Origin of the sequence: Massilia sp. BHUDP2, assembly GCF_046236355.1 — a bacterium.
In the GTDB taxonomy this organism is placed as follows: domain Bacteria; phylum Pseudomonadota; class Gammaproteobacteria; order Burkholderiales; family Burkholderiaceae_D; genus Telluria; species Telluria varians.
This window is the reverse complement of record NZ_JBJUVW010000004.1, coordinates 227,349-341,484: the sequence shown is the minus strand read 5'-3', so window position 1 is coordinate 341,484 and position 114,136 is coordinate 227,349. Positions and strand designations below refer to the sequence as shown.

Here is a 114,136-nt window from a genome sequence, read left to right as displayed (position 1 = left end):
GGACGCCGGCGCCTATGCCGAGGCCTACGAGCAGTACATCACGCGCTCGGTCGGCCAGATGGACCAGGTCACGATGCAGCTGAAGTTCAGCTGGGAGAAGGGACGCGACCCTGGCCTGCTCGACGAACTGCGGCGCGACGGCATGTTCACCGACGCCGCCTTCGGCGTGGTCGCGATCGTCGACCGCGACGGCATGGTGCAGGCCTCGACCCGGCCCGCGCTGCTCGGCAGCGACCTGTCCGCCGGGCCTTATTTCGTCCACCACCGCAACCACATCTCGACCGCCTTGCGCGTCGGCGCCGCGCCGCCACGCTTCGTCAAGGAAGGCGAGGGCGGCGAACTGGTGCTGTTCACCCGCCGCCTGGACACCCGCGACGACGAATTCGACGGCATCGTCCTGATGGCGGTCGATGCGCGCTACTTCACCTCCTTCGTCAGCCCGGCCACGCTGGGCGCGGGCGGCGTGGCGGCGCTGGCCGGCAGCGAAGGGCGCCTGCGCGCCGAGCAGCACAGCGACGGCAGCGCCTTCCGCGACGGCGGCGCCAGGCTGCTGCCGGCGCGCGCGGAGCTGTGGGCGGGCGACCATGGCGTGCGCCTGGTGCAGGGGCAGGATGGTTTCGCCGACGGCCAGGCGCGCGTGCTCGGCTGGCGCCACTCGAGTGCCTATCCGCTGGTGGCCCTGGTCGGCCTGTCGCACACCAATGCCCTGGCCGCCGCGCAGGCGGCCTGGATCGACAGCCGCGACCGCGCCATCGCCATCGGCGCCTGCCTGCTGCTGCTGGGTGCAGCCGGTTCGGTGCTGGCCCGGCGCGCCGTGCTGCGCGAACGCGAGCAGGAAGAAGTGCAGCGCGCCTACCGCACCGCGACCGAAAGCGGCAACGACGGCTTCTACATGGCCGCCGCCGTGCGCGACCGCGAAGGCGACATCACGGACTTTCGCATCGTCGACTGCAACGAGCGCGGCGCCTTCTTCTACGGGCTGACGCGCGCCACCCTGGTGGGCAGCAGCCTGTCGCAGGTCGACAGCGCCCTGTTCGGGGAAGCGCTGCTCGACACCTACCGCAAGGCGATGGACAGCGGCTTTTACGAGGACGACCGCAAGATGCCCCTGGACAACCGCCTGAACATCAGCTGGGGACGCCGGCGCCTGGTGCGGGTCGAGAACGGGCTGGCGGTGACGCTGCAGGACATCAGCGAGCGCAAGGCCCACGAGACCCAGCTGGAGCGCCTGGCAAACGAGGACGTGCTGACCGGCCTGGCCACGCGCCACGCTTTCCTGGCCGCGATGCCGGCGATCCTGGCGCAGGCGCGCGGCAGCGAGGCCGGCCTGGCCTTGCTGTTCATCGACCTCGACGAGTTCAAGCAGGTCAACGATACCCACGGCCACGCCACCGGCGACCTGCTGCTCAAGAGCGCGGCGGGGCGCCTGCTGTCGCTGCTGCGCCCGACGGACCGGGTGGCGCGCTTCGGCGGCGACGAGTTCCTGGTGCTGCTGCATCCCTGCGAGGGCGAGCGCCAGGCCGCCTCGGTGGCGGCGCGCATCGTCGAGGCCTTCGGCGTGCCTTTCCTGATCGGCGACGAGCTGCACGCGGTGGGCGCCTCGATCGGCATCAGCATGTTCCCGCGCGACGGCCAGGACGCCGAGACCCTGGTGCGCCACAGCGACATCGCCATGTACGCAGGGAAGAACGAGGGCAAGGGCCAGTACCGCTTCTTCGACCCGGCGCTGTCGAACGGCCTGAACGCGCGCGCCCGCCTGAAGCAGCGCATGCTCGAAGCGATCGAGCACGACCAGTTCCTGCTGCACTACCAGCCGCGCGTGGACGCCCGCAGCGGCGAGCTGCTGAGCATGGAGGCGCTGGTGCGCTGGCGCCATCCGGAACTGGGCGTGGTGGCGCCGGGCGAATTCATCCCGCTGGCGGAAAGCACCGGCCTGATCCGCAACATCGGCGAGATCGTGATCGACAAGGCCTGCGCCCAGCTGGCCGCCTGGCGCGAGGCGGGCGCCGACCTGGTGCCGGTCTCGATCAACGTCTCGCCCAAGCAGTTCCTGCGCGGCGGCGTGCAGCGCCACCTGAGCGGCGCGATGGCGCGCCATCGCGTGCCGGCCAGCCTGATCGAGATCGAGATCACCGAGTCGGCCATGATGGGCGACCACGACGAGATCCTGGCCGAACTGGCCGCGCTGCGCGCCCTCGGCGTCAAGCTGCACGTGGACGATTTCGGCACCGGCTACTCCTCGCTGTCGCAGCTGCAGCGCCTGAAGATGGACGTGCTGAAGGTGGACCGCGCCTTCACCACGGAACTGGGCAACTCGAAGGAGGGCAGGGTGTTCTTCCAGGCGATCGTGTCGATGGCCCACGCGCTCGGCATGTCCGTGGTGGCCGAAGGCGTCGAGACCGAGGAGCAGCTCGAGATCCTGCGCGGCCTGGATTGCAACGAGGTCCAGGGCTATTACATCGCGCGCCCGGTGCCGGCCGGCGAGATGTTGCAGATGATGGGGCGGCGCTTCCTGTTGGCGCCCGGTTCGCTTGCGCCGGAGGTTGTTTCCTTCTAGAATGCCCACACCCTGTGGGGAGTAGCCTCCTCCTGCGCAATGCGGGAGGGCCCGTGTCAACATACTCGCTTCACTCAGTTTCTGATGCTGAAGCGTGGCGCGGGCGACCTAGCGGTTGGCGAGACCATCGGCCCATCCGCGCCATTGTCGGGCGTGCGGGTGCGCCTTTGTGTTTTTGTCCGACCGGAACCCCAGCATGACTTTCACCGCCCTCGTATTCCTCGCCCTCGCCATGTCGACCGACGCCTTTGCCGCGGCGATCGCCAAGGGCGCCGCCCTGCGCAATCCTGGCCTGCCGCAGGCGCTGCGGATCGGCCTGCTGTTCGGCTGCATCGAGACGATCACCCCGCTGATCGGCTGGGCCCTGGGTTCGCTGGCCGCCGACGCCATCCGCCAGTGGGACCACTGGATCGCCTTCTTCCTGCTGCTGGGCCTGGGCGGGCGCATGCTGTGGCTGTCCTTCGGCGACGAGGAAGAAGAGGAGGAGCGCGCCGGCTCGCAGAACTTCCTGGTGCTGGTGCTGACCGCGGTGGCCACCAGCATCGATGCGATGGCGGTCGGGGTCGGACTGGCTTTCGTGGACGTCTCGATCGTGCATGCGGCGGTGGCGATCGGCATTGCCACCACCGTGATGGTCACCATCGGCGTGCTGCTCGGGCGGCGCCTGGGCGCGGCGGTGGGGCGCAATGCGGAGCGCATCGGCGGCGTGGTGCTGGTGCTGGTCGGCACGACCATCCTGATCGAACACCTGTCGCAGTAAGGCTCCAAGCTAGGTCGCCCAGCGCCTGTCGCCCTTCGCATACCGGATCCGGCGATACGTGCCCGGCACCGGATCGTAGCGCAGGGCCTGGGTGGCCCCGATTTCCGACGTCAGGTAGCCGTGCACGGTCAGGCGCTTGAGCATGGCGACCATGCTCGCCCCCGTCGGATCGAGGCTCCAGCGGGTCAGGAAAGCCAGCTTCTGCGCCTCGCTCAGCGCGCCGAAGCCCTTGCCATGTTCCTGGGTGCAGGCTGCTTCCAGCGCATCGAGCCCGCGCACGAAGGCGTGGGCCTCGTCCAGCGGCCAGCAGGTATTGACCGTGGCGAGCATGTACAGGCCGATCGCCGCCGCGCGCGCGCCGCCCAGGCCGGGCGTTGCCGGCACGATGGTCTCGCCCAGGTCGTCGAGCAGCAGCACGTCGCGCGCACCGAGCGCGCTGCGCTGGGTGTCGCGCCGCAGGGCAGGCAGGCTGCAGCCGCCGGCAAGGCCGACGCCGCCCAGCGCCATCGACAGCAGCACGCGGCGGCGCCGGCTATCCGGCGGCGCGCTCACAGGTTTCCTTTCTTGAGTTGGTCCACGGCGAAATGCGCGGCCCTGGCAGTGAGCGCCATATAAGTGAGCGAAGGATTCGCGGTTCCGCTCGAGGTCATGCAGGCGCCATCGGTGACGAAGACGTTCGGGGCACCCCATACCTGGTTGTGGCCGTTCAGCACCGAGGTGCGCGCATCGCGGCCCATGCGGGCCGTGCCCATTTCGTGGTTGCGCAGGCCCATGTTGTCGTGCGCCTCGTGGGTGGTGATGTTGGTGAAGCCCGCACGTTCGAACATCTCGCTGCCCGCGGCCAGCATGTCGCGTGTCATCGCATGTTCGTTGTCGCCGAAAGCGGCGTCGACCTCGAGCAAGGGCATGCCCCAGGCATCGCGCAGGCTCGGGCTCAGGCTGAGCTTGTTGCTGTGGTAGGGCAGGCATTCGCCGATCCCGCGCATGCTGATCTGCCATGGACCGGGATCGCGCAAGGCTTCCTTGAGTTCCGGCCCCAGGCCCGGGGGCGTAGCACGCGGCGTGCGCGTGCTGCTGCCCTGGTAGGCGAAGCCGCGCAGGAAGGCGCTGCTGCGGTCGGACCCGAGATTGCGAAAGCGCGGCAGGTAGACGCCGCCGGGACGGCGCCCCTGGTAGTACTGGTCCTGGAACATCGGAATCTCGGCGCCGATCGTGGCATTGCAGTTATGGTCCATCAGGTTGTGTCCCAGCTCGCCGCTGTCATTGCCCATGCCCCGGGGGAAGCGGCTGGAGGTGGAGTTCAGCAGGATCAGTGTCGTGTTCAGGGTCGACGCATTGACGAACACGAGCTTCGCAAAATACTCGGTGCTCGCCCTGGTGTTCGCGTCGATGACGCGCACGCCCCGGGCCTTGCCACTGGCGGGATCGTGGATGATGGATTCCACCACCGCGTGCGGGCGGATGGTCAGCAGGCCGGTCCGGGCCGCCGCCGGCAGGGTCGCGCTATTGCTGCTGAAGTAGCCGCCGAACGGACAACCGCGCACGCACAGGTTGCGGTTCTGGCAGCTGCCGCGGCCGAGGTGCGGCACCGACAGGTTGGCCATGCGCGCGACGATCAGGTGGCGGTCTCCATAATGCCTGGCGAGCTGGCGCTTGAAGTGCTCCTCGACCGGTGTCATCTGCAGTGGCGGCAGGAATTCGCCGTCCGGCACCTGGGACAGGCCATCGCGCGTGCCGCTGACGCCCACGAACCGCTCCACGTGGCTGTACCAGGGCGCGAGGTCGCGATAGCGGATTGGCCAATCGACGGCGATGCCTTCCCTGGCATTGGCTTCGAAATCCTGCTCGCTCCAGCGCTGGGTCCAGCGCCCCCAGGTCAGCGAGCGCCCGCCCAGCTGGTAGCCGCGGATCCAGTCGTAAGGGCGGGTTTGCACATACGGGTGTTCCTTGTCCTTGACGAAGAAGTGCTCGGTCGCTTCCTGGAAAGAAGCATGGCGGCTGGCGATCGGATTGTCTTCCCGCATCTTGCGGCTCAGCTGATTCCGGTTGGGCAGCTCCCACGGCGCGCTCAGCGCGGTCGGATAGTCCGCGATGTGTTCCACCGTCCGGCCGCGCTCGAGGACCAGGGTGCGCAAGCCCAGTTCGCACAACTCCTTGGCCGCGAAACCGCCGCTGATGCCCGAGCCGATCACGATGGCATCGTAGGTATGGGCATCGGCTGCCTTGATGTTGAGTGCCGGTGCGGCGGGAGAGGCTGGGATCGTGTTCATCAAACGCATGATATACTCGCATCGTCATGCTTGTCCCCATCGTATGAGACGACTCCTCGTCATTTTCCTGATCCTGCTGTTCCCGCTGAACGTCCTGGCCTTGTCGATCTCCGTGTCGACGGCGCAGCCCGATGGCGCGCACACGCATGCGAGCATGACCGGCAGCGATGCCTTCCAGGGCAACGCCAACGCCGACATCGATCCCGACGAGCCGCCCTCGGTGGCCGACCTGCATGACCTGGTGCACCAGGACACCCGCCTGAACCTGGCCGGCCTGCGCGCCGCCGCGGTGCCGCAGCACGCCGCGCCGCCTGACCGCCTCTCCCTGCCGCCTCCCGACAAGCCACCCCGCCGCGCCTGACGCGGGAGCGTGGCTCCCCTCCTGTCGTCCGTCCGGTTTGCCCTGGACGGCGCCCGCGCGCGCCTGCCTGCCTCCGGACTTCTTCCGCCGACCATCGTCGGTGGACCCCGCTTCTTCACATTTATTAAGGCAAGCAAGATGGAATGGCTAATGGACCCCTCGATCTGGGTGGGTTTGCTGACCCTGGTGTTCCTGGAAATCGTCCTGGGCATCGACAACCTGATTTTTATCGCGATCCTGGCGGACAAGCTGCCGCCGCACCAGCGCGACAAGGCCCGCCTGCTGGGCCTGTCCCTGGCCATGGCCATGCGCCTCGGCCTGCTGACGATCGTCTCCTGGCTGGTCACCCTGACCACGCCGCTGTTCTCGCTCGGTTCCTTCAGTTTCTCCGGGCGTGACCTGATTCTTCTTATCGGTGGCCTGTTCCTGCTGTTCAAGGCCACGGTCGAGCTGCACGAGCGCATCGAGGGCGTGGTCCACGTCCAGTCCGGCAACAAGGTGTATGCCGGCTTCGCCGCCGTGGTGGCCCAGATCGTCGTGCTCGACGCGGTGTTCTCGCTGGACGCGGTGATCACGGCGGTGGGCATGGTCGACGAACTGTGGGTCATGATGGCGGCCGTCGTCATCTCGATCGGCGTCATGATCCTGGCCTCGAAGCCGCTGACCCGCTTCGTCAACGCCCACCCGACCGTGGTGGTGCTGTGCCTGAGCTTCCTGTTGATGATCGGCCTGAGCCTGATCGCCGAGGGACTGGGCTTCCACATCCCGAAGGGCTACCTGTACGCGGCGATCGGCTTCTCGGTGCTGATCGAGACCTTCAACCAGTTCGCGCGCCGCAACTTCCTGAAGAACGAGGCACGCCTGCCGTTCCGCGAGCGCACCGCCGACTCGGTCCTGCGCCTGCTCGGCAAGCCTCGCCATGCCCAGGAAGAGGCGCCGGAAGAAGCGCGCGAGCCGGACGACAGTTTCGCCGTCGAGGAGCGCAACATGGTCAGCGGCGTGCTGACCCTGGCCGACCGCTCGATCCGCTCGATCATGACGCCGCGCGCCGAGATGTCCTGGGTGAACCTGGAACAGGACGCGGCCACCATCCTGCAGCAGCTGCAGGAAACCCCGCACAACCAGCTGCCGGTCTGCCGCGGCGACGTCGACCGGGTGGTGGGCGTGGCCCGGACCAAGGACCTGATCGGGGCGCTGCTGCTCTACGAGCGCATCGACGAGGCCGACCCGGCGCTGCTGCGCAAGCCGATCTACCTGCCCGACACCGCCGGCGTGCTGCGCGCCATGGACACGCTCAAGCGCGCCCGCGGCCAGCTGGTGCTGGTGGCCGACGAGTACGGCGTGGTCCAGGGCCTGTTGACGCCGATCGACCTGCTGGAAGCGATCGCCGGCGAGTTCCCGGACGAGGACGAGCAGCCGGCGATCCGCGCGCAGGGACCGGGCCGCTGGGAGGCCGACGGCAGCGCCGACCTGCACCTGCTCGAGCAGGTGCTGGAATCCGATCGCCTGGTCGACCCGGACGCCGACTACAGCTCGCTGGCCGGCTACCTGCTGGCGCGTTTCGAAACCCTGCCGGCCGCCGGCCAGGCGATCGAGACCGACGGGCTGCGCTTCGAGATCCTGGCGGTGGAAGACCGGCGCATCCTGCGCGTCGCGATCACGCGCCTGGACCTGCAGGCGCAGGACGCCGCGGGCTGACTCTTTATCTCATTTGTCATTGAAGGAAAACCCATGAAACGCATTGTGCTGTTCCTCGCCACCAACCTGGCCGTCGTGCTGGTCCTGAGCCTGAGCGCCAGCCTGCTCGGCGTCAACCGCTTCCTCACCGCCAACGGCCTGAATCTCCCCATGCTGCTGGCCTTCGCCGCGCTGATGGGCTTCGGCGGCGCCTTCATTTCGCTGTGGCTGTCCAAGCCGATCGCCAAATGGTCGACCAAGGCGCGCGTCATCGCCCAGCCGGCCAATGCCACCGAGGCCTGGCTGCTCAATACCGTGGGGGAGCAGGCGCGCAAGGCCGGCATCAAGATGCCGGAAGTGGCCGTGTACGAGGGCGAGCCGAACGCCTTCGCCACCGGCGCCACCCGCAACGGCTCGCTGGTCGCGGTGTCCACGGGCCTGCTGGCCTCGATGTCGCAGGAGGAGGTGGAAGCGGTGTTGGCGCACGAGGTGGCGCACATCGCCAACGGCGACATGGTCACGCTGACCCTGGTCCAGGGCGTGGTCAACACCTTCGTCGTGTTCCTGGCGCGGGTGGTCGGCTACGCCGTCGACCAGATGCTGCGCCGGAACGACAGCGAACAGTCGGGGCCGGGCATCGGCTACATGGTCACGGTGGTGGTGTGCGAGATCCTGTTCGGCATCCTGGCCAGCATCATCGTGATGTACTTCTCGCGCCAGCGCGAATTCCGCGCCGACCGCGGGGCTGCACAGATCCTGGGCCGCCCGCAGCCGATGATCGCGGCGCTGCGCCGCCTGGGCGGCCTGGCCGAAGGGGAGCTGCCGAAGAACATGGCGGCCTTCGGCATTTCCGGCAAGGGCGCGCTGTCGCTGTTCTCCAGCCATCCGCCGATCGAGGCGCGCATCGCGGCATTGCAGGCGCAATGACCGGCCCCGCCGCGGGAAGCGCGCTGTCGGCGGTGCTGCAGCGCCTGGCCGAGGAGGAGGGCGAGCGGATCTCGATCGGCGACCTGCTCGCGGCCCTGGGCGACCGCGCGCTTGGCGCCCTGCTGTTCGTGTTTGCCTTTCCCAACGCGCTGCCGGCGCTGCCCGGCACCTCGGCCATCCTCGGCCTGCCGCTGGTGTTCCTGGCGGCGCAGCTGGCCTTCGGGCGCCGGCCCTGGCTGCCGCGCTTCATCGCGGCGCGTTCGATCCCGCGCCCGGCCTTCCGCGCGCTGGTAGGGCGCATGCACCCCTGGCTGCAGCGCGCCGAGCGCCTGCTGCGCCCACGGGCCAGTGCGCTGGCGCTGCCGCCGATGGAATACCTGGTGGGCGCGGTGTGCCTGGTGCTGGCCGTGGTCGTGCTGCTGCCGATCCCGATGGGGAACATGCTGCCGGCTTTTTCGATCAGCCTGCTGGCGCTCGGCATCCTCGAACGCGACGGCTACTGGATCCTGGCCGGACTGGCCGCGGCCCTGGCATCCGCGGCGCTGGTGTCGGGCGTGGTGATCGTGTTCGTCAAGATGGCGCTGTACGCGGTGGCGGCCTGGCTGCCTTAGGTGCCAGGGCTGCTGTCAGCGTACGGGACGGGGGTGCCGGCGGCGGTCGCGCTGGCGGAAGTGTTCGGGAGAGCACAGCACGCGCAGGGCCACCCGGCGCGGCACCCCGACCTGTTCCATGAACAGCAGGGCGGGGTGGACGCCGTAGCGCGCGCATAATTTCAGGCCCTCCTCGACCTGGCCAGCCGTCACCAGGTCACTGCGTGCATCGTTCCTGCTTTGCTCTGCCATGCGTTCCTCCATGCGAGCGAAGGATGCTAGCAGAGCTGTAAATGCACTTAAAGTAAATTCTTAAGACTTTGCACTAAGTTGATGTTTTAGTGGCTAAACAGCAAAAATTGCTCGTTTGGTATTGCAGACCGGACTTCGAGCTGCTCAGCCAACCATGCGGTTGAAGAGCTCGCGCGCGGCAAGGCCGCCGCCACCGATGAGCAGGCTGAAATACAGGATGGTGACCACGTTGCTGACGTGACCCAGCAGTACGCTGACGCCGTCGCGCTGCAGCAGGCCGATCGCCAGGAACAGCAGGGCGACCGCGGGGAAGGTGTTGCTGAACGGGATCAGGCCGAAGGGCATCATCAGCAGCACGGCGCCGAGGATCAGGCCAGCGTTGTTGAGATGCTGGATCGAGCCATTCGCCACCAGCCACTGGATACGATTCGGCTTGCACACGCGTTCGATCCGGTACAGCCAGGGCAGCGCCTTGCGCAGCGCCGGGCGCAGCTTGCTGGTGGAGATCAATCGGTGCTTCAGCTTTGCCGGGACCCAGAGTTCGCGGCCGAACAGGCGGCTGACGCCGATCAGGAGGATTGCGGCGCCGAACACGGTGCTCACCCCCGGAATCGACACCGGAATCAGGAAGACCAGGGTAAGCAGGGCGGTCAGAATCAGCAGGCCTTCGTTGCCGACGCGGCGGATCAGTTCGCTCAAGGTGATGCCGCCGGGCGGCAGGGAGCGGACCATGCCGCGCAGTTTCTTGAAGACCGGTTCAGCTTGCATGGGTTCTTTCATCGTGCTTCTCATGGTTCCTGGCGGGAAGGCAAGAGTATAGTGCAGGAGCGCATGCTTCCGCCGCCTGAATGGCAAGTACGCGCAGCCCACAGGCCGCTGTCCGTTCCCGTTCAGCCGCGCCGCGCAGCCTCGATCGCCGCCACGTCGATCTTGCGCATCGTCATCATTGCCTCGAACACGCGCTTCGCCACGGCCGGGTCGGGGTCGGCAATGCCTTCGCTGAGCACGCGTGGCGTGATCTGCCAGGACAGGCCCCACTTGTCCTTGCACCAGCCGCAGGCGCTTTCCTGGCCGCCGTTGCCGACGATGGCGTTCCACAGGCGGTCGGTTTCTTCCTGGTCATCGGTCGCGATCTGGAAGGAAAAGGCTTCGGTATGGGGGAAGACCGGGCCGCCGTTCAGGCCGATGCAGGGGATGCCGGCCACGGTGAAGGCGACGGTCAGGACGTCACCTTGCTTGCCGGCCGGATAGTCACTCGGTGCGCGGAACACCTCGCCGAGCGCGCTGTCGGGAATGGTCGCCGCGTAGAACTGCGCCGCTTCCAGCGCGGTTCCGTTGAACCAGAGGCAAATCGTGTTCTTGCTGACCATGGCATGTCTCCCATCGTAGGCACATCGTTCGGAATATCGCGCGCCAGCATAACGCAATCGCGCGCGCCTTCCTCGCTTGCCACGGTCTCCCTTACGGAAGATCAGTCCAGGTCGGAAGCGTCGTGACGCTCGGGAACCTGCTCCTCCGGATTGCCACGAACCCGGTTGACCTTACGGCCGCGGACGACGGCCGGGCGCGCCGCGATCTCGTCGGCCCAGCGGCGCACGTGCCGGTACTCGTGCACGGAGAGGAATTCGCCGGCATCGTACAGCTCGCCGCGCACCATGCCGCCGTACCACGGCCAGATCGCCATGTCGGCGATCGTGTACTCGTTGCCGGCCACAAACTGCTTGTTGGCCAGCTCGCGCTCGAGCACGTCGAGCTGGCGCTTGGTCTCCATCGCATAGCGGTCGATCGGATATTGCAGTTTTTCCGGCGCGTAGGCATAGAAGTGGCCGAAGCCGCCGCCCACGAAGGGCGCCGAACCCATCTGCCAGAACAGCCAGTTCATGGTCTCGGCGCGCGCCGGACCATCTTTTGGCAGGAAGGCGCCGAACTTCTCGGCCAGGTAGACCAGGATCGAGCCGGATTCGAACACGCGCACCGGTTCATCGGCGCTGCGGTCGACCAGCGCCGGGATCTTGGAATTCGGGTTGATCTCGACGAAGCCGCTCGAGAACTGGGCGCCCTCGTTGATCTTGATGAGCCAGGCGTCGTACTCGGCGCCGCTGTGGCCGAGGGCCAGCAGCTCTTCCAGCATGATGGTCACCTTCACGCCGTTGGGCGTGGCCAGCGAGTACAGCTGCAGCGGGTGCTTGCCGACCGGCAGTGCGGCCTCGTGGGTCGGGCCGGCGACCGGGCGGTTGATGTTGGCAAAGGTGCCGCCGGAGGAGGCGGGCGGGGTCCAGACTGTGGGTGGGACGTACTGATCGGTCATCGGGCGCTCCTTGGGAATCTGGTCAAAGTAGCCATTCTAGCCGCGGCATGCCGGACCTGCCCAAACCATGAGAAACCATGAGGAAACCATGAGGGTCAGGTCTGACATTCGGACACGAGCTCGGGCGTTACTCCGATTTTGTATTGCTCAGTCCGTGTCTGAATGTCAGACCTGACCCCCGACTTGACCTGACCCCCGACTTTAAAAAAAGAAAACCCCGCTGGGGCGGGGTTTCGGTTGGGGCTGGCAGGGCTTAGATGTAAGCCGCCAGCGCGCCTTTCATCTTCTTCAGCGCAGCCGATTCGATCTGGCGGATACGCTCGGCCGACACGCCGAACTCTTCGGCCAGCGTGTGCAGCGTGGCGCCCGAACCGTCGTCGTTGGCCAGCCAGCGCGCTTCGACGATGCGGCGCGAACGCGGGTCCAGCTTCGACAGTGCGGTCTCCAGTCCTTCGGACTGCAGGCGGTCGCGCTGCTCGGATTCCAGCACGCGGGTCGGCTCCTGCTGCTCCGACGACAGGTAGGCGATCGGGGCGAACTTGTCGTCTTCGTCGTCGGTCGGCGATTCGAGGGCGATGTCGCGGCCCGACAGGCGGGTTTCCATCTCGATCACTTCTTCACGCTTGACGTCGAGCATCTTCGCCAGCTCGTCGACCTGGCTCGGGGTCATGGTGTCCAGTCCCTGCTTGTTGCTGCGCAGGTTGAAGAACAGCTTGCGCTGGGCCTTGGTCGTCGCGACCTTCACCAGACGCCAGTTCTTCAGGATGTATTCGTGCATCTCGGCCTTGATCCAGTGCATCGCGTACGAGACCAGACGCACGCCCTGGTTCGGGTCGAAGCGCTTGACCGCTTTCATAAGGCCGATATTGCCTTCCTGGATCAGGTCGGCGTGCGGCAGGCCGTAGCCGAGGTAGCCACGCGCGATCGACACGACCAGGCGCAGGTGCGACAGCACCAGCTTCTGTGCAGCGTCCAGGTCATTCTTTTCCCGGAGCGACTTCGCCAGCGATACCTCTTCCTCGTGAGTCAGCATCGGCAGGCGGTTGACGGCAGAAATGTAGGCATCGATGTTGCCCAGATTGCCAGAGAAACCCAGTCCCAGAGCACGACTGCCGGCCGGAACCAATGCGGATTGTGCGGACATTTTCAATTTCCTCGTAGTAGACTTACTGCATCCCAATGTGCCACCGACCCATGCCGCGTGACACCAGCGTTACTGCTTGTTACTTGGATGCTTTCCTTGATTTCGCTGTATTCGAGACATATATTAGCACTCTCCATGTGTGAGTGCTAGGCAGGCCATCGATTTATCGAAATCGATTAAGTTTGGCTAAAGTATTGCTCTTGGGAATCAAAATCGCGCCGCTTTAACTGTAGTGCAGGCGACCCCAATTCAGTTAATTTAGCTCAAAAGTGAGCAAAAACCCGCTGGAAAACGTGTTAGAGACAGGTTAAAGGCCTGAGAAGCGGCCTTCTGTTGGATGGCGCACATTCGTCAAAGCCGGCCTGTAGGAATAGCGCTCGTGTGAACGTAGGGTGGGGCGGGTCAGCAGTTTGAAGAGGGGACAGGATTGGGCGCGCGGCCGACCCAAGCGGCCCGCGCGCCCAGTGGAGTCTGCCTTATTGCACGCGCGCCAGGTGGCGCTGCACCGACAGCATCGCGCCGATCAGACCGAGGCCCGCGCTGATCGCGAGGACGCCGGCGGTTTCCAGTGCGCCGAGCGGCGCCAGCTGGAATTCCGACGCATACAACCTTGCAAAGTCCGCAATCGCGCCGTTCAGCGGCTGCAGGGCCAGCACCACGGCGCCGAGCGCCACCGCGCCCGCGCACAGGCCGAGCAGGCCGCCGGTGTAGTAGAAGGGGCGGTGGATGAAATTGTCCGTGGCGCCCAGCAGCTTCGACACGTTGATTTCCTCCTTCTGCGTCAGCACCTGCAGGCGGATGGTGTTGAACACGACCGCGATCACCACGATGCCGAGCGTGACCGCCAGCAGCAGCAGGGCCAGGCGCAGGATGGCCAGCATGGCGGCCAGGCGCTTCACCCAGGCCGAATCGACCTGCACCACGTCCACGCCGGGCAGGGCGCGCAGCTGTTCGGTGATCGCGTCGACCTGGCTTGCTGCGCTGCTGCCGTCCAGGCGCAGCTTGAAGCTGTCCGGCAGCGGGTTTTCGCCCAGCGTGTCGATCACGTCGCCCAGGCCGCTCCCGGCCTTCATCGCGGCCAGCGCTTGCTCGCGCGGGATGAAGTCGACGTCGGCCTTGCCGCCGCCGGCCGCGATCGCGCGAATGCGCGGCTGCAGGGCGGTCGCTTCCTCGCGTGTCGCCTCGAGTTTCATGAAGACGCTGATCTCCGGGTCGACCGAGAGCTGTTCGGACAGCGGACGCACGTTGTCGAGCAGGGTGATGCCGGCGATCGGCAGCATCAGGGCGAAGGCGACGACGAGCACGTTGAACAGGAAGCTGCCCGGCGCTTTGCGCACCGTGGACAGGGCCGCCCCCAAGGCGAAGCGGTGCTGGCGGATCCAGGGGCTCATGCGGCGTCTCCCACCAGTTGGCCATGCTCGAGACGGATCACGCGCGCCGCCGCACTGTCGAGCACCTGGTCGTCGTGGGTCGAGATCACGCAGGTCACGCCGACGGCGTTGAAGGCGCGCAGCGCGTCGAGCACCTTGTCGGCCGCCACGCGGTCGAGGTTGGCGGTCGGCTCGTCCGCCAGGATGATCTGCGGGCGGTTGACGATGGCGCGCGCCACCGCCACGCGCTGCTGCTCGCCGCCGGAGAGTTCCAGCGGCATCGCCCTGGCGCGCTCGAGCAGGCCCACCTTGTCGAGGGCGGCCCGGGCGCGCTGCTCGGCCTGTGCCTTCGGCGCGCCGGTGACGAGCAGGGGCAGCATGACGTTGCCGAGGATGTTGCGGTCGTTGAGCAGGCGCTGGTGCTGGAAGATCAGGCCCAGGTTACGGCGCAGGAAAGGAATGCCGGCCCGCTTGAGGCGGCCGATGTCCTGGCCGTTGACGGTGACCACGCCGCTGCTGGGCCGCTCGACGGCGGCCACCATCTTCATCAGGGTCGACTTGCCCGCGCCGGACGGGCCGGCCAGGTAGACCAGCTCGCCCTTGCCGATATTGAGGGAGACGTCGCGCAGCGCGTAAGCGTCAGGGGAATATTGTTTGGAGACGGACTGGAATTCGATCATCGATGGTCCGTTCCTTCAACCCAGCAGCGCTTCGACGAATTCTTCGGCGTTGAACGGCTGCAGGTCGTCCAGCTTTTCGCCCACGCCGATGAAGTACACCGGCACCGGGCGGGTACGCGCGATCGCGGCCAGCACGCCGCCCTTGGCGGTGCCGTCCAGCTTGGTGATCACCAGGCCGGTCAGCTGCAGGGCGTCGTCGAAGGCCTTGACCTGGGCCAGCGCGTTCTGGCCGGTATTGCCGTCGATGACCAAGAGGGTCTCGTGCGGGGCGCCGTCCATGCCCTTGCCGATGACGCGCTTGATCTTCTTGAGTTCTTCCATCAGGTGCAGCTGGGTCGGCAGGCGGCCGGCGGTGTCGACCATGACCACGTCGGTGCCGCGCGCCTTGCCCGACTGGACCGCGTCGAAAGCGACGGCGGCCGGGTCGCCCGAGGCCTGCGAGATCACGGTGACGTTGTTGCGCTGGCCCCAGACCATCAGCTGCTCGCGCGCGGCGGCGCGGAAGGTGTCGCCCGCAGCCAGCAGCACCGACTGGTCGAAGCGCTGCATGTGCTTGGCCAGCTTGCCGATGGTGGTGGTCTTGCCGGCGCCGTTCACGCCCGAGATCATCATCACCAGCGGTTCGTGGCGGCCCAGTTCGAGGGGCTTCTGCAGCGGCGCCAGCAGCTCGATCATGAGTTCCTTGAGCGCGGCCTTGACCTGGGCGGCGTCGAGCAGCTTGTCTTCCTTGACCTTGCGGCGCAGGGCGCCCAGCAGGTGCTCGGTGGCGTCCATGCCGGCATCGGACATCAGCAGCGCCGCTTCGAGCTCCTCGTACAGGTCTTCGTCGATGCGCGCACCGACGAACAGCAGCGACAGGTTGCTCGAGGTCTTGGACAGGCCGGCCTTCAGGCGCGCCATCCAGGATGTTTTCTGTTCCGCGGCGCTGGTCGGGCGTTCCGCGGTTTCCGGGAACAGTTCGCCGAGATCGGCTGCGACGGGCGCGGCGGTCGGCGCGGCCGGCACGATAACGGGCGCGGCGACTGGTGCCGGCGGCGGGCTGACCGGTGCGTCCAGCGCACCCGGCACGAACATCGGCGCCGCTGCGGGCGCGGCCTGGTCCGGCGCCGAGACCTCGGTTTCAGGCTTCTTTCTCTTGAAGAAACTAAACATAAATGGGGGCGATTCCTGCGCACGATGCCGGCTGGCGCCGGCGATGAAAAAAGTAGCGAATATTTTACCAGAGCAGCAAGACGCCACCCGGAATGGCAGGTATCGACGCTAGAAGATGCGTGGAAGGAACTCTTTGTTGTGTTATTGCTGAAACCGACTGGTTACTCAACAGTGCGCGTCTGGAAAACGACAGCGACTTGCGTTAAATTGAACAGAGAGAGAAAACCACAAAATACAACGGGGCACACCGTGAAAATTACCAATTTTCTGAAGCGCCTCATCTATGGCGACAACGCCACGGATGGCAGCGCCGCGAACATGCGCAACATTATCGTGTGGGCGTTCATCGCCCTCGTCGCATTGTTCCTGACCAACCCGGAACAGGTCAGTTTCTTCGACCAGCCGATTCCGCTGCCGGCCGAGCTGGGCTTGGGGCAGTAGGGCGGTGGTCGGCAAGCCGACCACCGTACGACATCAACGGCCGGCCTTGGCCGCTTCCGCCGTCTTGCGAATCGTCTCGAGCGTCGCGTTCGGCGTAATCAGATTGCCGTCGTAGCGCAGCTCGATCACCGCCGGCAGCTTGCGTTCGTTCGCATGCGCCAGCGCGCGCTGCAGGGCGGGCGCGAATTCCTCGGTCTTCTCGACCACCTCGCCGTGGCCGCCGTAGGCGCGCGCCAGCGCGGCGAAATCCGGATTGTGCAGGCTGGTACCCGACACGCGGCCCGGGTAGTCGCGCTCCTGGTGCATGCGGATGGTGCCGAACATGCTGTTGTTGAACACCAGGATGATCACGCCGGCGCCGTACTGCACCGCGGTGGCCAGTTCCTGGCCCGTCATCATGAATTCCCCGTCGCCGGCGAAGGTGACCACCGTGCGCTGCGGATCGATGATCTTGGCCGCCACGCCGGCCGGCACCGCATAGCCCATCGCGCCATTGGTCGGCGCCAATTGGGTGCGGCGGCCAGCGTAGCGGTAGAAGCGGTGCGCCCAGGTCGCGTAGTTGCCGGCGCCGTTGGTGATGATGGTGTCGCGCGGGCTTTGGCGCATGAGTTCCTGCACCACCTGCCACAGGTCGAGCGGCGCAGCGCCGTCGCGGAAGATCGGCGGCTGCGCCTGCCAGGCGGCCAGGTCGGCTTTCGCCGCTTCGACGCTGCCGGCCCAGCTTGAAGAATCCACCGGCTCCATCGCGGCCAGCATCGCGCATACCTGCGGGGCGCCGCTGGCGATCATCAGGTCGGCCTGGTAGACGCTGCCCAGTTCTTCCGGATCCGCGTGGATGTGGACCAGGCGCTGGCGCGGCACTGGCGAGGCCAGCAGTGAATAGCCGCTGGTGGTCATCTCGCCCAGGCGCGGGCCGATGGCGATCACCAGGTCGGCTTCCTTCACGCGCGCCGCCAGTTTCGGGTTGATGCCGATGCCGACGTCGCCCACGTAGTTCGGGTGGCCGTTGTCCATCAGGTCCTGGAAGCGGAAGGTGCAGCCGACCGGCAGCCGGTTGGCTTCGGCGAAGCGGGCCAGGTCGGCGCAGGCCTGGTCGGACCAGGAGCCGCCGCCGAGCAGCACGATCGGGCGCTGGCTTTCGGCCAGCATGGAACGCAGCTGGGCGACCTGTTCGGTCGATGGTGCTGCCTGCACCGGCTGGTAGCGGCGCGCATCAGGCACTTCCGCTTTGGTGACCAGCATGTCTTCCGGCAGCGCCAGCACCACCGGGCCGGGGCGGCCGCTGGTGGCGACCTGGAAGGCGCGCGCGATGTACTCGGGGATGCGGTCGGCGCGGTCGATCTGGGTGACCCACTTGGCCATCTGGCCGAACATGCGACGGTAGTCGATTTCCTGGAAGGCTTCGCGGTCGATGAAGTCGCTGCCGACCTGGCCGATGAACAGGATCATCGGGGTCGAGTCCTGGTAGGCGGTGTGCACGCCGATCGAGGCGTTGGTGGCGCCGGGTCCGCGGGTGACGAAGCAGATGCCTGGTTTACCGGTCATCTTGCCGTAGGCCTCCGCCATGAACGCCGCGCCGCCTTCCTGCCGGTTGATCACGAAGCGGATATCCGAATCGTGCAGTGCGTCCAGCACGTCGAGGTAGCTTTCGCCGGGCACGCCGAAGGCGGTGTCCACGCCGTGGGTATGGAGCGCATCGACCAGGATCTGGCCGCCGGTGCGGGAAGGGTGGGTCATGGTTGGGTCTCGTCCTTGATGGTTTTGCTATCCAAACATTCTATGTGGATGAGGTGGGGAAGGATTTTGAAATGGCGACACGAAATTTCAGAAAACGTGGTTAGCTGGCGATAGGTTGCGCGAGCCCAATCGGTTACAATGCCCTCCGTGAAGCAGGCCAGGCAGCCGCTGGCCGTCATCTTCGGGTGATGGCGGGAGGAAGGTCCGGACTCCACAGAGCAGGGTGACGGTTAACGGCCGTCCGCTGAAAGCCGCAAGGTATAAGGCGAGGAATAGGGCCACAGAGACGAGCGTATTAAGTTACGGTGAAACGCGGTAACCTCCACCTGGAGCAATTCCAAATAGGCACGCGTTGATGTTGCTCGCGGAGCGTGCGGGTAGGAAGCTTGAGCGCTGGAGTAATCCAGCGCCTAGAGGAATGGCTGTCATAGGGGCGTCCCGCAAGGGAGACCACTACACAGAATCCGGCCTATCGGCCTGCTTTACATGAATTCAGCGCCCTGGTGAGGCGCCTCCTCGGAGACACCGATGCAGAAATACATCCTGGCTCTCGACCAGGGCACCACCAGCTCGCGCGCCATCGTCTTCGATCGCGCCGGCTTGGCCGTAGCGAGCAGCCAGCACGAATATCCCCAGCATTTCCCCGAACCCGGTTGGGTCGAGCACGACGCCCTCGACATCTGGCACAGCCAGCTCGCCTGCGCGCGCGAGGCCCTGCGCCAGGCCGGCATCGACGGACGGCAGCTCGCCGCCGTCGGCATCGCCAACCAGCGCGAGACCACGGTGCTGTGGGACCGTGCCACCGGCGAACCGGTCGCGCGCGCCATCGTCTGGCAGGACCGCCGCACCGCCGCCATGTGCGACCGCCTGCGCGAAGAGGGCAGGGCGGAGGACATCCGGCAGCGCACCGGCCTCGAAGTCGACGCCTATTTTTCCGCCACCAAGCTGCAATGGCTGCTCGAGCACGTGCCGGGCGCCAGGACCCGCGCCGAGCGCGGCGAACTGGCCTTCGGCACGGTCGACAGCTGGCTGGTGTACCGCCTGTGCGGGCGTCACGTCACCGACGCCGGCAATGCCGCGCGGACCATGCTCTTCAATATCCACACGTTGCGCTGGGACGAGGAGCTGCTGGCCCTGTTCGGCATCCCGGCCGGCGTGCTGCCGGACCTCGTCGCCAATTCGGAGGTCGTCGGCCTGGCGGCCGAAGAATGCTTCGGCGCCGCGGTGCCGATCGCCGGCATCGCCGGCGACCAGCAGGCCGCCACCTTCGGCCAGGCCTGCCACCGCCAGGGACTGGTCAAGAATACCTACGGCACCGGCTGCTTCATGCTGATGCATGCCGGCGCCACGCCGCCGGTTTCGCACAATCGCCTGCTGTCCACCGTCGGCTGGACCATGGGCGGCGCCACCGACTATCTATTGGAAGGCAGCGTCTTCATGGGCGGCGCCACCGTGCAGTGGCTGCGTGACGGCCTCGGCATTATCAGGCAATCCGGTGAGGTCGAGGCGCTGGCCCTGAGCGTGCCGGACAGCGGCGGCGTGATGCTGGTGCCGGCCTTCACCGGCTTGGGCGCGCCGCACTGGGACCAGTACGCGCGCGGCACCATCGTCGGCATGACGCGCGGGACGACTAGCGGCCACATCGCTCGCGCCGCGGTCGAGGCGATCGCCTACCAGAGCGCGGAACTGCTGGCGGCGATGCAGAAGGATGCATCGTGTGCCGTCCTTGAAATGCGCGCCGACGGCGGCGCCGCCCGCAACGACCTCCTGATGCAATTCCAGGCCGACCTGCTCGGCATCCCCGTCGTGCGGCCGCGCGTGACGGAGACCACGGCGCTGGGCGCCGCCTACCTGGCCGGGCTGGCGGTCGGCTACTGGGAGGGTGTCGACGAAATCGCCCGCCAGTGGCAGGTCGAGCGGCGTTTCGAGCCGGCGATGGAGGCCGGCCGGCGCGCCGAGCTGATGGCGCGCTGGGGCCGGGCGGTGGAGCATGCGAAGGGCTGGGCGAACGACTAAAGTACTCGCCCCGAAATAAATGTGTTTTTGGCTTCCATAACCGGCGCGCTGCTGCGTTGGCTCCTGCTTGCAGTGCTCGCACTGCAGCGCACTCGCCGCCTTGCATCGCATCCGGTTATGTTTGCCATTGTCACATTTATTTCTTGTCGAGTACTTAGCCGGCGTGGTTCAGAACAGCTTGAAGCCGCCCAGGTCGGTGTTGAAGCCAAGCCAGGTCAGCGCAGCCGCGGCCAGCATCCCGAGCACCAGGTAGAGCTTCCAGGATCTGCCTTGGGCGACGTAGGGGTCCCGCAGGCTGCGCTCCGCCCCTTCCGGCAGCCTGGCCATGCGGGTCAGCGCCGTGCCGAAGGGGATGTTGATGCGGGCGCGGGCGTTCACGGCCCAACCGTTCGCGTCCAGGATGGGACCCAGGTTGCGGTTCCTCAGCTTGAAAAAGGCCATCGCCACGGAAGGACCCGAGATCGCCAGGAACAGGCCCACCATCGCGAGCGGCATCTGCCAGCCCTTGAGGCCCAGGAAGCCCGTGACCACCGAGGCCAGGGCGGTGCCGATGGCGCCGATCGCGAGCCCGAGGGCCGCGAAGATACCGGCGAAGCGCGCCGCGTCGAACGGCGTGGGGGCAGGTCCGGGCCTGGCGCCGGATTCGACCTTGCTGCCGGCCTCGGTGACCAGCTTGGACGTCATGTCGTCCACGCCCTTGGCCCGGGTGGCGGCAAATTTCTCCATCTGCTCGCTGATCAGGCGGGTGGCCTTGCGGTAGGGCGCCCAGAAAGCCTGGCGGATGCTGATCGGGTGATCCACGATCTTGGTGATGGTGGCATCCCAGTCCTTGCCCTCGCGGTCATAGAAGATGCCGTTGCGACCGACCATGAGCTGGTCCGAATCGCCGGCCGTGAACGCGGCGGCGATCGTCATCTTCTGGCCGGCGCGCACACAGTCGCAATACGCCAGGTAGACCCCGGACAGGCTGGCCAGCACGCCGTGGCGCGCCGGGTCCAGCACCTTGATGCAGAGCTCGCAGCTGCGGCCGTCCAGGAACAGGATGCCGGCCTGGAACATGGCCTTGTCGTCGCTACTATAGAAGTTGCGGAAGGAGACGAAGTTATTGGCCAGCTGTTCCAGGTCGCGCACATACCGCACCAGGCGTTCCACCTCGGCGATGAGGTCCGCTTCCGGGGCCAGGGCCAGGTCGCGCGACAGGAGCTGGTCGATGGCGGCGCGGATGCCAGGTGCGAGGAAGGCTTGCAGCCGCGAGGTCTCCAGGCCGGCCAGCGGCGTTTCCGGACGGGCCGCCTGCCAGGCCTGGTAGGCGGCAAAGCGGTCCTTCAGTTTCTCCCACTCGCCGGCGCCCAGGCTTTCCCGGTCTCCCAGCAGGGGCTGGACCACCTGGTCGCGCAGGGCCGCCACTGCCGCCGTCCAGGCCGGATTGATGCCGGATTCCAGCGGCAGCGCGCCGCCGGCCTGGACGTAGGCGATCGGCAGGGCCGCCAGGACGGCGTCGTCCGCCGTCAGGCTCCGGGCGCCGACGGCGCGGATCTCTTCCGGTGCGCCGTTCATCAATTCCGCGGCCCGTGGGTCGAACTCGGCCAGGCGGCAGCGGGTGAAATAATCGTCGGCCTTGACCCGGATCGCGGCCAGGGCGGCGAAGGCGGATCCAGTGTCGGCGCCGAGGGGCAGCAGGGTGGCGTCTTCGTGGGGGCGGGACTGCCAGGCGAGCCAGGCTTCGGCTTCGGTAAAGAAGCGGTCGGCGAGCGCCTGGTCGATGCCTGCCGCGCCGCTGCGATCCGGCACGCTGCCCAGGGTGTCCACGATGGCGGCGAAGACCGGCTCCAGCGCCTCGTCGCAGGCGGCGGCGGTGATGACGCCGTCGCCGTTGAAGGCCATGCCGGAGAAGATGCGGTCGCTGTCGCTGACATCCTCGACGCTGATGGTGTCGCTGCCGCCCTTGCCCAGGCTGTCCAGCACGTGGCGCGCCGAGGTCAGGAGCCGCGCGCCGGCTTCGCTGTCGATGTCGAGGGCGGCCAGCGGCAGCGGGCCGCCCCGCGCCAGGACGTCGGGGGAGGCCAGCCGCGCCGCCGCCCAGTCGATGGCGGCGATCAGTTCCGGAGCCCGGATGTGTCCGTCGTTGTCCGTATCCATCAGCGCCAGGGTGCGGCGGTCGAATTCCAGGCCCTGGACGGGACAGGAAAGGGCGACCCACAGCTTCTGGTCGAGCTGCTTGAGGTTGACGAAGTCGGCGCCCGTGTCGAGGCGGACCTGGGTGAAACCGCCGGCGGAAAAGAAGCGCCATGGATGACGCGCCCGGTCCTCGGCGACAGGAGCGGCGAGATCCAGGAGGTGGCGATCCAGCGGGGCGTTCATGACAGGGCCTCGCAGGCGCGGCATGTTCCCATGCGGGTGTGGACGGGGGAAGCGATAAGGGGTAGGACAACTGCCATGTCGAGCTTGGCCGAGGAGGCCTGGGTCATTGTACGGAGCCCGGCAGTCTAGCCTAAAATTTATCGCTAAGAAGTTGGTCGGAGATTTATACCAAAGAGCAGCCCGCCTTCGCGGCGCATTTCGCACCGCTTTCCGCGCATCTGGCGCCGCCGGCCGGCATGTCGTCGCAAACCTGCCGGAGCACTACCCGCCCTGATAAGGTGGCGTGCATCGACCACTACGCGAAAGCCCGTCATGCTGCAGCAAATCCTCATCAAGACCCCAGTGTATGTCTGGGCCATCCTCGCCCTCCTGGTCTATCGCGGCGTGCTGGCCGCGCGCGAGCGCGACATGACACTCACCCGGATGGCGATCGTTCCGGTGGTGATGCTGGTGCTGGCGCTGCACGCCGTCGCCAGCCAGTTCGGCATGGCGAGCGTGGCCATGCCGGCATGGCTGCTCGGCGCGGCTGTCCTGACGCTGCAGCGCCTGGCTTTTGGACGTAGCTGCGTCCTCGCGGTAGCCGGCGCAGGGAAGGTGCGACTGCGCGGCAGCTGGACGCCGCTCGCCCTGATGCTGACGGTATTCTCGATCAAGTATGTGCTGGCGGTCGTGCTGGTGATTCTGCCCGAGATGGCAGGACAGGCGATCTTCGTGGCCACTGTGTGCGGCCTCCTCGGCCTGTGCAATGGCTACTTCCTGGGCCAGCTGGCGCGCGATATCGCCTCGGCCCGCCGCATCCCGCATGAGCAGCAGTCCAATGGTGTGCCGTCCACGATTGCCGATGCCGTATGATCCCCGCACCGGCGGCGCCCAGCTCGCCGATTCGCAGGAGAGAACATGCTGAAACTGGGAGACACCGATCCCCGGCTGATCGACAAGCTCGGCACGCTCGCCGCACGCGTGGTGGAAGACGCACTGGCCTCGGGCCTGACCTGGGACCAGGCCGTCGTCGCCCTCGGCGTCGCGGCCAAGGCGATGTCCGCCAAGGCGGCCAGCCAGGGCGGCGCCGCGTCGGCCGACTACGCCCTGCATGCCGAGAAGCGCCTGAAGGAAGGCATGGACCGCAGCGCCGCGGTCCTCAAGGCCTACCTGAGCTGAAGCGTGACATTCCGAGAGTTTGCAAGCCCGCGGCAGATGGCATGATCTGCGGATGCAAACGAAGGATGGACGAGGATGAAACACACCAAGCCTGACTACTGGTTCGCGGCCAAGCCGCCGGGACATGGATGGGGATGGGGGCCGCCGCTGACCTGGCAGGGTTGGGCGGTCCTGGTGGGCTTCATCATGCTGCTGATCGCGGGATCGGTCCTGGTCCTGCCCTACGGCACCGGCATCTTCCTCGCCTACGTCTCCGTCCTCGGCGCGCTGCTGATCTTCATCTGCGCGAAGAAAGGGGAGCCGCCGGGGGTCTAGAACCCGATCCGGCCCTTGCCCGGCGTCGGCCGGATGCGGATGTCGTCCACGCTCACGCGTTCGCGTCCGGCCGCCACCGCATGGCCCAGGCCATCGAGCAGGGTCTTGCGCAGGTCGCGCGGCGACACGTTCACCAGCTTGTCCAGCACCACGTCGCCCAGTCTTGGGTCGAAGGCCGCCAGGTTCAGTTCATCCAGCAGCCCGGCATACATGCGCTGGGCGATGCCGGCCGCCTGTTCCGGCGTCGGTGTCGGCACCTCGTACACGGCCATGCGATTGAGCAGCGGATGCGGGATGCCTTCGACCGAATTGGCGGTCAGCACCCAGAAGATCTGCGAAGCGTCGATCTCGACGTCGATGAATTCGTCGCGGAAGGTGCTGGCCGTCTCCGGTTCCAGCAGCTGATACAGGGCGGCGAGCGGATCGGATTGCGAGGAGCCGCTCGCCTTTTCCACTTCGTCCAGCACGATCACCGGATTGGCGTACTGCCCGCGCACCAGGCGCTCGGCCACCTTGCCGCACTTGGCGCCGCGCCAGCTGGCCGAACTGCCGGTGATGACGAAACCGGCCGACAGCGCATTCATGCTGATCAGCTCGCACTCGGTCTGCATCACCCTGGCCAGGCGCCGCGCGAAGTGGGTCTTGCCCACGCCGGGACCGCCCAGCAGCAGGATCGGCATGACGTTGACGCCGCGGTCGCCCGCATGCGCCAAAGCCAGGTAACGCGCCAGGTCGTCCAGGACTTCGTCGAAATTGGGGCATTCCTCGAACAGGGGATCGAGGGCATCGATCGATGAGGGCTTGGTGACGAAGCGGTCGGCCCCGGTCTCCAGCATGCGCTCGTAGAACGCTTCGAGTTCCGGGGAGCGGCCGCGGCTGCGGTCGAGCGCTTCCTGAACTTCGATCAGGTCGTAGACCGCGCAGGTACGGGCGAGTGTAATGCTCACGGCTTTCTCCTAGGTCGCCCGCCCCCATCCGGCTCCCATCCTGCCGAGCGGGCCGTTAGCCGGATGGGTCTTCGCCATGCCCCGATCCTAACGCTTCCAGCCGAGCACCGCCAATCCCCTAACACTAATTCTGTGCGGCAATTTTAGTTTCCATGAAAAAAGACATCGTCATGACATGACGTTGATCAAACGGAAAGCTTGTCATTACAACTGAGGTCCAACCTTCATGTTGTTTCCTAAGTGACTGATTTACGAGACATTTTAGCTTGGCGATGCCTCAATAGATGCCGCTAAGTCCTTGGTTTCATTAGACAAATTCGGATTTGCCAAGCGTGAATTCGCTTGACCACCAACATTGATTCCAATAAAGTGGGAAACAGTGTGAAAAAGTGTCGATTTGTGGGGGAGTTTTGGAACCCCAGGCGGCCAAAAAATTCTAAATTGATAATTCTCCAAGCTAGGTAAATACGTGTTCCAGGGCGCGTCAGCGATCAATCTCGATGCTAAAGGAAGGATGTCGATCCCGGCAAAGCATCGTGACGCCCTTGCGGTCCAGTGCGAGGGCCGGATGACGCTGACGAAGCACCCGCACGGCTGCCTGCTGTTCTTCCCGCGCCCGGTGTGGGAGCAGCATCGCGAGCAGATCGCGGCCTGGCCGATGTCGGCCCGTGCGTGGCAGCGCATTTTCCTTGGTAACGCGTGCGATGTCGAGTTGGACAGCGCAGGCCGGGTACTGATTTCGCCCGAGTTGCGCGCCGCCGTGGGTTTGGAGAAAGAAGTCATGATGTTGGGCATGGGCACCCATTTCGAAATCTGGGATGCCGCCAAGCTTGCCGAAAGCGAAGCCGAAGCTGTTGCCGGCGGCATGCCCGATGTCCTTTCCAATTTCTCCTTCTGAGGCGCCGATGACGGAAACAAACACGGTGCCTGGAGCTTTTCAGCATCGCACGGTGCTGCTGGATGAAGCAGTCGACGCGCTCGACCTGACCGGCGAGCGCATCAACGGTACATATATAGATGGCACGTTCGGCCGTGGGGGCCACAGCCGCCTGATCCTGTCCCGGCTGGGCCCGCAGGGCCGCCTGGTCGCCTTCGACAAGGATCCGCAGGCGATTGCCACCGCGGAGCAAGTGCAGGACCCCCGTTTCACGATCGTGCATGACAGTTTTGCCACGATGATCGACGCGCTTGACGCGCGCGGCATCAGCCAGGTGGACGGCATCTTGCTGGACCTTGGTATTTCGTCGCCCCAGGTGGACGACGCCTCCCGCGGATTCAGTTTCCGCCAGGATGGACCGCTCGACATGCGCATGGACACCACGCGCGGGATGTCGGCGGCCGAATGGCTGGCCACCGCGACGCAACAACAACTGGAAAAGGTTATTCGGGATTATGGAGAAGAACGGTTTGCTTTCCAGATTGCAAAGGCGATTGTTGCTCGCCGCGCAATCCAGCCAATTTCGACCACACGAGAGCTTGCCGCAATCGTGGCAGACGCGGTCAAGACTCGCGAAAAGGGCAAAGATCCGGCAACCCGGACCTTTCAGGCTGTCCGGATTTTCATCAATAAAGAGCTTGAAGACCTCGAAGCAGGTCTGAGCGCCGCCTACGCGATGCTGGCGCCGGGGGCGCGCATGTCCGTGATCAGCTTCCACTCGCTGGAAGACCGCATGGTCAAGCAATTCCTCGCGTCCAAGGCCAAGGTGGAGCAGCCGGACCGCCGGCTGCCGATCCGCGCTGTCGACCTGCCGCAGCCCCTGATGAAACTGATCACCAAGACCAAGCCATCCGACCTCGAGGTCGAGGCCAACCCGCGCGCCCGCTCGGCGGTGCTGCGCGTGGCCGAACGCCTGGGCAATCGTCAGGAAAGCGCTGCATGAGCCTCAAGCTGAACATCGTCCTGACGGTGGCCGTGGTCGGCTGCGCGCTGTCGGTGGTGAACGCGCGCTACCAGTCGCGCCACCTCCTGATCGAACTCGAACGCCTGAACCAGCATTCGCGCCAGCTCGAGATCGACTGGGCCCAGCTCCAGCTCGACCAGTCCACGCTCGGCAAGAACGAGCGCATCGAGCAGATCGCGCGCAACAGCCTGAACATGTCGCCGCTCACGCCGGCCCGTACCCAGTACCTGACGGAAGGGGCGAAATGAGCCGCACCGAACGTCGCAGCACCTCGCGGGTCGCCGCGTCCAAGGGCGTGGCCTTCTCGAAGAGCCCGGTCCTGGCCGTCAACGTGCCCAACTGGCGCTCGCGCCTGGTGCTGTTCGTGCTGTTCGCGGCCTTCGCCGCACTGGCCGTGCGCGCGCTCTGGCTGCAGGGCGTGTCCACCCAGTTCCTGCAGAAGCAGGGCAAGAGCCGCTACGAGCGCCTGGTCGAACTGCCGGCCGCGCGCGGCAAGATCATGGACCGCAACGGCCAGGTGCTGGCCTCCTCGCTGCCGGTAAAGGCGGTGGCCGCCTTCCCGAAAGAAGTGCTGAACGCGCCCGACGACAAGCTGGCCGAACTGGCGCGCCTGCTCGAGATGCCGCTCTCCGAGGTGCGCACCAAGCTCGATCCGAAGCGCAGCTATGTGTACCTGAAGCGCCAGGTCGAGATGGACAAGGTCGAGCAGATCGAGAAGCTCAAGATCGACGGCATCGACACCCGCAAGGAATACAAGCGCTACTACCCGCAGGGCGAAGTGATGACCCACATGGTGGGCTTCACCAACGTCGAGGACCGCGGCCAGGAAGGCATGGAACTGTTCCACCAGAAGGCGCTGATGGGCGTGCCGGGCAGCCGCCGCGTCATCCGCGACCGCCTCGGCCACATCGCCGAAGACCTGGGCATGTTCCGCGAGCCGCACCACGGCAAGGACCTGACCCTGTCGGTCGACAGCAAGCTGCAGTACATCGCCTTCACCAGCGTGAAGAACGCGGTCGAGAAGTTCAACGCCCAGGCCGGCGGCGCCGTGGTGCTGGACGTGCACACCGGCGAAGTGCTGGCCATGGCCAACTACCCGACCTACAACCCGAACGACCGCGCCGGCCTGACCGGCGCCCAGCTGCGCAACCGCGTCATCACCGACACCTTCGAGCCGGGATCGACCCTCAAGCCGGTCACGGTGGCGCTCGGCCTGGAAAAGAAGAAGATCACCCCGGACACCGTGTTCGACACCTCCGGCGGGCGCATCGTCGTGGGCGGCCGCCCGATCCGCGACATGCACCCGAAGGACGCCTTGACGACCAGCGGCATCATCCAGAAGTCCTCGAACGTCGGCACCGTCAAGATCGCCCAGATGCTCGAACCGAAGGACATGTGGGAGCTGTACACCAAGCTGGGCTACGGCCAGGCGCCGCGCTTCGGCTTCCCGGGCGCCGTCGCCGGCCGCGTGCGTCCATGGAAATCCTGGAAGCCGATCGAATACGCCAACATGTCCTTCGGCCACGGCCTGTCGGTGTCGCTGCTGCAGCTGGCGCGCTCCTACATGGTGTTCGCGCGCGACGGCGACATCATCCCGCTCTCGTTCCTGAAAGTCACCGAAGAGCCGGTCGGCCAGCAGGTGATCACGCCCGAGACCGCGGCCAAGATACGCACCATGCTGGAATCCGTCGTGGAGCCGGGCGGCACCGCAACGCGCGCCCGGGTGGCCGGCTACCGCGTGGGCGGCAAGACCGGCACCGCCGAGAAGATCGTCAACGGCCGCTACTCCAAGACCGACAACATCGGCTACTTTGTCGGCATCGCGCCGATGTCCAAGCCGCGTTTCGTCATCGCGGTCATGATCGACAACCCGCGCGGGGCCCTCAGAACCGGGGGCAGCGTCGCGGCGCCGACCGCCGCGGACCTGGCCTCGAATGCCTTGCGGGCCGCGAACGTGCCGCCCGACTCATCGATCACCGACATCATCATTCCGGACGAACCGGTAGAGGAGGATTTGTGATGGCGATGAGCCTGAACGACATCTGCCAGTGGATTCGCGCCGCCGCTCCAGGCGGCCGACTCGTTTCCGACTCCCGCCGCGTGGCGCAGGGAGACGTGTTCTTCGCCTATCCGGGCGAGGCCTCGGACGGACGCAGCTACATCGCCGCGGCGCTCGCCGCCGGTGCCGCCGCCGTCGTGTATGAAGAAGACGGCTACAGCTGGGACGCGGCGCACGACATCGCGCATCTCGGCGTGGCCAAGCTGAAGAAGAACCTGGGTCCGATCGCCCACGGCGTGTTGCAGCATCCGGACGCCGGCATGTTCACCGTCGGCGTGACCGGCACCAACGGCAAGACTTCCTGCGCGGTGTGGACCGGGCAGGCGCTGGCGCGCCTGGGCGAGACCGCCGCCGTGATCGGCACCCTGGGTGTCGGCATTGTGAAGAAAGGGGCGGAACCGCAGTTCGACGCCACCGGCTACACCACGCCGGACGCCGTGCTGCTGGCCCAGACCCTGGGCGAGCTGCGTGCCCAGGACGTCGGCGCGCTGGCGATCGAGGTCTCGTCCATCGGCCTGGTGCAGGAGCGCGCCGCCGGCATGCACTTCGACGTCGCCATCTTCACCAACCTGACCCGCGACCACCTCGACTTCCACGGCACGATGGAAGACTACGAGGCCGCCAAGCTGAAGCTGTTCGAATGGGAAGGCCTGAAGCATGCCGTGGTCAACCTGGACGACCCGGCCGGCCTGCGCCTGGTGGCGCACCTGCGCACGAACTTCCCGGCGCTGCCGGTGACCGGCTACACGCTCGCGAGCGAGGCCGAGCAGCCGGCCATCGACGGCGTCGCCATCCTGCGCGCCTCGAACATGCGCAGCCGCCACGCGGGCACCGACTTCACGGTCGACAGCCCGGCCGGCACCGCGGTCGTGAAGACCCGTCTGGTCGGCCATTTCAACGTCAGCAATGCGCTGGCGGTGCTGGGCGCGCTGCTGGCCAAGGGCGTGTCCTTGAAGAGCGCGGTGGACGCCGTCGAGGCGCTGGCGCCGGCCCCGGGCCGCATGCAGCAGATCGGCGGCCAGGATGCGCCGATGGTCGTGATCGACTACGCGCACACCCCGGACGCTCTGGAAAAGACGCTGCAAGCCCTGCGCCAGGTGGCCGACGAGCGCGGCGGCCAGCTGTGGTGCGTGTTCGGCTGCGGCGGCGACCGCGACCCGGGCAAACGCCCGCAGATGGGCGCCGTGGCGCAGGCCGCCGACCACATCCTGGTCACCAGCGACAACCCGCGCAGCGAAGAGCCGGTCAGCATCATCGCCCAGGTCGTTGCCGGGATCGAGAAGGAATACCAGGCCGTGGAAGACCGCGCCACCGCGATCCTGCTGGCCGTGAAGAACGCCGGCAAGCAGGACGTCATCCTGCTGGCAGGGAAGGGCCACGAGCCCTACCAGGAAATCAAGGGCAAGAAGCTCCCGTTCTCCGATGCCGACCACGCTTCGCTGGCATTGACCGCGCGGCTCACCATGATGAGGACCCACTGATGCGCGGTACGCTTGCACAACTGGTCGCCGCGATTCCGGGCGCACGGCTCGCGGGCGGCGACGCCGCCTTCGAGGGCGTGTCGACCGACAGCCGCACGGCGCCCGCCGGCGCGCTGTTCGTCGCCCTCAAGGGCGAGACCTTCGATGCGCACAGCTTCCTCGGCCAGGTCGCCGGACGTGGCGTGGCGGCAGTGGTCGTGCACGCGCTGCCTGAGGGCTGGACCCTGCCCGCGATCGTGGTGCCGGATACCCTGGTGGCGCTGGGCCGCATCGCCAATGCCTGGCGCACGCAGCATGACATCCCGGTGATCGGCGTGACCGGCTCGAACGGGAAGACCACGGTCAAGGAAATGATCGCTTCCATCCTGGCCGCCGCCTTCGGCGAGGAGGCCCGCCTGGCGACCCAGGGCAACCTGAACAACGAGATCGGCGTGCCGCTGACCCTGTTCCGCTTGGGGAAAGCGCATCGCGCCGCCGTGATCGAGATGGGCATGAATCATCCGGGCGAGATCGCCCGATTGGCCGCCATCGCCGCGCCGACGGTCGCCATGGTGAACAACGCCCAGCGCGAGCACCAGGAATTCATGCACACCGTGGAAGCGGTGGCGCGCGAGAACGGCTCGGTGCTGCAGGCGCTGCCGAGCGACGGCGTCGCGGTGTTCCCGGGCGACGACACCTATACCGCGCTGTGGCGCGGCCTGGCGCCGTGCCCGGTGCTGACTTTCGGCTTGAGCGACGCATGCGACGTGCGCGCGACCTACACCTCGACCGGTTTCGGCAACGCGCTGCAAGTCGACGCACGCGGCCGGCAGTTCGCGCTGAACCTGGCCGCGGCGGGCGACCACAACGTGCGCAACGCGCTGGCCGCGATCGCCAGCACGCTGGCGGCGGGCATCCCGGTCGAGGCCATCGTGCGCGGCCTGGAAAGCTTCGCCCCGGTCGGCGGCCGCCTGCAGTGCAAGCAGGCCGCCATTGGTGCGACCGTCATCGACGACACCTACAACGCGAATCCCGACTCGATGCGCGCCGCGATCGACGTGCTGGCGGCGTATGACGCCCCGCGCATCCTGGTGGTCGGCGACATGGGCGAAGTCGGCACGCAAGGTAAGGAGTTTCACGAAGAAGTCGGTGCTTACGCTCAGGCGCGTGGCATCGAACACGTGCTCGCCACTGGCGAACTGGCCCGTCACATGACGGCGTCGGGAGCACGGCATTACGAGCAGTTCGACGAATTATTGGCAGCACTGGATTCAACACTGGGCGGCAATAGGAAAGCGACTGTGCTGGTGAAGGGCTCGCGCTTCATGAAGATGGAGCGCGTGGTCCAGCACCTGACCGGATCAACTATGAGTAAGGACGCCCACTGACATGCTTCTCTGGCTAGCCCAATATTTTCAGGACTACATCGGTCCGCTGCGCGTGTTCAACTACATCACGTTCCGCGCGGTCTTCGCGACCATCACCGCGATCGCCATCGGCCTGGTCTGCGGCCCGGCCGTCATCCGCAAGCTGACCGCCATGAAGGTCGGCCAGGCGGTGCGCACCTATGGCCCGCAGACCCACCTGGCCAAGCACGGCACCCCGACCATGGGCGGCGTGCTGGTGCTGATCTCGATCGGGGTCTCGACCCTGCTGTGGTGCGACCTGTCGAACCGCCTGATCTGGCCGGTGCTGGTGGTGACCATGGGCTTCGGCGCCGTCGGCTGGGTCGACGACTACCGCAAGGTGGTCTACAAGGACCCGGAAGGCATGCGCTCGGGCGAAAAATACTTCTGGATGTCGCTGATCGGCATCGCATCGGCCCTGTACCTGGCGTTCTCGGTCTCGGCCGCGAATCCGTGGGAAGTGCTGCAGCTGTTCTACGCCTGGGTGCAGTCGGGCTTCTCGATGACCCTGCCCCCTAAAGCAGACCTGATCGTGCCCTTCTTCAAGTCGATCAGCTACCCGCTGGGCGTGTGGGGCTTCATCGCGCTGACCTATTGCGTGATCGTCGGTTCCTCGAACGCGGTCAACTTCACCGACGGCCTGGATGGCCTGGCGATCATGCCGACCGTGATGGTCGGCGCCGCCCTCGGCCTGTTCGCCTACCTGACCGGCAGCGTGACCTATGCGAAGTACCTGTTCATCCCCTACATCCCGGGCGCCGGCGAACTGCTGATCTTCTGCGGCGCGATGGCGGGCGCGGGCCTGGCCTTCCTCTGGTATAACGCGCACCCTGCGCAGATGTTCATGGGCGACGTCGGCGCGCTGGCACTGGGCGGCGCGCTCGGCACCATTGCCGTCATCGTGCGCCAGGAAATCGTCCTGTTCATCATGGGCGGCGTGTTCGTGGCCGAAACCCTGTCGGTGATCATCCAGGTCACCTGGTTCAAGTACACCAAGAAGCGCTACGGCGCCGGCCGCCGTGTGTTCCTGATGGCGCCGCTGCACCACCATTTCGAACAAAAGGGCTGGAAGGAGACCAAGGTCGTGGTCCGCTTCTGGATCGTGACGATGATGCTGGTCCTTGTCGGCCTGTCCACCTTAAAACTGCGCTGAAGCTACGCTAAAGAATGAACTACGAAGGCAAATCCGCACTGGTGCTGGGCCTGGGTGAATCCGGGCTGGCGATGGCGCAATGGCTGGCACGTTGCGGGGCGCGCGTGCGCGTGGCCGACACGCGCACCGAGCCGCAGCGCCTGTTTGCCCTGCGCCAGGCGGTGCCGAGCGCGGAGTTCGTCGGTGGCGACTTCGGCGAGTCCCTGCTCGACGGCATGGACTTCGTCGCCGTCAGCCCGGGCCTGGCGCCGGAGCGCGAACTCGCCCAGGTGGCGCCACAGGCGCGCGCGCGCAACATCCCGGTATGGGGCGAGATCGAGCTGTTCGCGCAGGCGCTCGCGCACCTGCGCGCGCAACGCGGCTACACGCCGAAAGTCATCGCCATCACCGGCACCAACGGCAAGACCACGGTGACGAGCCTGACCGGCCTGCTGTGCCGGCGCGCCGGCCTGTCGACCCGCGTGGCCGGCAACATCAGCCCGGCTGCGCTCGACGTGCTGCGCGAATGCCTGGACGGCGAAGACCTGCCGCAGGCCTGGGTGCTCGAGCTGTCGAGCTTCCAGCTGCACACCACCTTCAGCCTGCAGGCCGATGCGGCCACGGTGCTGAACCTGACCCAGGACCACCTCGACTGGCACGGCAGCATGGACGCCTATGCCGCGGACAAGGCGCGCATTTTTGGTTCCGACACGGTGCGCGTGCTGAACCGGAACGACGCGATCGTCATGCGCATGACGGCCGTCGACACGCCAACCTATACCTTCGGTACCGACGAGCCGTCGGATCCGAACAGCTTCGGACTGGTCAACGAACGCGGCGTGCTGTGGCTCGCCAACGCCGTGGCGCTCGACGACGAGCCGCCCAAGAAATTGAAGAAGGGCGAGGTCGCCCCGCCGGTCGAGGTGAGCGTGAGCCGCCTGATGCCGGCCGATGCGCTGAGAATCCGCGGCCTGCACAATGCCTCGAACGCGCTGGCCGCGCTGGCCCTGTGCCGCGCCTGCGGCCTGCCGCTGGCCCCGCTGCTGCACGGCCTGCGCGAGTACGCGGGCGAGCCGCACCGCGTGGAACTGGTCGCGAACATCGACGGCGTCGATTTCTATGACGACAGCAAGGGCACCAATGTCGGCGCGACGGTCGCCGCGCTCGAAGGCCTCGGTAAGGCCTTTGCCGGCGAAGACCAGCAGATCCTCCTGATCGCCGGCGGCGACGGCAAGGGCCAGGACTTCGCGCCGCTGGCATTGCCCGCGTCGCGCTACGTGCGCGCGGTGCTCCTGATTGGCCGCGATGCGCCGGCGGTCCGCGCCGCGATCGAGCCGACCGGCGTGCCGGTGTTCGATTTGCCTGGCCTGCCGGAAGCGGTGCGCCGCGCCGCCGGCCTGGCGCGCCCAGGGGACGCCGTGCTGCTGTCGCCGGCCTGCGCCAGCCTCGACATGTTCACCAACTACGCGCACCGCGCGCAGGTGTTCGTCGACGCCGTGCGCGAGCTGGCGCTGGAGAAGGGGCAGGAGATCTGATGGCCTTCCAGCTTCCGTTCAAGTTCTCCGGCTCCAGCAGCGATGCAAGCATCGCGGCGCGCAGCCGTCCGTCGAAGATGATGGATTACGACCAGTTGCTGGTCTGGGTCACCGTGCTGCTCATGATGTTCGGCCTGGTGATGGTGTACTCGGCCTCGATCGCGCTGCCGGATTCGCCCAAGTTCGCCTACCTGAACGACAAGAACGAATACTTCCTGTACCGCCAGATGATGTACATCATCGTCTCGATGGTGGCCGCGGCCGTCGTGTTCCAGGTGCCGGTCGCGGTGTGGCAGAAGTACGCGCCGATGATGTTCATCGGCACGCTGTTCCTGCTGGTGATCGTGCTGATCCCGGGCATCGGCGTGTCCGTCAACGGTGCGCGCCGCTGGCTGCCGCTGAAGGTCATGCAGCTGCAGCCGTCCGAGATCATGAAGATCGCGGTGGTGCTGTACGCGGCCGATTTCACGGTGCGCAAGCAGGAATACATGCACAAGCTGACCAAGGGCTTCCTGCCGATGATGGTCGCGATCGGACTGGTGGGCGGCCTGCTGCTGCTGGAACCGGACCTCGGCGCCTTCGGCGTGATCGTCTGCATCGCCATGGGCATCCTGTTCCTGGGCGGGATCAATATCGTCTGGTTCGGGGGCATCGGCGCGCTGCTGGTGCTGATCTTCAGCGCGATCATCGCGCTGTCGCCGTTCCGCCGCGCGCGCATGTTCGCCTACCTCGACCCGTGGGCCGACGGCCATGCGCTGGACAAGGCCTACCAGTTGACGCATTCCCTGATCGCTTTCGGACGCGGCGAATTCTTCGGCGTGGGCCTGGGAAGCAGCGTCGAGAAGCTGTTCTACCTGCCGGAGGCGCATACCGACTTCATCATGGCCGTGATCGGCGAGGAACTCGGCCTGGTCGGCGTGCTCGTCGTGATCGCGATGTTCTACTGGCTGGTCAAGCGCGCCTTCGACATCGGCCGCCAGGCCATCGCCCTCGACCAGATCTTCGCCGGCCTGGTCGCCAAGGGCGTCGGGATCTGGATCGGCGCGCAGACCTTCATCAACATGGGCGTCAACCTCGGCCTGCTGCCGACCAAGGGCCTGACCCTGCCGCTGATGAGCTTTGGCGGTTCGGGCGTGATGTTCAACTGCATTGGCCTGGCCATCCTGCTGCGGATCGACTACGAGAACCGCGTGCGCATGCGGGGAGGGCGGACATGAGTACGCCAATGAGGAAGCGCCTGATGATCATGGCCGCCGGCACCGGCGGCCACATCTTCCCCGGCATCGCGATCGCGCAGACCATGCGCGCGCGCGGCTGGGAGGTCTCGTGGCTGGGCACCGCCCACGGCATGGAAACCGAGCTGGTGCCGAAGGCCGGCATCCCGATGGACAGCATCGACTTCGCCGGCATGCGCGGCAAGGGCCTGGGCCACACCATCAAGGGCGCCTTCAAGATGCTGGGCGCCTTCGCCGCCTGCCGCCGCTATCTCGGCCAGCGCAAACCCGATGTCGTGCTGGGCATGGGCGGCTACGTCACGGTGCCGGGCGGGATGATGGCGAAGACGCGCAACATCCCGCTGGCCCTGGTGAATGCCGATGCGGCGCTCCTGCTGTCGAACAAGACCCTCGCCCCGATCGCCAGCCGGGTGCTGTTCGGCTTCCCGGCCGATTTCGGCGCTGCGGCCGGCAAGGCGGTCGTCACCGGCAATCCGGTGCGCCAGCAGATCCTCGACCTGCCTCTACCCGCCGCGCGTTTCGCCGGCCGCAGCGGTCCGTTGCGCGTGCTGGTGGTCGGCGGCAGCCTGGGCGCGAAGGTGCTGAACGACAGCGTGCCGGCCGCGCTGGAGAGAATCGATCCGGCAACGCGCCCGATCGTGACCCACCAGTCGGGCAAGAAGAACATCGACGCGCTGCGCGCGGCCTATGCGGCTGCCGGCGTGCAGGCCAATGTGGTCGACTTCATCGACGACATGGCCGCAAGTTATGCGAACGCCGACCTGGTGATCTGCCGTGCCGGCGCCATCACGGTCTCGGAACTGACCGCGGCCGGCGTGGCCAGCGTGCTGGTGCCGTTTGTCGCGAGCACCACCAGCCACCAGCGCGACAACGCGATCTGGATGCACGAACAGAAGGCGGCGGTGCATTTGCCGCAGGGCGAACTGAATCCGCAGCGGCTGGCAAGCCTGCTGCAAACGACAACGCGCGCTGACTGCCTGGCAATGGCGCAGGCGGCGCACAAAGTGGGCAAGCGCGATGCGAACGAGGCAATCGCGCGCGAACTGGAGCAACTGGCCGGGATGAGCAAATAAATGAAGCACAAGATCAAGAACATCCATTTCGTCGGCATCGGCGGCAGCGGCATGAGCGGCATCGCCGAAGTGCTGCTCAACCTCGGCTACAACGTGTCGGGTTCCGACCTGTCGAGCAATGCCGCCAGCCAGCGCCTGAGTGAACTGGGCGCCCGCGTGTACACCGGCCACTCGGCCGAACACGTGGTCGGCGCCAACGTGGTCGTGACCTCGACCGCGGTCAACGAAGCCAATCCGGAAGTGGTCGCTGCCCGCGCCGCCAAGGTGCCGGTGGTACCGCGCGCGATCATGCTCGGCGAACTGATGCGCCTGAAGCGCGGCATCGCGATTGCCGGCACCCACGGCAAGACCACCACCACCAGCCTGGTGGCCTCGGTGCTGGCCCAGGGCGGCCTGGATCCGACTTTCGTCATCGGCGGGCGCCTGACCGCGGCCGGCGCCAACGCCAAACTGGGCTCGGGTGACTACATCGTGGCCGAGGCCGACGAGTCGGATGCCTCCTTCCTGAACCTGACGCCGATGATCGAGGTGATCACCAACATCGACGCCGACCACATGGACACCTACGAGCACGACTTCGAGAAGCTGAAGGCCGCGTTCGTAAACTTCACCCACCGCCTGCCGTTCTACGGCCGGGTGATGATGTGCATCGACGACCCGCACGTGCGCGCCATCCTGCCGCAGGTGACCAAGCCGGTGACGACCTACGGTTTCTCGCCGGACGCCGAAGTGCGCGCCATCGACGCCCACGCCGAAGGCGTGCAGATGCACTTTACGGTGCGCCAGCAGGGCTACCCGGATACCAAATTCGTGCTGAACCAGCCGGGCATGCACAATGTGCTCAATGCCTGCTCGGCAGTCGCGATCGCGCGCGAGATCGGCATCGACGACGTCTCGACCAACCTGGGCCTGCAGAATTTCAGCGGCGTCGGCCGCCGCTTCACCCGCTACGGCGAAGTGGCCATCCCCGGCGGCGGCAGCTTCACCCTGGTGGACGATTTCGGCCACCACCCGGTCGAGACCGAGGTGACCCTGGCCGCCGCGCGCGCCGCCTATCCCGGCCGGCGCCTGGTGCTGGCCTTCCAGCCGCACCGCTACAGCCGTACGCGCGACCTGTTCGAGGACTTCGTGAAGGTGCTGGCGACCCCGGACGTGCTGCTGCTGGCCGACGTCTACGCCGCCGGCGAAGCGCCGATCGTGGCCGCCGACGGCCGCGCCCTGGCGCGCGCGCTGCGTACCGGCGGCAAGCTGGAACCGATTTTCGTGGAGGCGATCGCCGACATGCCCGCCGCCATCATGAACGTGGCGCGCGACGGCGACGTCGTCCTCACCATGGGCGCCGGCTCGATCAGCGGCGTCCCGCAACAACTGACCAATGCAAAGGCCTGAATCGTGAACGTAACTACTCCCACCTTTGATCCGGCATCCTTCGGCAAGGTCGGCGTGCTGTTCGGCGGCCGCTCCGCCGAACGCGACGTGTCGATCATGTCCGGCACCGGCGTCCTGAACGCCCTGAAATCGCGCGGCGTCGATGCCCACCCCTTCGACCCGGGCACCCAGAGCCTGGCCGAACTGGCCGAGCAGAAGTTCGACCGTGTCTTCATCGCGCTGCACGGCCGCTACGGCGAGGACGGCAGCCTGCAGGGCGCGCTTGAGCAGCTCGGCATTCCCTATACCGGAAGCGGCGTGATGGCGTCCGCGGTCGGCATGGACAAGATCACCACCAAGAAGATCTGGAAGATGGACGAGATCCCGACGCCGGACTACATGGCGATCGATCCGTCCACCGACCTCGACGAAGTCCTGGTCGCGCTCGGCCTGCCGATGATCGTCAAGCCGCCGCTCGAAGGGTCGACCATCGGCATCACCAAGGTAAACAAGGCCGACGAGCTGAAGGCCGCCGTGGACCTGGCCATCGGCTTCGACCCGGTGGTGCTGGCCGAGGAATTCGTCACCGGGCGCGAGTTCACCGTCGCCGTGCTGGGCACCGGCAAGCTAGCTCGCGCCCTGCCGATCGTCGAGATTGTGGCCCCGGAAGGCAACTACGACTACCAGAACAAGTACTTCACCGACGACACCCAGTACCACTGCCCGGCGCCGCTGGATGCGGCCCTGACGGAAGAGATCCAGCGCCACGCCGTGAACGCCTACCGCGCGCTCGGCTGCGAGGGCTGGGGCCGGATCGACGTGCTGGTGCGCAAGGAAGACATGCGTCCCTTCCTGCTGGAAGTGAACACCTCGCCGGGCATGACCTCGCACTCGCTGGTGCCGATGGCCGCGCGCGCGGTGGGCATCGGCTACGAGGACCTGTGCCTGGAGATCCTGGCCTCCGCCCGCCTGAAAATGGCGAAGAAGGTAGAGGGATAAGAACGCATGTGGCATGACGTCCGCGCCCTCAACGCAACCGCCAGCAGCCTGGTGGCGCTGGTGGTGCTCGCCTGTATCGGGTCCGGCGTGTGGTGGCTGTCGCAGCTCCCCATGTTCTCGCTGCGCGCGGTGACGGTGGAAAGCATGTACCAGCTGCCGCTGCGCCACGTGAACGAACTCACGGTGCGCAACGGCGTGATCGGCAAGATCCGCGGCAACTTCTTCACCACGGACCTGGAAGGGGTGCGGGCGACGTTCGAGACCGTGCCCTGGGTGCGGCGCGCCACCGTGCGCCGCGAATGGCCGGACCAGCTGATCGTCGAGGTGGAAGAGCACGAGGCGCTCGGCACCTGGGGCGAGGATGGCCGCCTGCTGTCGGTCAAGGGCGACGTGTTTACCGCCAACCTGGCCGAGGCCGACGACGACCACGAGCTGCCGGCCTTCAGCGGCCCGCGCGGCAGCGAGAAGGAAGTGCTGGCCCGCTTCACCGAACTGCGTTCGCTGTTTGCGCCGGTACAGCTGGCGCCGATGGCGCTGTCGCTGTCCGACCGGTATGCCTGGACCGTGAAGCTGGACAACGGCATGAGCGTGGCCCTGGGGCGCGAGCAGGACAAGGACACGCTGAAGAAGCGCGTGCAGCGGCTGGTGGGCGTCTACCCGCAGCTGGTCGCGCGGCTGCAGGAAGGGCGCATCGACACCATCGACATGCGCTACCCGAACGGTCTGGCGCTGTCCTCGGCGGCGCTGGCGGTGCCGGATGACGTCACCAAGCCGGTGAAGCCGGCAAAGAAAAAACCGAATCAACCCAACAAAACAACCAAGCAAACATAAGCAGGCAACAGCAATGACTAAAGACGCGAAGAACCTGATCGTCGGCCTCGACATCGGCACCTCGAAGGTGGTGGCGGTCGTGGCCGAAGTGATGTCCGACGGACGCCACGAGGTGATCGGCCTCGGTCAGCACGAGTCGAAAGGATTGAAGAAGGGCGTGGTCGTGAACATCGAGGCCACCGTCGAGTCGATCCAGCGCGCACTCGAGGAAGCGGAGCTGATGGCCGACTGCAAGATCCGCAACGTCTATGCTGGCATCGCCGGCAGCCATATCCGTTCGTTCAATTCGAGCGGCATGGTTGCAATCAAGGACAAGGAAGTCACCGCCACCGACGTGGCGCGCGTGATCGAGACCGCCAAGGCGGTCAACATCCCGACCGACCAGCAGTTGCTGCACACGGTGCCGCAGGAATTCATCGTCGACAACCAGGAAGACGTGCGCGAGCCGATCGGCATGAGCGGCATCCGCCTGGAAGTGCGCGTGCACATCGTCACCGGTGCGGTATCCGCGGTCCAGAATATTGTAAAGTGCGTGCGCCGTTGCGGGCTCGAGGTTTCGGACCTGATCCTGCAGCCGATTGCCTCGGCCGACTCCGTGCTGACGGTCGACGAAAAGGAACTGGGCGTGGTCCTGATCGACATCGGCGGCGGCACCACCGACATCGCCGTGTACGCGGATGGCGCGATCCGCCACACCGCCGTGCTGCCGATCGCCGGCGACCAGATCACCAGCGACATCGCGATGGCGCTGCGCACGCCGACCGGCGAGGCCGAGGACATCAAGATCCGCTACGGCGTGGCCAAGCAGGTGCTGGCCGACCCGGGCGAGACGCTCGAGGTGCCGGGGCTGGGCGACCGCGGGCCGCGCGCCCTGTCGCGCCAGGCGCTGGCGGCCGTGATCGAGCCGCGCGTCGAAGAGCTGTTCGCGATGGTGCACACGGTGGTGCGCGAGTCGGGCTACGAGGGCGTGCTCTCGTCGGGCATCGTGCTCACCGGCGGCAGCTCGATCATGCCGGGCATGATCGAGATGGCCGAAGACATTTTCCTCAAACCGGCGCGCCTCGGCACGCCGGATTACCGCGGCCAGCTGGCCGACGTCGTGCGCAGCCCACGCTACGCCACGGTGCTCGGCCTGCTGCTGGAAGCGAAGAAGCAGTACCTGCGCGGACACATCGTCACGCGTCAGGATGGTTCGGTGAAGGCAGTGTGGCAGCGCATGAAGGAATGGATAGCGGGGAACTTCTAAAAGCGAGAGCAGGGATTAACAGTCGGGCAAGGCGTGAATTTTTTCAGTACGTCAGCAACAAAGCGTTCACGGGTAAAGGTTTTTTAAATACAATCGCTACTTCCGGTTTCAAGGCTCTGCCAGGGGCCTGGCACCAGTCTTGAAACGGAAGCGGCAACTTGAAAATTGGGAGTTCGATATGGAGTTCGATATGGTCGATAACGCAGCACTGGGAACCGTTATCAAAGTTGTCGGCGTCGGCGGCGCCGGCGGCAACGCGGTTCAGCACATGATCAACAAGGGTGTGTCCGGTGTCGAGTTCATCGCCGCAAACACGGATGCGCAGGCACTTGCCGTTTCGAGCGCAAACAACATCATCCAGATCGGCGAGTCCGGCCTGGGCGCGGGCATGCGTCCGGAAGTGGGCCGCCAGCTCGCCGAGCAGTCGCGTTCGCGCATCGAAGATGCGCTGCGCGGCGCGCACATGGTCTTCATCGCCGCCGGCATGGGCGGCGGCACCGGCACCGGCGCCGCGCCGATCGTCGCCGAAGTGGCCAAGACCATGGGCGCACTGACCGTTGCCGTGGTCTCCAAGCCGTTCTCCTACGAAGGCGACAAGTGCATGCAGGTCGCCGAAGCGGGCCTGGAAGAGCTGACCAAGCACGTCGACTCCCTGATCGTCATCCTCAATGAAAAGCTGGAAGACATCTACGAAGACGAATCGATGCTCGACTGGATGAAGCACGCCGACGACGTCCTGAACAACGCCGTCGCCGGTATCGCCGAGATCATCAACGTGCCGGGCCACATCAACGTCGACTTCAACGACGTGAAGACCATCATGAGCGAGCAGGGCAAGGCCATGATGGGCACCGCGACCGCGTCGGGCGTGGACCGTGCGCGCATCGCCGCCGAGCAGGCCGTGGCGTCGCCGCTGCTGGACGGCATCGACCTGTCGGGCGCCAAGGGCGTGCTGGTCAACGTGACCGCAAGCCGTGGCCTGAAGGGCAAGGAGATCAAGGAAGTCATGGCCGCCGTACGCGCCTTCGCGGCGCCGGACGCCTCGATCGCACAGGGTATCGCCTACGACGACGCGATGGGCGACGAGCTGCGCGTGACCGTGGTCGCGACCGGCCTGGGCAAGAACAAGAAGATGCAACTGGTGCAGCCGCAGCAGATGCTCAAGACCGGCACCTACAACGCCCCGGTGATGGCTGGCGCCTCGACCGTGGCCGGCGGCCTGACCATGGGCCACGCAGGCGGCGACGCCATGGGCGGCATGAAGCAGCCGGCCGTGTGGCGCCGCGAGCAGGCATCGGAGCAGGTGCAGGCGATGCAGCGCAACGGCGTCGAGACCTACGACATCCCGGCCTTCCTGCGCAAGCAGGCTGACTGATTCAGTCTGAGTCGGACTCCAGAGGCCAGCGCAAGCTGGCCTTTTTCTTTTGGCGTGCGCACTACTTCGTCTCTATTCGCCGGCAACCGTTGAACCGTCATTCCGGCGAAGGCCGGAATCCAATTCCGTTCCGCAGCCAATAACGCATGCGGTAGCTCGGTGCACGCAAAATTGGATCCCGGCCTGCGCCGGGATGACGGACTTCGGGCTGGTGGTCAAAAGAAAGGAATCGCAGCGCATCTTCTGCACGCTCCCGCCACATCGGCGATAATTGCCAGATTCTCAAAACTGAAGGAGCACACCCATGACCATCCAGATCGGCGACCGCCTGCCGGAAGGCACCCTGTCGGAATTCATCGAAACCGAAACCGCCGGCTGCTCGCTGGGCCCGAACACCTTCCAGGTTGCTGAACTGGCGAAGGGCAAGAAGATCGTCATCTTCGGCCTGCCGGGCGCCTACACCCCGACCTGCTCGGCCCAGCACGTGCCGGGTTTCGTGAAGAATGCCGAGGCACTGAAGGCCAAGGGCGTGGACGAGATCTGGTGCATCTCGGTGAACGACGCCTTCGTGATGGGCGCCTGGGGCCGCGACCAGAAGGCCACCGGCATCGTGCGCATGATGGCCGACGGTAACGCCGACTACTCCAAGGCCCTGGGCCTGGATGCCGACTTCTCGAAGCACGGCATGGGCACCCGCTGCAAGCGCTACTCGATGCTGGTCGAAGACGGCGTCGTCAAGCAGCTGAACGTGGAAACCGCCGGCTTCGAAGTCTCGAGCGCCGAAAAGATGCTGGAACAACTGGGCTAAACTGCCCGCTACCCTGTGCAAACGGCGCTGCGGCGCCGTTTTTCAATCATGATCATCAACGCCGAATCTCCTGACCAGCCCGAAGTGCGGGCCATGCTGGACCAGCTCGACGCCTACTGCGCGGCGCTGTACCCGCTTGAGTCCAACCACCTGATGGACATTGCCTCGCTGCTGGCCGGCGACGTGCTGTTCCTGGTCGCGCGCGACGTGACGGGAGCGGCGGTCGGCTGCGCGGCGCTCGCCAATCGCGGCGCCTATGGCGAAGTCAAACGCATGTATGTCGAGGAAGCAGGCCGCGGCCGCGGCATCGGCAGCAAGCTGCTGGAGCAATTGGTGATGTTCGCGCGCATGTCGGGACTGCAGGTCCTGAGGCTGGAAACCGGCATCCACCAGCCGGAAGCGCTCGCCCTGTACGAGCGGATGGGCTTCGTGCGCCGCGACGCCTTCGGCGACTACCGGCCCGACCCCTTGAGCCTGTTCATGGAAAAGCACTTGTGAAGCGGCCCGCCGGCAACCTGTACAGCATCTACGCGATGGTGCTGGCCGTGTTCATGTTCGCGCTGATGGACACGGTGATGAAGCTACTCTCGCAGCGTTACCCGGCGATCCAGGTGGCCGCGCTGCGCTCGCTCACCTCGTTGCCGCTGATCGTCGTCTACGTCGGCATCAAGGTCGGCTACGGCGACATCTTCCGCATTCGCTGGCCGCTGCATATCCTGCGCGCGGTGCTCGGCATCGCCATGCTCAGCTTCTTCGCCTTCGGCATCCGCAAGCTGTCGCTGGCCGAGGCCTACACGATCTTCTTCATCGCGCCGGCGATCATCACAGCGCTCTCCGTATGGTTCCTGAAGGAGCGCGTCGACGTACCTCGCTGGATCGCCATCGGGGTTGGACTGTGCGGCGTGCTGGTGGTGCTGCGCCCGAGCGGCGCCGGCTTCCTCACCATCGGCGGCCTGGCCGTGCTGGGGGCGGCCGCGATGTATGCGGTCTCGGCGATCACGGTCGGCATCCTGGCCAGGACCGACCGCAGCGAGCACATGGTGTTCTGGCTGATGGTCATGATGTCGATCGGCGCCGGCTTGCTGGCGGCGCCGGGCTGGGTCGCGATGCGGATGAGCGATATCCCGCTGTTGCTGGGCCTGGCCTTGAGCGGCTTCATCGGCCAGCTGGCCATCACCGAAGCCTTCGCCAAGGGGGATGCCTCGAGCGTGGCGCCCTTCGAGTACACGGCCCTGGCCTGGGCGGTCGGCATCGACTGGATGCTGTGGCAAACCCTGCCGGACGGCTGGACGGTGGTGGGCGCGGCGATCATCATCGGCAGCGGTATGTATCTGATTCGCCACGAAAAAGTGCACGTGGAGTCGGATCATCCGTAAGGACGGCATGGCCTCAGCGGGCCAATAAGCGCTGGGCTATAATCGCCGGATGCTGAAACAACGAACCATCAAACAGGTCGTCCGCACCACCGGTGTCGGCGTCCATTCGGGCACCAAGGTCGAACTGACCCTGCGTCCGGCGCCGCCGGGCGCCGGCATCACCTTCCGCCGCGTCGATTACGACCCCATCGTCGCCATTCCGAGCGCGGCCGACGTGGTCGGCGAGACCCGCATGGCCACGGTCTTGATCAAGGATAACGCGCGCGTCTCCACCGTCGAGCACCTAATGTCGGCCTGCGCCGGCCTCGGCATCGACAACCTGACCGTGGACGTGACGGCCGAAGAGATCCCGATCATGGACGGCTCGGCGGCTTCCTTCGTGTTCCTGCTGCAGCAGGCCGGCCTGGAAGAGCAGGACGCGCCGAAGCGGTTCATCCGCGTGCTGAAGGACGTCGAGATCCGCCAGGGCGAGGGCAAGAACGAGAAGTGGGCGCGCCTGTCTCCCTACGACGGCTTCAAGCTCGACTTCTTCATCGAATTCAACCACCCGGCCGTGGACGGCACCATGCAGCGCGCCTCGGTGGATTTCGGCGACGTCTCCTACGTGCACGACGTGGCGCGGGCGCGCACCTTCGGCTTCATGCAGGACGTGGAAACCCTGCGCGGCATGGGCCTAGCGCGCGGCGGTTCGCTGGAGAACGCGATCGTGATGGACGAGTACCGCATCCTGAATGCGGACGGGCTGCGCTACGAGGACGAGTTCGTGCGCCACAAGATCCTCGACGCGATCGGCGACTTGTACATCGTCGGCCACCCGCTGCTGGCCAGCTACACGGCCCACAAGTCGGGCCATGCGCTCAACAACGAACTGCTGCGCAAGCTGTTGGCGACGCCGGATGCCTACGAGTGGGTGGAGTTCGATTCTCTGAGCGAGGCGCCGCCGTCCTACCTGCGGCAAATGACGCGGGAGTGGGCGCAAATGTAATGTTTGTGGTGCACACCGGCTGCCGGCACGCGTGCACTATTTCCGTTTCTCGGCCAGCCTGCGCAGGGCCGCCACCAGATCCTTGTTCTGGCTGCTGTCCTCCAGCGACTCGGCCAGTTCCTCGAAGGCCTGCACCGCTGTCTTCGGCAGCTCCAGGGTGCGCATCTGCGGCTTGTCGTCCGGCATGGCACGCGCCACCTGCACCTTCAGCTTGACCGATTCCACCGCCCAGCCACGCTGCGCCAGCGCCGACTGCAGCTTGGGCAGCATCTGCTTCATCCTTGCCGCGACGGCCGAACTCGGCACGGCCAGCACCAGCACCCCTTCCTGGAACGAGATCACGTCGGTATTGCCGGCCATGACGGGCAGGATGGCGGCGCAGTCGGACTGCAGGCGCGCCATCCGCATCGCGGCGGGCAGGAGGCTGGCCATGCGGTCGTTCTTGCGCAGGAAATCCGTCGCGACGATCGAGGTCTGCCGGTTCTTGGTACCGTAGATATGCACTGGTAAACAGGGACAGGAAAAAGGGAGAAGAAGAGCGGGTTCGCTATGCCCGCAACATACCATATTCGCCGCCCGTGCGCGGGCGAAGGGCCCCGGGAACGTGGCGCGTGGTCCACGCGCAGTGCAATTTGATAACATTCTGCTGTTCAGCAGCCTTGTTATCCTGCCCAATGACCCCAAGTGTGGCCGGATCGCATGATAAAATCAGTAGCTTTTTGCCATAGGCGGTCTGCGGCGGCTAGTATGTACAAGCCACCCCTGGCTCTTTTTGCGGCGTAATTTTCTAGAACACAGCAATGTCATTCCTGACCCAGATTTTCGGCAGCCGTAACCAGCGTCTGCTCAAGCAATACCAAAAGACCGTGCGTCAGATCAACGCGCTCGAGCCCCAGATGGAAAAGCTGTCTGACGCCGAACTGCAAGCCAAGACGCCCGAATTCAAGGACCGCCTGGCCAAGGGCGCGACGCTCGACGACATCCTGCCGGAAGCCTTCGCGGTCTGCCGCGAAGCCGCCAAGCGCGTCATGAAGATGCGCCATTTCGATGTCCAGCTGATCGGCGGCATGGTCCTGCACGAGGGCAAGATCGCCGAAATGGGCACCGGTGAGGGCAAGACCCTGATGGCGACCCTGCCGGTCTACCTGAACGGCCTGTCCGGCAAGGGCGTGCACGTCATTACGGTCAACGATTACCTGGCCCAGCGCGACGCCGAATCGATGGGCCGCCTGTACGGCTGGCTCGGCCTCACGACCGGCGTCAACCTGTCGCAGCTCGACCACGACAGCAAGCAGAAGGCCTACGCCTCGGACATCACCTACGGCACCAACAACGAATTCGGCTTCGACTACCTGCGCGACAACATGGTCTACGACGTGCGCGAACGCGTGCAGCGCAGCCTGAACTTCTCGGTGGTCGACGAGGTCGACTCGATCCTGATCGACGAAGCCCGTACCCCCCTGATCATCTCCGGCCAGGCCGAGAACCACACCGACCTGTACCACCGCCTGAACGCGCTGCCGCCGCTGCTGACCCAGCAGATCGGCGAAGAGACCCCGGACGGCAAGGGCAAGATCGAAGTCCCGGGCGACTATACCAAGGACGAGAAGGCGCACACCGTGCTGCTGACCGAAGCCGGTCACGAAAAGGCCGAGGCCATCCTGACAGAATGGGGCCTGCTGCCGGAAGGCGCTTCGCTGTACGACGCCGCCAACATCACCCTGATCCACCACCTGTACGCGGCGCTGCGCGCCCACGTCCTGTACCACAAGGACCAGCACTACGTGGTGCAGAACAACGAGGTGGTGATCGTCGACGAATTCACCGGCCGCCTGATGACGGGCCGCCGCTGGTCCGACGGCCTGCACCAGGCCGTGGAAGCCAAGGAAGGCGTGCGCATCCAGAACGAGAACCAGACCCTGGCCTCGATCACCTTCCAGAACTACTTCCGCATGTACAGCAAGCTGGCCGGCATGACCGGTACGGCCGACACCGAAGCCTACGAATTCCAGGAAATCTACGGCCTCGAGACCGTCGTCGTCCCGCCGAACAAGCCGTCGCAGCGCAAGGACCGCCAGGACCAGGTGTACAAGTCGGCCGAAGAGAAGTACAACGCGATGCTCAACGACATCCGTGACTGCTACGAGCGCGGCCAGCCGGTGCTCGTGGGTACCACCTCGATCGAGAACTCGGAACTGCTGTCCGGCATCCTGAACAAGGCGAACCTGCCGCACAACGTGCTGAACGCCAAGCAGCACGCACGCGAGGCGGAAATCATCGCGCAGGCGGGCCGTCCGAAGATGATCACCATCGCCACCAACATGGCGGGCCGCGGTACCGACATCGTCCTGGGCGGCAACGTCGAGAAGCAGATCCAGCTGATCGAAGCCAACGACGCGCTGTCGGACGCCGACAAGGAAGCGCAGTCCAAGGTGCTGCGCGACGAATGGCAGTCGCTGCACGACCACGTGGTGGGCGCCGGCGGCCTGCACATCATCGGTACCGAGCGCCACGAGTCGCGCCGGGTCGACAACCAGCTGCGCGGCCGTTCGGGCCGCCAGGGCGACCCGGGCTCCTCGCGCTTCTACCTGTGCCTGGACGACCCGCTGCTGCGCATCTTCGCCGGCGACCGCGTGCGCGCGATCATGGAACGCCTGAAGATGCCGGAAGGCGAGCCGATCGAGGCGGGCATCGTGACCCGCTCGATCGAGACCGCCCAGCGCAAGGTCGAGGCCCGCAACTTCGACATCCGCAAGCAGCTGCTGGAGTACGACGACGTCGCCAACGACCAGCGCAAGGTGATCTACACCCAGCGTAACGAACTGCTGGAATCGGTCGACATGGCCGAGCTGATCGCTTCGCTGCGCGTGGGCGTGTTCACCGACCTGGTGCGCCAGTACGTCCCGGCCGAGTCGGTCGAGGAGCAGTGGGACATCCCGTCGCTGGAATCGGTGCTGGCCGCGGAGTGGGGCCTGAGCCTGCCGCTGCAGAAGATGCTGGTCGACGAGCCGAACCTGAACGACGACGACATCCTCGAGCACGTGCTGAAGGCGGCCGCGGAGTCCTACGACACCAAGGTGGCGGTGGTCGGCAAGGAATCCTTCGGCGGCTTCGAGCGCAACGTCATGCTGCAGAGCCTGGACACCCACTGGCGCGAACACCTCGCGGCGCTGGACCACCTGCGCCAGGGCATCCACCTGCGCGGCTACGCCCAGAAGAACCCGAAGCAGGAATACAAGCGCGAAGCCTTCGAGCTGTTCAGCGACATGCTGGACCGTATCAAGAACGAAGTGATCCGCACCGTCATGACGGTCCGTATCCAGACCCGCGAGGAAGTGGAAGCGGCCGAAGCGGCGATGGCGGCGCAGGTGGCGCAGCTGGAAAACATCAACTTCCAGCACGCCGACTTCAATCCGTCGGCAGCGCCGGAAGAGCTGCTCAACCCGAACCCGGTGCGCGCCGATTCGGCGGCGGTGGCGGCGGAAGACCACAACACCTACCTGGGCATGAAGGTCGGCCGCAACGATCCGTGCCCGTGCGGCAGCGGCAAGAAGTTCAAGGCCTGCCACGGCAAGCTGGCATAAGCTGCTGCAAGTATCGAGTGTCAAGTAAAACGGCCGGGTGAAAACCCGGCCGTTTTTTTCGTTCGAACATGATTGTTCGTGCGGTCAATGGAGAGGTAGGTGAGGCTGTCGCGACAGCCTGGGACCAGCAACGGACCGTGGTGAAAGCAGGCATTCATCCGCGCGCGGTCTGAAGCAATCTGTATTAGTCTGGTGGTCCTCTTTCCTATCTGACTCAGATAGCCTCTCCTCCTCTCGCGCCGTGCCCTGGTCCGCCGCACTCATAGGCCCGCGCGTCGTGATACCTCTGCCACAAGGCCGAGTTCTGGTTGTCGATGACAACGAGGACTTGGCACAGCTGTTTTCCACTGTAATTTTATCGTTGGGCTATGATGTTCAAACTGTCTATTCAGCAACAGATGCACTTAAAGTAATTCAGGGCTATTCTCCGCACGTAATTTTTTCTGACATCGGAATGCCCGGGCTCAGCGGCCACGACCTGGCCCAAGCGATCAGATCTGGTACGTGGACTCAACCATTTCTTGTCGCTGTGAGTGGTTGGAATGACGCAAGAACCGTCAGTAAGTCTCTGGAGGTCGGGTTTGACGTTCACCTGGTCAAGCCGGTTTCATTCGATCAGGTTTTTACCTTGCTGCGCGACCATTTTGAGGCTTTTGATACGCGGAGATGAGGCATGCAGCCTGGCTGCCCGCCGTGGCGGAAGGCTGGATGTCAGTCGCGGTCTTCCTGCCCCTGTCGGCGAGGGGAGTGTGGATGCCGCCGGAAGAACTGCAGCGTTACCTCGCCGACGAACTGGACAAGTGCGCTCGGGCGAACGGCGTTCAGACGTAGCGCCGATAGAAGCGGCTGCCCAGGCGCGTCAGCACTTCATACCCGATCGTCCCGGCCAGCGCTGCCACCTCGTCCACCGGCTGGTGCGCACCCATCAGCTCGACTTCCGAACCCGGCGCCACGCGCTCCGGCGCAATCCCGGTCACGTCCAGCGTGGTGCTGTCCATCGACACCCGCCCCGCGATCGGCACCTTGACGCCGTCCACGAAGGCAAAGCCGCGTCCCGACAGCGAACGGAGCCAGCCGTCGGCATAGCCCACGGCAATGGTGGCGATGCGCTGCTCGGCGGTGCAGGCATGGTGCGCGCCGTAGCCCACCACGGCGCCCTCGCACACGCTGCGCACCTGCACCACGCGCGCATGCAGCGATACCGCCTGCCTGAGCGGATTCGGCATGCCCGGCTGCGGATTGATGCCATACAGGGCCGCACCGGGGCGCAGCAGGTCGTAGTGGTAGGCGGAACCCAGGAACACGCCCGAGGAATTGGCCAGGCTGGCCGGTACGCCCGGGAACAGCTGGCGCAGCTCCTCGAAGCGGCGGCGCTGCGCCTCGTTCAAGGGGTGCAGGGGCTCGTCCGCGCAGGCCAGGTGGCTCATCACGAGGGCAGGGCGCACGCCCGCGAGCCAGTCGCGGTCCCTGGAGAGCGTCAGCAGGTCTTCCGGCGCCAGTCCCATGCGCGACATGCCGGTGTCCAGCTGGATCGCGGCCGGCAGCTCGCGGTCGAGGGTGCGCGCCAGCGCGCGCCATTCCTGGATTTGCCCGGGATCGTTCAGCACCGGCCGCAGGTCGTACTGGAAGCAGTCCTTCGCTGTGCCCGGCGGCGGCCCATGCAGCACGTAGATCGCGCAATCCTCGGGCACCAGCTGGCGCAGGCGGATGCCTTCCTCGAGGTGGGCGGTGAAGAAGGTCTTGCAGCCTTCCAGGGCCAGTGCGGGCGCCACCTGTTCCATGCCGAGCCCGTAGGCGTCGGCCTTCATGACGGCCGCGCAGGCGCCTTGGGTCTTCCCGGCCAGCAGCCGGTAATTGTCACGGATCGCGCCCAGGTCGACCGTCAGCCGCGCCCCGGCGCGGGACGCATCCACAGAATCCACCATCGGCGCGTCAGGCCTTGACCAGTTCGGGCGAAGCACCGCGCTGCGCGGTGCCGGCGTAGCGGAACACCGCCAGGTCGTCGGCGCGGATGGCCGGCTTCTTGCCGCTGACCAGGTCGGCGATGACGCTGGCCGAGCCGCAGGCCATGGTCCAGCCCAGGGTGCCGTGGCCGGTGTTGGTGAACAGGTTGCGCAGCGGGGTGGCGCCGACCACCGGGGTGCTGTCCGGCGTCATCGGACGCAGGCCGGTCCAGAAGGATGCCTGGCGGGTGTCGCCGGCGCCCGGGAACAGGTCGTTGACCACCATTTCCAGGGTTTCGCGGCGCGCCGGGTTCAGGACCTGGCTGTAGCCCGCGATCTCGGCCATGCCGCCCACGCGGATGCGGTCTTCGAAACGGGTGACGGCGATCTTGTAGGTCTCGTCCAGGATGGTGGACACCGGCGCACGGCTCGGGTCCGTGATCGGCACGGTGATCGAGTAGCCCTTGAGCGGATAGACCGGCAGCGTGAACTGGTGCTTGAGCAGCAGGCGCGAGTAGCTGCCCAGCGCCAGCACGTAGCGGTCGGCCATGAGAAGGCCCTTGTCGGTGCGCACGCCGGTGATCTGGTCGCCGGCGATGTCGAGGGCCTGGATGCTTGTATCGAACTCGAAGCGCACGCCCAGGTCGCGCGCCATCGCGGTCAGGCGGGTGGTGAACATCTGGCAGTCGCCGGTCTCGTCGTTCGGCAGGCGCAGTCCGCCCACCAGGGTGCCGTGCGAGCCCAGCGCCGGCTCGGCCTTGCCGAGGTCGTGGCCGAGCAGCAGTTCATAGTCGACGCCGGCGTCCTTCAGGACTTCGATGTCCTTGCCGGCGCTTTCCAGCTGCTGCTGGGTGCGGAACAGCTGGATCGTGCCCAGGCTGCGGCCTTCGTATTCGATGCCGGTGTCGGCGCGCAGTTCGCGGATGCAATCGCGGCTGTACTCGGCCAGGCGCACCATGCGCTCCTTGTTGACGGCATAGCGGTCGGCGGTGCAGTTGCGGTACATCTGCCACATCCACTGGAGCTGGAACAGCGAGCCGTCCGGGCGGATCGCCAGCGGCGCGTGCTTCTGGAACAGCCATTTCGCGGCCTTCAGCGGAATGCCCGGCGCCGCCCAGGGCGAGGCATAGCCCGGCGAGATCTGGCCGGCGTTGGCAAAACTCGTCTCCAGGGCAGGGCCGGGTTGACGGTCGATGACGGTGACGTCGTGGCCTGCCTTGGCCAGATAGTATGCGGTGGTCACGCCGACCACGCCGCTGCCCAGTACGAGAACGCGCATGATGTGCCTAGTTCCTGAAGTAAAAGAAGCCAAATTTAGAAAAGATTGCCATGATACAGGTGGTGGTGAAATAATGGTTCCTGTTATTACACACGTTTTCAGTGAAACTTCATGCGCGTTCAGAAGAACTCCCACCGCGTCCTCGACAAGATCGACCTGCACATCCTGTCGATTCTCCAGGACGACGCGCGCATTGTCATGAAAGACCTGGCCGAGCAGGTCGGGCTGTCGCTGACGCCCTGCATCGAACGGGTCAAGCGCATGGAGCGCGACGGCGTGATCTCCGGCTACCATGCGCGCGTCAATCCCCAGGCCATGGGCCTGCAGATCCTGGTGTTCGTCGAAATCACCCTGCACCAGAAATCCGAAAAAGCCTTCGACCGCTTCCGCCGCGCGATGCTCGGCATTCCCGAGGTGATGGAGTGCCACCTCGTATCTGGTGACTTCGACTACCTGATCAAGGCCCGCATTCCGGAAATGTCGGAATACCGCCGCCTGCTGGGCGAGATCCTGCACGTCGCGGATGCCGGCCAGTCGAAGAGCTATGTGGTGATGGAAGAGCTGAAAGAAACGCTGGCGCTGTCGATTCCGCGCTGAACAGCGCCGCGTCCCTGTCGCTTACGCCTTGGCGGCCTGCGCCTGGATGTTCTGCATGGCCAGGCGCAAGAAGCCGATCACATCGTCGCCGATCCCCGTGCCCAGGTGCAGCATGGGCTCAAGGCTGCCGGCGCGGCGGAATTGCGCCACCACCTCGGGATCGTCGCCGACCATATCGTGGAACAGCGCGAACCAGCGCCGCGTGAGCGCCAGTGCCTCGCTCGACCGCGCCTCCGGGTCGGCCTGCAGGCATGCACGGATCGCCATGGCCAGCTTGATCCATTCGTCCGAGTGAGAAGCTTCGTGGCGGCGCATGCGCTCGATCGTCTCCGCCGGCAGGTAGCGCGCGTAGATGACGAAGCGCAGCTCGGCGATCGCCGTGCGCATGTAGGCCAGCAGCGCAGGCGTCAAGCGCATCTCCTTCTGCGCTTCCGGATCCTGTCCGGCCATCGCGGTCAGGCGCAGGATGAAAGCGGGGTCGCCGCCGCTGTCGCGCTCCACGCAGCCCAGCCAGCGCTCGGCGAAAGCCCTGGCCTCGCGCGTATCCGGCGCGACGCCGCGATCGATCAGCGACTGGTCGTGGCGCACCAGTTCCTGCCATTCGGCCCGGGCCTCGGGGTTCTGGTACAGCGGCAGCCGCGCCAGTTCTTCCTTCGAAAAGTGTTTTTCGTACATGTTCATCTGCTCCAGAGTGGTTAGCCAGATGGACAGGTCCGTCTCCTCGCCGGCGGTCAGGCGCGAGCGCAGGCGCAGCAGCTGTTCGCGCATGTGCCGCGCCTGCGCGATCTGCCGGTCGAGGCTGGAGAGCTGGCGCTCGACGATGGCCAGCGGCGAGGCGGCGGGACTGTCCAGGTAAGCCCCGATGTCGCTGAGTGCCATGCCGAACGCGCGCAGGGCCTGGATCTGCTGCAGGCGCGCCACGTCGTCGCGGTTGTAGAGGCGGTAGCCGGCATCGGAACGCGCCGAAGGCGAGAGCAGCCCGATGCTGTCGTAATGGTGCAGTGTGCGGACCGTCAGGCCGGCGCGCGCCGCGAGTTCTCCCACTTTCAACATCGAGCTTCTCCCCGTCTTCATGCGTAGCGCTACTCTGGACCCTCACCTTGCGTGAGGGTCAAGCATCTTCGCACACCCCTGCTTACCAGACCATCTTGTTCCAGGTGTTGTCGCCGACGACGCCGTCGGCGCTCAATCCTTTCGAGGTCTGGAAGTTTTTCACGGCGGTCGCCGTGGCCGGGCCGAAGGCGCCGTCCACCGTGATGCCGGCGCCGCTCTCGTTGAGCTGGCTCTGCACCGCGCGCACCTTGGCGCCCGAGTCGCCCTGCTGGGTGAGGATGGTCAGCGCCGGCCAGGTGGCGTTGCCGACGATGCCGTCCGCGCCCAGGGCGTGCGAGGACTGGAAGTTCTTCACCGCGTTCTGGGTCGTGGTATCGAACGTGCCGTTCACGGTGAGCGTGTAGCCCCATTGCTGCAGCAGATACTGGATGGTGCGCACGCGCTCGCCCGTGTTCCCGTACTGGACCAGCGGCCAGGTGGTGGTGGTGCCGCCGCCCGAGGCGCTGCCGGCCACCAGCGATTTGTAACGCGGCCAGTCCCAGCCCGAGCCCGGGTCGGTATGGCTCTGGCTGGCGTAGTTGACGTGGCCCTTGACGTTGTACAGCGAGTCCGCGGGCACGGCGCTCCAGCCGCTGCTGCCGTCATACACCTTCTGCGCCAGGCCGCGCGAGGTGAGGATGTCCTTGGTCAGCGCCGCCGAGGCGTTGTACATCGCGGTGGTGTACCAGGCGGACGGGTTGGCGATGTAGCCCTCGTGCTCGATGCCGATGGTGTAGCCGTTCGAGTTCCCCACGTGCCAGGCCTTGTCGGCCTCGCGCACCATCTGCGTCACCTGGCCGTCCGAGGAGCGGATCACGTAGTGGGCGCTGACGCCGGCGCTGCAGTTCTGGAACCAGGAGATCGAGCCGGCGTAGGAGCCCTGGGTGGTGTGCACGGTCACGTGGCTGACCGAGGCGGTGCGGGCGGAATAATTGCAGCTGGCGGCCGGGTTCCAGATGGCCGGCGGATAGTCGGTCGAGGCAAGCGCCGGCTGGGCCGACGCGACGAAACACAGGCCTGCGAGTAGGCACCGCATTGTGGTTTTCATAGATTGTCTCCGTATTCTGCTTCGTTCTTATTTGTTCGGGGTGTCGACGAAATCCGGCGCCGAAATCTTCGGATCGGGCGTGCCGGTTTCCACGGTGATGCGGCGCGCGGACAGCTTGCGCAGCCGCTCCTTGCCGTAGGCTTTCTCCATCTCGACATGCTTCTGGTCGATCTCGAACTTGTCGCTGCGCCGGCCCTGGCGAATCGCGGTCAAGACTTCGTAGCTGTAGATCTTCGCGATCTCGGGCTGCGGGATGCCGCTGTAGCGGGCCACCGCGCTTTCCCAGTCCGCGAGCGGGAAGCCCTTGTTCTTGCGGGCGCCGTAGTGGGCGAGCAGGGCGGCGGCGGCGCGGATGTTGGAACGCGTGTCCGAGGCGGCCTGCTCCGGCGTGACGCGGATCAGGGCCGCGCCTTCGCGCAAGGAGTGGCCGAAATGATTGTCGTCGCGCAGGCCCATGATGCCGTAGCTGATCGGCATGCCTTCATGCGACTCGACTTCGACCTCGGGCTCGCCGTTTTTCTTGAGTTTCCCCTTGGGGACGTGCGGATGCCAGCGCGTTTCGGCGTAGGCGATCGACTGCAGCAGTTCGACCGGCACGTCGAATTCGTTCGAGGCTTCCCGGAAGTACTGCTTGTACTGCTTTGCCGACACGGTCAGCTCAGCCTGCTTGCCGTCGGCGAGCGCGAGCGGCGCTGCCGCCGTTCCAAGGATTGCTGCACATAGCGCGGCCAGCAGCCGCAGCTTGACGCTTTGCTTCATTGTTGTCTCCAGTGTTGTTTGAATAGCTCCGGCACGGGGCCGGAAGGGTGCCTGGAAGGACGCAACAACATGCCGTTTCCAGGCCTGTCGAGTATATGCATACTCCGGATCGAGAAACGGTAAGGGCTTGATTTAAAACAATATTTCGGCAGAAATGAATCGTGCTCAATGCGCCACTAAAAGTCGGACCATACACGCAGATTAAGAGGGTGTAAGCGGAGGTTATCGCTTTATGCGCACGGCATGAAAGCGGGTGCGACACCCTGGCTGGACAGGCCTGCTCGCCCTAGCCGCCGCTGGCAGTACAATATCGGATTACCTATCTTTTCTTTTAAGAGATCGCCATGGCCGTCAATTCCCCCCTGCCAGTCGCAGCCGACCTGAAACCCGTCAACGGCATCGAGATCGGCTTTGCCGAAGCCGGTATCAAGAAGCCCAACCGCAAGGACCTGCTCGTGATGAAGCTGGCCGAAGGTGCGACCGTGGCCGGCGTCTTCACCACCAACCGCTTCTGCGCCGCGCCGGTCCAGGTGAGCAAGGCCAACCTGGCAGCCGTCGCGAATGGCGGCAAGCCGATCCGCGCGCTGGTGGTCAACACCGGCAACGCCAACGCCGCCACCGGCGAGCAGGGCCTGGCCAACGCGCAGGCCACCTGCGCCGAGCTAGCCAAGCTGCTCGGCCTGGACGCCCAGCAGGTGCTGCCGTTCTCCACCGGCGTGATCCTCGAGCAGCTGCCGATCCAGAAGGTCGTCGCCGGCCTGCCGGCCGCCGTGTCGAACCTGAAGGCGGACAACTGGTTCAACGCCGCCGAGGCGATCATGACCACCGACACCCAGCCGAAAGCCGCCTCGCGCACCGTCACCATCGGCGGCCATCTTGTTACCATGACCGGCATCAGCAAGGGCGCCGGCATGATCAAGCCGAACATGGCGACCATGCTGGGCTACCTGGCGATCGACGCGCGCGTGGCGCAGCCGGTGCTGGACGAACTGGTGAAGCACGCGGCCGACCACTCGTTCAACAGCATCACCATCGACGGCGACACCTCGACCAACGACTCCTTCATCATCGTCGCCACCGGCGCGGGCAGCCTGAACATCGATGCCGCCTCGGGTGCGGACTACGAAGCGCTGAAGGAAGCCGTGACCGACATCTCGCGCAACCTGGCGCAGCAGATCATCCGCGACGGCGAAGGCGCGACCAAGTTCATGACCATCACGGTGGAGCAGGGTGGGAGCGTGGAAGAGTGCCGCAAGATCGCCTACTCGATCGCGCACTCGCCGCTGGTCAAGACCGCCTTCTTCGCCTCGGACCCGAACCTGGGCCGCATCCTGGCCGCGATCGGCTACGCTGGCGTCGACGACCTGGATACCACCAAGCTGGATCTCTACCTGGACGACGTGTGGGTTGCCAAGGCGGGCGGGCGCAACCCGGACTACAAGGAAGAGGACGGCCAGCGCGTGATGAAGCAGGCCGAGATCACCGTGCGCGTGACGCTCGGCCGCGGCGACGCCACCGCCACCGTCTGGACCTGCGACCTGTCGCACGACTACGTCTCGATCAACGCCGACTACCGTTCGTAAGGAGAGCAAGGGAGTGACGCCACTGGAACAGTTCCTGCACCGCGCCGAAGCCCTGCTGGCGCGGGTCGAAGCGGTGCTGCCGCCCGCGGTGCCGCGCGAGCCGGACTGGAAGCGCAGTTTCGCCTTCCGCTGGCGCAAGCGCCCTGGTGGCGCCGGCGGTGGCGGCAAATACCTGGCGCCGGTGCTGCACGCCTCGACCATCCGGCTCGAGGATTTGCAGCACGTCGACGCCCAGAAACGTGCGATCGAGCAGAACACGAAGCAGTTCGTGCTGCGCCGCCCGGCCAACAACGTGCTGCTGACCGGTGCGCGCGGCACCGGCAAGTCCTCGCTGATCAAGGCCTGCCTGAACGGCTTCGCCGAGCAGGGCCTGCGCCTGATCGAGGTGGACAAGGCCGACCTGGCCGATTTGCCCGACATCGTCGACCTGGTGGCGGGACGGCCCGAGCGCTTCGTGATCTTCTGCGACGACCTGTCCTTCGAAGAAGGCGAGGCGGGCTACAAGGCGCTCAAGGTGGCGCTCGACGGCAGCATCGCAGCAGCTTCGGACAATGTGCTGATCTACGCGACCTCGAACCGGCGCCACCTGATGCCGGAAAAGATGTCGGACAACGCCGGCTACACCCATGGCGACGACGGCGACCTGCATCCGGGCGAGACGGTCGAAGAGAAGATCTCGCTGTCGGAACGCTTCGGCCTGTGGCTCTCCTTCTACCCCTTCAGGCAGGACGACTACCTGGGCATCGTCGCCCACTGGCTGGCCAGCTTCGGCTGCACGCCGGAGAGAATCGAATCGGCGAGGACGGAGGCGCTGCAGTGGGCCTTGCAACGCGGTTCGCGTTCGGGCCGGGTGGCGTGGCAGTTTGCGAAGGACTACGCCGGCAGGCTGCCGGATCAAGAAACCAATGAGTGAAGCAGTAGAAGCAAAACCGGTCGACGTCGCGGTCGGCATCCTGATGCGCCCCAACGGCGACGTGCTGCTGGGCCAGCGTCCGGAAGGCAAGCCCTATGCCGGCTACTGGGAATTCCCGGGCGGGAAAGTCGAACCGGGCGAGGACATCTTCCACGCGCTGCAGCGCGAGTTCGTCGAGGAGCTGGGCGTGCGCCCGCTCAGCGGCGAGGCCTGGTGCTGCGTCGAGCACGTGTACGAGCATGCGCACGTGCGCCTGTATTTCTACATCTGCCGCGAATGGGAAGGGGAGCCGCAAAGCCTGGAAGGGCAGGCCTTCGCATGGCAGGGCGGGTACAGCGTCAGTCCATTATTGCCGGCGACGATACCCTTGCTGGAGTGGCTGGACAAGCTGCGATTCGCCTAAGACGGAAGGCCCGCCGCAGGCGGTCCTAGTCGTCCGTCGGCTTGTCGTCCTGCGGGTCGCTGGTGGACGCGCCGGGAATCGTGTACTTCTCTTCGGCCCAGGCGCCCAGGTCGATCTGCTTGCAGCGTTCCGAGCAGAACGGGCGGTACTTGTTCGCCGGGGTCCATTCGACCTTCTTGCCGCAGGTCGGGCAGGCTACAACAGTCATCTTCGTCTCAATCGTTGAATCAGAAATTACACAGGGTCAGGTTGAAGGGCACGTCCGTTTCCAGCGCCTTCGGCTTGCAGTCCCCGTCCTGGGTGGTGAAGCGAACCCACAGCATATACTTGTTGGCCGAGATTTCGGGAATCGCGCCAAGCGAATCGTCGATCGACAGGCGCAGCATCTGGTAGACCTTTCCCTGCAGCATCTGCTGGTAGCTGCCTCCCACGGCGATCATCTTGGCCGGGCCACCGGAATCGCGCAGCAGGCGCAGCACCAGGGCCAGGGCCTCGAACAGCGGCGCCAGCGGGGCGAACCAGCCCATGATATCCGATTGGCGCTGCTGCGCGGGGCGGTGCTGCCAGGCGTAATACGAGGGCAGGTCGAACTCGCAGGCGCCGCCCGGGATGATAGTGCGGCCGCGGATGCTCATCAGCCATTCGTTGTCGCGCACGTTCTGGCCGGTCTTGCCCTGGCTTGCTACCAGCGCGCCGCTGACGGCGTCCAGTTCGGCCAGCACGGCGTCGAGCGTTTCGGTGGCGACATTGGGATTGCTGCGGTAGGACAGCAGGCTCTGCTTTTGGCGCTCGAGCTCCTGCAGCAGGTCGGACTTCAGGTCGGCACGGCCGGCCACTTCCAGCATGTCGAAGATCGTGGCGAGGGCCACGTGGTGCTGCATCGGGTGCTCTTGTTGCACAAAGAACTTGAACTTCTCGTACAAATCTTCCAGCCGCAACAACGTGCGAATCCGCTCGTTGAAAGGATATTCGTAGACGATCAAAATGACATTCCTCTGAATGTAGGCTGGCGAGCAACCCCGTGATTCTGAACCATGCTGCGCAAAATTACAAATCCCGCATTGACCTAATTCAATTGATTTTCAAGTTCGTTTGCTCTGGGATAAATACATTGCGTGCAAAATCTCGACTTGCGGGCGTAAAGCGTCCAGTCCGTCGTCGTTGACGATGATGTCGTCGGCCGCCGCGCGGCGCTGTTCGCGGGTGACCTGGGCGGCCATGATGGCGCGTACCTGTGCCTCTGTAATGCCGCTGCGGGCCATCACCCGCGCCACCTGCAGCTCCTCGGGGCAGTCGATCGCCAGCACCCGGGTGACGCGCTCGCGCCAGGTGCCCGATTCGATCAGGAGGGGTACGACGAAGATCACGTAGTCGCCGCTGGCGATGGCGGCCGCGGCCGCGGTGGCGTCGCGGATGCGCGGGTGCAGGATGGCCTCGAGCCGGGCGCGCGCGGTGGCGTCGCTGAACACGAGGGCGCGCATCCTGGCCCGGTCGAGCGCCCCCTCGGGGGTGGCGAAGTCCTCGCCGAACTCGGCGAGCAGGGCCGGCATCGCCGCGCCGTGCGGGGCGGTGAGCGCGTGGGCGATCTGGTCGGTATCGATGACCGAGGCGCCGAGGGCCGCGAACATGTCGGCCACGGTGCTCTTGCCGCAGCCGATGCCGCCGGTCAGTCCGACGGAGAAAGCGAGCTGATGTGGGGCGTCCATCTCAGCCGGTCACGACGGCTTGCAACTGGGCGCTGATGGCGCTGCCGTAGAGCAGGGCGATCAGGCCGGCCGCCGCCAGGTAGGGGCCGAAGGGAATCGGCTTGTCGCGGCCGCGCTTGGCGAACACGATCAGGCTGATGCCGACGATCGCGCCGACCACCGAAGACAGCAGGATGATGGTCGGCAGCATCTGCCAGCCGAGCCAGGCGCCGAGCGCCGCCAGCAGCTTGAAGTCGCCGTAGCCCATGCCTTCCTTGCCGGTGACGAGCTTGAACAGCCAGTACACCGACCACAGCACCAGGTAGCCGGCGGCGGCGCCGACCACGGCGTCCTGCAGGGGCACGAAGGTGCCGTGCAGGTTCACCAGCAGGCCGGCCCACAGCAGCGGATAGGTCAGGTCGTCCGGCAGCAGCTGGGTGTCGATGTCGATGAAGGTCATCGCCACCAGCAGGAACAGGAACAGCAGGGTCGCCAGGCCGGCCAGGCCGCTGCCGAAGGTCCACACCAGCACGCCCGCCAGGATGCCGGTCAGGAGCTCGACCGCCGGGTAGCGCGCCGAGATCGGTGCCTTGCACTTGCGGCACTTGCCGCGCAGGGCCAGCCAGCTGATGACCGGGATGTTTTCCAGCGCCGTGATCTGGTGGCCGCAGTGCGGGCAGGCGGAACGTGGCACCATCAGGTTGTAGCGGTCGGTATGCGGCGGCTCCTTGCCGCTTTCCTGCGCCACGTAGTTGTCGGATTCGCGCTGCATCATCTTCGGAATCCGGTGGATGACCACGTTCAGGAAACTGCCGACGAGCAGTCCGAACAGGGCGGCCACCAGGGTGGCGCTGAGTGTGGCCGGCGGGGCGAACAGCAGGGATTCCATGGGCATGGCGGCAGGGTCCGATCAGAAAGCAGGGGCAGATGGCAGGAAAAGATTCTTTACATCAACCTATTGTAGAGGTTTCCCGTGATTTGGCGAAGCATCTGCACCTCGCCGGGAGTGGCGCTGTGGTAAGCCGTCCCGGCGCACGATTGTGAGGGATCATGCCCGCTCCGTGGCGCGCGGCTACGCTGGACCTTGATAGAGCGACTCCTGGGTGCCTGCGATGCCACGCGCAACATTTACTTTCCTGAACCATGCCTGTTTCATGGTCCGCACCGACGGTGCCCTGCTGGTGTCCGACCCATGGCTGGAAGGCGCGGTGCTGGGCGAGGCCTGGAGCCTGGTCGACGGCACTACCAGCCATGCAGCCCTGCTCGACATCCTCAATGCGGCCGGCGTGCCCGTCTATATATGGTGCTCGCGTGCCCAGCCCGACCATTTCTCGCTGCCCTTCCTGCTGCGCTTCCGGAGCGAATTCCGCGGCATCGCCACCTTCCTCTACCGCCCCGGGCGCGACATGCGCATCGGCGAGGAACTGCGGCGCCAGCGCCTGCCGGTGGGCGAATGCCCGGACGGCGTCACCGTGGCGCTGGCCGGCGACCTGCGCCTCACGGCCCTGGCCAACGGCGACGGCGACTCCGCCTGCCTGATCAGTTGCGGCGGCCGCAGCATCCTCAAGCTCGGCGACCGGGCGCTGGCCACCGAGGCCGCCTGTCATGCGGCGGCGCCGCGCATCGGGCGGGCGGCCTCGCGCATCGACCTGCTGCTCACCGGTTTCGGCAGCATGGGCTGGTGCGGCAATCCGGAACAGTTTGCGGTGCGCGAAGCGGCAGCCAGGGCGGCGGTGGAGCGCCTGGCTCTGCAGGTCGAGCACTTCCGGCCCCGGCTGGTGGTGCCGATCGCCTCCTTCGCCCGCTTTGCCCGCGCGGACAACGTCTGGCTCAACGGCGGCAGGCTGTCGCCGCCCGAGCTGCTCGAGCTGTCGCGGCTGGAAAACCTGCGCGGCGTTATCCGCTTCCTCACACCGGGCAGCAGCATCGACCTGCAGCGCGACACGCCCGGCACGCTCGGGGCCGCGCACGAGCGCGCGCTGGAGCACTGGGCCGAGTGCTGGCGCAAGCGCCCGCCGCCGCTGCCGCGTCCGCCGCAGGCCTCGCTGGGGGAACTGAAGGCGGCCTTCGCGCGCTACCGCGAGCGCATCGCGACCACGATGCATGTGCTGCCGCGCCTGCTCGAGACGGCCGGGCCGCTGCGGCCCCTGCTCGTGCACCTGCCCGATCTGCGCCAGACGGTGGAGCTGTCCTACCGGCACGGTTTTCGCGTGAAGCCGCGCATGGATGATGAAAAGCAGACGGCCCACGTGGCGATGTTTTCGGGAACGGCACTGCAGCTGCTGCGCTCCGAGGATGGCTTCGACACGGTGTATGCCGGCGGCTGCTTCTGGACGCTGCGGCGCAGCGGGCTGTCCACATTCGGGCGCTTCTTCCTGCCGCAGCGCATGGGACGGCGCGGGGCCGACCGCCACCGGCCGCTCAGGATGGGCGGCTACCTGTGGCGGGCGCTGGTGGGAAGGATGGCAAGGCAGTTGCAGGCGGCGCTGCGCTGAACGCCGCCCCGGGGCGCCGTGTGCGCCCGCGTGGAGCGCTCAGCGCGCGTAGCTGGGACGCTTCGCGTCGTAGGTCCAGTCCGGGAACAGGTAGCGCATCGCCGTCGCGTCGTCGCGTGCGCCCGACGCCACCTTCTTGTACAGGAGGTGCGCCTGCTCGATGCGCGCCATGTCGGGTTCGATGCCCAGGCCCGGGCGCTCCGGCACCGCCACCTGTCCGCCAACGATCTGTAGCGGCTCGCGCGTCAGGCGCTCTTGGCCCTCCTGCCAGATCCAGTGGGTGTCGATGGCGGTGATCGTGCCGGGCGCCGCGGCGGCGACGTGGGTGAACATGGCCAGCGACACGTCGAAGTGGTTGTTCGAATGCGAGCCCCAGGTCAGGCCCCAGTCGTGGCACAGCTGGGCCAGGCGCACCGATCCCTGCATGGTCCAGAAATGCGGGTCCGCCAGCGGAATGTCGACCGCGCCCAGCAGGTGCGAATGGCCCATCTGGCGCCAGTCGGTGGCGACCATGTTGGTCGCGGTGGGGATGCCGGTGGCACGCCTGAATTCGGCCATGATCTCGCGTCCGGAATAGCCTTGTTCGGGGCCGCACGGGTCTTCGGCATAGGCCAGGACATGGCCCTGGCCGCGGCAGGCGGAGATTGCCTCTGCCAAGGACCAGGCGCCGTTCGGGTCGAGCGTCGCGCGCGACTCGGGGAAGCGGCGCTTGATGGCCGCCACCGCCGCAATCTCCTCTTCCGGCCGCATCACGCCGCCCTTGAGCTTGAAGTCACGGAAGCCGTACTTGTCGACGCTGGCCTCGGCCAGGTCGGCGATTCTCTCCGGCGTGAGCGCTTCCTCGGTGCGCAAGCCGTACCAGTCATCCCCACCGCTACCGGGAGAATAGGGCAGGTCGGTGCGCTTTCGGTCGCCGATGTAGAACAGGTAGGCCAGCATCGGCACGTGGCTGCGCTGCTGGCCGCCGCCCAGCAGCTCGCAGACCGGCACGCCCAGGTGCTGGCCGAGCAGGTCGAGCAGGGCGGCTTCGACCGCCGTGATCACGTTCTCCAGGCGCAGGTTGATCTCGTGCGGCTGCGCCAGGAGGGCGGCTTCCGCTGTTGACGTGACCTGGTGGTTCGGCCCCGCGATGGCGCCGCGCAGCGTGTTCAGCGTGTGGTGGTAGCGGGCGATCGGGGTGCCGGTAACCAGCGGCACGAGGCGCTCCAGCGCGCGCAGGATGCCGCTCGACCCCGGCACTTCACCCATGCCGGTATTGCCGGCGCTGTCCTTCAGGAGCACCAGGATGCGCGTGAAGTAGGGCGCATGGGCGCCGCACAGGTTGAGCAGCATGCTGTCCATGCCGGCCACCGGGATCACCTGCATCTCGGTGACGGTCGGGCTGGCGTGTCGCTGGATCGGATTCATCGAAGAGTCTCCTTGCAAGCAAGGATGGAACTTGCTCGTAACATTACTATCAAATAAAATGGTTGCGCTAACATAACCAGTGTGAAGGAATTGCGATGGCGCGTCAATCGATTCTGGCAGCCGCGCTGGCTACCGTACTGCTGTCCGGATGTGCCGGCGCTCCGCGGCATCCAGCCGCCTCCCATTGGGTCGCCTCCTGGGGAACGGCGCAGATGGTCCCCGGCGCCGAGCACGAGCTGGCGCCCGCCCAGTGGCGCGACGCCACCCTGCGCCAGGTGCTGCGGGTGTCGCTGGGCGGCGAGCGCCTGCGCGTCAGGTTCAGCAATGCCTTCGGCACCGAGCCGCTGGTGATTGGCGGCGCCAGCATCGCGCTGTCGGGCGGGCCGGGTCGCTCCACGATCGACCCGGCCAGTAGCCGGCCCCTGCGCTTCGGCGGCGCCGCCTCGGTCACGATCCCGGCCGGGGCCGAGTACCTGAGCGATCCGGTCGACCTGCCTCACAGCGCCGGAAGCGACCTGGCGGTGTCGATCCACTACCCGACCGCCCCAAGCCGCCAGACCAGCCACCCGGGCGCCCGCGCCACCAGTTTCATCGCGCCGGGACAGCAGCTCACGGCCGCCGAGCTGCCGCAGGCGTCCAGCTTCACGCGCTGGTACCAGCTGGCCGGGATTGAGGTCGAGGCCGGGCCCGGCGCGCATGCCGTGGTGGCGATCGGCGATTCGATCACCGACGGCTACGGCGTCGCGCCCGACACCAACCTGCGCTGGACCGACGGCCTGGCGACCAGGCTGCGCCAGGCCGGCATGACGGGAGTCGGCGTGGTGAATGCGGGGATCGGCGGCGGCCGCCTTCTGCGCGACGGCCTCGGTCCCAACCTGGTTTCGCGCTTCGAACGCGACGTCCTGGAGCGGCCGGGCGTGCGCCATGCGATCGTCCTGATCGGCGTGAACGACTTCGGCGGCCTGCACCGGAGCGGGCAGGACAGCCCGGCCGCACGCGCGCAGCTGCTGCTTGATATGAAAGAGGCGCTGCGCCAGTCGGCGGCGCGTGCCCAGGCGCGCGGCGTGTGCGTGATCGGCGCCACCATCACCCCTTACGCCGGCAGCGAGTACTACCACCCGAAGGCGCCCAACGAACAGGATCGCCTGGCCTACAACGACTGGATCCGCCGCTCGAACGTGTTCGACGGGGTGATCGACTTCGATGCGGCGCTGCGCGATCCGGCGCGGCCGGATCACCTCCTCAAGGCGTATGACAACGATGGGCTGCATCCGAACATGGCGGGGTACAAGGCGATGGCGGAGGCGGTGCCGCTGGAACTGCTGAAGGACTGCCGCCGTTGAGATACGGTGGACGGCTCCGCCGTCCACCGTACGAACTCATTCAACCGTTACCGGGAGCGTACGGAAAACGCTGCGCGCGGTAGTATTCCAGCGACTGCGCCGGCGCCTTCGCCCCGGCCGGCAGCGCCCGTCCCGACACGTGCATGAAATACGCCAGGCAGGCATCGCGCCACCACTGCGCCTCGACGCGCTGCTGGGCTAGGCGCTGGGCGGTGTCGTTCCAGCGCTGGGCGTCCACCACCCCACGCAGCCCATTCCAGCGTTCCTGCATGCGCCCGACCTCGAGCACACCGCGGTCGTAGCGCGCCACCAGCTCTTCCCACAGCGTGCGGTTTGAAGGCATGCGGTAGTCCCAGGGCAGGTGGTGGAACCACAGCAGCAGTTCGGGCGGCGTGGTGGCCGGGTTGGAGAAGCGGCGCGCGACTTCTGGCGCGTACTGGCTGACCGCATTGCTGCCGCGCGCCGTGCGGTCGAAGCCGATGCCGTCGCGGCCGGCGCGGTGGTAGTACACCGGATTCCAGTCGGGACGCTCCAGGTTGTCTACCCACGGTCCAGGGCCATGGTGGTGGCCGGTGTCCATCAGGTGGTGCAGGCCGAGCGGCGTCATGTAGTCGACCACTGCCTCGCGCGAAGCCATCATCATGGCGACCACCGGGTCGAGCACCTGCCTGTCCGGCGAGAAGGTCTGCGCCGCCCACTCGCGCGCCACGGCGCCGGCGTCCAGCATCGGATCCCAGGCCATGCGTCCGAACACGTACCAGTTGGCCTGGTCGAAGACCGAGCCGGACCAGGTACGACTGCTGCCGATGTTCGCCACGCCGGCGATGCCGCCGACGCGTCCCTTCTGCGCGCCCTGCAATGCCTGGGTCACGGTGAGAGCCTGGCCGCCGGCGCGGGTGTCGGCGCGCAGGGTCTCCTGGAACATCGGGCCGAGGTAGGCCTGGTGGGTCGCGAAACCGAGGTACTCCTTGGTGATCTGGAATTCCATCATCAGGCGCGTGTCCGGCATGGCGCCGAACAGCGGATGGAAGGGCTCGCGCGGCTGGAAATCGATCGCGCCGTTCTTTACCTGCACCAGCACGTTGGCGTCGAACTTGCCGTCCAGCGGCTTGAACTGGTCGTAGGCGTGGGCGGCGCGGTCGTGCTTCGGATCGTCCCCCAGGCCCTTGCGCTTGCGCGCCTCGGGCGGCTCGTACACGAAGGCACGCCACATCACGGTGCCGCCATGCGGCGCCAGCGCGCGCGCCAGCATGTTGGCGCCGTCGACGTGGTTGCGGCCATAGTCCTGCGGGCCGGGCTGGCCTTCCGAGTTGGCCTTCACCAGGAAGCCGCCGAAGTCGGGGATGCTGCGGTAGATCTCCTCGGTCTTGCGGCGCCACCAGGCGGCCACCGCCGGGTCGAGCGGATCGGCAGTGGCGGTCTCGCGCAGGTCCAGCGGGGTCGACCAGCGTACCGAGAGGAACACCCGGATGCCATAGGGGCGCAGGACCTGCGCGACCGCGGCGGCCTTGGCGATGAAGGCCGGGCTCAGTACCTCGGCCTTGGCATTGACGTTGTTCAGCACCGTGCCGTTGATGCCGAGCGAAGCGTTGGCGCGCGCATAGTCCAGGTAGCGCGGATCGACGATGGCGGGCAGTTCCCACCAGTTCCAGATCGATTGCCCGGCATAGCCGCGTTCGACGCTGCGGTCCAGGTTGTCCCAGTGGTTCAGCACGCGCAGCGGGAGGGCAGGGTTCGAGACCAGCGGACCGCGCACCAGGGAGGCGGCGCTGCCGTCCTGCAGGGCGCGCAGCCAGGCGAAGCTGCCATACAGCAGGCCGATGTCGCTCTTCGCAGTGATCAGGAAGACGTCCTGGCCCTGCATCCGGGTGCGGGCCAGCAGGTAACCCTCCGGGCCGATGCGGTCCAGGAAACCGCGCAGCTCGGCAGGCAGCCCGGCGGGCAGGCCGTCGCTGCGCGCCAGCACCACGCTGCCGGCGCGGATGGCGGTGGCAGCCTGCGGCGCCCGGCCCAGCATGCCGCCCAGCGCGCGCTGCAGTTCGGTGCGTGCGGCCAGCACGGTCGGGGTCTCGGGCGCCAGCGTGACGATCGCGCTGGCCGGCACTGCCGCTGCCTGGGCGGCAGGCAGGGGGCGATAGCGTAGCCAGAGTTGGTAGCCGTCTTCGTCGGCGCGGGCGGCAGCTGCGAACATGGCGCCCAGCAGCAAGGCTGCCAGGGCGCGAACCAGCACGGATGCGAGGGATCGCTGCAAGATAGTCTCCGTCGTTTTGTTGTCTGGCCTAGCTGCGACCGACGTATGTTGGAATCCGGATGTTAGCGCAAACTTTTTCAAACAGTAACTAATTTCGCGTGTGCGCCACGCTTTTTTGGCGGCTGAATTCGTAGCAAATATATTAGTTGACAAGTATAAAAGTTGAAGCTTAGACTAAAAATGATTGCGATAACATTTATGTTATTGAAAATGTTGATCGCGTCGCCGACAACATGTTGCATAAAAATACTCAGGAGACAGTCATGGTCCAGCAGCGATTCCTGCGCCCCGGTCAACCCGGCGGCCGCATTCTTCAACTGACGATCCTCGCCGGGCTGGTTTCGGCAGCGTACGCGCAGGAGGCGGCGCCAAGTGCCCAGGGCGCGATCCAGACCGTGCAGGTGACCGGCTACCGCGGCAGCCTGGAAACCTCGGCGCGCGACAAGCGCGAAGCCACCGGCTTCCAGGATTCGATCTTCGCCGAGGACCTCGGCAAATTCCCCGACACGAACATCGCCGAATCGCTCAACCGCATCCCGGGCGTGCAGGTGTCGCGCGAGATCACGGGCGAGGGCGTCAACATCCAGATCCGTGGTCTGGGCACGAGCTTCACCAAGGTCCTGCTGAACGGCGCCCCGATCGCGGTGGCCTCCACCGGCAGCACCGACAGCCAGAACACCAACCGCGAGGTCGACCTCGACCTGCTGCCGACCGACCTGTTCACCAAGCTCACCGTCAGCAAGAGCCCCTCGGCGTCGCTGCTCGAAGGCGGCGCTGCCGGCGTGGTCGACATGCGCAGCGCGCGTCCCTTCGACCGCAAGGGCAGCTACGTCTCGGCCAACCTGGGCGGCACCCGCAACCAGGTCGCCGGCAAGTGGGGCAACCGCGGCTCGGTCCTGGCCAGCAAGACCTTCAACAACACCTGGGGCATCCTGGGCGGCGTCGCCTGGAACAAGTCCAAGGTGCAGGCCACCGGCTACGAGACCATCGGCCTGACCAATCCGAACCTGACCGCGGCCCAGAACGGCAGCCCGACCCGCAACAACACCGGCGGCGGCAACTGGACCATCCCGGCCACCGTCCCGAGCAACGCCGGCAACGGCCTGACCCCGGGCGCCGCCATCGACCAGGCCTTGCTGCTGGCCCGTAACCCGGGCCTGAGCATCCAGCAGATCGACAACGCCCTGATCCCGCGCCTGGGCCGCCAGATGGCGCAGTACGGCGACAAGGACAAGGTCACCGCGATCCTGTCCGGCGAATTCCGTCCGAGCGCCGGCCTGCACTTCTACGTCGACACGATGTACAGCGAGAAGGACAACGACCTGCAGCGCCTCGACACCGCGCTGATCGGCCGCAACGGCGCCATCATCCCGCTGGACATGAAGGTCGACCGCAGCGACTGCGCCAACGGCTGCGTGGTCGAAAGCGCTACCCTCGCCAACGCCCAGTACTTCGCCGAATACCGCCCCTACATGGAGAAGGTGCGCCTGAAGGGCATCAACCCGGGCATGGAATGGGAGCTCGGCGCGAAGCTCAAGTTGAACGCCCAACTGAACTACACGAAGTCGGAGTTCTCGCGCGAGTCGCCCACCGTGCTGCCGGTCACGCCGGTCAACGCGGGCAATACCGTGAGCTTCACCAACGGCCCGATCCCGAGCATCGTGAGCTCGATGGACATCACGAATCCGGCCAATTACGTGTTCGACACCGCGAATGGCGCGCGCGTCAACCTGCAGCAGGAGCTGCGCGAGACCAGCACCAAGGGCTTGCGTTCCGACCTGACCTGGGGCGACAGCGACTTCAGCATCAAGGGCGGCTTCGCCTACGACGACATCCTGCGCCGCATCACTGCGCGCGACAACACGACCGCCTGGCAGAACCTAATCTGCGGTAACGTGGCCGGTTGCCAGGGCGCGGGCACGATCGGCGCGCGCGTCGGCGAGTACCTGCGCCGCGGCCCGAACGGCCTGATCGAAGTCGACTGGCAGCGCTTCGCCGGCGACACCAACTACCAGCAGCTGCTCGACCAGGCGCCGATCACCGGCGCGTCCAATACCGGCGCGGCCACCGGCTTCATCCAGGAGAAGACCAAGGGCGTGTTCCTCCAGGCCGACGGCGTCACCCAGCTGGTGGGCTACCAGCTGCGCTACAACGCCGGCGTGCGCTACGTGCGCACCGAACAGAGCGTGGGCGCCTACAACTCGGTGGCCGACCCGCGCAACGCCAGCCTGCCGGCCGGCGCGACGCCCTTCCCGAACGTGAACCAGTGGGTCTACGTCGACAAGACCTACAGCAATACGCTGCCGTCGGCCAGCGCCGCCCTCGACCTGGCGAAGAACGTGGTGCTGCGCGCCTCGGCCTCGCGCTCGATGACCCGCGCCAATCCGGAAGCCCTGCGTCCGGGCATCAACTTCTCGAACCCGTCGGCCGACATCGGCAGCCTGGGCGCACCGGACCTGGCGCCCTACATCTCCGACAACCTGGACTTCGGCGTCGAGTGGTACACCGGACGCGAAGGCTATGTCGCGGCCACGGTGTTCCAGAAGACGTTGAACGGCTTCACGGTCAACCAGAGCAATACCTTGCCCTTCAGCGCGCTGGCCCAGTACGGCGTCACCTACGAGAGCGTGACCCCCACCATGCAGCAGGCGCTCGACGCCCGCGGCGGCCCTGCCAACGCCAACGTGGTGATGACCTCGCAGCGCAACGCCGGCGGCGAACTGAAGATCAAGGGCCTGGAGCTGGGCTGGGTGCAGCCGCTCGACAAGCTGCTGCCGTGGCGCGGCTTCGGCTTCTCGGAAACCCTGACCCTGATCGACCAGAAGGCGACCGGCGAGGGCACCCAGGGCTTCGTGGCGCTAGGCGTGCCGAAGAAGAGCAACAACTTCCAGCTCTACTACGAGAACCATGGCTTCATGGCGCGCCTGTCGCACACCTATTCGCAGGGCAGCCAGATCTCGGGCCTGAACCAGAACGGCATCGCGGCCGCGGCCTTGTTCAGCGACGGCTTCAAGCAGCTCGACTTCTCGTCGCAGTTCGACCTGGAGAAGCTGCTCGACCGCGACGGCCTGCCGACCCTGACCTTCGACGTGGTGAACGCGACCGACACCGTGCGCCGCGCCTACTTCCAGTTCTCGAACGCCACCTTCACCAGCTACAAGCCGGGCCGCACCATCTCGGTCGGCATGCGCATGAAGTTCTGATGTAGCTTGCCTCGCGCAGCCTGGCGAGGCATGGAGAAACGACAAAGGGCGCCATCGGCGCCCTTTGTTCTTGCTGGCTAGCGGATGCTAGCGCTCGCCGTACGGCGAGATCGTGAGGATATTCCCTTCGTCGTCGTAGTGCAGCTCGGTGACCTTCACGCTGCGCAGGTGGGTCACGCCTTCCGACAGGCTGCTGTCGTGGTAGAACAGGTAGTTACGGCCCTCGAACTCGCAGATCGAATGGTGCGTGGTCCAGCCGATCACCGGCGTCATGATCTGGCCACGGTAGGTGAAGGGACCGTAGGGGCTGTCGCCGACCGCATAGCAGAGCAGGTGGGTATTGCCCGTCGAGTAAGAGAAGTAATACTTGCCGTCGTGCCGGTGCAGCCACGGCGCCTCGAAATAGCGGCGCTCGTGGTCGCCGGCGAGCAGGGGCTGGCCGTTCTCGCCGAGAATGAGGACTGCGCGCGGGCTTTCCGCGAACTGCGTCATGTCGGACGTGAGCCGCGCCACGCGCGGGGCCAGCGCCTCCTGGCTCGCATCCGGCTCTTCATTCGCCGGGTCATAGGCATTGTCGCGGTACTTCTGCAGCTGACCGCCCCAGATCCCGCCGAAATACATGTAGAAGGCGCCGCCGACGTCTTCGAACACGGCCGGATCGATCGAGTAGCTGCCCTCGATCGGCTTGGGCTCGGGCACGAAGGGGCCGGCCGGGTGCTCGCCGACGGCGACGCCGATCTGGAAGATGCCGTCGGGGCGCTTGGCCGGGAAGTACAGGTAGTACTTGCCGTCCTTGCAGGCCGCATCCGGCGCCCACATCTGGCGCTCGGCCCAGGGCACGTCCTTGACGTGGAGGGCGACGCCGTGGTCGACCGCTTCGCCGCCCGGACGGTCGAGCGAGAGGACGTGGTAGTCCTCCATCGCGAAATGGTCGCCGTTGTCGTTGAAGGGGATGCCGGCCTCGATGTCGTGCGAAGGATAGATGTAGATCCTGCCCTCGAAGACGTGGGCGGAAGGGTCGGCGGTATAGATATGGGTGACGAGCGGAGCGGAAATGGCGCGCGTCTTCAGTTCCTGCACGCGCTCGGTGTCGATGACTTCGGACATATGGTTGGGACCTGTTTGTCGTTGAAAGAAAAATCAGTGCTGGGCGGCGGCGCGGCGGTCGCCGAGATCGCGCTCGATTTGCAGCTCGACCGACTTGCGGATGTCGTACAGGGCCAGGCTGGCGACGCCGAGCAGGAAGGGAATCGAGGCCCACACGCTGACCGATAGCAGGATGCCGTTCGCCGTCTCGGGCGACTGGGCCGGCAGCGAGGCATCGTAGCCGTAGTGGGACAGCAGGGCGGCCACCAGGGCGCCGCCGATGCTCAAGCCCGCCTTGAGGCCGAAGATCATCGCCGAGAACAGCAGGGCGGTGGCGCGCCGGTTGTTCTTCCATTCCGAGTAGTCGGCGACGTCGGCGATCATGGCCCACAGCAGGGGAATCGTGATGCCGTAGAAGAAGCCGTGCAGCAGCTGGCACAGGAAGACCGGGCCGATCGACTCGGGAGGGAAGAAGTACAGGGCCATCATGAAGACGGTCGAGACCAGCAGCGCGGCGCCGAACACGTCGCGCTTGCCGAAGCGGTCCGCCAGCGGCTTGGAAAAGCCGATCCCGATGATCATCATGATGATGCCCACCGCATTGAACACGCTGAAGCCCGAGGTGGCGGCGTCTTTCGGCCAGTGGAAGGCGGTCAGGCCGACGCTGGCGAGCAGCGCGTTCAGCCCGGCGATGAAGCCGTTGAAGCCGATGTTCTCGAGGAAGGCCGCGAGCTGCGTTTCGCTCAGGTAGGAGTTGAAGTAATAGACGTAGGTGCCGCCTTTCAGGGCCAGCGTGATGAACACCAGGATGGTCAGCACCAGCATCACGACCCAGGGCCGGTTGCCCAGCAGGTCCACGATGTCCTGGCGGATGCTGGAACGCTGCGTCGGCGCCGGCACCACCCGCTCGCGGGTGGTGAAGAAGGTGATCAGGAAGAAGACGGTGCCGACGATCGCGAACACGGTCATCACGTTCTGGAAGCCGAGCGCCTTGTCGCCGCCGCCCGCGATCAGCACCAGCGGCAGCAGCAGGACCTGGATGATGAACTGGGCGACCATCACGGCGGTGAAGCGGTACGCCGACAGGCTGTTGCGCTCGGCCATATTGCCGGTCAGGACGCCGCTCAGGGCGGAATAAGGCAGGTTGTTGGCCGAGTAGACCAGCATCAGGAGGATGTATGTCAGCAGCGCATAGACGATCTTGCCCTGCTCTCCGAGATCGGGTGTGCTGAAGGCCAGCAGCGCGGTGAGCCCGAAGGGAATCGAGGTCCACAGGATCCAGGGACGGAACTTGCCCCAGCGCGTGTGGGTGCGGTCCGCCAGCAGGCCCATCATCGGGTTGAAGCAGGCGCCCACGATGCCGCCGATGAAGATGACCGTGGCCGCCGCGCTCGGCGCCAGCTTGTACACGTCCGTGTAGAAGAAGGCGATGAAGGTCAGCAGGGTCTGGAAGATCAGGTTGGCGGCAAGGTCGCCCAGGCTGTAGCCGAGCTTTTCGACTACGCCCAGCCGTGCAGGGGTCGCTTTTGGATTGCTCATGATGTCTCGGATATCGTTATAAGTCAGGCGTCTGACGCGCCGGAATCAGTCGCTACCATTTATATATCACTAAATGATAGCGCTAGCATTTATCCGAGTATGGCTGAGGCTTAGTACGGAGTCAACTGCCGAGAAGGCTGGAAACGAGCCGGCGGCACGGTCGGCGCTGTTTGCTTCGCGCCTGCCCGTGCCGCCGTGTGGGGTTGTTGCTCTTTAGCCCGCTACCGCCGGCGGGTCATTCCGGGTCTTCCACAGCGAGTACAGAATGCCCGAGGCGAGCAGCAGTCCCGTCACCGTCAGCGACAGCGCCGCCGGCACCTTGCCGCCGAAGACGAAGTCGCCCAGGAAGATCTTCGAGCCGATGAAGACCAGCACCGCGGCCAGCGAGTACTTCAGGTAGTGGAAGCGCGCCACCATCGCCGCCAGCGCGAAGTACAGCGCACGCAGGCCCAGCACCGCGAAGATGTTCGAGGTGTAGACGACGAACGGGTCGCTGGTGATCGCGAAGATCGCGGGCACGCTGTCGACTGCGAACACCACGTCGGTGATCTCCACCATGCACAGCGCCAGGAACAGCGGCGTCGCCCACAGCAGGGTCTTGCCGGGTTGCGCCGGGTCGGGCTGACGCACCAGGAAATGGTTGCCGTGCAGGTCGGGCGTGATGCGCATGTGGCCCTTCAGCCAGGACAGCACCTTGCTCTCGCGGATGTCGTCGCTGTCGGTATCCACGAAAAACATCTTGATGCCGGTGAAGACCAGGAAGGCGCCGAAGATGTACAGGGTCCAGTAATAGCTTTCCACCAGGGCAGTGCCGGCGCCGATCATGATGCCGCGCGTGACGATCACACCCATGATGCCCCAGAACAGCACGCGGTGCTGGTAGAGCGGCGGGATCGCCAGGGTGGCGAAGATCAGCGAGATCACGAAGATGTTATCCAGCGACAGGCTCTTCTCGATCAGGAAGCCCGTATAGAAGTGCATGCCTTTTTCGCTGCCGAACTCATGCCAGACCCACAGGCCGAACAGCAGGCCCGCGGCGATGTACAGCGCCGACAGTCTCAGGCTTTCCTTGACCCCGATGACGTGGTCCTTCTTGTTCAGCACGCCAAGGTCGAAGGCCAGCAGCACCACGACGATGGTGAGGAACACCAGCCAGGACCAGGCCGGCGTACCGAGCCAGAGTGCAGTGAGGAAGTCCATGATGTTCTCCGCTTAAGAAAAGGCGGCCTCAGGTGGCGAGGGCCGCGGTGGTGAAGGAATCCTCGGCATCGATCTGGCCGAACCAGGCGCGCGCCGCGCGTCGTACCAGCGTCGCTTCGCGGCCGTCGAGGTGGCCGTCGGCGTGGATGATGTCGACCATGGTCCTCCACACGCGGATCTGCAGCAGCGGATCGCGCAGGTCGAGCAGCAGGGCGTCCATCAGGCGCGGGTCGATCTCGACCATGCCGGCGCGGCGGTTGGCCGCGGCATCGAGCAGGTCTTCGCACAGCTCGCGCAGGGTGCGGTCGAAGGTGTCGTCGTCGATCTGCACCTGTTCCAGGTATTTGGAGTGGTGCATGGCGCTCACCTCGGCGGGGCTCAGGTGGCCGTCGACGATCATGGTCAGGGCCAGGATGCGGCTGACGGCTTCCGGGCTATTGGGTTGATAAGTGTGCATGGTGACCTCGTTGTTGTGATTAAGTGAGGCCCACTATAGAAGCGCACGAAACTAAAGTAAAATCGATTAATCTTTCGTAAAGCGTAAGTTTAATTGAGGTTTTGCTGCCATGATCAATTACAAGCATCTGCACTACTTCCACGCGGTCGCCACCCACGGTACCGTGGCGCGCGCGGCCGAACAGCTGCACGTGACGGCGCAGGCGATCAGCATGCAGCTGCAGGTGCTGGAAGAGCAGCTGGGCGAGGAACTGTTCAAGAAGAAGGGGCGGGTGCTGGAACTGACCGAGGCCGGCAAGACCGTGCTGCGCTACGCCGAGCAGATCTTCGACCTCGGCAACGAACTGGAACAGGCGGTGCGGCGCGGCGCCTTCACGGGCGAGGAAACGCTACGGGTAGGCATCTGCGACGTGATCGCCAAGCCCATGGCCTTCCGCCTGCTGCAGCCGGCGCGCGAAGCCGGGATGGCGATGCGCCTGATCTGCCGCGAAGGGCGTTTCGACGACCTGGTCGTCGATCTCGCCGCCCACAAGCTCGATCTCGTGATCGCCGACCAGGGCCTGCCCACCGGCGGCGCGGTGCGCGGCTATACCCAGCTGATGGGATCGAGCACGCTGACCGTGTTCGGCCATCCGGACTTGTGCGAAGAGTGGCCGGGCGAATTCCCGCAGCGCCTGCGCGACGCGCCCTTCCTGCTGCCCGGGCAGGACGCCGCCGTCCACAGCCAGCTCAAGAGCTGGTTCGAGAGCCACGACCTGCGTCCGATCACGGTGGGCGAATTCGACGACGGCGCCTTGTTGAAATCCTTCGCCTGCGCCGGCACCGGCTTCATGGTGGCGCCGACGGTGCTGTCCGAGATCGTGCAGCTTGAAAACGGCATGGTGCCGGTGGGCGTCATCGACAGCATCGTCGAGCACTTCTATGCGGTGTCGGTGGAGCGGCGCGAACGGCATCCGGCGGTGCGGCGCATCCTGGAGGGGGCGGGGGCGGTGTTCGGGTCCTGACCCCCGGTCGTGGTGCCGCTCTTGTCGGCCTAGAGCGGGAGCTGGACGTCGTAGGCCGCGTCCAGGCTTTTCAGTTTTCCGTCGTGGATGCCGATCCACGGGAACCACTTCCAGTTCTGTCCATCCTGCTGCGGGTGATACGAGCCGGTATGACGATATATGGTGCGGCTTTCGGCGCCCGGATAAGCGACCTCCTGTATCGCGACACCGCCGTAGAAGCCGATGGGACTTGCGTGATCGCTGACGACGCGCAGGAGGTAGACATGCTTGCCGTTGACTGCGATATCGAGCGGAAGGCCAAATGCCGGATCCAGGTTCGGGATCGCCAGGCGGCCTGCGTCCGGGAAGCGCTCATTGCCGTCATTCCTGTAGAACGAGCTCAGGAAATAGTTGGGCGAGTCCGCCGGAACCGGCGTGACGAAGGAATTCGGTTCATTTGCGCCGATGAACAAATCGAATTTTCCGCGGCGCTCGAGGTCGACGAGTTCGATCGTGTAGATCTGCTTCGCGTGCACCGTCGACTGGCCCGGATAGGAAAACTTGGCCACCGATGCCGGCATGCGGCTGAAGTCGGGAGTGAAGCTGCCGTCCTTGTTATTGACGAGGTAGAACGGGGTGAGCGCGATGCCAGGATCCGCGATCACCAGGTCGGCGTAGCCGTTATTGTTCACGTCCGCGGCCGAAGCCGAATGACAGTAGCAGACGAAAGAAGCAAGCTTGTTCGCATACACGCCATTTTGCTGGCTCATCAGGAATCGTGGACGCTCTCCGGGCGAGTTCATGGTGTCCAGGCCCGTGCAAGCGATGAATACGTCAGGCTTGCCGTCGCCGTTGAAATCGGCCACGACCAGCTTGCGCGCACCGACACAGCCGGTTCGGTCGTCGACCTTGGCTTCCGTGCTCTCCACCCATTGGCCGTTCGCGAATCGGAAGAACCGGATCGTTCCGGGCCTCGTCGCATACCCATCTGTGGCCGATGCGCTGGAGAAGTCGGCTGTGTTCACCACCATGGAGTAGCTTCCGTCCTGGAAGAAGTCGGCGATGGCAAAATTCGTGCCGATCGATTCCCGGTTTGCAAAGGTCGGCAGGTGGACGGGACCCAGTGCCGCGGTCGCTGCAGCCCGGTATTCCAAGGAGGAGCGCTTGACCGGCAAGGGTCCGTCCGGCGCGAACGGTACGTAGTCGAATCCATGCTCCATATCGCTTGCCAGGTTCGCCTTGTTCTCGCTGCTGTCGGCAAACTCGAGCAGCACGGCGCGCCTGTCGAAGCCTGCGTCCAGCTGTGCCAGCCACCAGTCGACCCCGCTCGCTTCGCCTGGACGGCGCAAGACGTTCTGGTACAACTGCTGGACGAAGCCACGGTTTGCCAGCTGTTCTCCGTAGCGCTGCCTGAATTCCTCGGATGCCGCCAGATCGCCGGCAATCGAGACCAGGTCGCGGCCGGCAGCGTGTGTCTTGAGCCAGAAGCCCAAGCCCTCCAGGTCGGGCTTGCGCGCAAAGGCGGCCTGATACAGCCGGTACACGCGGGCCGCCGGTCCTGCCGTTTCGAGATAGGTATGCTTGTCGACGAACTTGACCAGGGCGGGAAGCGGCCGCGTGCTCTTCTCGCCGCTGATCTTGTTCGTCAAGGTCAAGGTGCCGGCCTTGCGGTCGACCGTCATGATGAAGTTGTCGCGGTAGCCGGCAATGCTGATCGTGTCCTGGGTGGCGTCGGACATCGTCAGGCTTCTGGTGGCTGACATGGAGGCGGAATGCGCGGTCGTGTCCGAGGCGCCGCCGCAGGCCGCCAGGGCCATGCAAAGAAGGAGGCACCAGGCGTGGGAAATGGGATTGCGCATTGGCAGGGCTACTCCAGAAGCTTAGCAATTAATCAAACACAAATGCTAACTGAAGTATATCCAGCCGGCAACATATGCCCAGGCGATCGTCCATCATCAGGTCCCGGCGACGGAGCCGGAACCTGAACTTGCCTTACACCACCGACCCCAGCTTGAAGATCGGCATATACATCGCAATCACCAGGCCGCCAATCAGCACGCCCAGGATCACCATGATCAGCGGCTCCATCAGCGACGACAGCGCCGCCACCGCCTCGTCCACTTCCTCTTCGAAGAAGTCGGCCACCTTGCCCAGCATGGCGTCGAGCGAACCGGATTCCTCGCCGATCTGCACCATCTGGATGACCATGTTGGGGAACACGTTCGCGTTCTGCATCGAGATCGTCAGGCTGGTGCCGGTGCTGACCTCGGTCTGGATCTTCTTGGTCGCTTCCAGGTAGACGTCGTTGCCCGAGGCGCCGCCGACCGAGTCGAGCGCTTCGACCAGCGGCACGCCCGCGGCGAACATGGTCGACAGGGTGCGGGTCCAGCGCGCGATGGTGGCCTTGCGGATCACGGCGCCGAAGATCGGCAGGCGCAGCAGCAGGCGGTCCATCGCCTGCTGCATCTTGCGCGAGCGCTTCCAGGCCTGGAAGAAGAAGTACAGGCCGGCAAACAGCCCGCCGAAGATCAGCCACCACCATTCCACGACGAAGTCCGAGATGCCCATCACGATCAGGGTCGGGGCGGGCAGGTCGGCGCCGAAGGTCTTGAACACCTCCTTGAAGGCGGGGACCACCCAGATCATGATGATCGCGGTGACGACGAAGGCGATCGCGATGATCGAGATCGGGTACATCAGGGCCGACTTGATCTTGCCCTTGATCGCCAGCGTCTTCTCCTTGTAGATCGCCAGGCGGGTCAGGAGGTCTTCCAGGATGCCGGCCTGTTCGCCGGCGCCCACCAGGTTGCAGAACAGCGGGTCGAAGTAGACCGGGTACTTGCGGAAGGCGTTGTTCAGGCTGGTGCCGGTCTCGACGTCGTTGCGCAGGTCCATGATCAGCTTGGACATGGACGGGTTGGCATGGCCCTTGCCGACGATGTCGAAGGCCTGCAGCAGCGGCACGCCGGCCTTCATCATGGTGGCCAGCTGGCGCGTGAACAGGGTCAGGTCCTTGTCGGTGATCTTGCGTCCGCTGCGGTAGGCCTTCTTCTTGACCTTGGTGACCAGGATGCCCTGGCGGCGCAGCGTGACGTTGACGATCGCCTCGCCGCCGGCGCGCAGTTCGCCGCGCACGGTCTTGCCGGTCTTGTCCTTGCCTTCCCAGGCGTAGACCGCTTCCTTGACCTGCGCTGCGGCGCGGTTCCGGGTTTGGAGGGAGCTTGCCATATGTTCTTGTCGCCTATTCGTTGGTGCAGCCGAGCACTTCTTCGAGACTGGTGAGTCCTTGTTTTACCTTCATCAGGCCGGAGCGGCGCAGCGAGTTCACGCCTTCCTTCTCGGCCTGCTCGGCGATCTGCATCGAATTGCCGTGCGCGAGGATCAGGGCCTCGATGGCCGGGGTGATCGGCATGAGCTGGTAGATGCCGACGCGGCCCTTGTAGCCGGAGCCGAGACAGCGATCGCAGCCCACCGGGCCATAGGGCTTCCAGCCGCCTTCCAGGTCGCTGTCGCGGTAGCCGGCCGCGACCAGCACCTCGCGCGAGGTATCGAGCGGCTGCTTGCAGCTGCACAGGCGGCGCGCCAGGCGCTGCGCCGTGATCAGGATGACCGAAGAGGCGATATTGAAAGGCGCCACGCCCATGTTCATCAGGCGGGTCAGGGTCGAGGGCGCGTCGTTGGTGTGCAGGGTCGAGAACACCATGTGGCCGGTCTGGGCGGCCTTGATCGCGATGTCGGCGGTTTCCAGGTCGCGGATCTCGCCGACCATGATGATGTCGGGATCCTGGCGGAGAAAAGACTTCAGCGCCACCGGGAAGGTCAGGCCGGCCTTGTCGTTGACGTTCACCTGGTTCACGCCGGGCAGGTTGATCTCGGCCGGGTCTTCGGCGGTCGAGATGTTGATGCCGGGCTTGTTCAATACATTCAGGCAGGTGTACAGCGATACCGTCTTGCCGGAGCCGGTCGGGCCGGTGACCAGCACCATGCCGTAGGGGCGCGAGATCGCGTCCAGCAGCAGCGCCTTCTGTTCGGGATCGTAGCCGAGCGCGTCGATGCCCATCTGCGCCTGGGTGGCGTCGAGGATACGCATGACGGTCTTTTCGCCGAACAGCGTAGGCAGGGTGCTGACACGGAAGTCGATGCTGCGGGTCGGGCCGACGATCAGGCGCATGCGGCCGTCCTGCGGCACGCGCTTTTCCGAGATGTCGAGCTTGGCCAGCACCTTGATGCGCGAGACCAGCTTCTCGCGGATCGACAGCGGCGGATTGGCATGGTCGCGCAGCACGCCGTCGACGCGCATGCGGATGCGGTAGTACTTCTCGTAGGGCTCGAAGTGGATGTCGGAGGCGCCCAGTTGCAAGGCATCCATCAGGATCTTGTTCAGGAAGCGCACGATCGGCGCATCCTCGACATCGCTCGCCGGGTCCGGCAGCGCCGCCGCCTGCGCTTCTTCCTCGGCGAATTCGATCTCGGCATCGTCGCCGACCAGCTCGTTCAGGCTCGCTTCGGTGCTCTTGGCCAGCTTGTCCAGCAGCTTGAGCAGGACATCGTGGGCCACGATCACCGGCTCCACCGAGGCCTCGCTCTGGAACTTGATCTGGTCCAGCGCCTGGATATTGGTCGGGTCGGACAGCGCCACCGACATCTTGTTGCCGCGCTTGGCCAGCGCGATGACGCGCTGCGCCTGCATCAGCTTGGCGTCGATGGCGGTCGCCGGGAGGGATTCGGGCGCGAAGCAGGACAGGTCGAGCAAGGGGTAGCCGAAGGTCTCGGCGCAGAAGCTGGCCAGGGCGGCCGGCTCGATGATGCCGCTCTCGAGCAGGGTGTCGATGAAGGCGGTCTTGTCGGCGGCGGCTTTCTTGTGCAGCCCATCCGCCTGTCCCGGGCTCAGCCGGCCAGCCTGCACGAGCGCCCGCGCCAGGCCCGACAGGGGCGCACCGGTGATCGTGTTGGGGAGGACTGCTGCCATAGGAGAAGGGCTGGAAGGACGGAGTTTTACCCGGGATGGATTCTCTGGATGATGCCTACGGGCATCAAATTTGTAAAGCGTGCCGTGCCCCGGGAGATGCGTACGCGCCACGTAGACAGGCTGTCATGCGGGACTTTATGGTGCAGCCGATAATGCTTGTGGTTGGGGCGACAAGCATTATGGTTGAGCTGACAAGGAGGGGCTTGATGCAGTTCGAGCGGGTGGCTTGTTGGCAGATTAGTTCCACCAATGACAAGTCGACCCGGCCGCCGGCAACTGTGCCTGCACGGCGCGGTGGACGATCCCAGCCTTGACCGCTCCGTCGGCATCGAAGATGCGCGCATTGCCGGTCAGGTTGCTGCGGATGTCGGTGGGGCAGCCGGCGGCGGTCGTGGCCTCGAGGAAGATGCTGGCATAGCGCTCGGCGTCGAAATCGAGGCAGTCGCGCCATTCGGACACGCGCGAGTGGTCGGCCGCGACCAGGCTGCCGAAACCCCAGTGCAGCGGGTGGATCAGGAAGCGTGTGCCGGGGCAGGCATAGCGTTTTTGCCCGGCCAGGAAGATGACCACGGCCACCGATTCCACGCTGCCGATATTGTGGGTGGTGAGCGGCACCGGCAGCGATTTCAGGAAGAAATACAGGGCGAAGCCGGCCGTCATGTTGCCGCCCTCGCTGGACATATGCAGTTCGATCTCGGTCGCGCCATTCTGCAGCGCCTGCAAGCAATTGTTGCGAATGCTGCTGGCGGAATGATGGTTGATCGGTCCGATGAAATGAACGATATGCAATGCCATGGCTTCTCCCGACGCGATGAGTTCGAGCATAGCAAGTTTCAGGCGCCGGCCGCGTCCGGATGCTAGCTGCCCCGGTAGGTGGAGTAGGACCAGGGCGTCATTACCAGCGGCACGTGGTAGTTTTGCTGGGCATCGAAGATGCCGAAAGCGATCGTCACGCGGTCGAGGAAGCGCAGGTGGGGCGGGGGCAGCTCCACGCCCTGGGCGGCAAAGTAGTCGCCGGCATGGAAGACCAGCTCGTACTGGCCGGGCCGCAGCAGCTCGCCTTCCAGCAGCGGCGCGGCGCAGCGGCCGTCGCTGTTCGTGACGTCGGTCTTGATCAGGGTGCGGCCGGTTGCGTCGATACCGTACAGCTCGACCTTGACCCCCGCGCCGGGGCGGCCGTGGGCGGTATCGAGAACGTGGGTGGAAAGTTTGCCCATATCAGCAGAATGAGTGGAAGTATGCGGGCAATCATATACCGTTGTGCTTCCTGCAATATATGATCGCCGATATACCTGCCTCTTTCCGAGCCCATGGACACTTATTCCGAATATCCGCGCGACCTGGTCGGCTACGGCCGCAATCCGCCGCATGCGCGCTGGCCCGGCGGCGCGCGCGTGGCCCTGCAGTTCGTGCTGAACTACGAGGAGGGCGGCGAGAACTGCGTGCTGCACGGCGACCCGGCCTCCGAAACCTTCCTGTCCGAGATCATCGGGGCACAAGCCTTCCCGATGCGCCACATGAGCATGGAGTCGCTCTACGAATACGGCTCGCGCGCCGGCCTGTGGCGGGTACTGCGCCTGTTCGAGGAACGCGGCCTGCCGCTGACGGTGTTCGCCGTGGCGATGGCGCTCAGGCGCCATCCCGAGGCGGCCAGCGCCTTCCGCGAACTGGGCCACGAGATTGCCTGCCACGGGCTGCGCTGGATCTCGTACCAGAACGTCGACGAAGCGACCGAGCGTGCGCACATGCTGGAAGCGGTGCAGATCCTGCGCGAGCTGACCGGGGAAGCGCCGCTCGGCTGGTACACCGGGCGCGACTCGCCCAACACGCGCCGGCTGGTGGTCGAGCACGGCGGCTTCGCCTACGACGCCGACCATTACGGCGACGACCTGCCGTTCTGGCAGCAGGTCGAGACCAGCGACGGCCAGCAGGTGCCGCACCTGGTGGTGCCGTACACGCTCGACACCAACGACATGCGTTTCGCCGCCCTGCAGGGTTTTAACTCGGGCACCCAGTTCTTCGATTACCTGAAAGATGCCTTCGACGTGCTGTATGTCGAGGGCGACCCTGACGGCCTGGACCGGCCGAAGATGCTGTCGATCGGCCTGCATTGCCGGCTGGTCGGACGGCCGGCGCGCGCCGCGGCACTGGCGCGCTTCCTCGACTATGTCCAGGGGCATGATAAGGTCTGGATCACGCGCCGCATCGACATCGCGAACCACTGGAAAACGCTGCATCCTTTCCTAAAATGAAAGAGCAGGGCGATTCATAAGATATACGAATATATTGATAAGTAATATATAGGTTATCTTATAAGTGGTGTGCATCCGGGTGGTAGCCTTCCGCCCTTGCCGCTTTTGCAGCCAAGAGAGAACAGAATGCCAGAGCCGATCCGCTTCTTTTACCGCGGCGCCGTCCACGAAGTACGTGACGCGCAGCCGACGCAGACCATCCTGCAGCACCTGCGGGAGGACCTGCATTGCACCGGCACCAAGGAAGGCTGTGCCGAGGGCGATTGCGGCGCCTGCACGGTGGTGATCGGTTCGCTGGAAGACGGCGAATTGCAGCTCAAGGCGGTCAATTCCTGCATCCAGTTCACGCCCACGCTCGACGGCAAGGCCTTGTTCACGGTCGAAGACCTGCAGCAGCCCGACGGCAGCCTGCATCCGGTCCAGCAGGCCCTGGTCGAGTGCCACGGTTCGCAGTGCGGCTTCTGCACCCCGGGCTTCGCCATGTCGCTGTGGGGCATGTACCTGACACAGGAAAGCCACGGGCTTTCCGGCCGCCAGCCCTCGCGCTGCCAGATCGACGATGCGCTCTCGGGCAACCTGTGCCGCTGCACCGGCTACCGCCCGATCATCGACGCGGCCCGCCGCATGGTCGAGCTGCCCCCAAGCGCTTTCGACCGCGCCGCGCTGGCCGAGCGCCTGCGCGTCCTGCAGCGCACCCATGGCTTCACGTACGAAGCGCAAGGCGGGCGCTTCCACGTCCCGCGCACGCTCGCCGAACTGGTGCAGCTGCGCAGTGAATTCCCGCAGGCCCTGATGCTGGCCGGCTCGACCGACGTCGGCCTCTGGGTCACCAAGCAGATGCGCGAGCTGAACGACATCATCTACCTGGGCCAGGTGGACGAACTCAAGACACTGGCCGAATCCGGCGACACCCTGGAGATCGGCGCGGGCGTGAGCCTGAACGATGCCTACGCGGCCATCTGCCGCCACTATCCGGATGCGTTGACGGAGATGTGGCAGCGCTTCGCCTCGCTCCCGATCCGCAATGCCGGCACGCTGGGCGGCAACGTCGCCAACGGCTCGCCGATCGGCGATTCGATGCCCTGGCTGATCGCCCTGGGCAGCCAGGTGGTGCTGCGCAGCGCCGCGGGCGAGCGGGTGCTGGCGCTGGAAGATTTTTATCTCGGCTACCAGCAGAAAGACCTGCAGCCGGGCGAGTTCGTGCAGGGCGTGCGGGTGCCGTTGCCGCGCGCCGGCCTGCGCTTTCGCACCTATAAACTGGCCAAGCGCTTCGACCAGGATATTTCGGCCGTGTGCGCGGCCTTTGCCGTCACCCTCGACGGCGACACCGTGGCCGCCGCACGCATCGCCTTTGGCGGCATGGCGGCCACGCCCAAGCGCGCCGCCAAGGCCGAAGCGCTTCTCGTCGGCCAGCCATGGAACGAAGCTTCGCTGCGCGCCGCCATGAACGCGCTGGCCCAGGATTACGCGCCGCTGAGCGACATGCGCGCCTCCAGCGCCTACCGCATGCTGGCCGCGCAGAACCTGCTGCGCCGCTTCTGGTTCGAGACCCGCCTCGACAATCCGCTGCCGGCCAGCGCGGTCAATGCCTTCGCGGCCGCTTGAGAGGAGAACGGACATGAACGACGCAGGCACCCCCATCCTCGACGCGGCCCAGTGGACCGAAGTCGGGCGCGCCCGCCCGCACGAATCCGCCGTGCTGCACGTGCTCGGCCAGGCCACCTATACCGACGACATCCGCGAAACCGCCGGCACCCTGCATGCCGCGCTCGGCCTCTCGAGCCGCGCCCATGCGCGCATCCTCGGTATCGACCTGGACTCGGTACGCGCCAGCCGCGGCGTGGTGGCGGTGCTCACTGCGCAGGATATTCCAGGGCTGAACGACTGCGGCCCCATCATCCATGACGACCCGATCCTGGCGGACGGCCTGGTCCAGTACCTTGGACAGCCGGTCTTCATCGTCGTTGCCGACAGCCACGACAACGCGCGCCGCGCCGCCAGGCTGGCCAGGATCGACTACGAAGACCTGCCGGCAATCCTGACGCCGCAGGAGGCGCGCGCCGCCCAATCGTACGTGCTGCCGCCGATGCGCCTGGCGCGCGGCGACGCGCACAGCGCCTTCGCAGGCGCGCCGCACCGCGTGAAAGGCGAACTGTATGTCGGGGGCCAGGAACAGTTCTACCTCGAAGGCCAGATCGCCTACGCCATTCCCGGCGAAGACCACGGCATGCACGTGTACTGCTCGACCCAGCACCCGAGCGAGATGCAGCACGTGGTGGCGCATGCGCTCGGCCTGCATTCACACCACGTGACGGTCGAGTGCCGCCGCATGGGCGGCGGCTTCGGCGGCAAGGAATCGCAGTCGGCGCTGTGGGCGGCAGCGGCGGCGATCGCAGCTAGGCGCACGCGCCGCCCGGTCAAGCTGCGCGCCGACCGCGACGACGACATGCTGGTCACCGGCAAGCGCCACTGCTTCCACTACGAATACGAAGTCGGCTACGACGGGGAAGGGCGCATCCTCGCCGCGAAGGTCGACATGGTCACGCGCGCCGGCTACTCGGCCGACCTGTCCGGTCCGGTCGCGACGCGCGCCGTCTGCCACTTCGACAACAGCTATTACCTGTCCGACGTCGAGATCCGCGCCGCCTGCGGCAAGACCAATACCCAGTCGAACACCGCCTTCCGCGGCTTCGGCGGACCGCAGGGTGCGATCGCCATCGAGTACGTGATCGACGAGATCGCGCGCAATCTCGGCCGCGACCCGCTCGACATCCGGCGCCTGAACTTCTATGGCAAAACTGATCGCAACGTCACGCCCTACGGCCAGGCCATCGTCGACAACGTCATCCACGAGCTGGTGGCGGAGCTCGAGCAGACCAGCGAGTACCGCGCGCGCCGCGCGGCGATCGAGGACTTCAACCGCGCCAGCCCCGTGCTCAAGAAGGGCCTGGCGCTGACGCCCGTCAAATTCGGCATCGCCTTCAACGTCACCCACCTGAACCAGGCGGGCGCGCTGGTGCACGTCTACGTGGACGGCTCGATCCTGGTGAACCACGGCGGCACCGAGATGGGGCAGGGCATCAACACCAAGGTGATGCAGGTGGTGGCGCACGAACTGGGCGTGGACCTGGCGCGCGTGCGCGCCACCGCCACCAATACCAGCAAGGTCGCCAACACCTCGGCCACCGCCGCCTCGACCGGCGCGGACCTGAACGGCAAGGCCGCGCAGGACGCCGCGCGCAAGATCCGCGACCGGCTGGCCGCCTTTGTGGCATCGCAATTCGGCGGCGATCCATCGGAAGTGCGTTTTGCCGACGACACTGTGTTCGTGAACGGAGAAGCGCTGCGCTTCGGCGAAGTGGTGGCCAAGGCCTACCTGGCCCGGGTGCAGCTGTGGTCCGACGGCTTCTATGCCACCCCGGGCCTGCACTGGGACCCCAAGACCATGAACGGGCATCCCTTCTCCTACTACGCTTATGGCGCCGCGGTGTCGGAAGTGGTGGTGGACACGCTCACCGGCGAATGGAAGCTGCTGCGCGCCGATGCGTTCTACGACGCCGGCAATTCGCTCAACCCGGCGATCGACATCGGCCAGGTCGAAGGCGCCTTCATCCAGGGCATGGGCTGGCTCACCACCGAAGAACTGTGGTGGAACCCGGCGGGCAAGTTGATGACGCATGCGCCTTCGACCTACAAGATCCCCGGCGTTTCCGACTGCCCGGAAGACTTCCGCGTGCGCCTGTTCCGGAACCGCAACGTCGAGGACAGCATCCACCGCTCCAAGGCCGTGGGCGAGCCGCCGCTGCTGCTGCCGTTCTCGGTGTTCTTCGCGATCCGTGACGCCATCTCCGCGGTCGGCGGGCACCGGGTGAATCCGCCGCTGAACGCGCCGGCCACCTGCGAGGAAATCCTGAAGGCGGTGGCAGCCGTCGAAGCGGCGAGCGCTTGATGAGCGATTGGCTGCAAGACTGGTTGCCAAATGAGGAGCTGCACGCGCCGGCAGTGCTGGTGACGGTCGCCCGCGTCGAGGGCTCCGTCCCGCGCGAACCGGGCGCGCGCATGCTGGTGGACGCGCGGGGCTTTTGCGGCACCATCGGTGGCGGGCACCTCGAGCACCGGGCTTTGGAGATGGCGCGGGCGATGCTGGAGCAGGGTGGGGGGCAGGCGCATATCGAGCGTTTTCCGCTGGGGCCGAAGCTGGGGCAGTGTTGCGGGGGGATTGCGTGGTTGGCTTTCGAGATGGCCGACGCGGCGCAGCTGGCCTTGCTCGACAAGCGGCGCAACGAAGATACGTGGCGCATCGTACATGTAGGGTGGGCGGGTCTCCCGCCCACGCGGTCAACTAACGGTGATGTCGCGGCTGCGCTTCCGCCAGTTGACCGCGTGGGCGGCGAAGCCGCCCACCCTACCTCCCTCCTCGACGCACATGGGCGACTGCTCGCGGGCGGCGACGCTCCGCCATTAGACCGCACTCAAGGCACCCACATCTTCCAGGACGCCGACAACCGCCTCTGGCTGGCCGATGCCGTCCTCGCCCCGCGCGCCCACCTGATGCTGTTCGGCGCCGGCCACGTCGGCGCCGCCATCGTCCGCGCGCTGGCCGAACTGCCCTGCCGCGTCACCTGGGTCGACGAGCGCGACGAGCTGTTCCCGGCATCCGTCCCGGCCAACGTCACGGTCGAAGCGACCGACACCCCCGAGGTGCTTGTTGAAAAAGCACCACACGGCACCACCTTCCTGGTCATGACCCACAGCCACGCACTTGACCTGCAGCTGTCTCACGCGATACTGTCCCGCCCCGGCGCAGGGGATTGGTTCGGCCTGATCGGTTCAAGCACCAAGCGCCGCCAGTTCGAGCACCGCCTGCGCGAACGCGGCATCGATGCCGCGCGCCTCGACGCGATGGTCTGCCCCGTCGGCTTGCCCGGCATCGAGGGCAAGGCCCCGGCCGTGATCGCGGCCTCCGTGGCGGCCCAGCTGCTCCTCGTGTGGGAAGCTTGCGCCCGCCAGCCAGACGTTTCAACGGAATTTATCTAATGTCCACCGCACCCAATAACGTGCAAGCCTACCGTGCGAGCTTGCTGCATTTTCACGCCGACCCGGCTTTCGACAGCGACGCCTACGCCTGGCACGAGGACGGCCTGCTGGTCGTCGAAGACGGCCGCGTCAAGGCGGCGGGCGATTACGCTGCCCTGGTCGGCACGCTGCCGCCAGGCCTGGCCCCGCACGACTACCGCGGCCAGCTGATTACTCCGGGCTTCATCGACACCCACCTGCATTACCCGCAGACCGACATGATCGCCTCGCCGAGTCCGGGCCTGCTGCCCTGGCTGGAGACCTACACCTTCCCGACCGAACGCCGCTTCGAGGATCCGGCGCATGCGCGCGCCACCGCCGAGTTCTTCCTCGACGAGCTGCTGCGCTGCGGAACCACCACCGCCGTGGTGTACTGCACCGTGCATCCGCAATCGGTGGACGCGTTCTTCGAGGCCAGCGAGGCGCGCAACTTGCGCATGGTGGCCGGCAAGGTGCTGATGGACCGTCATTGCCCGGACTTCCTGCGCGACCTCGAGGGCGACGTCGGCGCCAGCGCGGACCTGATCGAGAAGTGGCACAAGCGCGGCCGCCAGCTGTATGCGATCACCCCGCGCTTCGCCCCCACCTCGACCGACGCCCAGCTGCGCGCCACCGCCGAATTGGCGAAAAGCTACCCGGACACCTTCATCCAGACCCACGTCTCGGAAAACAGGGACGAGTGCAAGTGGGTGGGCGAACTGCATCCGCAGGCGCGCAGCTACCTGGACGTCTACGAGCGCTTCGGCCTGATGCGTCCGCGCGCCCTGTTCGGCCATTGCATCTGGCTGGACGACGAGGACTTTGCGCGCATGACGGCCACGGGTAGCGCGGCGGCGGTGTGCCCGACCTCCAACCTGTTCCTCGGCAGCGGCCTGTTCGACTTCGAGAAGGCCGACAGCGCACGCACGCAGCTTGCGCTCGGCACCGACGTCGGCGCCGGCACCTCGTTCTCGATGCTGCAGACCATGAACGAGGCCTACAAGGTGGCGCGCCTGAAGGGCAGCTACCTGAAGGCAGAGCGGATGTTCTACCTGGCGACGCTGGGCGCGGCACGTGCCATGGGCCTCGAAGGGACGGTCGGCAGCTTCCAGGCGGGCACGGAAGCGGACTTCGTCGTGCTCGACCCAAGCTGCACGCCGCTGCTGGCGCGCAGGACGAAGCAGCTGGACTCGCTGGAAGAACTGCTGTTCGCGCTGGCGCTGCTGGGGGATGACCGGGCCATCCGGGCGACTTACTCGGCCGGCAGGCAGGTCCACGTCCGCGACGCGTGATACCAGTGCGATATTGCCAACGCTAACTCAACCGTATAGAGTTGCGCGGTCCACCGCAGGCGCGAGCCTGCGCGTATTTGCAGCAACCACCGCACCAGAAAGTCCCGATCCATGTACAAACAACTGACCGGCAGCGTCCTGCTCGCCCTGGCCGTCGCCGGCGCCCCGCAGGCCCTGGCCAAGGGCCCGGCCGCAGCGAAAACGAGCGCGAATGAAACCGCGACCGCCCGCCACTACGCCAGCCTGATCGCCGGCGAGCCGAAGACCGCCGAGCTGACCCTGTTCTTCACCCAGATGCCGAAGGGCGGCGACCTGCACCACCATTATTCGGGTTCGGTCTACGCCGAGCAGTACGTCGACTTCCTCGACAAGCAGGGCTACTGCGTCGACAAGCGTACTTACCGCATCGAGACCAGGAAGGACGTGGTGGCCGCCGAGCGCGCCAAGCCGGCGGAGGACCGCAACTGCCTGTCGACCGCCGAGGTCTATGCCGACGACTACACCTACCGCGAGCTGCTGCAGCGCTGGTCGAACAAGGACTTCAGCAACCATGGCGCGATCCAGCCGCCGCCGGACCGCCTGTTCTTCCAGACCTTCGGCTTCTTCGGCCCGGTCTCGAACGCGAACTTCCGCGAAGGCCTGCAGGAACTCAAGAAGCGCGCCATCGCCGAGAACGTCAGCTATATCGAGACCATGTTCAAGATGTCGCCGTTCGTGGTGAACAAGGATTTCGACGCCCAGGCCTGGAACAATGCTCACGATGATAGGGCTTTTGAGGCCCAGATGGGCGCCTGGCTGGCCGTGCTGGAACAGGACGCCGGCTTCAGGAAGCAGACCGAGGATTTCGTGGCGAAGATCCACGAGTCGGCCGAGGGCATCGACGACGAGCGCTTCACCATGCGCTACCAGACCTATGTGCTGCGCCTGCTGAACCCGTCGCAGGTGTTCTCCTCGATGGTCTCGGGCTTCAAGGCCGCGGCCATGAGCGACAAGATCGTGGGCGTCAACATCGTCGGCCAGGAAAGCACCATGGTCTCGATGCGCGACTACACGCTGCACATGAAGATGTTCCGCTTCCTGAAATCGCGCTACCCGGAAGTGAAGGTGGCCATGCACGCCGGCGAACTGGCGCTGGGCGACGTGCCGCCGGAAGGCTTGAAGTTCCACATCGACCAGGCCCTGGTGGTCGCCAACGCCAACCGCATCGGCCACGGCCTCGACCTGGCGCACGAGAGCAATGCTCCGGCCATCATGGCCAGGATGCGCAAGGACGACATCCCGGTCGAGATCAACCTGACCTCGAACGCCTTCATCAGCGGCGTCGAAGGTGCGAACCACCCGATCACCCTGTACCGTAAATATGGCGTGCCTTACGTGATCTCGACCGACGACGCCGGCGTCACCCGCCACACGCTGTCGCACGAGTACGTGCTGTTCGCCAGCCGCTACAAACCGGACTACGCGGAGATGAAGCGGACCTCGTACAACAGCATCCGCTACGCCTTCCTGTCGGTGGCAGAAAAACAACGTCTGACCCGCCAGCTGGACGAGCGCTTCGCCGCTTTCGAAGCGAAGATTGCCGCCCTGGCAAAGGCGCAGGCCGCAGCAAAGTAAGCCTGTGTACAAGGCGCTTCGCAGCCACTGCGGAGCGCCTTCAAGTCATCTTGAACGAGTGACTTCTTGACACTCGATTAGCAATAATTCATCTTTTGTGGCCTTCCTGCTACAAAAAATCCTCTTCCTTCCTCGGTTTGGCGAAATTCTTATTAAAAAAATTTCGCCTAGGAATGCCGCCTTTATAATCCCGCCTTGTCATTTTGCTGGGTATCAAGCCGAGTCTGTGGCGTAGCAACAACGTGCTGGTCCGTATTTATACGACAAACGTATGAATGTCGAAGCCAAAACGAATTTGCCGGTTTGTTAACGGTCATGCATATTGGAGTTTGATTTCCAAAAGGCATTCCTCGTTTGACGGGCACCCGCGTGAAGAAAACCGGGGTGTAACTTCGTTGAAATACTTGCACGTTAGACTTGCCGCCGCCAGCCGGCAGGACCGCCGGCGCATCACGCAGCAAAAAAGAGATTGCAGTAAACGTAAGAGAGGGCAACCGTCGGCTGCCCGTTATAACTATTAGTTCTTTTTGGGGTTATCAATGATCACTCAACAACAGATCCGGCTCACCAAACTGGCGCTGGCTTTGTCGGTTGCATTGGCTGCTACGCCGGCCTTCGCACAGAACACCACCTCGGCCATCGGTGGCCGTATCTCGGCCGCTGACGGCAAGCCTGCAGTCGGCGCCCAGGTGCAGATTGTTCACACCGAGTCCGGTTCTGTCAGCAATGTCACGACCGACGCAGAAGGCCGTTACGTTGCACGTGGCCTGCGTGTCGGCGGTCCTTACACGATCATCATCACCAAGGATGGCGTCACCGAGCGCCGCGAAGGCGTGTTCGTCGACCTGGCTGAAACCGCCGCCATCGACGCGACCCTGGGCCAGCAGATGCAGACCGTTACCGTGACCGGTTCGGCAGCCCGCTCGGAAATCTTCTCGAACCAGTCGATGGGTTCGGTCACCGCGATCTCGCGCGCCGACCTCGAAACCCAGGCATCGATCAACCGCAACCTGCAGGACTTCGCGCGTCTCGATCCGCGCGTCTCGCAGACCGACAAGGACCGCGGCGAAATGTCCGTGGCCGGCCAGAACTCGCGCTACAACTCGATGACCATCGACGGCGTGGCCGTGAACGACACCTTCGGCCTGGAAGCCAACGGCAGCCCGACCGCCCGCCAGCCGATCTCGATGGAAGCGATCGCTTCGGTGCAGGTGAACGTCGCCAACTACGACGTGACCCAGCGCGGCTACACCGGCGCCAACGTCAACGCCGTCACCAAGTCGGGTACCAACGTGTACCACGGCGGCGCCTACTACGTGACCCGCGACGACCGCCTGGTCGGCAAGCGCTACAACCGCTCCACCGACGCCTACACCGACGCGCCGGACTTCAAGGACAACACCAAGGGCCTGTGGGTCAGCGGCCCGCTCATTCAGGACAAGCTGTTCTTCTTCGCCCTGGCTGAAAACTACGAGAGCAGCCGCAGCGGTCCGGAATTCGGCGCCATCGGCAGCGGCACCGGCACCACCGTCGGCATCAGCCCGAACCAGATCAACCGCATCAAGGACATCGCCCAGAACCGCTACGGCTTCGACATCGGCAGCACCGAAGTGCCGGCCGGTACCAAGATGAAGTCGGAAGAGCGCATGATCAAGTTCGACTGGAACATCAACGACAACCACCGCGCCAACCTGCGTTACTCGAAGACCTCGCAGAACGAACCGATCTTCCCGGGCTTCTCGCAGAGCGGCGTCGCCCTGAGCTCGCAGTTCTACAACCAGGACAAGACCATCGAAACCCTGGTCGGCCAGGTGTTCTCGGACTGGACCGAGAACCTCTCGACCGAATTCAAGATCTCGCAGCGCGACTATGACTCGCAGCCGATCAACAACGCCACGCTGCCGACCATGTCGTTCCAGTTCAGCGGCCCGCTGCCGTCGGATGCCCCGAGCGGCACCCGCACCGGCAACCGCTTCCTGAACACCGGTACCGAAAGCAGCCGCCACAACAACGTGCTGGGTACCAAGACCCTGGACGTGTACGCCGGCGCCAACTACCTGTGGGGCGACCACGAATTCAAGGTCGGCGCCGACTACACCCAGAACAAGGTGTACAACGCCTTCCTGCAGAACGTGTTCGGCAACTACACCTTCGCCTGCGACAACAACTTCACCTATGCGAACGTGCCGGGCACGAGCGCCGCTGGCACGCTCAACTGCTCGACCGCGACCGCATCCCAGATCGATGCTGCGATCTACGAGAACTTCTCGCGCGGCCGTCCGACCTCGTACACCGTGCAGCTGCCGGTGCCGGGTGGTTCGCTGAGCAACGCGATCGCCCAGTTCAAGATGAAGAACACCGGTCTGTTCCTGCAGGATAACTGGACCGTCAACAACAACCTGACGATCAGCGCCGGCGTGCGCGTCGACGTGACCGGCGTCGACGGCAACCCGCTGCGCAACGCCAACGTCGCCCAGGCGCCGGTGGCCGGCAATGCCGCGACCTTCACCCGCCAGACCGGCGGCTTCAGCGTCGACAACACCCGCACCTTCGACGGCAACAAGCTGTGGCAGCCACGCGTCGGCTTCAACTACAAGATCGACGCGGCACGTCCGACCCAGCTGCGCGGCGGTGTCGGCCTGTTCCAGGGCGCGGCGGCGACCGTGTGGATGTCGAACCCGTTCTCGAACCCGGGCGTCGCTACCCGCAGCATCACCTGCTCGGGCTCGGGCGCGACCCGCTGCCCGAACACCGACGGCCTGTTCACCCCGGACGTGAACGCCCAGCGTACCGTGGCCGGCTCGACCCCGGCGGTCAACGTCGACATCCTGTCGCCGAGCCTGCGCCAGCCGTCGATCTGGAAAGCCAACCTGGCATTCGAGCATGAGCTGCCGGTCGGCGGCCTGGTGTTCGGCGCCGAGCTGCTGGCGACCGAGAACAAGGATGCGATCTTCTACCAGCACCTGAACCTGGGCGCGCCGACCCGCATCGGCAAGGACGGCCGTGAGCTGTACTACAACGCCAACGGCCTGAGCGCGAACTGCTACACCTTCACCAACAACGCGGCAGGCGCGGCAACCGGCTGCCAGAACACGGCCAAGGCCCTGTCGAACCTGAGCTACGACCGCGTGCTGCTGGCCCAGCGCACCGGCAAGGGCGACGCCCAGCTGGTGACCTTCTCGCTGACGAGCCCGACCCGCAAGGGCTTCGGCTGGTCGGTGGCCTACACCCACACCAACGCGACCGAAGTCTCGCCGCTGACCTCGTCGACCTCGAACTCGAGCTGGTCGGGCCGTTCGGTGTTCAACCCGAACGAAGAAGTCGCCGCCAACTCGTCGTACCTGGTGAAAGAGCGTATCAACGCCCGCCTGTCGTGGGAGAAGCGCTTCTTCGGCGACTACCGCACCCGCCTCGGCGTCTTCTATGAAGGCCGCGAAGGCAAGCCGTACAGCTGGACCATCAACAACGACCTGAACGGCGACGGCCTGGCCGGCAACGACCTGATGTACATCCCGTCGAAAGAAGGTTCGGGCGAAGTCGTGTTCTTCGGCGACACCGCGACCAACAAGAGCAACGAAGCGCGCTTCTGGTCGGTCGTCAACGCCAACGAAGTGCTGCGCAACGCCAAGGGCGGCGTGGTCGGCCGTAACAGCGACTTCTCGCCGTGGACCAACAGCTTCGACGTGAAGATCACCCAGGAACTGCCGGGCTTCTTCAAGAAGCACAAGGCCAGCTTCGCACTCGACATCCTCAACTTCGGCAACCTGCTGAACAAGAAGTGGGGCCGTATCGAGGAAGTGGGCTTCCAGTCGGCCGGCGCGCAGGCGCGCAGCTTCGTGGACTACCTCGGCCTGGATGCACAGGGCCGCTACGTCTACGGCGTGCGTAACAACGTCGAAGACCTGGACGTCCGCCAGGCCAAGGGCGAGTCGCAGTGGGCCATCCAGGCGACCTTCAAGTACGAGTTCTGATCTCGACTTGATGGCATCCCTGTGATGTGAGAACGGCCGGTGGCGACACCGGCCGTTTTTTATTGGGTGAAGGCTGCGTATTTCGCCCCAGCGACCGCCCCGTAAAGATGGCGGGCGGGCGCAAGCCCATGTGATAATGCGGAGGGCATAGCTCGCCTCCCTCCTTGATCGAGAACACTCCATGACCGTTTCCCTGCGTGCTCCGGCACCACTCTCGCGCGCCGCATTGGCCGTCGCCGTTTCCCTGACCCTGGCCGGCTGCGCCACCACCGCCAGCCGTGAACCGGTCAGCATCAACCTGATCGCCATGAACGACTTCCATGGCAACCTCGAGCCTAGCCGCTATGTCCCGACCAATCCGGACGGCAGCAAGGCGCCCGCCATCCGCGCCGGCGGCGTCGAGGCCGTGGCCGCCGCGCTGCAGGCCTGGCGCAAGGAAGACAAGGACCTGCTGTTCGTCTCCGCGGGCGACCTGGTGGGCGCCAGCCCGGCCATGTCCTCGCTGTGGGCCGACGAGCCGACCATCGAGGCGATGAACATGCTGAACCTGCGCGTCTCCGCGGTCGGCAACCACGAATTCGACGCCGGCCGCAAGGAACTGCTGCGCCAGCAGAACGGCGGCTGCGATTCGCCGCGTCCGGCCAAGGCCTGCCAGATGGCGCCGAACTACGGTGGCGCCAAGTTCACCTACCTGGCCGGCAACGTGGTCGACAAGGCTACCGGCAAGCCCTTCATCCCGGCCTTCAGGATCATCGAGACCAAGGGCATCAAGGTCGGCCTGGTCGGCGTGGTGCTGCAGGACACCCGCTCGGTCGTGATGGCCTCGGGCATCGCGGGACTGGAGTTCGGCGACGAGGCCGCGGCGATCAACCGCGCCATTCCCGACATGCGCCGCCAGGGCGCCGACGTGATCGTGGCCCTGGTGCACCAGGGCGGCCGCACCCCCGAAAATCCGCTGACGCCCGGCTGCACCCAGCTGAACGGGCCGATCGTCGACATCGTCAAGCAGCTCGATCCGGCGATCCGCCTGGTCATCACCGGCCATACCCACGAGGGCTACCTGTGCAAGGTCGACGGCCGCACCGTGACCCAGGCCTCGTCCTACGGCCACCTCCTGACCCGCATCGCCATGAAGGTGGAGAAGGGCGTCGGCCAGGTGGGCGAGGTCCAGGTCGAGAACGTCCTGATGAAGGGCGGCGCCTTCCCGGCCGACGAGAAGATGGCCGCCTTCATGGCCAAGGTGAAGGACAGCAGCCGCGCCGCCCTGATGCGCCCGGTGGCGCGCCTGGCGACGGCGCCGGTGCTGCGCAAGCAGAACGCAGCCGGCGAAGCGCCGCTCGGCAACCTGATCGCGGACGCGGTGCTGGCCGCCACCCGCAATGTCGGCGCCCGCATCGGCTTCATGAACGAAGGGGGCATCCGCAAGGACCTGGAAGCCGGGGAAGGCAACGTGGCCGCCTTCGGCCAGGTCCAGGCCGTGCTCCCGTTCGGGAATACCCTGGTGGTGATGGACCTGACCGGCGCCCAGATCCGCGCGCTGCTCGAGCGCCAGTGGAACAAGGACGGTTCGATGGGCTCGATGCTGCAGGTGTCGAACGGCTTCAGCTATACCTGGGACGAGAAGCGTCCGGTCGGCAGCCGCGTGACGGCCATCAGCCTGGACGGCAAGCCGCTCGAAGACGGCCAGCGCTACCGCATCGTCGCCAACAACTTCCTGGCCGAAGGCGGCGACAACTATCCGGAATTCGGCAAGGGCACCAACCGCCTCGAGACCGGCTTGCTCGACCTCGACGCTTTCGCCGACTACCTGCGCGAGACCGAGGGGCAGGGTGCCGCCCTCGCTCCAAGCGCGCCGCGCATCGTCAAGGCTCAGTAAGCCGACCGTTTCAACCAAGGATGACCATGAAAAAACTAGCCTGCGTACTGGCGCTCACCACCGCTTTTGCCTCCTTTGACGCCGCGGCCTGGGGCCGCGACGGCCACAAGGCCATCGGCGCCATCGCCGACAAGCTGCTCAAGGGCAGCAGGGCGCAAAAGGAAATCGCCCTGCTGCTCAAACCCGGCGAATCGCTCGAACTGATCGCCAACTGGGCCGACTGCGTCAAGGGCACCTATTGCGGCGAGCAGACTCCGGAGATGATCGAGTACGTCAACGCCAATCCGCAGCACGACAAGTACCACTACACCAACGTGCCCTTCCAGCACGACCACTACGACGACCATGGCGTGGGCAGGACCGGCGTCGACATCGTGCAGACCCTGCGCCAGTGCATCGCGGTCCTGCAGGGCAAGACCGATCCTGAGCTGAACCCGCACAAGTTCACCAAGCGCCAGGCGCTGATCCTGCTGGCCCACTTCGCCGGCGACATCCACCAGCCGCTGCACGTGGGCGCGGCCTATGTCGGCAAGGACGGCAAGTTCGTCGCCCCGAACACCCAGGAAGAAGTCAACGAGACCGTCATCTTCGATACGCGCGGCAGCAACAACCTGCTGCTGGACGACGCCAGGCTGGCCGAACTGGCGGCGCGCGTGATCCCGGCGGGCGAACCCGTACCGGTGAAGGAAGGCGTGCCGAAGTCCTTGACGCGGCCCTTCCACTCGTACTGGGACAGCACCACGGTCGACTACGCGTTCCGCCGCCTGCAGACGAAAACACCGGCGCAGTTCGCGGACAAGGTCGTCAGCGGCAAGACGCAGCTGCCGCTGATCGAAGGCGATCCGATCACCGTGCCTTACGCCTGGGCCAACCACTCGCTGTTCGTGGCCAAGGAAGCCTTCAGGGAAGTCACGCCCGGCAAGCTGACGCCGCAGACCAGCAAGAAGGGCGAGACCTACTACACCTTCGCCCTGGAAGTGCCGGCCAACTACCCGGTGCCGAGCTCGGAAATCGCCAAGCAGCAGTTGATCCGGGGCGGCTATAACCTGGCGGCGCTGCTGCAGGCAATTTATCCGGAAAAAGGCTGATCGACGGCTGCAGGATAGATCAGCAGCAGACATCATCATGGGCGCCACTGGCGCCCATGATGTTTTTGGATGCGCGCGCTCGTCGCCGCTGCGGTCTTGGCATAGAATCCGTTCTCCCGGATCTTATCGAAAAGCCATGACCAACCTTATCAAGGCCGCCTGCGCCGCCTGTTGCATCCTCCCCCTGGCTGCCTACGCCCAGCCCGCGGACGAACGCAATCTCCCCTTGTGGGAAATCGGCCTCGGTGCCGCCGCCCTGTCCACGCCTTCCTATCCGGCCTCAAGCGGACGCGAAACGCGGGTGCTGGTCGTGCCGAGCGTGATCTACCGTGGCGAGATCCTGCGCGCCGACCGATCCGGCATCAATGCGCGCCTGTTCAGCTCCGACTGGGCCGAGCTCGACTTCGGCTTCGCCGGCGCCTTGCCGTCGGACTCGGACGACGTGGACGAACGCGCGGGGATGCCCGACCTCGGCCCGCTGGTGGAAGTCGGTCCACGCCTGAAGCTGCGCCTGGCGGACCTGGGCAACAACCGGCGCCTGCGCCTGGAGCTGCCGCTGCGCGCCGTGATCGAGGCGCGCGGCGGGCTGCATGGCCGCGGCGCTACTTTCGAGCCGCGCCTGGCCTACGAGATGGCGGGCGAGCGCAGGGCCTGGACGTTTGAAGCCAATGTGTCGGCGGTGCTGGGGGACCGCAGGATCAACCGCCACTTCTACGAAGTCGCGCCGCAGTATGCGACCGCCACGCGGCCGGTGTATGCCGCCGACTCCGGCCTGCTGCTGACGCGCCTCGGCCTGTTCGGTTCGCGCTACGTCAACGAGGACGTACGCCTGTTCGGCTACCTGCGTTTCGAGAGCTACAAGGGGACGGCGAACCGCGACAGTCCACTGCACGTGAAGGACAGCGGCGTATCGGGCGGGGTGGGGGTGTTGTGGACCTTCAAGCGTTCCGCGGCGCGGGCGCGCGGGGCGGAAACGGTCGATCCGAGCATGTAAGGAAAAATGCCGTGCGGGGCCGCACGGCATGGGTGATACCCGGGCGGCAAGGCCGGTCCGGGCAATGCTGCAATTACTTGGAAGCGTCCTTGCCGTCCTTGTGCTTGGACTTCTTGTCGTGCTTGTCCTGCTTGGCGTCAGCCTTGTCGGTCTTGTCGGCGGTCGATGCCGACGCCGGAGTCGCCGGGGTGGCAGGCGTTGCCGGAGTGGCCGGCGAAGCGGCGGTGGCAGCGGTGGTGCCGGTGCCGCCGGCGGTGGCCGACGAGTCGGTGGTGGCCGAGGTTTCGGTTGCCGGGGTGGTCGGCATTGCCGGAGTGGCGGCGGTTGCCGGGGTTGCCGGAGTAGCCGGGGTTGCTGGGGTGGTGGTCTGGGCGTAGGCCGAGGCAGCGGACAGAGCGACGATCAGGGTAGCAATGGTCTTCTTCATTGGGTAAATCCTTTCTGGTTCGGTTCTGGCGTACGTTTATCGTGTCACCTAGGCATCTAACGGGCCGCCGCTGAGCCCTGTTGACGAGGCTTACAAAGCCTTACGGTAGTCACATTTGCTAACAAACTGTGCAACAAGCGGTGATTCAGCGCAAAAAAATGGCCTGCAGAAATGCAGGCCATTCTTGTTGCGTGCGAAGCGGTCAGCGTGACTTGACGAAAGGCCTGCCCAGCGCTTTCGGGGCCACCGACTTGGCCATCAGGCCGGCCAGCACCACCACGGTCAGCACATACGGGATCATCTGGATCAGTGCGCCCGGGATACGGCCCACCACCGGCAGGTCCACGCCTTCCATCTGCACCTGCAGCGCGCCGAAGAAGCCGAACATCAGGCAGCCCAGCACCGTGTGCAGCGGGCGCCAGTTACCGAACACCATGGCGGTCAGCGCCAGGTAGCCGGCGCCGGCCGACATGTCGCGCAAGAAGAAACCGCTCTGGACGATCGACAGGTAGGCGCCTGAGAAGGAGCACAGCACGCCGGCGATCAGCATGGCGCTGTAGCGGGTCTTCTGCACCGAGATGCCGGCGGCGTCGGCCGCATGCGGGTTTTCGCCGCAGGCGCGCAGGCGCAGGCCGAAGCGGCTGTGGTAGAGCACCCAGTGCACCACCGGCAGCAGCAGGAAGGCGAGGTAGACCAGCACGGTGTGACCGCCGATCACGCTGCCGTACAGCCAGCCGATGAAGGGGATGTCGGCCAGGGCCGCGGTGCCCGGCAGGACGATGTCGCTCAGGCGCGCTTCGCCCAGGTCCGGCGTGCGGCCGCCTTGCTGGAAGAAGTACTGGGCCACGACAAAGGTCAGGCCGGTCATGGCGATGTTGATCGCCATGCCGGCGACCAGCTGGTTGCCCTTCTGGGTGATCGACACGAAGGCCTGCACCATGGCCAGCATCACGGAGGCCACGATGCCGGCGGCGATGCCGATCCACGGATCCTGGTAGGTATAGGCGACGCCGGCCGAGACGAAGGCCGAGGCGAGGATCTTGCCCTCGAGGCCGAGGTCGATCACGCCGCTGCGCTCGGCGAACAGGCCGGCCATGGCCGCGAAAATCAGGACCGGCGCATTGCGGATCATCGTGACGACGATGCTGGCGAGTTGGAAGTCGTCCATGGCTTATTGACCTTTACGAGCATTGATCAGTTTGAGGACCGCCGGCGCGTACAGGTTCTCCATCGCGCCGCAGAACAGGATGATCAGTCCCTGGATGAAAATGAAGGTCTCCTGCGGGATGTTCGGCTTTTCCAGCGAGAGGTCGAAACCGCCCTGGATCAGCGCGCCGAACAGGACCGACGACAGGAAGATGCCCACCGGGTGCTGGCGGCCCATCAGGGCGATCGCGATGCCGATGAAGCCGGCGCCGGCCGGGAAGTTCAGGCTCAGGTAGTGCGTCGAGCCCAGGATCGAGTTGACGGCCGCCAGGCCCGCCAGGGCGCCCGAGATCAGCATCGCGACGATGATCATGCGGCTGATGCGCACGCCGGCGTAGTGGGCGGCGTGCTGGTTCAGGCCCGTGGCCTGCAGCTTGTAGCCCCACGAGGAACGCGACATCACGATGCCGTACACCGCCAGCGCGACCAGCGCCAGGAAGAAGGAGATGTTCAGCGGGGTGTCGCCCAGGACCGGGAACCAGTCGACCAGGCGCGGCATCCACGAGGCTTCGCTGAAGACGCGGCTGGCCGGGTTCTGGTCGCCCTCGGGGATGAGGTACTTCACGATGATGAAGTTCATCAGGCTGGCGGCGATGAAGTTGAACATGATGGTCGTGACCACCACGTGGCTGCCGCGCTTGGCCTGCAGGTAGCCGGGCAGGAAGGCCCAGCCGGCGCCGAACACGGCGCTGGCAAGCATTGCCAGCGGGATCAGGAGCCAGGGCGACAGCGAGGCATCGAAGGCGAGCATGGCCAGGGTCAGGCCCAGGCCGCCCAGGTACATCTGGCCTTCGGCGCCGATGTTGAACAGGCCGGCCTTCATCGCCACCGAGACCGCCAGGCCGGTGAACACGAAGGTGGAGGCGTAGAACAGGGTGTAGCTCAGGCCTTCCGGATTGATGACGGCGCTGTTGATCAGGATCTGCAGCGATTCGACCGGGCTTTCGCCCAGCAGGTGGATCACCAGCGCGGCCACCAGCAGTGCGGAGAGCAGGTTCAGGATGGGCAGGACGAAGCCCGATGCCCAGCGTGGGAGTTCAGTCGTTTTCATATCAGTGCTTGTGCATCCCGCCCATCAAGAGGCCAATGCGGGTGGTATCGAATTCGTCGATGTTCAGCTCACCGGTGACGCGGCCGCTCGAGACGACCACGATGCGGTCGGCCAGCGCGCGCACTTCTTCCAGCTCGGTCGACACCAGGAGGATCGCCACGCCTTCGTCGCGCAGGCGCAGCAGCTGGGTGTGGATGCTTTCGATGGTGCCGATGTCGACGCCGCGGGTGGGCTGGCCGACCAGCATCAGCTTGGGTGCGGCCGACACTTCGCGTGCGATCACGACCTTCTGCTGGTTGCCGCCCGAGAGTAGGCCGATGCGCAGGTCTGGATTCTTGGGGCGCACGTCGAAGGCCTCGAGCAGGTGCGCGCAGCGCTTGGCGATGGCGTCGAAGTCGAACAGGCCCAGCTTGTTCTTGACGCGGTCCTGGTAGCCGAACACCGTGTTCTGCATGACCGAGAAATCCTTGATGACGCCGTCGCGCAGACGGTCTTCCGGCACGTGGCCGATGCCCAGATCGCGGAAGGTGGCGGGCAGGCCGTCCGCGTTGGAGCGGCCGGCATAGGGCAGTTCCTTGCCGAGAAACTCGACTTTACCGGAGCTCGGCAGGCGCATGCCCGACAGGATTTCCATCAGCTCGCTCTGGCCGTTGCCCGACACGCCGGCAATCGCCACGATCTCGCCGGCGCGCACCGTGAGGTCGATGTCGGATAGCAGCTTGACCTTGTTCTTGTCTTCCAGCTGCAGGCCGCTGACCTGCAGCACCGGTGCGCCCGGCTGATACGGTTTGCGCGGCAGGTTGCCTTCGATCGGGCGGCCGACCATCATGTTGGCCAGCTGTTCTTTTGACGTGTCGCGGGTGGCGACGGCGCCGGCCACGCGGCCCGCGCGCATCACGGTCACCTGGTCGGTGATCTCCATGATCTCGCCCAGCTTGTGGGTGATCAGGATGATGGTCTTGCCCTGTTCCTTGAACAGCCGCAGGATCTCGAACAGCGAGGCGGTTTCCTGGGCGGTGAGGACGGCGGTCGGCTCGTCCAGGATCAGGATCTCGGCGCTGCGGTAGATCTGCTTGAGGATCTCGACGCGCTGCTGGGCGCCCACCGACAGGTCGTGGATGGTGGCCAGCGGGTCGACGTCGAGGCGGTACTTGGCGCAGATCTCGCGCAATTTCGCCTCGGTTTCCTTGCGCTTGGCAGCCAGCTTGAATCCGCCCTCGGTGCCCAGCATGACGTTGTCGAGCACGGTCATGTTCTCGACCAGCATGAAGTGCTGGTGCACCATGCCGATGCCCAGGTCGATCGCCTCGAGGGACGAGCGGATCTGGCGCTCCTGGCCGTTGATCACGAGCTGGCCGCTGTCGGCATGGTAGTAGCCGTACAGGATGCTCATGAGGGTGGACTTGCCCGCGCCATTCTCGCCGATCACGCCGTGGATCGAGCCTTTGGCGATCGAGAAGCTGACGTCAGCGTTCGCCTGCACGGCCCCGAAGGCCTTGCTAATGTTGCGAAATTCTACGGCTGGCTGCATTGCGATCAGTACTTATAAGAGTGGATGCTTCATTCATTCAAAAGCGCGCCGGGCCGGGATGACCGGCGCGGCGCGCTTCAGAATGGGATAGGTGAATCAGACCGGGCAGCTGCCGGCGGTACGGTAGTCGATGACCTTGATCTTGCCGTTGATGATGTCGGTGCGCACGGCGTTCACGCGCTTTTCCATCTCCGGCGAGACGACCTTGCGGTTGTCCTTGTCCAGGACCCAGTCCACGCCGCCTTCCTTCAGGCCCTTGTAGGTGACGCCCGGCTTCCAGGTGCCGTTCTTCACGGCCATGAAGGAGTCATAGACGGCGACGTCCACGCGCTTGACCATCGAGGTCAGCATGGTGCCCGGATGCAGGTAGTTCTGGTTCGAGTCGACGCCGATCGCCAGCTTGCCCTTGGTCTTGGCCATCTGCAGGGCGCCCATGCCGCTGCCGCCGGCCACCGCGAACACCACGTCGGCGCCGCGGTCGAACTGCGCGCGCGCTAGCTCGCCGCCCTTGGCCGGATCGTTCCAGGCCGCGGCGGTGGTGCCGACCATGTTCTGCATGATCTCGACTTTCGGGAACTGCGCTTTCGCGCCCTGGGTGTAGCCGCAGGCGAAGGCGCGGATCAGCGGGATGTCCATGCCGCCGACGAAGCCCAGTTTCTTCGATTTGGAAGCCATGGCGGCGGCGACGCCGACCAGGTAGGAGCCTTCCTGTTCCTTGAACATCACCGAGTTGATGTTGTTACCCTGCGCGATGCTGTCGATCAGCACGAAGCGCACGTTCGGGAATTCCTTGGCGACCTTCTGGACCGCCTGGGTCTGCGAGAAGCCGATCGCCGCGATCAGGTCGACCTTCTTGCGCGCGAGGCCGCGCATCACCTGCTCGGCCTGGGTATCGCTGTTGGCCTGCACTTCGAAGACCTTGATGCCGGTTTCCTTCGTAAAGCGCTGCAGGCCTTCGAAAGCCGACTGGTTGAACGATTTGTCGAACTTGCCGCCCGCATCGTAGACCATGCCGAGCTTCGGCGCGGCGGGCGCTGCAGCCGCGACGCCTGCGCTGCCGGCGACGCACAGCGCCGCAATGGTCATGGTGAGTTGCTTGAGTTTCATGAATGAGGCTCCTGGGAATTTCGATATTGTACCCGGCCCAACAGTGAGACAGGAACGGGCTGCGCAAGCTGCATCGTCAATGGCGGTGGGGAGCCGGACAATGCGAAGCGCATTGTGTCAGCCGCACGGCGCCCGTGTGGTTACGATTTGTATCGCGGTAGTGTTTCTCTCGACAGTGCTTGATACCTGTAGCTCATCTGCAACATCAATACGGCTACAAGGACAGGCCTGGAGCCGAAACCAGCCCGCAACGCCGCGCAATGAAGGGAAATCCGGGTGTACGCAGCTCAGCCTGTCAAATATGCATCAAACGACATATTGATGACAAATACGATTTTACTTGGCAATTTATTCCAAGGAAATATAACTGCTGACAATATTCAGCAATTATTTTGCTATGGCGCTCATCGTGTCGACGGCCAGCGCCGGCTTGGGGCCGACTTCCTTGCCGACTTCGATCTGGGGCTTTGCCGCCTCCGAAGCGCTCGGTTCGGCGGCCGGCAGCTGGGGAGGGGTGGCCGGCTTGGCGAACTGGCGCGTGAGGAAGCTGGCGATCAGGGCCTGGGTCGCTTCCAGGTAGGGGATGTTCATGTGGTCCGAGCCGGGCACGGTGTCGTCGCCCACCAGCGTGGCCAGCTTGCCCACCAGCTGGTCGGTATGCGAGTGCGGCACCACGTCGTCGTCGGCAGCGCGCAGGATATAGGTCGGCGCCTTGAGCGAGGGCGCGTACTTGATCGACTCGAAGCGGTGGCGCAGCATGTACTCGATCGGCATCACGCGGAAGCGCCGCTTGGCGATGGCGAGGATGGAATCGTAGGGCGTGATCAGGACCACCGAGTGCACCGGGCGCTGCTTCGCCACCTGCACCGCCACGCCCGAACCGAGGCTGCGGCCGACCAGGGCGATGCGCGCGGCGTCCACCTGGCCGAGTTCGGCGAGCCAGTCGAACAGGGTGCAGCCGTCGTCGATCATGTGGATCTCGGCCGGCACGCCATGCGACTGGCCGTAGCCGCGGTAGTTCATGGCCAGCACGGTCATGCCGGGGAACAGCTTGCCGGCGTCGCGCGCGACCCAGGACACTTCCTCGGAGCGGCCGCCGAAATACATCACCGCGGGACGCGGACCCGGAACGAGGGGAGTGAGGAGCCAGCCGCACAGGCGGGTGCCGTCCTTGGCGCGCAGGACGACAGGGCGGGTGCGGTGCCCGCTGCTGCGCGGGCTTTCGCATTCGGGGGTGATGCAGGGATTGAACACCAGGCGGCGCTGGTTGGCCGCGACCGCGGCGGTCAGGGTCAGCCACAAAAAGCTGGCAAACCCCGTGATCCCCGCCGCCATTTTCTTTGAAGTGTCCATGGTTCCAGTCTACGCCTGCCGCAGGAACTTGTTCTGTGCGGCACTTCGCTAAGTGGAACGCGATATGAATGCGTAGCGGAACAGTTGGCTTATTACAACAACAAGCTGGGAGGGCCCCGAGGGGCCCCGCGCCTCATTCCGGTGCGTGCAGCGAGGAAGGGCCGGCGGCGACGTATTGCTCGACGTCGGGCGCGCGATGGTCGATGCGCACGTCCTGCCCGTCGGCGTGCACGCCGGCTTCGGCATGCTCGCCAGATTCGCTATTGCTACCCATGCGCCTGCCCAGGTATTCGGAGGCCAGCACGCCGGCGGCCGACAGGGCTGTCAGGGCCAGCGAGCCGCCCCGGGCATGGCTGCCCTGGCGGCGCAGCACCAGGTTGGCCGCGCCCACCAGCAGGGCCGCGCCGGTGAGGGCCGCATGCAGCTGGCCTTCGCGCTTGGCTTCGCCCTGCGGCTTGTCGGCCACGTAATCCGCCACGCCGGCGGCGCCGGCCGCCAGGCCACCCACGATGCCGGCCCCCATGCTCAGGTAGGAGGCCTTGGCGTAGTCTTCGTCGCCGGTGGCGCTGTGCATGGCGTCGAGGATGAAGCCGAAGGGAATGAGGATGCTTGGGGCCGCGCCCAGGATCGAGTGCAGAGGTTGGCCGGCAATGGTGATCTTGTTCATGGCGTGCTCCTGGCGTTGGTTGCTGTCCCGTCAAGTGTGGCATAGCGGCGGGGAGCGGCACGCACGGTTGGGGATGGCCGGATGTTCGAGTAAGATCGATCATTCCGGCCCACGCGCCGCCTTATCATCGGAGACCTTGTGCACTACCTGCTCATGTATGACCTCGCCCCCGACTATCTCGAGCGCCGCGCCGAATTCCGCGACGAACATCTGAAGCTGGCCTGGGAAGCGCAGCGGCGTGGCGAGCTGGTGCTTGCCGGCGCGCTGGACAATCCCGCCGACCGCGCGGTGCTGATGTTCAGCTGCGACAGCCCGCAAACGGCCCAGCTGTTCGCCGCCCGGGACCCCTACGTGACTCACGGCCTGGTGCGCGCCTTCCACGTGCGCCAGTGGAACACCGTGATCGGCGACGACGCCTTCACCCCTGTCCACCCTGGCTAAAAAATTGGCGCTGTCAGCGTTAGCTATGGATGACTCCGAACACGAGTCGCAGTAATTGCTCTGCCGTGGTGATCCGCCCGCCATCCAGCGCCCGGCGCCAGCCCAGGTAGTTCGGCAAGTAGCGCGAAGCTACGCCGCGGAAGCGGCTCAACCATTGCCGGAAGCGCTGGTGGTAGGCATTCACATTTTGCACATGAATGGCACCGGCAAGGCCGCGGCGTACCCGGACTCCCGCACGCAGGTTCACCGCCTGGTGCGCAATGCCATGCTTGCGGGCGAAACTGCGGTAGGCCGCATGGGCGTCGCTGACCAGCAGCACCTGCCGGTCGAGCCTGGGCAGCAGATGCCGCTCCAGCTGCGCCGCCGTCAAGGCGCCACGGCCGACCACGGCATCGACGGTCTGGCCACTGCGGTCGCGCGCGACAAGAATGCAGTCGAGTTCGCGTGAAATGCCGCGCCTGCTGGCGCGGCCGCCACGCCGGCGTGCTGGCCGGTCCAGCTTGCGCGCGCCTTTTTGCGACTCCAGCATGAACATTTCGTCAGCCTCGGCAATGCCGCCCAGGCGCCTCGGCTGGTCGTGCCTGGGGCGCTCCAGGAAGCGGTGACGCCAGCGAAAGGCGGTGTTGCGGTGCACGCCGACCTCGCTGGCGGCAGCGCGTACCGACTTCGAGTCGAGCACGGTGCCCAGGTAATCGAGCCATTTTTCACGCAGTCGCAGCCGCGCCAGCGGCGTGCCGCTCAGGTCGTTATAGGTGCGGCCGCAGGCGCGGCAGCGGTAGCGCTGCAGGCCGTTCGCTTGTCCATGCTGGTAGTAAGCTTCGCAGGCGCAGCTCGGGCAGCGGCGCTGCGTGGCGCCGATCTGGCCGATAAGGGCGATCACCCGGTCGAGCCCGGCAGCGGGATGCAGAGCGGCCAGCGTTTGAAGGCGCTGGGGCAGGTTCAATGCGGGGAGCTTGGCAAACCACTTCTTGAAATGCGGTGCGAGCATGATCGTTCCCGTCTGTGGTGACAGGCATTCGACCGTCGATGAGCTCAGCAGTTCGGTGCTCATCCATAGTTAAAGAGAACAGCGCCAAAAAATTAGTGCTGGCAACGGCATTGAACAGGTAACATTGCCCGGCTTTCAACTGAGCCGGAGAGTTCATGCACACTGCCGTCAACCTGTGGCCGCTGCTCGGCGTCGCGGTCATCGTCGCCGGGTTCCTGCTGCGCGCGCATCCCGTGCTGGTGGTGGTGGCCGCCTGCGGTGTCACCGGGTTTGCCGCCGCCATGCCGGTTGAGGCCATCCTCGCCTCGCTCGGCAGCGCCTTCGTCAAGACGCGCAACCTGCCGCTGATCCTGCTGCTGCCGCTGGCCGCGATCGGCCTGCTGGAGCGCGCCGGCCTGCGCGAGCGCGCCCAGGCCGCGATCGCCAAGGTGCGCTCGGCCACCGCGGGGCGCCTCCTGATCGTCTACCTGTTCGCGCGCGAAACCTCGGCCGCCGCCGGCCTGACCAGCCTGGGCGGCCAGGCCTCGATGGTGCGTCCGCTGGTGGCGCCAATGGCCGAAGCCGCCGCCGAAACGCGCTATGGCAACCTGCCCGAGCCGCTGCGCCACCGCATCCGCGCCATGTCCGCCGCCACCGACAACGTCGGCCTGTTCTTCGGCGAAGACATTTTTGTCGCCTTCGGCGCGATCGTCCTGATGCAGACCATCCTGAACGCCGAGGGCATCGCGGTCGATCCGCTGCACATGGCGCTGTGGGGCATCCCAACCGCCATCACCGCCTTCATCATCCACGCCTGGAACCTGCGCCGGCTCGATGCGCACGTTCGCCGCACGATGGGCGAGACAGGGGTGAAGGCATGATCACGCTCGAGCTGTTCTACATCGTCGCCGGCCTGCTGTTCCTGGCCGTGGCCGTGATGAACCTGCGCGACCGCAGCAATCCGCGCCGCCATACGACCGCGCTGTTCTGGGGACTGTACGCCTTGCTCTACCTGGCGGGCGAACGTTTGGCCCCGAGCTTTGTCGGCGCCCTGATGATCCTGATGGCGCTGCTGGCGGGCTTCGGGGGCGTCATCGGCGGCAAGCCCGCCGTGGTGCCGGAGGAGCAGCGCCGCGCCTCCAGCGCCCGGCTCGGCAACCGCCTGTTCATCCCGGCGCTGATCCTGCCGCTGGTGACGATGCTGGGGGCCACCGTATTCTCGGATGTGCAGGTGGGCGGCGTGCCGCTGCTCGATCCCAAGCACCTGACCCTGGCCGCCCTGGGCGTCGCGGCGCTGCTGGCGCTGGGCGCGGCCTGCTGGCTGACGCGCGCCACGCCGCTGCAGGGCGTGCGCGAGGCGCGCCGCCTGGTCGATGCGATCAGCTGGGCCTTCGTGCTGCCGCACATGCTGGCCGTGCTCGGCCTGCTGTTCACCGAGGCCGGCGTGGGCAAGGCGGTGGCGCACGTGACGACCTCCTATATCGACATGGATTCGCGCTTCGTCGCGGTGGCGGTGTTCTGCATCGGCATGGCCCTGTTCACGATCGTGATGGGCAACGGCTTCGCCGCCTTCCCGGTGATGGCGGGCGGCGTCGGCATTCCGGTGCTGGTCGGCGTATACGGCGCCAACCCGGCCGTGATGGCGGCAATCGGCATGTTCAGCGCGTATTGCGGTACATTGATGACGCCGATGGCGGCGAACTTCAACATCGTGCCGGCTGCGCTGCTCGACCTGCCCGACAAGAACGCCGTCATCCGGGCCCAGATTCCAACGGCGCTGCCGCTGCTGGTGGCGAACATCTTTCTCTTGTACTTCCTGATGAACCGATGATCAAGACCGTACTGCTTACCGGCTTCGAGCCGTTCAACAAGGCGAACGTCAACCCGGCCTGGGAGGCCGTGCGTGCACTGGATGGGTGGAGCGGCGAGGGCTTTCGCGTCGAAGTGCGCCAGCTGCCCTGCGTCTTCGTCGATGCCAGGGATGCCCTGGCCGCGATGGTGGACGAGCTGCATCCGGACATCGTGATCGCCGTCGGCCAGGCCGGCGGGCGCGCGGAGATGTCGGTGGAGCGGGTGGCGATCAATGTCGACGACGCCTCCATCCTCGACAATGCCGGCCGCCAGCCGGTAGACCGTCCCATCGTCGAGGGCGGGCCGGCCGCCTATTTCAGCACGCTGCCGATCAAGGCGATGGTGGCGGCGATGCGCGAGAAGGGCTTGACGGCGGGCGTGTCGCAGACCGCGGGCACCTTCGTGTGCAACCACGTGTTCTACGGGCTGATGCACCACACGGCCGGCAAGCCGACCCGGGCGGGGTTCATCCACGTGCCCTTCCTGCCCGAACAGGCGGAGGAGCGGCCGGACGATCCGCCCTCGATGGCCCTGGACGACATCATCCTGGGCATCATGACGGCGGTCGACACGGCCGTGCACGTGGAACGCGACGTGGCGCAGGCCGGCGGGGCGACTCACTGAGCCGCCCGCCGGGCTGCGCCACGCACTCCGTCAAGCAATCAAGCGATTAGCGCTTTTCCTGCAGCTTCTCGCCGGCACGTTCCAGGGCCGCGCCGGTCTTGTCGCCCACCTTGTCCGAGGCTTCACGGACTTCGGCAGCGGCTTCCTTGGTTTCCTGCTTGACTTCGGCGCCAGCCTGTTCAATGTTCTCGCCAGCGCGTTCGGCGGCGGCGTCCACGCGTGCTGCTGCGTTTTCGGTCGCGTTCTCGACCTTCTGCGCGGCTTCGCGGGTTTCCTGTGCGGCGTTGGCGGCAGCGTTGTCGACGGCTGCGCCGGCTTCTTGTGCCGGGCCCATGTTCGGGTTGTCGTCGGTTTTCTTGCAGCCGGTGGCCATCACGGCGACAGCCAGCATCAGGGCGGAAATGGTAGCGGTGGTTTTCATGGTGTGCTCCTTGTGAAGAGGTTTAAGTTATTCATCTTTTGACAAGAGTTTGCACGAGAGACTTGTTGAGAACGGTGCGCGAAGTAACGCAGAATAAAGAAAAACTTGCTTCTCAAACAAAATTTATGAAAACCGCTGTTGTAATAAGTTTTGTTGAAAGGCGATTGCCTTGGAGTGTGTGCTTGCGGGATGTTAGGATCGATCAATGGACCGACGAACTGACTACAAGACCGCACTGCTCATCGATTCCGCCATCCACGAGGCGGCCAGCGAAGGGCGCCCGCGTGCCGCCACCGAACTCGCCAAGCTCGGCGTGCCGATGGAAATCACGATGCGCGTGCTGACCCGCCCCGCTGACCGCCGTCACCAGATCGCCTCGCTCAGCACGGTGGCGGTGGAGCTCAAGCGCCAGTAGGCTGTTCCGGGAACAGGATGTTCAGGAAGGCGCGCACCACCGGCGCATCGCCTTCCACCGGGTAAGCAATGTAGAGGTTCGCCGAGGGCGGATCGGTCCGGATCGGCAGGAAGCGCACGCCCGGCCAGCCGATGCGGCTGGTGGTCTGGGGCAGCAGCGCCACGCCCAGGCCCGCGCCCACCATGGCCAGCAGGGTCTGCGGCTCGGCCGCTTCCTGGAAGATGGTCGGCTGGAAGCCGGCATTCACACAGCACTGGATCAGGTAGCGCGGTTCGGCCGACTGGTCCAGGTGCAGGGTCAGCATGGGTTCGTGGGCGATGTCGATCAGTTCGATCGCCTCGTTCTGCGCCAGCGGGTGCTTCTCGTTGATCGCCACGCACACGTTCTCTTGAAAGCACAGGTCCTGGCGCAGGTTGGCCTGCTTCAGCACGTCCCCCTCGATGCGCGGCTCGCGCCAGAAACCGACGTCGATCTGCCTGGCGCGCAGCGCTTCCCACTGGTCGTTCGGGCCCAGTTCGTGGATGGTCCAGGTCACGCGCGGGTACTGGCTCTGGAACTGTTCCAGCAGGGACGGAATCGGCCCCCACATCGCCGAGCCGACGATGCCCACGCGCAGCCGGCCCACTTCGCCGCGGTCGATCTGGCGGATGGTGTCGATCGTCATGCGCATCTTGGCCAGCAGCTCGGCCGCTTCCACCATCAGCGCCTTGCCCGCCACCGTCAGCTCGAAGCTGCGCGTGGTGCGCGTGAACAGGCGCACCCCGAGTTCGCTCTCCAGCTTCATGATCTGCTGGCTCAGCGGCGGCTGCGAGATGTGCAGGCGTTCGGCCGCGCGCGAAAAGCTTTTCTCTTCGGCCACGGCCAGGAAGTAGCGCAGCTGTTTCAGGTCGATCGACATGGCGCGTCGTGGATCAGGCGTTCAAGGCCACGGCCAGGCGTGCGCCGACCAGGGCATTGTGCTTGACCAGGGCGATGTTGGTCGCCAGGCTGCGGCCTTTGGTCAGTTCCTTGATGCGGGCCAGCAAGAAGGGAGTGACGGCCTTGCCCTTGACGCCTTGCGCCTCCGCTTCGCCCAGCGCCTGCCGGATGATGGCGTCGATTTCCTCGCTCGGCATCGCCGCTTCGGCGGGAACCGGGTTGCTGACCACCACGCCGCCCGCCAGGCCGAGCTGCCACTTGGTGCGGATGAAGGCTGCCTGTTCTGCCGGCGTGTCGAGCTGGAAGTCGGCCTTGAAGCCGCTCTCGCGCGTGAAGAAGGCCGGGAAGCCCGGCTGGCCGACGCTCAGCACCGGCACGCCGTGGGTTTCCAGGTATTCCAGGGTCAGGCCGATGTCGAGGATCGACTTCACGCCGGCGCAGACCACGGCCACGCTGGTGTGGGCCAGTTCCTGCAGGTCGGCCGAGATGTCGAAGCTGGTCTCGGCGCCGCGGTGCACGCCGCCGATGCCGCCGGTGACGAACACCTCGATGCCCGCCAGCTGGGCGCAGATCATGGTGGCGGCGACGGTGGTGGCGCCGAGTTTGCCGGTAGAGAGCACATAGGGCAGGTCGCGGCGGCTGACTTTCAGCGCGTCGGGCGAGGCGCCCAGCAGCTCCAGCTGCTCGTCGTTCAGGCCGACGCAGATCCGTTCGTCGATGATGGCGATGGTGGCCGGCACCGCGCCGGCGTCGCGGATGATCTGCTCGACTTCGCGTGCGGTCTGCACGTTCTGCGGGTAGGGCATGCCGTGCGAGATGATGGTCGATTCGAGCGCGACGACGGGCTTGCCGGCGGCGCGCGCGCTTGTTACTTCAGGCGAGAACAGGAGGAAGGATTGCATGGTCAGTCCAATACAGATTCGTTGAGAGTATCCAGGTGGCCCGGTTCGAGCGCAGGGCAGACGGTCTGCTCGCATTCGATGGTCATGGCGGAGAGTTGCAGGCCGCGGCGGCAGGCCAGGCCGAGGTCGGCCTCGCCGCTGTGCAGCGACCAGCAGACGGCGGCGGCGAAGGCGTCGCCCGCACCGGTGACGTCGACGACCTCGACCTGCGAGGCATCGAGGCGCAGCACGCCGCCATCCGAGGTATACATGACGCCGCGTGCGCCGCGTGTGACCACCACGTCCTGCACGCCCTGGGTCTGCAGCTCGCGGCAGGCGGCGCCGATGGCGGCGTCGCTGTCGAGCGGGCGCTTGAGGCGGGTCGCCAGCTCGCCTTCGTTCAGGATCAGGAGGCGCAGGCCGCGCAGCTGCTCCGGCAGGCGCGCCATCTTTGGTTCCGACACCGCCACCAGCACCAGCGACACGCCGTCGCGCGCTGCACCG

General features: G+C 65.8%; 101 protein-coding genes, 1 other RNA gene and 1 riboswitch (2 of these 103 only partly in view). Of the genes, 56 read left to right on the top strand and 46 right to left on the bottom strand.

Annotated elements, in window-relative coordinates; translation table 11 throughout:
* Both ACK6C6_RS23055 and ACK6C6_RS23050 read left to right on the top strand, forming a co-directional pair.
* Positions 1-2,557 carry the 3' portion of an EAL domain-containing protein gene (locus ACK6C6_RS23055; protein WP_409269489.1) on the top strand. Its footprint begins 158 nt before the window's first position, so only the last 2,557 of its 2,715 coding nucleotides appear in the window; its start codon lies off the left edge, out of view; its stop codon occupies positions 2,555-2,557.
* A gap of 4 nt (positions 2,558-2,561) precedes the next feature.
* Positions 2,562-2,751, top strand: a riboswitch (yybP-ykoY riboswitch).
* Between the two features lie 2 nt (positions 2,752-2,753).
* A complete protein-coding gene (locus tag ACK6C6_RS23050; protein ID WP_027867031.1) occupies positions 2,754-3,317 on the top strand; it encodes a manganese efflux pump MntP family protein in 564 nt (187 codons plus the stop codon).
* A 9-nt stretch (positions 3,318-3,326) separates the two neighbouring features.
* Here the strand turns inward: ACK6C6_RS23050 and ACK6C6_RS23045 are convergent, their stop codons facing one another.
* Entirely contained in the window at positions 3,327-3,869 is a 543-nt protein-coding gene (locus tag ACK6C6_RS23045; RefSeq protein WP_409269487.1) for a gluconate 2-dehydrogenase subunit 3 family protein, read from the bottom strand.
* Positions 3,866-5,587 carry a GMC oxidoreductase gene (locus ACK6C6_RS23040; RefSeq protein WP_409269485.1) on the bottom strand — a complete coding sequence of 574 codons (1,722 nt, stop codon included), beginning with the start codon at positions 5,585-5,587 and terminating at the stop codon, positions 3,866-3,868. The genes ACK6C6_RS23045 and ACK6C6_RS23040 overlap by 4 nt, the downstream gene beginning before the upstream one ends.
* A gap of 43 nt (positions 5,588-5,630) precedes the next feature.
* Between ACK6C6_RS23040 and ACK6C6_RS23035 the strand changes: the two genes are divergently transcribed.
* The 4 genes from ACK6C6_RS23035 (at position 5,631) to ACK6C6_RS23020 (ending at position 9,163) form a co-directional block, all read left to right on the top strand.
* On the top strand, positions 5,631-5,948 hold the full coding sequence (locus tag ACK6C6_RS23035; protein WP_209587876.1) for a hypothetical protein: 318 nt from the start codon (positions 5,631-5,633) through the stop codon (positions 5,946-5,948).
* Positions 5,949-6,086: 138 nt separating this feature from the next.
* Positions 6,087-7,646, top strand: coding sequence for a TerC family protein (locus tag ACK6C6_RS23030; protein WP_409269483.1), 1,560 nt, complete (start codon positions 6,087-6,089; stop codon positions 7,644-7,646).
* A gap of 33 nt (positions 7,647-7,679) precedes the next feature.
* Positions 7,680-8,552, top strand: coding sequence for a protease HtpX (htpX, locus tag ACK6C6_RS23025; protein WP_209587878.1), 873 nt, complete (start codon positions 7,680-7,682; stop codon positions 8,550-8,552).
* A complete protein-coding gene (locus ACK6C6_RS23020; RefSeq protein WP_409269481.1) occupies positions 8,549-9,163 on the top strand; it encodes an exopolysaccharide biosynthesis protein in 615 nt (204 codons plus the stop codon). The genes htpX and ACK6C6_RS23020 overlap by 4 nt, the downstream gene beginning before the upstream one ends.
* Before the next feature lie 15 nt (positions 9,164-9,178).
* Here the strand turns inward: ACK6C6_RS23020 and ACK6C6_RS23015 are convergent, their stop codons facing one another.
* The 8 genes from ACK6C6_RS23015 to ftsY all read right to left on the bottom strand — a co-directional run bounded on the left by ACK6C6_RS23015 (position 9,179) and on the right by ftsY (position 16,048).
* On the bottom strand, positions 9,179-9,394 hold the full coding sequence (locus ACK6C6_RS23015; RefSeq protein ID WP_409269479.1) for a hypothetical protein: 216 nt from the start codon (positions 9,392-9,394) through the stop codon (positions 9,179-9,181).
* A 144-nt stretch (positions 9,395-9,538) separates the two neighbouring features.
* Positions 9,539-10,174: an exopolysaccharide biosynthesis protein gene (locus ACK6C6_RS23010; RefSeq protein ID WP_409269478.1), complete on the bottom strand. Its 636-nt coding sequence runs from the start codon at positions 10,172-10,174 to the stop codon at positions 9,539-9,541.
* 110 nt (positions 10,175-10,284) lie between these two features.
* Positions 10,285-10,764 (bottom strand): VOC family protein, encoded by a 480-nt coding sequence (locus ACK6C6_RS23005; RefSeq protein ID WP_209587882.1) that lies wholly within the window; start codon positions 10,762-10,764, stop codon positions 10,285-10,287.
* Positions 10,765-10,865: 101 nt separating this feature from the next.
* The gene (gene yghU, locus ACK6C6_RS23000) at positions 10,866-11,702 is read right to left on the bottom strand and encodes a glutathione-dependent disulfide-bond oxidoreductase (RefSeq protein ID WP_209587883.1); all 837 of its coding nucleotides are present in this window, start codon (positions 11,700-11,702) and stop codon (positions 10,866-10,868) included.
* A gap of 253 nt (positions 11,703-11,955) precedes the next feature.
* The gene (rpoH, locus tag ACK6C6_RS22995) at positions 11,956-12,846 is read right to left on the bottom strand and encodes an RNA polymerase sigma factor RpoH (protein ID WP_209587884.1); all 891 of its coding nucleotides are present in this window, start codon (positions 12,844-12,846) and stop codon (positions 11,956-11,958) included.
* A gap of 476 nt (positions 12,847-13,322) precedes the next feature.
* Entirely contained in the window at positions 13,323-14,237 is a 915-nt protein-coding gene (gene ftsX / locus ACK6C6_RS22990; RefSeq protein ID WP_409269476.1) for a permease-like cell division protein FtsX, read from the bottom strand.
* On the bottom strand, positions 14,234-14,896 hold the full coding sequence (locus tag ACK6C6_RS22985; protein WP_036210808.1) for a cell division ATP-binding protein FtsE: 663 nt from the start codon (positions 14,894-14,896) through the stop codon (positions 14,234-14,236). The genes ftsX and ACK6C6_RS22985 overlap by 4 nt, the downstream gene beginning before the upstream one ends.
* 15 nt (positions 14,897-14,911) lie before the next feature.
* Positions 14,912-16,048, bottom strand: a complete 1,137-nt coding sequence (ftsY, locus tag ACK6C6_RS22980; protein ID WP_409269475.1) for a signal recognition particle-docking protein FtsY — start codon at positions 16,046-16,048, stop codon at positions 14,912-14,914.
* Between the two features lie 24 nt (positions 16,049-16,072).
* Between ftsY and ACK6C6_RS22975 the strand changes: the two genes are divergently transcribed.
* Entirely contained in the window at positions 16,073-16,489 is a 417-nt protein-coding gene (locus tag ACK6C6_RS22975; protein ID WP_209587887.1) for a hypothetical protein, read from the top strand.
* Between the two features lie 33 nt (positions 16,490-16,522).
* Here ACK6C6_RS22975 and ACK6C6_RS22970 read toward each other — a convergent pair whose 3' ends face one another.
* Positions 16,523-18,226 carry a thiamine pyrophosphate-binding protein gene (locus ACK6C6_RS22970; RefSeq protein WP_409269474.1) on the bottom strand — a complete coding sequence of 568 codons (1,704 nt, stop codon included), beginning with the start codon at positions 18,224-18,226 and terminating at the stop codon, positions 16,523-16,525.
* A gap of 149 nt (positions 18,227-18,375) precedes the next feature.
* On the opposite strand from ACK6C6_RS22970, the gene rnpB reads away from it, so the two are divergent.
* An RNA gene (gene rnpB, locus ACK6C6_RS22965) (RNase P RNA component class A) lies at positions 18,376-18,714 on the top strand.
* Positions 18,715-18,754: 40 nt separating this feature from the next.
* Positions 18,755-20,242 carry a glycerol kinase GlpK gene (gene glpK, locus ACK6C6_RS22960; protein WP_409269473.1) on the top strand — a complete coding sequence of 496 codons (1,488 nt, stop codon included), beginning with the start codon at positions 18,755-18,757 and terminating at the stop codon, positions 20,240-20,242.
* Between the two features lie 168 nt (positions 20,243-20,410).
* Here glpK and ACK6C6_RS22955 read toward each other — a convergent pair whose 3' ends face one another.
* The gene (locus ACK6C6_RS22955) at positions 20,411-22,603 is read right to left on the bottom strand and encodes a hypothetical protein (protein WP_409269472.1); all 2,193 of its coding nucleotides are present in this window, start codon (positions 22,601-22,603) and stop codon (positions 20,411-20,413) included.
* Positions 22,604-22,768: 165 nt separating this feature from the next.
* Here ACK6C6_RS22955 and ACK6C6_RS22950 point away from each other — a divergent pair, with 165 nt between their 5' ends.
* From ACK6C6_RS22950 to ACK6C6_RS22940, 3 genes are all read left to right on the top strand, one after another.
* Positions 22,769-23,455: a DUF6622 family protein gene (locus tag ACK6C6_RS22950; protein ID WP_409269712.1), complete on the top strand. Its 687-nt coding sequence runs from the start codon at positions 22,769-22,771 to the stop codon at positions 23,453-23,455.
* Between the two features lie 45 nt (positions 23,456-23,500).
* Entirely contained in the window at positions 23,501-23,761 is a 261-nt protein-coding gene (locus tag ACK6C6_RS22945; RefSeq protein WP_409269471.1) for a hypothetical protein, read from the top strand.
* A 75-nt stretch (positions 23,762-23,836) separates the two neighbouring features.
* A complete protein-coding gene (locus tag ACK6C6_RS22940) occupies positions 23,837-24,076 on the top strand; it encodes a hypothetical protein (RefSeq protein WP_409269470.1) in 240 nt (79 codons plus the stop codon).
* On the opposite strand, the gene ACK6C6_RS22935 is transcribed toward ACK6C6_RS22940, so the two are convergent.
* Entirely contained in the window at positions 24,073-25,023 is a 951-nt protein-coding gene (locus tag ACK6C6_RS22935; protein ID WP_292042112.1) for an AAA family ATPase, read from the bottom strand. The two genes, ACK6C6_RS22940 and ACK6C6_RS22935, sit on opposite strands and share 4 nt — an antisense overlap.
* Positions 25,024-25,492: 469 nt before the next feature.
* Here ACK6C6_RS22935 and mraZ point away from each other — a divergent pair, with 469 nt between their 5' ends.
* The 19 genes from mraZ (at position 25,493) to lpxC (ending at position 45,812) form a co-directional block, all read left to right on the top strand.
* Entirely contained in the window at positions 25,493-25,921 is a 429-nt protein-coding gene (gene mraZ, locus ACK6C6_RS22930) for a division/cell wall cluster transcriptional repressor MraZ (protein ID WP_027867878.1), read from the top strand.
* Entirely contained in the window at positions 25,908-26,903 is a 996-nt protein-coding gene (gene rsmH / locus ACK6C6_RS22925; protein ID WP_409269710.1) for a 16S rRNA (cytosine(1402)-N(4))-methyltransferase RsmH, read from the top strand. The genes mraZ and rsmH overlap by 14 nt, the downstream gene beginning before the upstream one ends.
* Positions 26,900-27,172, top strand: coding sequence for a cell division protein FtsL (gene ftsL, locus ACK6C6_RS22920; protein WP_209587896.1), 273 nt, complete (start codon positions 26,900-26,902; stop codon positions 27,170-27,172). Before rsmH ends, ftsL begins: the two co-directional genes overlap by 4 nt.
* Complete coding sequence (locus ACK6C6_RS22915) at positions 27,169-28,944, top strand: peptidoglycan D,D-transpeptidase FtsI family protein (RefSeq protein ID WP_409269468.1); 1,776 nt, start codon at positions 27,169-27,171, stop codon at positions 28,942-28,944. Before ftsL ends, ACK6C6_RS22915 begins: the two co-directional genes overlap by 4 nt.
* A complete protein-coding gene (locus ACK6C6_RS22910) occupies positions 28,944-30,464 on the top strand; it encodes a UDP-N-acetylmuramoyl-L-alanyl-D-glutamate--2,6-diaminopimelate ligase (protein ID WP_409269466.1) in 1,521 nt (506 codons plus the stop codon). Before ACK6C6_RS22915 ends, ACK6C6_RS22910 begins: the two co-directional genes overlap by 1 nt.
* Entirely contained in the window at positions 30,464-31,831 is a 1,368-nt protein-coding gene (gene murF / locus ACK6C6_RS22905; protein WP_409269465.1) for a UDP-N-acetylmuramoyl-tripeptide--D-alanyl-D-alanine ligase, read from the top strand. The genes ACK6C6_RS22910 and murF overlap by 1 nt, the downstream gene beginning before the upstream one ends.
* Position 31,832: 1 nt before the next feature.
* Positions 31,833-33,002 carry a phospho-N-acetylmuramoyl-pentapeptide-transferase gene (gene mraY / locus ACK6C6_RS22900; protein ID WP_027867872.1) on the top strand — a complete coding sequence of 390 codons (1,170 nt, stop codon included), beginning with the start codon at positions 31,833-31,835 and terminating at the stop codon, positions 33,000-33,002.
* Positions 33,003-33,016: 14 nt separating this feature from the next.
* Positions 33,017-34,516 carry a UDP-N-acetylmuramoyl-L-alanine--D-glutamate ligase gene (murD, locus tag ACK6C6_RS22895; protein WP_409269464.1) on the top strand — a complete coding sequence of 500 codons (1,500 nt, stop codon included), beginning with the start codon at positions 33,017-33,019 and terminating at the stop codon, positions 34,514-34,516.
* Positions 34,516-35,733, top strand: a complete 1,218-nt coding sequence (ftsW, locus tag ACK6C6_RS22890; RefSeq protein WP_036210845.1) for a putative lipid II flippase FtsW — start codon at positions 34,516-34,518, stop codon at positions 35,731-35,733. The genes murD and ftsW overlap by 1 nt, the downstream gene beginning before the upstream one ends.
* On the top strand, positions 35,730-36,824 hold the full coding sequence (murG, locus tag ACK6C6_RS22885) for an undecaprenyldiphospho-muramoylpentapeptide beta-N-acetylglucosaminyltransferase (RefSeq protein ID WP_409269463.1): 1,095 nt from the start codon (positions 35,730-35,732) through the stop codon (positions 36,822-36,824). The genes ftsW and murG overlap by 4 nt, the downstream gene beginning before the upstream one ends.
* Positions 36,825-38,213, top strand: a complete 1,389-nt coding sequence (gene murC, locus ACK6C6_RS22880; RefSeq protein WP_292042082.1) for a UDP-N-acetylmuramate--L-alanine ligase — start codon at positions 36,825-36,827, stop codon at positions 38,211-38,213. It abuts the gene before it with no gap.
* 3 nt (positions 38,214-38,216) lie between these two features.
* Positions 38,217-39,191, top strand: coding sequence for a D-alanine--D-alanine ligase (locus ACK6C6_RS22875; RefSeq protein WP_409269462.1), 975 nt, complete (start codon positions 38,217-38,219; stop codon positions 39,189-39,191).
* A gap of 6 nt (positions 39,192-39,197) precedes the next feature.
* A complete protein-coding gene (locus ACK6C6_RS22870; protein WP_209587902.1) occupies positions 39,198-40,022 on the top strand; it encodes a cell division protein FtsQ/DivIB in 825 nt (274 codons plus the stop codon).
* Between the two features lie 13 nt (positions 40,023-40,035).
* Positions 40,036-41,268 carry a cell division protein FtsA gene (ftsA, locus tag ACK6C6_RS22865; protein WP_209587903.1) on the top strand — a complete coding sequence of 411 codons (1,233 nt, stop codon included), beginning with the start codon at positions 40,036-40,038 and terminating at the stop codon, positions 41,266-41,268.
* A 178-nt stretch (positions 41,269-41,446) separates the two neighbouring features.
* Positions 41,447-42,643, top strand: a complete 1,197-nt coding sequence (gene ftsZ / locus ACK6C6_RS22860; RefSeq protein WP_027867864.1) for a cell division protein FtsZ — start codon at positions 41,447-41,449, stop codon at positions 42,641-42,643.
* A 304-nt stretch (positions 42,644-42,947) separates the two neighbouring features.
* Complete coding sequence (locus tag ACK6C6_RS22855) at positions 42,948-43,451, top strand: peroxiredoxin (protein ID WP_036210860.1); 504 nt, start codon at positions 42,948-42,950, stop codon at positions 43,449-43,451.
* A gap of 48 nt (positions 43,452-43,499) precedes the next feature.
* Positions 43,500-43,949 (top strand): GNAT family N-acetyltransferase, encoded by a 450-nt coding sequence (locus tag ACK6C6_RS22850; RefSeq protein ID WP_409269460.1) that lies wholly within the window; start codon positions 43,500-43,502, stop codon positions 43,947-43,949.
* Between the two features lie 35 nt (positions 43,950-43,984).
* Positions 43,985-44,827, top strand: a complete 843-nt coding sequence (locus ACK6C6_RS22845) for a DMT family transporter (RefSeq protein WP_409269708.1) — start codon at positions 43,985-43,987, stop codon at positions 44,825-44,827.
* A 49-nt stretch (positions 44,828-44,876) separates the two neighbouring features.
* A complete protein-coding gene (lpxC, locus tag ACK6C6_RS22840; RefSeq protein ID WP_027867860.1) occupies positions 44,877-45,812 on the top strand; it encodes a UDP-3-O-acyl-N-acetylglucosamine deacetylase in 936 nt (311 codons plus the stop codon).
* Between the two features lie 36 nt (positions 45,813-45,848).
* Here the strand turns inward: lpxC and ACK6C6_RS22835 are convergent, their stop codons facing one another.
* Complete coding sequence (locus ACK6C6_RS22835; RefSeq protein ID WP_409269458.1) at positions 45,849-46,316, bottom strand: DciA family protein; 468 nt, start codon at positions 46,314-46,316, stop codon at positions 45,849-45,851.
* Positions 46,317-46,612: 296 nt separating this feature from the next.
* Between ACK6C6_RS22835 and secA the strand changes: the two genes are divergently transcribed.
* Positions 46,613-49,396 carry a preprotein translocase subunit SecA gene (secA, locus tag ACK6C6_RS22830; RefSeq protein WP_292042049.1) on the top strand — a complete coding sequence of 928 codons (2,784 nt, stop codon included), beginning with the start codon at positions 46,613-46,615 and terminating at the stop codon, positions 49,394-49,396.
* A gap of 241 nt (positions 49,397-49,637) precedes the next feature.
* Positions 49,638-50,066: a response regulator gene (locus ACK6C6_RS22825; protein WP_409269455.1), complete on the top strand. Its 429-nt coding sequence runs from the start codon at positions 49,638-49,640 to the stop codon at positions 50,064-50,066.
* Between the two features lie 151 nt (positions 50,067-50,217).
* On the opposite strand, the gene alr is transcribed toward ACK6C6_RS22825, so the two are convergent.
* The gene (alr, locus tag ACK6C6_RS22820; protein ID WP_409269453.1) at positions 50,218-51,309 is read right to left on the bottom strand and encodes an alanine racemase; all 1,092 of its coding nucleotides are present in this window, start codon (positions 51,307-51,309) and stop codon (positions 50,218-50,220) included.
* Positions 51,310-51,328: 19 nt separating this feature from the next.
* Complete coding sequence (locus ACK6C6_RS22815) at positions 51,329-52,618, bottom strand: D-amino acid dehydrogenase (RefSeq protein WP_409269451.1); 1,290 nt, start codon at positions 52,616-52,618, stop codon at positions 51,329-51,331.
* 111 nt (positions 52,619-52,729) lie between these two features.
* Between ACK6C6_RS22815 and ACK6C6_RS22810 the strand changes: the two genes are divergently transcribed.
* Positions 52,730-53,215 (top strand): Lrp/AsnC ligand binding domain-containing protein, encoded by a 486-nt coding sequence (locus tag ACK6C6_RS22810; protein ID WP_036248250.1) that lies wholly within the window; start codon positions 52,730-52,732, stop codon positions 53,213-53,215.
* A gap of 21 nt (positions 53,216-53,236) precedes the next feature.
* Here ACK6C6_RS22810 and ACK6C6_RS22805 read toward each other — a convergent pair whose 3' ends face one another.
* The 3 genes from ACK6C6_RS22805 to ACK6C6_RS22795 all read right to left on the bottom strand — a co-directional run bounded on the left by ACK6C6_RS22805 (position 53,237) and on the right by ACK6C6_RS22795 (position 56,114).
* Positions 53,237-54,268: a MerR family transcriptional regulator gene (locus ACK6C6_RS22805; RefSeq protein WP_409269450.1), complete on the bottom strand. Its 1,032-nt coding sequence runs from the start codon at positions 54,266-54,268 to the stop codon at positions 53,237-53,239.
* An 82-nt stretch (positions 54,269-54,350) separates the two neighbouring features.
* A complete protein-coding gene (locus ACK6C6_RS22800; RefSeq protein WP_409269449.1) occupies positions 54,351-55,343 on the bottom strand; it encodes a peptidoglycan-binding protein in 993 nt (330 codons plus the stop codon).
* 39 nt (positions 55,344-55,382) lie between these two features.
* Positions 55,383-56,114 carry a transglycosylase SLT domain-containing protein gene (locus ACK6C6_RS22795; RefSeq protein ID WP_209587913.1) on the bottom strand — a complete coding sequence of 244 codons (732 nt, stop codon included), beginning with the start codon at positions 56,112-56,114 and terminating at the stop codon, positions 55,383-55,385.
* 344 nt (positions 56,115-56,458) lie between these two features.
* On the opposite strand from ACK6C6_RS22795, the gene argJ reads away from it, so the two are divergent.
* The 3 genes from argJ to ACK6C6_RS22780 are packed head-to-tail and all read left to right on the top strand — an operon-like array spanning position 56,459 to position 59,013.
* Entirely contained in the window at positions 56,459-57,697 is a 1,239-nt protein-coding gene (argJ, locus tag ACK6C6_RS22790; RefSeq protein WP_409269447.1) for a bifunctional glutamate N-acetyltransferase/amino-acid acetyltransferase ArgJ, read from the top strand.
* A 13-nt stretch (positions 57,698-57,710) separates the two neighbouring features.
* A complete protein-coding gene (locus tag ACK6C6_RS22785; RefSeq protein ID WP_209587915.1) occupies positions 57,711-58,610 on the top strand; it encodes an ATP-binding protein in 900 nt (299 codons plus the stop codon).
* Positions 58,603-59,013: an NUDIX domain-containing protein gene (locus ACK6C6_RS22780; RefSeq protein ID WP_409269445.1), complete on the top strand. Its 411-nt coding sequence runs from the start codon at positions 58,603-58,605 to the stop codon at positions 59,011-59,013. Before ACK6C6_RS22785 ends, ACK6C6_RS22780 begins: the two co-directional genes overlap by 8 nt.
* A gap of 25 nt (positions 59,014-59,038) precedes the next feature.
* Here the strand turns inward: ACK6C6_RS22780 and yacG are convergent, their stop codons facing one another.
* The 4 genes from yacG to ACK6C6_RS22760 form a co-directional block, all read right to left on the bottom strand.
* Complete coding sequence (yacG, locus tag ACK6C6_RS22775; protein ID WP_036210894.1) at positions 59,039-59,221, bottom strand: DNA gyrase inhibitor YacG; 183 nt, start codon at positions 59,219-59,221, stop codon at positions 59,039-59,041.
* 19 nt (positions 59,222-59,240) lie between these two features.
* Positions 59,241-59,996, bottom strand: coding sequence for a cell division protein ZapD (gene zapD / locus ACK6C6_RS22770; protein WP_209587917.1), 756 nt, complete (start codon positions 59,994-59,996; stop codon positions 59,241-59,243).
* Between the two features lie 99 nt (positions 59,997-60,095).
* On the bottom strand, positions 60,096-60,719 hold the full coding sequence (coaE, locus tag ACK6C6_RS22765) for a dephospho-CoA kinase (protein WP_409269444.1): 624 nt from the start codon (positions 60,717-60,719) through the stop codon (positions 60,096-60,098).
* A gap of 1 nt (position 60,720) precedes the next feature.
* A complete protein-coding gene (locus ACK6C6_RS22760; protein WP_409269443.1) occupies positions 60,721-61,593 on the bottom strand; it encodes a prepilin peptidase in 873 nt (290 codons plus the stop codon).
* 259 nt (positions 61,594-61,852) lie between these two features.
* On the opposite strand from ACK6C6_RS22760, the gene ACK6C6_RS22755 reads away from it, so the two are divergent.
* The gene (locus tag ACK6C6_RS22755; RefSeq protein WP_409269442.1) at positions 61,853-63,193 is read left to right on the top strand and encodes a hypothetical protein; all 1,341 of its coding nucleotides are present in this window, start codon (positions 61,853-61,855) and stop codon (positions 63,191-63,193) included.
* 39 nt (positions 63,194-63,232) lie between these two features.
* On the opposite strand, the gene ACK6C6_RS22750 is transcribed toward ACK6C6_RS22755, so the two are convergent.
* Positions 63,233-64,600 carry an enolase C-terminal domain-like protein gene (locus ACK6C6_RS22750; RefSeq protein WP_409269441.1) on the bottom strand — a complete coding sequence of 456 codons (1,368 nt, stop codon included), beginning with the start codon at positions 64,598-64,600 and terminating at the stop codon, positions 63,233-63,235.
* Positions 64,601-64,695: 95 nt separating this feature from the next.
* On the opposite strand from ACK6C6_RS22750, the gene ACK6C6_RS22745 reads away from it, so the two are divergent.
* Complete coding sequence (locus ACK6C6_RS22745) at positions 64,696-65,943, top strand: SGNH/GDSL hydrolase family protein (RefSeq protein ID WP_409269440.1); 1,248 nt, start codon at positions 64,696-64,698, stop codon at positions 65,941-65,943.
* 40 nt (positions 65,944-65,983) lie between these two features.
* On the opposite strand, the gene ACK6C6_RS22740 is transcribed toward ACK6C6_RS22745, so the two are convergent.
* Positions 65,984-68,194, bottom strand: coding sequence for an alpha-glucuronidase family glycosyl hydrolase (locus tag ACK6C6_RS22740; protein WP_409269438.1), 2,211 nt, complete (start codon positions 68,192-68,194; stop codon positions 65,984-65,986).
* Between the two features lie 263 nt (positions 68,195-68,457).
* On the opposite strand from ACK6C6_RS22740, the gene ACK6C6_RS22735 reads away from it, so the two are divergent.
* A complete protein-coding gene (locus ACK6C6_RS22735; protein ID WP_409269436.1) occupies positions 68,458-71,397 on the top strand; it encodes a TonB-dependent receptor in 2,940 nt (979 codons plus the stop codon).
* Positions 71,398-71,484: 87 nt separating this feature from the next.
* Here ACK6C6_RS22735 and ACK6C6_RS22730 read toward each other — a convergent pair whose 3' ends face one another.
* The 4 genes from ACK6C6_RS22730 to ACK6C6_RS22715 all read right to left on the bottom strand — a co-directional run bounded on the left by ACK6C6_RS22730 (position 71,485) and on the right by ACK6C6_RS22715 (position 75,679).
* Positions 71,485-72,504, bottom strand: a complete 1,020-nt coding sequence (locus ACK6C6_RS22730) for a glycoside hydrolase family 43 protein (RefSeq protein WP_409269434.1) — start codon at positions 72,502-72,504, stop codon at positions 71,485-71,487.
* A 33-nt stretch (positions 72,505-72,537) separates the two neighbouring features.
* Positions 72,538-74,022 carry an MFS transporter gene (locus ACK6C6_RS22725; protein ID WP_409269433.1) on the bottom strand — a complete coding sequence of 495 codons (1,485 nt, stop codon included), beginning with the start codon at positions 74,020-74,022 and terminating at the stop codon, positions 72,538-72,540.
* 213 nt (positions 74,023-74,235) lie between these two features.
* Positions 74,236-75,222 carry a TerC family protein gene (locus ACK6C6_RS22720; protein WP_409269431.1) on the bottom strand — a complete coding sequence of 329 codons (987 nt, stop codon included), beginning with the start codon at positions 75,220-75,222 and terminating at the stop codon, positions 74,236-74,238.
* 28 nt (positions 75,223-75,250) lie between these two features.
* Positions 75,251-75,679, bottom strand: a complete 429-nt coding sequence (locus tag ACK6C6_RS22715) for a TerB family tellurite resistance protein (protein WP_409269430.1) — start codon at positions 75,677-75,679, stop codon at positions 75,251-75,253.
* 109 nt (positions 75,680-75,788) lie between these two features.
* Here ACK6C6_RS22715 and ACK6C6_RS22710 point away from each other — a divergent pair, with 109 nt between their 5' ends.
* Positions 75,789-76,682, top strand: a complete 894-nt coding sequence (locus ACK6C6_RS22710; protein ID WP_409269429.1) for a LysR family transcriptional regulator — start codon at positions 75,789-75,791, stop codon at positions 76,680-76,682.
* A gap of 29 nt (positions 76,683-76,711) precedes the next feature.
* Here ACK6C6_RS22710 and ACK6C6_RS22705 read toward each other — a convergent pair whose 3' ends face one another.
* The 5 genes from ACK6C6_RS22705 to uraH form a co-directional block, all read right to left on the bottom strand.
* Positions 76,712-78,520 carry a DUF4214 domain-containing protein gene (locus tag ACK6C6_RS22705; protein ID WP_409269427.1) on the bottom strand — a complete coding sequence of 603 codons (1,809 nt, stop codon included), beginning with the start codon at positions 78,518-78,520 and terminating at the stop codon, positions 76,712-76,714.
* 133 nt (positions 78,521-78,653) lie between these two features.
* On the bottom strand, positions 78,654-79,889 hold the full coding sequence (locus tag ACK6C6_RS22700) for a type II secretion system F family protein (protein ID WP_409269426.1): 1,236 nt from the start codon (positions 79,887-79,889) through the stop codon (positions 78,654-78,656).
* Positions 79,890-79,902: 13 nt separating this feature from the next.
* A complete protein-coding gene (pilB, locus tag ACK6C6_RS22695) occupies positions 79,903-81,630 on the bottom strand; it encodes a type IV-A pilus assembly ATPase PilB (RefSeq protein ID WP_409269425.1) in 1,728 nt (575 codons plus the stop codon).
* Between the two features lie 237 nt (positions 81,631-81,867).
* Positions 81,868-82,425 (bottom strand): ClpP family protease, encoded by a 558-nt coding sequence (locus ACK6C6_RS22690; RefSeq protein WP_036211097.1) that lies wholly within the window; start codon positions 82,423-82,425, stop codon positions 81,868-81,870.
* Positions 82,426-82,487: 62 nt separating this feature from the next.
* Positions 82,488-82,847 carry a hydroxyisourate hydrolase gene (gene uraH, locus ACK6C6_RS22685; RefSeq protein ID WP_409269424.1) on the bottom strand — a complete coding sequence of 120 codons (360 nt, stop codon included), beginning with the start codon at positions 82,845-82,847 and terminating at the stop codon, positions 82,488-82,490.
* A 93-nt stretch (positions 82,848-82,940) separates the two neighbouring features.
* Between uraH and puuE the strand changes: the two genes are divergently transcribed.
* The 10 genes from puuE (at position 82,941) to ACK6C6_RS22635 (ending at position 99,772) form a co-directional block, all read left to right on the top strand.
* A complete protein-coding gene (gene puuE / locus ACK6C6_RS22680) occupies positions 82,941-83,882 on the top strand; it encodes an allantoinase PuuE (RefSeq protein WP_409269422.1) in 942 nt (313 codons plus the stop codon).
* Positions 83,883-84,008: 126 nt separating this feature from the next.
* Entirely contained in the window at positions 84,009-85,487 is a 1,479-nt protein-coding gene (gene xdhA / locus ACK6C6_RS22675) for a xanthine dehydrogenase small subunit (protein WP_409269420.1), read from the top strand.
* A 13-nt stretch (positions 85,488-85,500) separates the two neighbouring features.
* Entirely contained in the window at positions 85,501-87,831 is a 2,331-nt protein-coding gene (gene xdhB / locus ACK6C6_RS22670) for a xanthine dehydrogenase molybdopterin binding subunit (RefSeq protein WP_409269418.1), read from the top strand.
* Positions 87,831-88,919, top strand: a complete 1,089-nt coding sequence (xdhC, locus tag ACK6C6_RS22665) for a xanthine dehydrogenase accessory protein XdhC (protein ID WP_409269417.1) — start codon at positions 87,831-87,833, stop codon at positions 88,917-88,919. Before xdhB ends, xdhC begins: the two co-directional genes overlap by 1 nt.
* Positions 88,919-90,229, top strand: coding sequence for a guanine deaminase (gene guaD / locus ACK6C6_RS22660; RefSeq protein WP_409269416.1), 1,311 nt, complete (start codon positions 88,919-88,921; stop codon positions 90,227-90,229). Before xdhC ends, guaD begins: the two co-directional genes overlap by 1 nt.
* A 111-nt stretch (positions 90,230-90,340) precedes the next feature.
* Complete coding sequence (locus ACK6C6_RS22655) at positions 90,341-91,843, top strand: adenosine deaminase (protein ID WP_292041922.1); 1,503 nt, start codon at positions 90,341-90,343, stop codon at positions 91,841-91,843.
* 539 nt (positions 91,844-92,382) lie between these two features.
* Positions 92,383-95,814, top strand: coding sequence for a TonB-dependent receptor domain-containing protein (locus ACK6C6_RS22650; protein ID WP_409269414.1), 3,432 nt, complete (start codon positions 92,383-92,385; stop codon positions 95,812-95,814).
* Between the two features lie 181 nt (positions 95,815-95,995).
* Positions 95,996-97,690: a bifunctional metallophosphatase/5'-nucleotidase gene (locus tag ACK6C6_RS22645; RefSeq protein WP_409269412.1), complete on the top strand. Its 1,695-nt coding sequence runs from the start codon at positions 95,996-95,998 to the stop codon at positions 97,688-97,690.
* A gap of 26 nt (positions 97,691-97,716) precedes the next feature.
* Positions 97,717-98,778 (top strand): S1/P1 nuclease, encoded by a 1,062-nt coding sequence (locus tag ACK6C6_RS22640; protein WP_409269411.1) that lies wholly within the window; start codon positions 97,717-97,719, stop codon positions 98,776-98,778.
* A 136-nt stretch (positions 98,779-98,914) separates the two neighbouring features.
* Complete coding sequence (locus ACK6C6_RS22635; protein ID WP_409269410.1) at positions 98,915-99,772, top strand: MipA/OmpV family protein; 858 nt, start codon at positions 98,915-98,917, stop codon at positions 99,770-99,772.
* 73 nt (positions 99,773-99,845) lie between these two features.
* Here ACK6C6_RS22635 and ACK6C6_RS22630 read toward each other — a convergent pair whose 3' ends face one another.
* The 7 genes from ACK6C6_RS22630 to ACK6C6_RS22600 form a co-directional block, all read right to left on the bottom strand.
* Complete coding sequence (locus tag ACK6C6_RS22630; protein WP_209587943.1) at positions 99,846-100,199, bottom strand: hypothetical protein; 354 nt, start codon at positions 100,197-100,199, stop codon at positions 99,846-99,848.
* 202 nt (positions 100,200-100,401) lie between these two features.
* On the bottom strand, positions 100,402-101,367 hold the full coding sequence (locus ACK6C6_RS22625; protein ID WP_209587944.1) for an ABC transporter permease: 966 nt from the start codon (positions 101,365-101,367) through the stop codon (positions 100,402-100,404).
* Positions 101,368-101,370: 3 nt separating this feature from the next.
* Positions 101,371-102,456 carry an ABC transporter permease gene (locus tag ACK6C6_RS22620; RefSeq protein WP_409269409.1) on the bottom strand — a complete coding sequence of 362 codons (1,086 nt, stop codon included), beginning with the start codon at positions 102,454-102,456 and terminating at the stop codon, positions 101,371-101,373.
* Between the two features lies 1 nt (position 102,457).
* Positions 102,458-103,987, bottom strand: a complete 1,530-nt coding sequence (locus tag ACK6C6_RS22615) for an ABC transporter ATP-binding protein (protein ID WP_409269408.1) — start codon at positions 103,985-103,987, stop codon at positions 102,458-102,460.
* 96 nt (positions 103,988-104,083) lie between these two features.
* Positions 104,084-105,094 (bottom strand): BMP family ABC transporter substrate-binding protein, encoded by a 1,011-nt coding sequence (locus tag ACK6C6_RS22610; RefSeq protein ID WP_209587947.1) that lies wholly within the window; start codon positions 105,092-105,094, stop codon positions 104,084-104,086.
* Between the two features lie 387 nt (positions 105,095-105,481).
* Positions 105,482-106,447 (bottom strand): alpha/beta hydrolase, encoded by a 966-nt coding sequence (locus tag ACK6C6_RS22605; RefSeq protein ID WP_409269407.1) that lies wholly within the window; start codon positions 106,445-106,447, stop codon positions 105,482-105,484.
* Between the two features lie 133 nt (positions 106,448-106,580).
* Positions 106,581-107,114 carry a DUF2231 domain-containing protein gene (locus ACK6C6_RS22600; RefSeq protein WP_409269406.1) on the bottom strand — a complete coding sequence of 178 codons (534 nt, stop codon included), beginning with the start codon at positions 107,112-107,114 and terminating at the stop codon, positions 106,581-106,583.
* 138 nt (positions 107,115-107,252) lie between these two features.
* Between ACK6C6_RS22600 and ACK6C6_RS22595 the strand changes: the two genes are divergently transcribed.
* Complete coding sequence (locus tag ACK6C6_RS22595; protein ID WP_036212074.1) at positions 107,253-107,555, top strand: YciI-like protein; 303 nt, start codon at positions 107,253-107,255, stop codon at positions 107,553-107,555.
* A gap of 19 nt (positions 107,556-107,574) precedes the next feature.
* On the opposite strand, the gene ACK6C6_RS22590 is transcribed toward ACK6C6_RS22595, so the two are convergent.
* Complete coding sequence (locus tag ACK6C6_RS22590) at positions 107,575-108,543, bottom strand: IS1595 family transposase (protein WP_409269706.1); 969 nt, start codon at positions 108,541-108,543, stop codon at positions 107,575-107,577.
* Positions 108,544-108,698: 155 nt separating this feature from the next.
* On the opposite strand from ACK6C6_RS22590, the gene ACK6C6_RS22585 reads away from it, so the two are divergent.
* From ACK6C6_RS22585 to pcp, 3 genes are read left to right on the top strand one after another with little or no spacing between them, the layout of a single operon-like run.
* Positions 108,699-109,403, top strand: a complete 705-nt coding sequence (locus ACK6C6_RS22585) for a DUF969 domain-containing protein (protein WP_409269404.1) — start codon at positions 108,699-108,701, stop codon at positions 109,401-109,403.
* A complete protein-coding gene (locus tag ACK6C6_RS22580) occupies positions 109,400-110,353 on the top strand; it encodes a DUF979 domain-containing protein (protein WP_409269403.1) in 954 nt (317 codons plus the stop codon). The genes ACK6C6_RS22585 and ACK6C6_RS22580 overlap by 4 nt, the downstream gene beginning before the upstream one ends.
* Positions 110,353-110,997: a pyroglutamyl-peptidase I gene (gene pcp / locus ACK6C6_RS22575; RefSeq protein ID WP_409269704.1), complete on the top strand. Its 645-nt coding sequence runs from the start codon at positions 110,353-110,355 to the stop codon at positions 110,995-110,997. Before ACK6C6_RS22580 ends, pcp begins: the two co-directional genes overlap by 1 nt.
* Before the next feature lie 46 nt (positions 110,998-111,043).
* On the opposite strand, the gene ACK6C6_RS22570 is transcribed toward pcp, so the two are convergent.
* Complete coding sequence (locus ACK6C6_RS22570) at positions 111,044-111,418, bottom strand: hypothetical protein (protein ID WP_285375199.1); 375 nt, start codon at positions 111,416-111,418, stop codon at positions 111,044-111,046.
* 205 nt (positions 111,419-111,623) lie between these two features.
* Here ACK6C6_RS22570 and ACK6C6_RS22565 point away from each other — a divergent pair, with 205 nt between their 5' ends.
* Positions 111,624-111,833, top strand: coding sequence for a hypothetical protein (locus ACK6C6_RS22565; RefSeq protein ID WP_209587953.1), 210 nt, complete (start codon positions 111,624-111,626; stop codon positions 111,831-111,833).
* Here the strand turns inward: ACK6C6_RS22565 and ACK6C6_RS22560 are convergent.
* The 3 genes in view from ACK6C6_RS22560 to ACK6C6_RS22550 are tightly spaced (at most 13 nt apart) and all read right to left on the bottom strand, a layout consistent with a single transcriptional unit that may run on beyond the window.
* Entirely contained in the window at positions 111,820-112,731 is a 912-nt protein-coding gene (locus tag ACK6C6_RS22560) for a LysR family transcriptional regulator (protein WP_209587954.1), read from the bottom strand. The genes ACK6C6_RS22565 and ACK6C6_RS22560 overlap by 14 nt on opposite strands.
* Positions 112,732-112,744: 13 nt before the next feature.
* A complete protein-coding gene (locus tag ACK6C6_RS22555; RefSeq protein ID WP_409269402.1) occupies positions 112,745-113,653 on the bottom strand; it encodes a pseudouridine-5'-phosphate glycosidase in 909 nt (302 codons plus the stop codon).
* A gap of 2 nt (positions 113,654-113,655) precedes the next feature.
* Positions 113,656-114,136: the end of a carbohydrate kinase gene (locus tag ACK6C6_RS22550; RefSeq protein WP_409269401.1), read on the bottom strand. The gene runs 626 nt beyond the window's last position; the window shows 481 of its 1,107 coding nt (coding positions 627-1,107); its start codon lies off the right edge, out of view; the stop codon is at positions 113,656-113,658.

Bases quoted from the DNA above. Each gene is read 5' to 3' on its own strand.
- ACK6C6_RS23050 (WP_027867031.1), top strand. From the start codon at position 2,754: ATGACTTTCACCGCCCTCGTATTCCTCGCCCTCGCCATGTCGACCGAC.
- ACK6C6_RS23040 (WP_409269485.1), bottom strand. From the start codon at position 5,587: ATGAACACGATCCCAGCCTCTCCCGCCGCACCGGCACTCAACATCAAG.
- ACK6C6_RS23035 (WP_209587876.1), top strand. From the start codon at position 5,631: ATGAGACGACTCCTCGTCATTTTCCTGATCCTGCTGTTCCCGCTGAAC.
- ACK6C6_RS23030 (WP_409269483.1), top strand. From the start codon at position 6,087: ATGGAATGGCTAATGGACCCCTCGATCTGGGTGGGTTTGCTGACCCTG.
- htpX (WP_209587878.1), top strand. From the start codon at position 7,680: ATGAAACGCATTGTGCTGTTCCTCGCCACCAACCTGGCCGTCGTGCTG.
- ACK6C6_RS23020 (WP_409269481.1), top strand. From the start codon at position 8,549: ATGACCGGCCCCGCCGCGGGAAGCGCGCTGTCGGCGGTGCTGCAGCGC.
- ACK6C6_RS23015 (WP_409269479.1), bottom strand. From the start codon at position 9,394: ATGGCAGAGCAAAGCAGGAACGATGCACGCAGTGACCTGGTGACGGCT.
- ACK6C6_RS23010 (WP_409269478.1), bottom strand. From the start codon at position 10,174: ATGAAAGAACCCATGCAAGCTGAACCGGTCTTCAAGAAACTGCGCGGC.
- ACK6C6_RS23005 (WP_209587882.1), bottom strand. From the start codon at position 10,764: ATGGTCAGCAAGAACACGATTTGCCTCTGGTTCAACGGAACCGCGCTG.
- yghU (WP_209587883.1), bottom strand. From the start codon at position 11,702: ATGACCGATCAGTACGTCCCACCCACAGTCTGGACCCCGCCCGCCTCC.
- rpoH (WP_209587884.1), bottom strand. From the start codon at position 12,846: ATGTCCGCACAATCCGCATTGGTTCCGGCCGGCAGTCGTGCTCTGGGA.
- ftsX (WP_409269476.1), bottom strand. From the start codon at position 14,237: ATGAGCCCCTGGATCCGCCAGCACCGCTTCGCCTTGGGGGCGGCCCTG.
- ACK6C6_RS22985 (WP_036210808.1), bottom strand. From the start codon at position 14,896: ATGATCGAATTCCAGTCCGTCTCCAAACAATATTCCCCTGACGCTTAC.
- ftsY (WP_409269475.1), bottom strand. From the start codon at position 16,048: ATGTTTAGTTTCTTCAAGAGAAAGAAGCCTGAAACCGAGGTCTCGGCG.
- ACK6C6_RS22975 (WP_209587887.1), top strand. From the start codon at position 16,073: ATGCCGGCTGGCGCCGGCGATGAAAAAAGTAGCGAATATTTTACCAGA.
- ACK6C6_RS22970 (WP_409269474.1), bottom strand. From the start codon at position 18,226: ATGACCCACCCTTCCCGCACCGGCGGCCAGATCCTGGTCGATGCGCTC.
- glpK (WP_409269473.1), top strand. From the start codon at position 18,755: ATGCAGAAATACATCCTGGCTCTCGACCAGGGCACCACCAGCTCGCGC.
- ACK6C6_RS22955 (WP_409269472.1), bottom strand. From the start codon at position 22,603: ATGAACGCCCCGCTGGATCGCCACCTCCTGGATCTCGCCGCTCCTGTC.
- ACK6C6_RS22945 (WP_409269471.1), top strand. From the start codon at position 23,501: ATGCTGAAACTGGGAGACACCGATCCCCGGCTGATCGACAAGCTCGGC.
- ACK6C6_RS22940 (WP_409269470.1), top strand. From the start codon at position 23,837: ATGAAACACACCAAGCCTGACTACTGGTTCGCGGCCAAGCCGCCGGGA.
- ftsL (WP_209587896.1), top strand. From the start codon at position 26,900: ATGAGCCTCAAGCTGAACATCGTCCTGACGGTGGCCGTGGTCGGCTGC.
- ACK6C6_RS22915 (WP_409269468.1), top strand. From the start codon at position 27,169: ATGAGCCGCACCGAACGTCGCAGCACCTCGCGGGTCGCCGCGTCCAAG.
- ACK6C6_RS22910 (WP_409269466.1), top strand. From the start codon at position 28,944: ATGGCGATGAGCCTGAACGACATCTGCCAGTGGATTCGCGCCGCCGCT.
- murF (WP_409269465.1), top strand. From the start codon at position 30,464: ATGCGCGGTACGCTTGCACAACTGGTCGCCGCGATTCCGGGCGCACGG.
- mraY (WP_027867872.1), top strand. From the start codon at position 31,833: ATGCTTCTCTGGCTAGCCCAATATTTTCAGGACTACATCGGTCCGCTG.
- murD (WP_409269464.1), top strand. From the start codon at position 33,017: ATGAACTACGAAGGCAAATCCGCACTGGTGCTGGGCCTGGGTGAATCC.
- ftsW (WP_036210845.1), top strand. From the start codon at position 34,516: ATGGCCTTCCAGCTTCCGTTCAAGTTCTCCGGCTCCAGCAGCGATGCA.
- murG (WP_409269463.1), top strand. From the start codon at position 35,730: ATGAGTACGCCAATGAGGAAGCGCCTGATGATCATGGCCGCCGGCACC.
- murC (WP_292042082.1), top strand. From the start codon at position 36,825: ATGAAGCACAAGATCAAGAACATCCATTTCGTCGGCATCGGCGGCAGC.
- ACK6C6_RS22870 (WP_209587902.1), top strand. From the start codon at position 39,198: ATGTGGCATGACGTCCGCGCCCTCAACGCAACCGCCAGCAGCCTGGTG.
- ftsA (WP_209587903.1), top strand. From the start codon at position 40,036: ATGACTAAAGACGCGAAGAACCTGATCGTCGGCCTCGACATCGGCACC.
- ftsZ (WP_027867864.1), top strand. From the start codon at position 41,447: ATGGAGTTCGATATGGTCGATAACGCAGCACTGGGAACCGTTATCAAA.
- ACK6C6_RS22855 (WP_036210860.1), top strand. From the start codon at position 42,948: ATGACCATCCAGATCGGCGACCGCCTGCCGGAAGGCACCCTGTCGGAA.
- ACK6C6_RS22850 (WP_409269460.1), top strand. From the start codon at position 43,500: ATGATCATCAACGCCGAATCTCCTGACCAGCCCGAAGTGCGGGCCATG.
- ACK6C6_RS22845 (WP_409269708.1), top strand. From the start codon at position 43,985: ATGGTGCTGGCCGTGTTCATGTTCGCGCTGATGGACACGGTGATGAAG.
- lpxC (WP_027867860.1), top strand. From the start codon at position 44,877: ATGCTGAAACAACGAACCATCAAACAGGTCGTCCGCACCACCGGTGTC.
- secA (WP_292042049.1), top strand. From the start codon at position 46,613: ATGTCATTCCTGACCCAGATTTTCGGCAGCCGTAACCAGCGTCTGCTC.
- ACK6C6_RS22815 (WP_409269451.1), bottom strand. From the start codon at position 52,618: ATGCGCGTTCTCGTACTGGGCAGCGGCGTGGTCGGCGTGACCACCGCA.
- ACK6C6_RS22810 (WP_036248250.1), top strand. From the start codon at position 52,730: ATGCGCGTTCAGAAGAACTCCCACCGCGTCCTCGACAAGATCGACCTG.
- ACK6C6_RS22805 (WP_409269450.1), bottom strand. From the start codon at position 54,268: ATGTTGAAAGTGGGAGAACTCGCGGCGCGCGCCGGCCTGACGGTCCGC.
- ACK6C6_RS22800 (WP_409269449.1), bottom strand. From the start codon at position 55,343: ATGCGGTGCCTACTCGCAGGCCTGTGTTTCGTCGCGTCGGCCCAGCCG.
- ACK6C6_RS22795 (WP_209587913.1), bottom strand. From the start codon at position 56,114: ATGAAGCAAAGCGTCAAGCTGCGGCTGCTGGCCGCGCTATGTGCAGCA.
- argJ (WP_409269447.1), top strand. From the start codon at position 56,459: ATGGCCGTCAATTCCCCCCTGCCAGTCGCAGCCGACCTGAAACCCGTC.
- ACK6C6_RS22780 (WP_409269445.1), top strand. From the start codon at position 58,603: ATGAGTGAAGCAGTAGAAGCAAAACCGGTCGACGTCGCGGTCGGCATC.
- yacG (WP_036210894.1), bottom strand. From the start codon at position 59,221: ATGACTGTTGTAGCCTGCCCGACCTGCGGCAAGAAGGTCGAATGGACC.
- coaE (WP_409269444.1), bottom strand. From the start codon at position 60,719: ATGGACGCCCCACATCAGCTCGCTTTCTCCGTCGGACTGACCGGCGGC.
- ACK6C6_RS22760 (WP_409269443.1), bottom strand. From the start codon at position 61,593: ATGCCCATGGAATCCCTGCTGTTCGCCCCGCCGGCCACACTCAGCGCC.
- ACK6C6_RS22755 (WP_409269442.1), top strand. From the start codon at position 61,853: ATGGTCCGCACCGACGGTGCCCTGCTGGTGTCCGACCCATGGCTGGAA.
- ACK6C6_RS22750 (WP_409269441.1), bottom strand. From the start codon at position 64,600: ATGAATCCGATCCAGCGACACGCCAGCCCGACCGTCACCGAGATGCAG.
- ACK6C6_RS22745 (WP_409269440.1), top strand. From the start codon at position 64,696: ATGGCGCGTCAATCGATTCTGGCAGCCGCGCTGGCTACCGTACTGCTG.
- ACK6C6_RS22735 (WP_409269436.1), top strand. From the start codon at position 68,458: ATGGTCCAGCAGCGATTCCTGCGCCCCGGTCAACCCGGCGGCCGCATT.
- ACK6C6_RS22730 (WP_409269434.1), bottom strand. From the start codon at position 72,504: ATGTCCGAAGTCATCGACACCGAGCGCGTGCAGGAACTGAAGACGCGC.
- ACK6C6_RS22725 (WP_409269433.1), bottom strand. From the start codon at position 74,022: ATGAGCAATCCAAAAGCGACCCCTGCACGGCTGGGCGTAGTCGAAAAG.
- ACK6C6_RS22720 (WP_409269431.1), bottom strand. From the start codon at position 75,222: ATGGACTTCCTCACTGCACTCTGGCTCGGTACGCCGGCCTGGTCCTGG.
- ACK6C6_RS22715 (WP_409269430.1), bottom strand. From the start codon at position 75,679: ATGCACACTTATCAACCCAATAGCCCGGAAGCCGTCAGCCGCATCCTG.
- ACK6C6_RS22710 (WP_409269429.1), top strand. From the start codon at position 75,789: ATGATCAATTACAAGCATCTGCACTACTTCCACGCGGTCGCCACCCAC.
- ACK6C6_RS22705 (WP_409269427.1), bottom strand. From the start codon at position 78,520: ATGCGCAATCCCATTTCCCACGCCTGGTGCCTCCTTCTTTGCATGGCC.
- ACK6C6_RS22700 (WP_409269426.1), bottom strand. From the start codon at position 79,889: ATGGCAAGCTCCCTCCAAACCCGGAACCGCGCCGCAGCGCAGGTCAAG.
- pilB (WP_409269425.1), bottom strand. From the start codon at position 81,630: ATGGCAGCAGTCCTCCCCAACACGATCACCGGTGCGCCCCTGTCGGGC.
- ACK6C6_RS22690 (WP_036211097.1), bottom strand. From the start codon at position 82,425: ATGGCATTGCATATCGTTCATTTCATCGGACCGATCAACCATCATTCC.
- uraH (WP_409269424.1), bottom strand. From the start codon at position 82,847: ATGGGCAAACTTTCCACCCACGTTCTCGATACCGCCCACGGCCGCCCC.
- puuE (WP_409269422.1), top strand. From the start codon at position 82,941: ATGGACACTTATTCCGAATATCCGCGCGACCTGGTCGGCTACGGCCGC.
- xdhA (WP_409269420.1), top strand. From the start codon at position 84,009: ATGCCAGAGCCGATCCGCTTCTTTTACCGCGGCGCCGTCCACGAAGTA.
- xdhB (WP_409269418.1), top strand. From the start codon at position 85,501: ATGAACGACGCAGGCACCCCCATCCTCGACGCGGCCCAGTGGACCGAA.
- xdhC (WP_409269417.1), top strand. From the start codon at position 87,831: ATGAGCGATTGGCTGCAAGACTGGTTGCCAAATGAGGAGCTGCACGCG.
- guaD (WP_409269416.1), top strand. From the start codon at position 88,919: ATGTCCACCGCACCCAATAACGTGCAAGCCTACCGTGCGAGCTTGCTG.
- ACK6C6_RS22655 (WP_292041922.1), top strand. From the start codon at position 90,341: ATGTACAAACAACTGACCGGCAGCGTCCTGCTCGCCCTGGCCGTCGCC.
- ACK6C6_RS22650 (WP_409269414.1), top strand. From the start codon at position 92,383: ATGATCACTCAACAACAGATCCGGCTCACCAAACTGGCGCTGGCTTTG.
- ACK6C6_RS22645 (WP_409269412.1), top strand. From the start codon at position 95,996: ATGACCGTTTCCCTGCGTGCTCCGGCACCACTCTCGCGCGCCGCATTG.
- ACK6C6_RS22640 (WP_409269411.1), top strand. From the start codon at position 97,717: ATGAAAAAACTAGCCTGCGTACTGGCGCTCACCACCGCTTTTGCCTCC.
- ACK6C6_RS22635 (WP_409269410.1), top strand. From the start codon at position 98,915: ATGACCAACCTTATCAAGGCCGCCTGCGCCGCCTGTTGCATCCTCCCC.
- ACK6C6_RS22630 (WP_209587943.1), bottom strand. From the start codon at position 100,199: ATGAAGAAGACCATTGCTACCCTGATCGTCGCTCTGTCCGCTGCCTCG.
- ACK6C6_RS22625 (WP_209587944.1), bottom strand. From the start codon at position 101,367: ATGGACGACTTCCAACTCGCCAGCATCGTCGTCACGATGATCCGCAAT.
- ACK6C6_RS22620 (WP_409269409.1), bottom strand. From the start codon at position 102,456: ATGAAAACGACTGAACTCCCACGCTGGGCATCGGGCTTCGTCCTGCCC.
- ACK6C6_RS22615 (WP_409269408.1), bottom strand. From the start codon at position 103,987: ATGCAGCCAGCCGTAGAATTTCGCAACATTAGCAAGGCCTTCGGGGCC.
- ACK6C6_RS22610 (WP_209587947.1), bottom strand. From the start codon at position 105,094: ATGAAACTCAAGCAACTCACCATGACCATTGCGGCGCTGTGCGTCGCC.
- ACK6C6_RS22605 (WP_409269407.1), bottom strand. From the start codon at position 106,447: ATGGACACTTCAAAGAAAATGGCGGCGGGGATCACGGGGTTTGCCAGC.
- ACK6C6_RS22600 (WP_409269406.1), bottom strand. From the start codon at position 107,114: ATGAACAAGATCACCATTGCCGGCCAACCTCTGCACTCGATCCTGGGC.
- ACK6C6_RS22590 (WP_409269706.1), bottom strand. From the start codon at position 108,543: ATGCTCGCACCGCATTTCAAGAAGTGGTTTGCCAAGCTCCCCGCATTG.
- ACK6C6_RS22585 (WP_409269404.1), top strand. From the start codon at position 108,699: ATGCACACTGCCGTCAACCTGTGGCCGCTGCTCGGCGTCGCGGTCATC.
- ACK6C6_RS22580 (WP_409269403.1), top strand. From the start codon at position 109,400: ATGATCACGCTCGAGCTGTTCTACATCGTCGCCGGCCTGCTGTTCCTG.
- ACK6C6_RS22570 (WP_285375199.1), bottom strand. From the start codon at position 111,418: ATGAAAACCACCGCTACCATTTCCGCCCTGATGCTGGCTGTCGCCGTG.
- ACK6C6_RS22565 (WP_209587953.1), top strand. From the start codon at position 111,624: ATGGACCGACGAACTGACTACAAGACCGCACTGCTCATCGATTCCGCC.
- ACK6C6_RS22560 (WP_209587954.1), bottom strand. From the start codon at position 112,731: ATGTCGATCGACCTGAAACAGCTGCGCTACTTCCTGGCCGTGGCCGAA.
- ACK6C6_RS22555 (WP_409269402.1), bottom strand. From the start codon at position 113,653: ATGCAATCCTTCCTCCTGTTCTCGCCTGAAGTAACAAGCGCGCGCGCC.